Source organism: Micromonospora sp. NBC_00821 (genome assembly GCF_036347035.1).
GTDB classification, from domain to species: Bacteria; Actinomycetota; Actinomycetes; order Mycobacteriales; family Micromonosporaceae; genus Micromonospora; species Micromonospora hortensis.
In genome coordinates this window covers 3653659-3768024 of the sequence record NZ_CP108880.1, presented here as the reverse complement: position 1 = coordinate 3768024, position 114366 = coordinate 3653659, and the positions used below count along the sequence as shown (strand labels likewise).

Here is a 114366-nt window from a genome sequence, read left to right as displayed (position 1 = left end):
TAGACGTCGCCGCGGCCGATGGCGGCGCGGACCGCGTCGACGGCGGCGGCGTGCTGGTCGGGGGTCCAGCTCTCGGCCCACTCGCCGAGCCACCACGGCGGCGGTGGACCGGGCCGGGTGACCCGGGTGGGGCCGTGCTGGTAGACGACGACGGCGAGGTCGGGCAGGGTCGGCGCGGGCTCCGGCGCCCCGGTGGGTGCGCCGGCCAGCAGCGCCCCGGCGGCGGCGGACAGGTACAGCGCCGCGCCGCAGACCCCGGTGCCGTGCTGGCCGGTGGCGGGTCGGGTCAGGTCGTGCAGGGGCAGGCCGTGGGCGGCGAGGAACTCCTCGGCGAGGGCCGCGGGGTCGCCGCCGTCTCCGCGGGACCAGTGCAGGCGGGCGCGTTCGGTCAGCGCGCCCCGGCACGCGGCCGGCGAGGCGGGTACATCGATCGATGCCGCCGGGCCGCTGTCCGTGGCCCCCATAGCCGGGCCGCTGTCCGCGGCATCCACGTGTGGGAGCGTTTCCACGCCGTACGGTCCAACCTTCCTCATCCGTTCAGTGGATTTCCCGTGCACCAGGCGGGCACCTGCTCGATGCTGGACACTTTCGCTTGGTACTGTGCGTCACTGGTCATGTGAACCATGACACAGTGCCCCCACAGTCCGGAGAACCCGATGTGCCAGCACCAACCGACCTGCCCCTCCGCTGAAGCTACCGACCGGGAAGCCGCGCGGGTCCTCGCCTGCTTCCGTGAGCAGGGCTGGAGCCTGCTCTGCAACGGTGTGATCGTCTTCGAGGACACCGGCGAGCTGCTTCCCGACGGCAGCAGCATCGCACCGCACCGCGGCCCCGCCCGCCACGCCCTCGTGGCCTGACCGACCACTCAGCGTCACCGTTTAGCCGCCGTCGACCCAGGCTAGTCCCCCGGTAAGGGACGTCCCCGCCCAGGTCGCAGCGGCTGCCGGGGCAGGCCGTACCGCCCGCCCCGGCGCGCCGTCGTCAGTCCTCGAACGCCTCCGGCGACGGGCACGAGCAGACCAGGTTCCGGTCGCCGTACGCGCCGTCGATGCGCCGCACCGGCGGCCAGTACTTGCCGGCCCGGTCCACCCCGGCCGGGTACGCGCCCACCGACCGCGGGTACGCGTGCGACCACTCGTCACCGCTGACCATCGCCGCGGTGTGCGGCGCGTTGCCCAGGGGGTTGTCCCCGAGCGGCCACGCCCCGGAACCCACCTGCTCGATCTCCGCGCGGATCGCGATCATCGCGTCGCAGAACCGGTCCAGCTCGGCCAGGTCCTCGCTCTCGGTCGGCTCCACCATCAGCGTCCCCGCCACCGGGAACGACATCGTGGGCGCGTGGAAGCCGTAGTCGATCAGCCGCTTCGCCACGTCGTCGACGCTCACCCCGGTCGCCTTCGTCAACGGCCGCAGGTCGAGGATGCACTCGTGGGCCACCAGGCCCTTGTTGCCGGCGTACAGCACCGGGAAGTGCCCCCGCAGCCGCGCCGCCACGTAGTTCGCCGCGAGGACCGCCACACCGGTGGCCCGGGTCAGGCCCTCGGCACCCATCATCCGCAGGTACGCCCACGGGATCGGCAGGATCCCCGCCGACCCGTACTTCGCCGCCGAGATCGCCGGCGTGGCGTCGACGTGGGCGCCCAGCGGGTCACCGGGCAGGAACGGCGCCAGGTGCGCGCGGACCGCCACCGGGCCCACCCCGGGGCCACCGCCGCCGTGCGGGATGCAGAACGTCTTGTGCAGGTTCAGGTGCGACACGTCCGCGCCGAACTTGCCGGGCTTGGCGAACCCGACCAGGGCGTTGAGGTTCGCCCCGTCGACGTACACCTGACCGCCGGCGTCGTGGACCTTCGCGCACAGCGACGCGATGCCCGTCTCGTACACGCCGTGCGTCGACGGGTACGTCACCATGATCGCGGCGAGCGCGTCGCGGTGCTTCTCGATCTTCGCGTCCAGGTCGACGAGGTCGACGTTGCCGTCGTCGTCGCAGGCCACCACGACGACCCGCATGCCGGCCATCACCGCCGACGCCGCGTTCGTGCCGTGCGCCGACGACGGGATCAGGCACACGTCGCGGTGCGTCTCACCCCGCGACGCGTGGTACGAGCGGATCGCCAGCAACCCGGCCAGCTCACCCTGCGAACCGGCGTTGGGCTGCACGCTCACCGCGTCGTAGCCGGTCACCTCGGCCAGCCACGACTCCAGCTGACCGATCATCTCCCGGTACCCGGCGGTCTGCGCGTCCGGCGCGAACGGGTGGATGTTCGCGAACTCCGCCCAGCTGACCGGCTCCATCTCGGTCGTCGCGTTCAGCTTCATCGTGCACGACCCGAGCGGGATCATGCCCCGGTCCAGGGCGTAGTCGAAGTCCGACAACCGCCGCAGGTAGCGCAGCATCGCCGTCTCCGAGTGGTGGCTGCGGAACACCGGGTGGGTGAGGAAGTCGCTGTCGCGCCGCAGGTCGACAGGCAGGGCCGCGTCCGCGTCGCCGTCGAACGCGGGCACCCCGAACGCCTCCCACACCTGCGCCAGGTGCGCGTCGGTAGTGGTCTCGTCGCAGGACACCCCCACCCGGTCGGCGTCGACCAGCCGCAGGTTGACACCACGGTCCGCGGCGGCCGCCACCACCTCGGCAGCCGCGCCCGGCACGGTCGCGGTGACGGTGTCGAAGAACGCGACGTCCGCGACGTCCACCCCACCGGCGCGCAACCCGGCCGCGAGCCGGGCCGCCATCGCATGGGTACGCGTCGCGATGTCCCGCAGCCCGTCGGGGCCGTGGTACACGGCGTACATGCCGGCCATCACCGCGAGCAGCACCTGCGCGGTGCAGATGTTGCTGGTCGCCTTCTCCCGCCGGATGTGCTGCTCACGGGTCTGCAACGCCAACCGGTAGGCCGGGTTGCCGTCCGCGTCGCGCGACACCCCGACCAGGCGTCCGGGCAGCATCCGCTCCAGGCCCGAGCGCACCGCCAGGTAACCGGCGTGCGGCCCACCGAAGCCCATCGGTACGCCGAAACGCTGGGTGGTGCCGGCGGCGATGTCCGCGCCGATCTGCCCCGGGGCGCGCAGCAGCGTCAATGCCAGCAGGTCCGCCGCGACGGTCACGAGGGCGCCGACGGCGTGCGCCGCCTCCACGAGGCCGGCGTGGTCGCGCACCGCCCCGGACGCCCCCGGGTACTGCAGGTGCAGGCCGAAGAACTCCGCCGGCAACTCGTCGCGCTGCACGTCGAGGACCCGCACGTCGATGCCGAGCGGCTCGGCCCGGCTGGTGATCACGGCGATGGTCTGCGGCAACGCGTCGGCGTCGACGACGTACACCCGGCTCTTGCTCTTGGAGGCCCGCCGCGCCAGGGTCATCGCCTCCGCCGCCGCGGTGCCCTCGTCGAGCATGGAGGCGTTCGCGGTGGCCAACCCGGTCAGGTCGGTGACCATGGTCTGGAAGTTCAGCAGCGCCTCGAGGCGGCCCTGGCTGATCTCCGGCTGGTACGGCGTGTACGCCGTGTACCAGGCCGGGTCCTCCAGCACGTTGCGGCGGATCACGGCCGGGGTGTGCGTGCCGTGGTACCCCAACCCGATCATGGAGACGGCGACGGTGTTGCGCGCCGCGAGGGCCCGCAGCTCGGCGATCGTCTCGGCCTCGGTGGCCGGGTCGGGCAGGTCGAGGGTGCCGTGCCAGCGGATCACCTCGGGGATCGCGGCGTCCATCAGCTCGTCGATCGAGTCGTGCCCGACGACCTCCAGCATCCGACGCTCATCGTCGGGGCCGGGACCGATGTGACGGGTGGCGAACTGCTCTACGGTCATAGGGGGCACTCCCGGGGCGAGGTCGACGTGTCGGCCTCCCCCTCTGTCGCACCCACAGGGGCGCTCCACAGTGCCTGCCCACGAGGTCCTTTTGCCTGAGAGGTTCCGGGGAGGATTTGCCCCTTCGGCGCCGCCCTGCGTGCTGTCGGGCGGTCTCTCCCACGTGGGTGTTACCGGCGCGCTCAACGCTACCAGCGTCGGTGTTTCCGGCGGATGTCCTACCCCCCCGGGCCCTCGGGGCCCCACCGTCACACCTTGAGTGGGGCTCCAGTGGCGACCCGCGCGGCGAGCTGCGGCAGCACCGCGCCCAGCGGCGCGTCGACGCACACTGTGGCGTGGCCGTCACCCCGGGTCGACCCCTGGTTGACGATCGCGACCGGGATGCCCCGTTTCGCGGCCCGAATCACGAACCGGCGCCCCGACATCACCGTCAACGACGACCCGAGCACCAGCAACGAGCGGGCCTGCTCCACGGCCGCGAAACACCGCGCCACCCGCTGCGCCGGCACCGTCTCACCGAAGAACACCACGTCCGGTTTCAGCATCCCGGTGCCGCAGATCCCGCAGTCCACCGGCCGGAACGCCGCCACCTGCTCATCAGGGAGATCAACATCACCGTCCGGGTTGATCGCGGCGACGCGGGCCACGAACTCCGGGTTGGCCTCGCGCAGCCGCCGGTGAAGCTCCTCCCGGGAGGTCAGGTTGCCGCAGTCCAGACAGGTCACCTCATCGAGGCGGCCGTGCAGCTCGATCACCGACGGGCTACCGGCCGCACCGTGCAGACCGTCGACGTTCTGGGTGATCACCGTGTCGACCAGCCCGGCGTGTTGCAGCCCGGCCACCGCACGGTGCCCGGCGTTGGGCGCCGCGCCCGCGATCAACCGCCAGCCCAGGTGACTGCGCGCCCAGTAGCGCCGCCGGGCCAGGGGATCACTGGTGAACGCCTGGAAGGTCATCGGCGTGTGCCGCCGCGCCACCCCGCTGGGCCCCCGGTAGTCCGGAATACCCGACTCGGTGGACAGGCCGGCGCCGCTGAGCACCACCACCCCACCACCGGCTACCAGTGAGGCCAACGCGTCGAAGCTCTCCATCACCTCTCCATGCTGCCTCAACCGGCTCGCCAACGCCGAGCCCCGCCCCGGGTGGCGGCCCCACCCGGGGCGGGGCCCGCCGACGGTTATACCGCGACGACGTCGGCGACGACGCAGGCGATGTTGTCCGGCGCGCCCTCGGCCCGCGCCAGATCGATCAGCGCCCGCACCGTGTTCCCGGGATCGTCCGTCACGGCCAACGCCGACCCCAACTCGGCCCGGCCGACGACCGCGGACAGCCCGTCGGAGCACAACAGGTACCGGTCACCCGGCAACGCGGTCCGCAGCGCCAGGTCCGCCTCGACCTGCCGGCCGCCACCGAGGGCACGCACCAGCACCGCGCGCTGCGGATGCGTCGCGGCCTGGTCCCGGTCGAGCCGGCCCTGATCGACCTGGGCCTGCACCCACGTGTGGTCCTGCGTGAGCAGCGACAGCTCACCGCCGCGCAGCAGGTAGGCCCGGGTGTCACCGACGTGCACCAACGCCAGCCGGGAACCGCTGAGCAGCAGCGCGGTCAACGTGGTGACCGGCTGGTCGGTGTCGGTGGCCAACGCGTGCACGGCGCGGTCGGCGTCGCTCACCGCGCCCGCCAACATCGTCAGCAGGTCGGCCGCCGGCACGTCGGCGAACGCCAACGGCTTCAGGGCGTCAACGGCGGCGGCGCTGGCGGCCGCGCCGCCGGGCCCCCGCATACCGTCGGCCACGGCGAGCAACCGCTCGTCGGCGTACGCGGTGTCCTCGTTGCTGTCGCGCACCAGGCCGGTGTCCCCACCGGCGGCGCAGCGGACGACAACTGTGGGATTCGGGTCAGACATGGTGGCGCCCCCTTCAGACAGGTGGTCCACGAGGAGGGTGGCGAGCCGGGCGCGGGCCGCGGTGTCGGCGCTGACCTGCCGCCAGTACGCGGTGACCGCCTCAGCCGCCGCCGCCGGCTCCAGGCCGCACACGACCCGGATCGTCGCCAGCGGCATACCGAGCCGACGCAACTGGGCGACCAGCCGCGCCACCGGCAGCTGAACCGGGTCGTAGAGCCGGTAACCGGACTCCGGATCGACAGCGGCCGGCACCAGCAGCCCCACCTGGTCGTACAGGCGCAACGCCTTCGGCGTCAGCCTCGCCGCCCGGGCGAACGCCCCGATGGTCATCAGCCCCACGTCGACATCCTCCTCGCGCCGGTCACGGCGACCGGCACCCACCAGGCTCAGGGTTACCCGAAGGTCAAGGTCAAGCCGGTGACGCCGCCCGCACCCACGGCGCCGGTAGGTTGGGCGCATGCGCGTCGTCATCGCCGGAGGCCACGGCAAGATCGCCCTACTGTTGCAACGCCACCTCGTCGGGCGCGGCGACACCGCCGTCGGCCTCATCCGCAACCCCGAGCAGACCGCGACGCTGCGCGCCGCCGGCGCCACCCCCGTCGTCTGCGACCTGGAACACACCCCGCCAGAACAGGTGGCCGAACACCTGCACGGCGCCGACGCGGTGGTCTTCGCCGCGGGCGCCGGCCCCGGCAGCGGCGCCGCCCGCAAGGACAGCGTCGACCGGGCCGCCGCCGCGCTGCTCGCCGACGCCGCCACCCGCGCCGGCGTCCACCGCTACCTGCTCGTCTCCTCCATGGGCGTGGACACACCACCCGCCCCCGGCACCGACGACGTGTGGGCGGCGTACCTGCGCGCCAAACGCGCCGCCGAGGACGACCTGCGCGGCCGCGACCTGGCCTGGACGGTGCTGCGACCCGGCCGGCTCACCGACGACCCACCCACCGGGCGGGTCACCCTCACCCCCCACGCCGGCAGTGGCGCGATCAGCCGCACCGACGTCGCCCACGTCCTCGCCGCGCTGCTCGACGAGCCGCGCACCACCGGCGCGACACTGGAGCTCGTCGACGGGCCCACCCCGATCGCCGAGGCCATCCGCGCCGCCGCCCGCTGACCGACCCGCCGCGCCGAGGAGAGAACCCATGGACCCGCAACCACTGGACTACCGCTTCACCGCACCCATCGAGAAAGACGGCGCGTTCGCCACCTACGTGACAGTGCCCGACTCCGCGGACCTGCTCGGCACCCGACGCGCCGTCAAGGTCACCGGCACCATCGACGGGCACCCGTTCAACGCCACCCTCATGCCCTCCGGCGCCGGCCCTCACTGGCTGCCCATCCGCGCCGCCCTGTGCAAGACCATCGGTAAGAGCGCCGCCGGCACCGAGGTCACCTTCCACCTCGAACAACGGCTCAGCTGACCACCCGCCGCACCGCCGGTCGCCCTCAACCGCCCGGGCGGTGCGCGGCCACCAACACCGGCCCGCCCGGGACTGTCGGAAAACGCCGAACGTCACCCAACCCGGCCCCCGCCAGCACCTCTGCCATCCGGTCGGCGTCGAAGGCGTTGCCGCCGTTGCGCACGGCGTTCCACCGGTCGACGGCCGCCCGCAACGGATCCCCCGCCGGCGGATTGGTGCCAGCCACCAGCCAACCACCAGGTCGCAGCGCCTGCACCAACCGGGGCAGCGCGAGCGCCAACGTCTGCTGGGGAAGAAACGGCGCCGGCACCCAGACCAGGTCGTACCCGCCCGGCTCGGCCACCTCCGCGACGTCCTGAAGGCGCAGCGTGATCCGATCCGCGACATCGCGCGCCTCGGCCAACTCCCCGACCGCGAGGTCCAACGCCCGTTGCAGCACGTCGATACCCACCACCGACACCCGGGGCAACGCGCGGGCCAGGGCGACAGCCAACCCCGCCACACCAGTGCCCACGTCCAGCACCCGGGCGTCCGCCGCGTCCAAGCGCTCCGCCAGCCCCGCCAACTCGGGCACCACCCGGGTCGCCAACGCCCGACCGGTCGCCGCCGACGCCCGACCCTGATGCAACAACACCTCGTCGTCCACCTGCGCCCAGCCGACCCCACCCCCACCGGAGGGCTCCTGCGCCGCCGCGGCGACCGCCTGCCGCAGCGAACTCAACCGCGCCTGCACCGCGCTGCGCCCCGTCGGCCCGTCGGCAGGCACCAGCGACGGATGCGCGACCGGCGTCCCGCCGTCCCAGGACAACAGACCGGCGGCCTCCAGCACCGCGCTGCGATGCGGCGACGCCGCGAGGACCTCGGACAGCGGAGCCGACAGGGCGTCACTCATGGTGCCGACCGCGGCCGCCAGCGCCCACGCCGACGCCTCCAACGCGGCCAGCGGATCCGCTGACCCGCCGGATGGGGACGGTGATACCGACACGACGGCGCCTCTCCCAGGGGCGGGCCACGGGTCAGCCCCGCCTGACCCCTTCGACTATGCCACCGCCGCCAACGCGCCGGGTGGGGTCCACGTCAGCGCACCCCACCCGGCGACTCAGCGCTGCTGATGCCGAGGCAACGCCGACTGACCCACCACGCCACCCACGAACGGCGCCCCCGGCGTCTCCGCCGCGATCCGATCCATCGTGCGCGCCAACTGCTCACTGCCGTCGTCGAGATGCCGCGCCGCCGCCTGCATGTGCGACACCATCATCTCGCCGAAGATCCGCAACGCCTCCCGGGTCGCCACCGTGTCGTCGAAGCTCGACCCCGCCGCGCTGCGGTACTCCGCCACCGCCCGCTCCGCCTCCTGTTTCGCCTCCGCCTCCGCCGCGTGCAGGTAACTCTCGTACTGCACCCGGGCGTACTCGGCGACCCGACGCGCATAGTCATGGGCCTGCGCGATGATCTGCTCGGCCTCCCGCTGCGCCGCCGACAGCAGATTCACCTCCCGCGCCGCCGGGACCTTCGCCGCCGCCCCCGTACTCGGAATCACCCCGTGCCGGTGCAACTCCACCCGGTCGGTCAGCCGCTCGTTCTCCGCCCGCAACGTCGCGATCTGCGTCGCCAACAGGTCCAACTCGTCAGCAACCTGCACCCGGAACCGGTCCACGTCAGCGTTGTCGTAACCACGCCGCGCGAACGACGCCGCACCGAACTCCCACCGCCGAACCCGATCGGCGGTCATCCGCACCTGCACACCGCCGGAAACCTGCATCCCGTCATACCGACTGATCGGCGTCGCACTCACCTGTGCCCACCTCCCGAGGTGTCACCCGCAGCCGACTGCTGCACCGCCGTCCGCCACGCCGGGCCATACCACTGCGCGCCCAGGCCCTCGTGGTGCACCTGACCCTCGTGGTAACCCGCCTGCACCAACGTCCGCACCGCGTGCGACACCATCTCGTCCGACCCACACACGAACACGTGCCGGGACCGCCAGTCACCGTCGGCCAACGCCCGGTCCACCGCCTGCACGAACTCCCCCGGCCGGTGCACGTCGGCACCGACCACGTACGTCACCGTCAACCACGGACACGACGACGCCAACTTGTCGATCGCATCGCTGTCGTAGAACTCGCTACGGGACCGGGCCCCCACGTACAGGTCCACCCGCCGACGAGAACCCTCCGCGGCCACCTGCTCCACCAACGCCTTCACCGGCGCCCAGCCGGTACCCGACACCAACAGCAACAGGTCACTGGAGCCCGCCGACCACAACCCCAACCGGTCCCCCACCGGCGCCGCCAGGTGGATCCGATCCCCCACCGCCGACCCGTACACCAGCCGCGACGACACCGCGCCACCCGGCGCGGCCCGCACATGCAACTCCAACGTGCCGTCCGCCCGCGGCGCGTTCGCCGGCGAGTAGTACCGCCACGACCGCACCGACGGGTGCGACACCCCGATCGACTGACCCGGCGTGAACGGCAACAGATACTGCGGACGCACCGTCACCACCGCCACGTCGAACGCCCGCCGCTCATGCGCCACGATCTCCGCCACCCACCACGGCGGATTGACCGACTCAGCGGCCTGCGCGGCCTCCATCATCACCTGGGCGACCAACCCGTACGCGGCCGTCCAGTCCGCAGCCAACTCGTCGGTCCACTGCTCGGCGAGGAAATGCTGCAACGTCGCCACCAGCGCCTCACCGACCGCCGGATAGTGCTCCGCGCGGACCGCGAACTTGCGGTGATCCGCGCCGAGATCCTGCAGGAAACCCACCAACCGATCCACCTGGTCCACGTTGGACACGATGTGACCCAACGCGGTCACGAGGCGGTCCCGCTGACCAGCCATGTTCGTGGGGAACATCTGCCGCGTCTCGGGATGGGCGAGGAACAACGTCGAGTAGAAGTAGAGCGGCACCTGGTCGCCGTGACCGGCGACCACCGACCAGCTCTGCTTGAGGCGAGCCGCGTCCACGCTCAGACGCCCGACCTGTTCCCGGCAGCCACCACCTGGTCCTGCACCTGCCCCAACACTGTCTGCACCTCGGCGATGATGTCCGCCGGCACCCCCAGCTCGGTCAGCGTCACCGTCAGGTGCTCGCCCACCTTCGCGAAGTGCCCCACAGTGATGTTCAACGGCTGGTGCGCCTCGGCCAACCCACGACCCGTGTACTCGTTCGGGCCACCCAGCACCACCGTCAACATCAACGCCAGATGCCGCCGCTGACCCGCCATGTCCACGCCGGCGAAATAGCCCGCCAACTCCGGGTCCGCGAGCACCTTGTCATAGAACAGCTCAACCGCCGCCTTGACCGAACTGGCACCGCCAATGCGGTCGTAGTGCGAGGCGGGAGCAGTCTCTTCCGTAACCGTCACGGTCGTTCCTTCCGGGGGGTGAAGGGTCCAGAACCGTGAGGGACCATAGCGTGTCAACCGCCCCCGGTCAGCGCCCCCATATCGGATTCCCGACAACACGCCGACACGGTGCGTCACCGCTACCGATGGGTATCTCCACAATGGGCCACCGACACGACACCCACGGTATCCACAATGGACCGACACGGCCGACAGACCCCCGCCACCGTCACCGACGGTCGCGAGAAAACAACCGGAAAAAACCGAAAGACCGAACCGTCAGCCGGCGCGCCGACGCGCTCGCCGCGCCGCCAACTCGTCACCCACCGGATCCGGGCCCGACACCACCGACGGCTCCACCGGGCCACTCGTCGCCGGCTCCGCCGGCAGATGCGACAACGACCCCTGGATCTCCTTGAAAGCCCCACCGATCGCGATCCCGAAGACCCCCTGGCCACCCTGCAACAGGTCGACCACCTCCTCCGGAGACCGGCACTCGTACACCGTCGTCCCATCCGAGATCAAGGTGATCCCCGCCAGATCCTCCACACCACGCGACCGCAACGCCTCGATCGCCTTACGGATGTTCTGCAGGGACACCCCCGCATCCAACAACCGCTTCACGACCTTCAACACCACCAGGTCCCGGAACGAATACAACCGCTGCGTCCCCGAACCCGAAGCGTCACGAACGCTCGGCACCACAAGCGTCGTCCGCGCCCAGTAATCCAACTGCCGGTAACTGATGCCCACCGCGTGGCAGGCCGTCACACCCCGGTAGCCAACCGAACCGTCACCCTCAGCCGCCACACCTGGCGACGAGGCACCCGACTCGTCGAACTCTGCACCCGGATCGGAATCCCGCGGCTCGTGCATCCGGACAACCTCCCCGTCAGTGTGGCGACGCATCGTTTCCGGGACGCGCACCCCTCGACATGGAAACCCTATCGCCACCGTCAGGGGTTACCACGGAGGAACCGACGCGACACGCCGCGCAGCCACCGAGAAAGATCACCAACCGAGCCCAGGCACACCTCAGCCCGCGAAATCCTCCGGACGCACCTGCTCCAGGAACTCGCGGAACTTCTCCACCTCGTCCTCCTGCTCATCAGGGATAACGATCCCCGCCTCGCTGAGGACCTGCTCCGCACAACGAATCGGCGCACCAACCCGCAACGCCAACGCGATCGAATCGCTCGGCCGCGCCGACACCCGCACCCCATCACCGATCAACAGATCCGCGTAGAAGACGTTCTCCTTCAGCTCGGTGATCTCCACCGCCTGCAAGGGCGCCTTCAACGCCGCCAACACATCCCGCAGAAGATCATGCGTCAACGGCCGGGCCGGCTTGACCCCCTGCTGCTCATAAGCGATAGCCGTCGCCTCGACCGCGCCGATCCAGATCGGCAGATACCGGTCCCCCTCGACCTCCCTGAGCAGGACGATCGGCTGGTTGCTGGGCAGCTCCACCCGAACTCCGACCACGCTCAGCTCGCGCACCGCCGCCTCCGTGTCGTTGTCACCTACGCCGCACCGCGCCCTTCCCTGCACGGTACACGGACCGCAACACGGCCGTCCCATGCGCTACAGCACCACGCCCGCGCCGAAAAGGGGTTACCCCGGCAAGCCTACGGCACGCTTCCCGGAAGAGATCTTTCCGCTCAGCCGCCACCCACCGGGCACCCTCACCGACCCAACGTCGACCGCAGCCCCACCCGCACCAACGCCGCGTGCAACTGCTCCGACAACGCCACCAACTCCCGCGCCGTCTCCGCCGCCCGCGCCCGCGCCGCCGGATCACTCTGCCGCGCCAACGGGGCCACCAACTGCGCGAACAAACCGACCTCCCGGTCCGCCGCCGTCCGATAACCCCGCAGGTGCCGCGGCTCCAACCCGTACGCCGCCAACCCCGCCACCGCCGACGCGATGATCAGAGCATCCGCGTCATACCAACCCGGCGGATCCGACACCAGCACACCGAGCCGCTCCAACTCCACCAACGTCGACTCGTCAACCCCACTGCGCGCCACCAGATCCGCCCGGCCGAGCCGCACCTGCGACGACTCGGCCGGCTCCGCCAACTCACGACCCGGCACCGCACCATCGGGACCAACCGCCACCAACGCCGGCCGCGACCGCCCCGGCTGCTCACCGGACGAATCCCACTGGGCCAACTGCTCCCGGATCACCCGCAACGGCAGGTACTTGTCCCGCTGCGCGGTCAACACGAACCGCAACCGCGCCACATCGTCCCAGCTGTACTTCCGGTAACCCGCCGCCGTCCGCTGCGGCTCGACCAAACCCTCGGCCTCAAGAAACCGCAGCTTCGAAATCGTGGTATCCGGAAAATCCACCCGCAACTGCCCAAGCACCTCACCGATGCTCATCAGCGGCTCAGACCGAGCCGCCCCGGGTGACATGGAGGCCGCAGGCTCGTTCACCCCCGGCCGGCCTCCTCCTCCGGGCGCGGACCGGCGATGAACACCACCCGGAACTTACCGATCTGGACCTCGTCACCATTGCTCAACGTGGCCGCCTCAACCCGCTCACGATTGACGTACGTGCCATTCAGGCTGCCCACGTCCCGCACCGTGAACGTCCCACCATCACGGTGGAACTCCGCATGCCGACGCGACACCGTCACGTCATCCAGGAAGATGTCACTGTCCGGGTGCCGGCCACTGGTCGTCACATCGTGGTCCAACAAGAACCGGGCACCCGCATTCGGACCTCGACGAACCACCAGCAGCGCCATACCCGGCGGCAACGAACCGGACATCCGGCTCGGCACCACATCGGTATCCGGCCCCTCCAGCACTTCGTCGAGCGAACCGAGATTGAGCGTCGAAGTGACGTCGAGTGGGGGGAACTCGTCGTCTGGCCGCGTCATGGGACCACCTCACGGATCTGTTCGGTCGGCGTCGGGTAATGGCGGGTCTGGCCGCCGGGCACTTGAACACCCGGCGGCTGGCTCCCCGTGCCCGGGAAGGCAATTCCGCAACGCTCAACTATTGGGTTCTCGGTCGACTGGGCGAGCCTAGCCAGCGCCGAAATGCAGGGCAACCGGACGCGCGCAGACATCCCACGCACCGGATCAAGCACACTCAGCCTTCGGTGATCTTCTGATACGCGGCCGCCGTCAGCAACCCATCAGTCGCAGTCGGATCATTCGGCGTGATCTCCACCAACCAACCCTCACCGTACGGATCAGTATTGATCAGCTCAGGAGTGTCAGCCAACGCGTCGTTGCGCGCCGCCACCGTACCGGCCACCGGCGCGTAGATCTCCGACACACTCTTGGTCGACTCGATCTCACCCAACGAGTCACCGGCCGCGACCACCGCACCCGCCTCGGGCAACTGCACGTACACGATGTCACCGAGCGCGTCCTGCGCGAAGTGGGTGATGCCGACCCGGACCGAAGCCGTGCCGTCACCCGCCACCCACTCATGCTCAGCGGTGTATCGCAGATCCTCGGGAATCACCAGACGCGTCCTTCATCCATCGGTGCCCCGGACCACCCGGGTCCGGCGCGGCCGCGCCGGTCAGGAGACCGGACGGGCGTGTTCCAACTTGATCGGCACGTGCAGCGCCGAAACCTCGGCAACCTCACGCTCCCCAAACGTCACGTTACCGCCGGCACCCCGGACCGACGCCACCACCCCACCAGGAATGTTCAACGCCGTACGCATCGTCGCCGGATCACCGATCACCGTGATCGTGTACGGCCCCGACAACCGACGCCCCTCCACCATCAACGACCCGTTGTCATCGAGGAAGTACGTCGACGCGATGATCCGCACCGTCGCCCGATCCCCACCGGAAATCTGCATCGCCTCGGCGCCCGCACCACGCAGCTCCTGCACCGCGTCCAACACCCGGTTCGCCGAGATCGCCTCCACACCCGCCTCGAACTGCACAGTCAACCCGGGACCCACCGCCGGCAACGTCCCCGCCAGGATGCCCAACTCGTCCGCCCGCCGCGTCGCCTCGTCCAACGCCGCCTGACGACCCTGCTCACCCGAACGCAACTGCCGCTGACTGTCCTCCAGAGCCCGGATGTCCTGCTGCAGGCGGTTCTCCCGCGCATCCAGATCCGACAGGATCCGGACCAGGTCCTCCTGCCGGGTCGCCCCCAGCGTCGGATCCGTCGACGTCGTCTTCAACTGCACGACCAACGTGAACCCCAGCAACGCCAACAGCGCGGCGATCATCACCCCGGCCGCACTCCACCGGGACCGACCAGCCACCACCGGCGCCGCCGACTCCTGCACCGGCTCCGCCAACCCGTCAGAACCCGCGACCGGCCGCTCCCCCGACCGCGACACCGCGTTCAGGTCCACCGTCGCACCATCGTCGACCGGCTCCACACCCGGCACCGCCACCGGCTCGTCATCCGACGGCTGCGCCGGCCCCTGCGGCGCCAACGGACTCAACTCATCCGGATCCGGCGCATCCGGCCGCGGATCCGGCTCACCCGCCGGCCCACCCGGCCGCACCGGACCCGCCGGCTGCGGCCACCCGGTCCCCGTGTCGGTCTGCTCGTCACTCATCGCAACCCAACCTACGCCCGGAACAGGTGCCGACGGATCGCCGCCACGTTGCCGAAGATACGCACACCCAACACAACGACCACACCCGTGGACAACTGCCCACCCACCCCCAACTGGTCACCCAGATACACGATCAGACCAGCCACCAGCACGTTGGAAATGAACGACACCACGAACTGCTTGTCGTCGAAGATGCGGTCCAACCGCGCCCGCACTCCACCGAACACCGCGTCCAACGCGGCCACCACCGCGATCGGCAGGTACGGCTGCAACGCCGCCGGCACCGTGGGATCAAGCCACACGCCCAGCACCACACCGGCGAGCAACGCCAACACCGCGATCATCGGCCACCTCCGGAGGGGCTCACAGTCGTCCCCGGACCGGACGACCCGGGACTGCCGGAACGGACACCCGACGCGGAAGGGCTCGGACTGACCGACGGCTTGGCGTAGCGTAGCTGCGGCTCCGGCGCCGCCGGCAGGGTGAGGTCATCCGCCTCCCGCACACCGAACGACAACCCCGTCCCCTGCGCGACCTTCCGCATCAGCGCCGCGTTGCGGCTGTCCTCGAACTTGCGCCGCATCGAACCCGGCCCGATCGCCGACACCTCGTACGGCCCGGTCACCGGCCGGAAATCCACCAGCATCGCCTCACCCGCCGACCGGATCGTCGACGTCGACGTCAACCGCTGCCCGTTGATGGCGATCGCCTCCGCGCCAGCACTCCACAACGCGTTCGCCACACCCTGCAGGTCGCTGTAGAGCACCCGCGGCGGCCCAGCGCCGGCACCGGTGACCGCATCCGCCTTGTCCGGCGCATCCGCCAACCGCACCACCACACCATCACCGCGCACCCGACCCAGCCCGGTGCTCGCCTCCAGGTTGCGCAACCGGGCGGCGGCCGACCCGCTCAACGCCGCGTCCCGCTGCCGACTGACCTCCTCGCGCAGCTGGTCCGCCTGCGTGGACAACCGATCGGTCTGGCTCTCCCGCTCCTTGATTTGCGCCACCAGACCCGAACGGGCCTGGCTCCGCCCCGGCTCGTCCGCCATCGTCTGCCGGTACGCGACAGCGAACAGGAAACCGAGCATCACCACCACGACCAGGCTCACCGACCGGGCCGGCAAGGCCCGCCACCCGCGCGCCGGAGCCGACCCCACCGAGCGTCGACGGGCGGCAGCCGCGTCCGCGTACCCCGGATCCAGCGGGTTGCGAAACAGTTCGGTGAGGAAATCCGGCGCGTACACCCGGTCCTGGCCGGGCTTTCCCAGCCGAGGCGCGCTCACGCCGCCGCTCCCGGGCCCCGCGCCGCGCGCACCAGCCGGGCCGCCTGCACGACGTACATCCCGCCGGCCACCCAGTACAGCACCAGCCCCCACCAGGCCAACGCCCAACCGATGGCGCTCGCCGCCGTCGCCACGTCGCTCGCCGCGCTCGCCAACAACAGCACCGGGAACGCCGCGAGCAGCAGGAACGTGGCGGTCTTGCCCACGTAGTGCACCGGCGGCGGCCCGTACCCGTAGCGACGCAGCACCGCCAGCGAGGCCAGCAGGAGGACCTCACGGGCCAGCAGCGCCGCGGTGAACTGCCACGGCACCACCTCCCGCGCGGTGAAGGCGACCAGGGTGGCGAGGATGTAGAGCCGGTCGGCGAGCGGGTCGAGCAGCTCGCCCAGGCGGCTGACCTGGTGCAGGCGGCGGGCGATCCAGCCATCGACCCAGTCGGTGGTGCCGCCGATGGCCAGCACCACGACCGCCGCCACGTCGGCCCGCGCCACCAGGAACAGGTAGAGGAAGAGCGGCACGCCCAGCAGCCGGCCGAAGCTGATCAGGTTGGGCAGGGTGAGCACCTGGTTGCCGGGAGTCTCGTCACCGGTGTCCCGCGGTTGCTCTGCCCGAGCCTGCCGACGCGACACCGATCCTCCTCCACGGCACGCGGGCCCCCGGCCGGCGGCGGGCGCGGCTGAGGGTCGTACGCGCTGTCGGGCCGACCAGCGCCGGCTCTCCCCTGCGGCCCCGGGCGGGGCCCCCTCCCCTGATGCGGCCCGCGATCTCGATGATCGCGGGCCGGGTAGGTGCGCTGCCACTATATCGGGCTCCCTCTCCGTGGCCGGGCGCCGCTGCGGGCTGTCGGCGCGGCTGTGCCGCACTGTGGCGTGGATCACCACGCGTAAAGCGTCCTAGGATATTGGTGGAAGAGGGGGCGACGCTCAGGCCGTCTGGACGGCGGGATCGATGTGCTGCTCGGGCGCCGAGGTCGCCGCCCGAGCGAACCCGGCCAGCGCCAACAACAGCTCGTGCTGCTTCCGCGCCGGCATTCGGTCCAACACCGCCTGCACCGCGCGCTGCCGCCGCTCGGCCAACTCCCCCAACAGGGTCAGCGCCGCGGCGGTCGGCACCAACCGCACCTCACGCCGGTCACGCGGATCGGCCACCCGACGCAACAGCCCGGTCGCCTCCAACCGGTCACACAGGCGGCTCGCCGACGAGGGCCCCACGTCCAGTAGCTCCGCCAACCCGTTGACGTTCGTCTCCGGACGACCGCAGATCAGCGTGAGCACCCTCAGCTGGGTGGGCGGCACCTGATGCCGCGACGCGGCCGACTCCAGCACGGCGATCAGCGTCCCGGCGGCCGCGTCGATCGCCGCGGCGAGATCCGCAGGTCGCTCCACCTGATGTCCCCTGCCGTCGTCGCGCTGGTGCCCGCCCGGCAACGCGGCGGCAAACCTCACCCCGTGCCCCGTTCGCGCGGACCGTGCCAGTCCAGACAGACCACGACGGCGTCGTCGTGCAGATCGGAATCCGCGTGATAGGCGTGCAGTTCGCGCATCACCGTACCAACCGCCTCGGCCGGCGGCTGCAGGCGCGTGGCGCGCATGGACCGAGCCATCATCCGCTGCCCGTACGGCTCCTGACCCGGCGGCTCGGCGGCCCACACCCCGTCACTGACCACGAAGAGCCGGTCACCCGGGGCGAGTTGCACCTCCTGAAGCTCGTAGCGGGTCTCGGCGAACATGCCCAGCGGCAGCTGCTGATCCAGCTTCATCGGCTCGACAGTGGACCCGCGCATCCGCAACAGATGGGGAGAGCCCGCGTCGACCGCCCGCACCATGCCGAGGCTGGTGTCCACCTCCAGCAGCAGGGTGGCCACGTATCGGGCGCCCCGGTGTTGGTAGAAGACCGTGTCCGAGGCCAGCTCGGCCTGCTCCACCAGGCCGCCACCGGAGCGACGCGCGTTGCGCATCGCGTTGACGGTGACGGCGGTCAACAGGGACGCCGCCAGCCCACTGCCCTCGCCGTTGAGCACTGTCACGGTGAGACGTTCGCCGTCCAACGACCAGTCGAAGTGGTCGCCGCCGACGGTGTACGCCGGTTCGAGCTGGCCGGCCAGATCGAACGCGTGGTGGGACACACCACGACCGGGCAGCAGGTCCCACTGCATCTCGGCGGCCATCGTCAGTCGCTCCCGACGGCGGGCCCGCCGGTAACGGTCGGTCTCCCGGTCCGCCGCGCGCATCGCCACGGCCAGGGTGCCGGCGATGTCCGTCGCCCGACCGGTGACCGTCGCGTTCGGTGCGGTCGGAAGCTCGATCAGCAGCACACCCAGCCGTTCCCCCCACACCGTCAAGGGCAGGTAGAGCCGGCAGGGGCCTTCACCGTCGCGGACCGGTTGCTGGCTGCTGAAGCAACGCTGCGCCATGGTGTGGCAGGCCAGGAAGCCGCCCGCCGGCAGGTCCGGGTCCAGCACCGGCCAGAGGCCGCTGATCCGGTAGTCGGCGACGAAGACGTCGGTGCGCAGCGCGCCCATCGCGGACCGGATCGCCCGGTCCGCCGCCTCCGCCAACTGGTCCGGCGGAGCCTCGCGCAACGCGCGCGACACCATGTCCGGCGCGTCTACCATTCGTCGTCCTCCCCAGAAGCTTGCTATAGGGCAAGCATCATACGGACGCCCCCGGACGGGTGATCGGCGCGGTCAGTCAGCCGCGCGGGTCGCGAGCACACCATGGAACGCGTCGGGCACCCGTGCCGGCGGGCCGTCCGGCCGCCACTCGGCGACCGGGACGATCCCGTCCGCCGTCGGCGCCCACCGACCCAGCAGGGGCGCGAACGCCGCCGGTGGACGCATCCGGAACTGCGGACCCATCATGGCCAGCGCCTGCGGGTGGCCGGCGAGTTCCTCGGTGTCGAAGTCCACTGCGAGCAGGCTGCCCGGCGCCGCGGCGGTGTACAGCTCGTCGAGGGTGTGGATCAGTGTGGCGTCGTCGAGGAACGCGGCCAACCCCAGGAAGACCACCCCGACCGGCCGCCGACCCCAGCCCGGCACGAAGCGGTGCAGCTGCGCCGGGTCGATGGTGCCGATGTCGGTCGCGTCGCCGAAGCCGTAGCCGGCCCGGTCGCTGCCGGCGAGGATGCCCTGTCCCAGTCGGATGGTGACCGGGTCGACGTCGGTGTAGAGCACAGTCGCGTCGGTGGCGACCTCGTGCACGTTGCCCATCGTCGGCACCCCGGCGCCGAACACCAGGAACCCGTCCACGTCGTGGGCGGCCATGGCCCGCACCGCCCGGCCCAGGAACGCCCGCAGCTCACGGAACACCGGCGCGCACGGCCCGTACGCCTGCTCGAACGCGTTCGCGGCGGCCACGTCCACGGGGAAGTGATGGTGCCCGGCGAGCCAAAAGTCGATCATGCGAGCGGTGCTCGGCTGGTCTGGTTCACCCATCGGCGGCGCTCCCTCCCCGGTCGTCGCCAGCCTACCGACCGGGACGCGCTCAGCGGTATCGCGGCGCGAGGGCGTCCGGGACCGCGATACTGGCCGCGAGCGGAGGTGGGCGGTGAACTCGGCGAACAACGCGGCGGTGGTGGTCGGCGTCGACGGTTCGGAGTCGGCGCTGCGCGCCGTGCGCCTCGCCGCCGCCGAGGCGGCGCGCCGGCACCGACCGCTGCGGGTCGTGCACGGTTTCATCTGGCCGCTGCTGCACGTACCGGTCTCCCCCGCCCCGGACGCGCCGCCCGGCGGTGGGCTGCGCCACCGGGCCGAGGAACTCGTCGAGGCCGCGGTGGGCGAGGCCGAGGCGACGGTGCCCGGGTTGTCGATCTCCGGCGAGATCATCGACGGTGAGGCAGCCGCGGTGCTGGTGGGCGAGTCCCCCACGGCCGCGCTCATAGTGCTCGGCGATCGCGGGCTGGGTGGGTTCTCCGCGCTGCTGGTCGGCTCGGTCGCGGTGCAGGTCGCCGCGTACGCCGACTGCCCGGTGCTGGTCGCGCGCGGAACGCGACGACCCGACGAGCCGGTCCTGGTCGCGGTGGACGGCTCGGACGCCTCCCGGCGGGCGGCGGACTTCGCCGCCGAGACCGCCGTGTCGCTCGGCGTGCCGCTGGTGGCGGTGCACGCCTACCGACACCCCGGCAGCAGCGGCCCGGGCGACATGCAACCCCTGGTGTACGACGAGGCGACGCTGCGCGGCGAACAGGAGCGGATGCTCGGCGGGTGGCTGACCGGGCTCACCGACGACCACCGGGGTCTGCGGTTGACCTGCCAGGTGGTGCATGGCCGACCCGGCACTGTGCTCGCCGAGGCGTCCCGCTCCGCCCAACTGGCGGTCGTTGGTGGGCGCGGGCGCGGCGAGGTGACCGGGTTGCTGCTGGGGTCGGTGAGCCAGTCGATGCTGCACCACGCGCAGTGCCCGGTGGTAGTGGTCCGCGCTCCCCAGTAGCGTGCCGGGGTTGGTCCGCCGCCAGACGGGTAGACGGCCGCGGTACGCCCAGCGGACGGTGGGCAGCACCAGGTGCCCAGACCGACGAAGGAGGCACAGATGCCAGGACCACGGCCGGGCAGTAACGCGTACGACAAGCAGCGCGCGCGGTTGCGCAACGCGATCGACGACTCCGGGCGCCGAGTACCCGACGGCAAGGCCAACCAGGTCGCGAACCGGATCCTCCAGGAGGATCGCGGTCAACGGGGCGTGGTGCGCGGTGAGCGGACGTACGGCCCGAAGAGCGAGCGCGAACCGGGCGACCCGAAGTGAGGACTGTCGACGTGGCCGACGGCGCCATCGCTGGCGCCGTCGGCAGTACCGCGTTGAACGTGGTCAGCTTTCTCGACATGGCGCTACGGGGACGTCCGGAGAGCGACGTCCCCCAGGAGACCGTCGACCGGCTGGCCGGGATCGCGCACGTCAGCCTTGGGTCCGACGGCCGGGCGGCCAACCGCCGCTCGGGCCTCGGGCCGCTGATCGGTTACGGCCTGGGCGTCGCCGCGGGCGTCGGGTTCGCGCTCTACGCCGGTGGACGACGTCAGCCGTTGCCGGTGGCCACCGGCCTGCTCGGCGCGGGCGTGATGACCATGACCGACGGGTCGATCACAGCGCTCGGGATCAGCGACCCGCGTACGTGGAGGCGCTCCGACTGGATCTCCGACATCATCCCGCACCTCGCGTACGGACTGGCGGCCGCCGCCACCTGGAACAGGTTGCGGCGGCCGCCAGTCCGCGGTCGCTAACCCAACGGTCAGCGGGTGTCGCTGTCGTCCTCGGCCACCGGCTCACCGGCCGGGCCGTACGGCGACACCTGCCCCTTGGGCACCGGTCGACCGGCGTCCCCACGCGAGGACCCACTGTTGAGCGGGTGTCCAGTCGGCGTAGGCCCCTTGCTGTCCTGGCTGGTGGCGCCCTTGGCGTTGCGGCGGAACTCTTCCTGCTGCGGATTGACCACGGGTGTCTCCCTTCCGGGTACGGGGGCGGCATCGACCGCCTCCACGCCTCGGCATACCCGCCCGCCCCGACGGCATTCCGGCCACGGTCAGCGGCACGACGGCTAGCGGGTCCTCAAGTGGGTAACCCGACGGGGTGGGCAATGACCGACGTGTGGTGCGGGTGCTGCTCGACCGGCGTGGCCGCACGTACGCGGAGGAAGCCGGCATCCGGCTCGCCGACCGGCCGGGACCGCTGTATCAGCTGCTGGTGCTGACCACGCTGCTGAGCACCCGGATCCGCGCGTGCATAGCGGTGGACGCCGCGCGAGAGCTGTTCGCCGCCGGCTACCGCACCCCACAGGCCATGGAGGCGGCCAGTTGGCAGGAGCGCGTCGACGCGCTGGGCCGGGGCCACTACCGCCGCTACGACGAGCGGACCGCCACCATGCTCGGCACCGGCGCCCGACTGTGCCTGGACCGCTGGCACGGTGACCTGCGACGCCTGCACCGGGAGGCGCAGGGCGACCCGGCCGGGCTGCGGCGACGGCTCACCGAGTTTCCCGGCATCGGCCCCACCGGCGCGGACATCTACCTGCGCGAGGCACAGACGGTCTGGTCGGACGTGCGCCCGTACGCCGACCGTCGGACCTTGGCCGGGGCGAAGCGGCTGGGTCTGCCGGGGTCCCCGGATCGGCTCGCCGGTCTCGTCGACGAACCGGACTTCGGCCGGCTCGCGTCAGCGCTGGTGCGGGTGGCGCTGGGTGAGGAGTCCGCCGGTGAGGTCACCCGCGTCGCCGCCCGCTGAGGCGCTCACTTGACCGTCTTGTCCCCCGGACGGGTCAGGTGCCACACCAGCAGAGCGGCGAGCAACGCCAAGACCACCACCCCGCCGGAGATGCCACGGCCCTCCTCGGGGCTTCGGCCGGCGCTGCCGAAGTAGATCACCGCGAGGCCGGCCAGCACCGTGACGAACGTACGCAACCCTCGGTCCTTCACGTCTGGCACCGTAGGCGTACCGCGTTCCCCGCTTCGTCGATTTGGGTCTTTTGTCAGCCTTCTGGGTGACCGCTCAGCAGCCAGCCTTCTGGGGTGACCGCTCAACGCTCGGTGACGAACCCGCAGAGCCGCACCCGGCGCACCGCCCGGTCGGCGACCTCCACCACCTGCAGGGTCAGCCCGGGCAGGCGCACCGTCTCACCAGGGGCATCGGGCAGGTGCCGCAGTCGGGCCAGCACCAGACCAGCCACCGTCGTGTAATCCCGGGACAACGGAAAGCTCAGCCGTACCCCCAGGTCGGGCAGGTCGTGCAGCGGGAAGTCACCGGGCACCAGCAGCGACCCGTCCGGTTCCCGTACGACCCCGCGCACGTCCCGGTCGGTCTCGTCGTACAACTCGCCGACCACCTCGGCCAGCAGATCCTCCATGGTGACCATGCCGTCGATGCCCCCGTGCTCGTCAACCACCAGGGCCAGTTGCTGATGCTCCTGGCGCAGCTGACGCATCGCGTCGGCGACCGGCAGGGTCACCGGCAGCAGCAGCGGCGCCCGGACCCGCTCACCCACCGGAGTGGTGCCGGCCCGCACCAGGTCGCGGATGTGCACCACCCCGAGCACCTCGTCCAGGCCGCCGGGCCCGGTGACGGGAGCGCGGGACCGCCCGGCAGCGGCGAGCTGTCGGACCCCCTCATCGGCGGCCAGAGCGGCCGGCAGCGTCGTCACCTCCCGCCGGGCCACCAGGATCTCCCGCAGCGTCCGGCCGGCGATGTCGAAGGCGCCGGTCAGGATCTCCCGCTGCTGGGCCGACAGGCCGCGCTGGCTGGCCAGCATCTCCCGCAGCTCCTCCTCGGTCATCTCCTCCCGGTTGGCCCGCGGGTCACCACCTGCGAGTCGCACGACAGTGTCGGTGGCCCGACTGAGCAGCCACACCGCCGGCCGGGACACCCGAGCCAGCAGGTCCAGCGGGCCGGCGCTCAGCAGCGCCCAACGCTCGGCCCGCTGCATGGCCAGCCGTTTCGGGGCCAACTCCCCGAGCACCAGCGTGACGAACGTCAGGAGAACTGTCACGAGCAGCACCGCGGCGGGACGCGCCGCCCCGCCGAGGAAACCCAACGGCCCGACCAGCGGAGAGGCCAACGACACCGCGGCCGCCGCCGAGGCCAGGAACCCCGCCAGGGTGATGCCGAGCTGAATGGTGGCCAGGTAACGGTTCGGGTCCCGGGACAGCTGCACCAACCGGTCGCCGGCGCGGCTGCGCCGACCCAGCCGCCGCAACTGCCCCTCCCGCAGGGTCACCAGTGCCATCTCGCTGCCGGAGAGCGCGGCGTTGACCAGCACCAGCACGGCCACCAACGCCAACTGCCCGAGCTGACCGCCCATCGCGTACCCCCGTCCGCCGCCTGAGGTCACTCAACCGCAGCGCGGCGCGGCGCGGGCCGGTTTGCGACCGCGCCCCCGCTCAGTCGACCTCCAGGTCGTCCAGCGAGATGGCGTGGGTCATCAGCCACCGGGCCAGCGCCGACATCCCGAACAGCCACAGCGGCACCGACTCGGTGGGGCCGTTGGTGGCGTAGATGGCGAAGCGCAGGTCCGGCGCGCGGTACGCCTCGATCCGCCACCGGTGCTGCCGGTCCCGCCAGACCGCTGAAGGGTCCATGGCGTCACCGTAGGTGACCGGCGTCGACCTCGGGGCCGGTTGGCCGGGCACCGGCTCAGCCCGGCACCACGCCCGTCCCGAACACGATGCGGGCGACGGACACCAGGAGGCTGATGCCGACGGCGGCGAGGATCAGCCAGCCGACGCCACGCCACCCCGAGCCCCGGCCGGGCACCGGCACCGGCGGTGGTCTCCACAGCTCCCGGTACGTCCAGGCCAGCACACCCACCCCGAACGGCAACAGACCCACCCAGAACCAGAACCACCGGGTGCCCGCCAGCGGCGGCGCGCCACCGATCAACCGGCCCAGCCACAGCACGGTCAGCACACCGGCGAGCAGAGCCGCAGCGTTCCCGATCCGCTGCCCGGGGCCCCCGTCCACGCTGCCCGCGGCGGAGATCGTGGCGAGCTGGGCGTCCCGCCAGCTCGGCGCGGCGCCCACCGACGGGTCTGGATCGGCGAGGTACGAATCCCCGGCAGGCGGTGCGCCGAAGGTGTACCGGCTCTGGCCGTTCGGCACGGTCCAGACGAGCATTCCGCCGTTCGTCGCATACTGCGGTCGGGGCCGGCTCCCCCAGTGCGCGCCGGCGTCCGCCCAGCCGGACGCCCGCTGGAATGCCACCACCTGGCCAGTCGCGAGATCCCGGTCGAGCTGGGCCTCGGTCGACTCGCCGGGCTCGACCCACCACGCCAGAGGTGCCCACAGCACCCACAGCACCGGCAGCGCCCAGCGCAGCACCACCGGGACGACCGCACGCCACCCACCACCGAGACGCCGCGACGGGGACGGGGACGGGGACACCTCGAGCATTCCGCCACGGTCGCACCTCAGCGCAACCCTGTCAGCCCCGGAAGGCGTACGCGCTCAGGTGACGACGATGCGGGCGTCGTCGGGCAGCCGACGGGTCGCGCCCCGCCGGTCCAGCAACTCCAGCAGGGGCACCGCCACCCGGCGGGTGGTGTCCAACGCCTGCCGGGCCGCGGACAGCGTGAATGGCTGCGGCAACCCGGCCAACACGCGGACCGCGTCGTCGAGCACGTCGGGCAGCAGCACCACGTTGTCGGCCAGCCGCAGCAGGGCACCGGCCCGCACCGCGGCGCCGATCTCCCGGGGGCCCAGGCCGAGGTCGACGAGGCGGTCCGCTTCGGGGGCGCGGAACGGCCGGTCGCCGTACTCGGCGCGGACCCGTTGCACGGCCAGAGCCACCGGTTCAGGCAGCGCGTTGGCGCTCGCCGCCCCGACCCGACCGGCGTGAATCCGCAACGGCGGCCGGACCAGCGCCTCGACCAGCACCCGGTCGGGCAGGGCGAGGCGTTGACGCAGCGCGTCCACTGGCATCCCGGCCTCCAACGGGTGTTCCCGCGCGTGCCGGGCGACCTCCTCGGTCAACTGCTCACCGAGCCGCCGCCAGTGTGCGGGGTCGGCCAGCCAGTCACCGGCCACCGGCTCGGCGTATACCGGCCCGTCTCGCATCGGCTCGGCGTGCACCGGCAGGTCTTGCACCGGCACACCCATGCGGATCAACGCGCCGGCCCGGATCAGCCGGCGACGGCGCAGCTCCCCCGCCAGGTCGGGTCGACCGTCCAACTCGGCGAGGACCTGGGCGCGGGCGGCGGCCGCACCCCGTCGGCCCAGCGGTGGAGGTGCCACGTCCAGCACCCGTACCCCGCCGCTGACGTGGTGGCGGCCCGGGTCCCGCAGCAGCGCCCGGTCACCCACCAGCAACGGCAGTGGGCGGGCCAGCCGCAGCCGGACGGTGTCCGGGCCGAGTGGACGTACCCGTACCGGCACCGCCGCCGACCCGACGTGCAGGGTGAGGGTGGCCGGCAGGTCGGCGGCCGGGTCGCCGGCGAGCCGGACGTCGACCAGGTCGGTGTGGTGAAACCGGCCCGGGGTGAGCAACGCGTCGCCCCGGCCGAGCCGGTCGCGGGGCGTACCGCGCAGGTTGACCGCCACCCGGGCGACCGCCGCCGCCTCCGGTCGAGCCTCGCCCAGCGAGTGCAGGCCACGGACCCGGACGGGTTCGTCGCCGCCGGCCAGCTCCAGTTCGTCGCCCACCCGCAGCCGGCCGGCGCCGAGGGTGCCGGTGACGACGGTGCCGCTGCCCCGCACTGTGAAGCTACGGTCCACCCACAGCCGAACCGGGCCGTCCACCATCGGCGCGGGCAGTTGGGCGGCGAGCTGGTCCAGGGCCGCCCGCAGCTGCGGCAGGCCGGCGCCGGTCAGGCCACTGACCGCCACCGCCGGCACCGCGCCGAGGCTGGTCTCGGCGATCTCGGCGCGGGCGCGGGCCGTCGCCGGCCCCGGGTCGGCAAGGTCCGCGCGGGTCACCGCGAGCAGTCCGTACGCGACGCCGAGCGCGTCGAGCGCGGCCAGGTGCTCGGCGGACTGCGGCATCCAGCCCTCGTCGGCGGCCACCACGATCAGCGCCGCCGGAACCGGGCCGACCCCGGCGAGCATGTTCGGCACGAACCGCTCGTGCCCGGGTACGTCGACGAAGGCGACGGTGCCGCCGGACGGCAGCGTCGTCCAGGCGAAACCCAGGTCGATTGTCATCCCCCGGCGCCGTTCCTCGGCCCACCGGTCGGGTTCCATCCCGGTCAACGCCCGGACCAGTGTCGACTTGCCGTGGTCGACGTGCCCGGCGGTCGCGACGACGAACACGCTCAGTCCTCCCCGGGTACGCGCAGCACGGCCTCACGGACGGCCTCGTCCGCGTCGGCGGGCACACAGCGCAGGTCGAGCAGGAGCCGGCCGCGCACCACCCGACCGAGGACCGGCGGGTCTCCGGTGCGCAGGGGTGCCGCGTACCGCTCGGGCAGGCTCAACGCCCACGAGTCCAACTCCACCCCGGGGGCGCCGCCCCCGCCGACCACCGCGACGGCCGGCACCACCTCCGCCTTGCGGCCGTCCGCGCCGAGCCGGTCCCGCAGCCGCTCGACCCGTTCCCGCAGGGCACCCGGGTCGGCGTGCAGCGCCGCCTGGGTCGGGGTGGCCGGTTGGTGCACTGTGGCGGCCAGCGCGGCCAGGGTGAGCTTGTCCACCCGCAGCGCCCGCGCCAGTGGGTGGCGACGCAACCGCTCGATCACCTCGACGTCACCCAGCAGCAGCCCCGCCTGCGGCCCACCGAGCAGCTTGTCGCCGCTGGCGGTGACCAGCGCGGCGCCCGCGCGCAGGGTGCTGGCCGCGTCCGGTTCGTCGGGCAACAGCGGGTCGGCGGCGAGCAGCCCGGAGCCGATGTCCGCGACCACCGGCACCCCGAGTGTGGCCAGTTGCCGTACCCCGACGGCGGAGGTGAAGCCGGTGACCCGGAAGTTCGACGGGTGCACCTTGAGCACGAAGCCGGTCTGCGGGCCGAGCGCGGCGGCGTAGTCGGCGAGGGTGGTGCGGTTGGTGGTGCCCACCTCGCGCAGCCGCGCACCGGTGCTCTCCAGCAGGTCGGGCAGGCGGAAACCGTCGCCGATCTCGACCAGTTCGCCGCGGCTGACCACGATCTCCCGACCGGCGGCCAACGCGGTGGCGGCCAGCACCAACGCGGCCGCGCCGTTGTTCACCACGTGCACGGCGCCCGCGTCGGGCACCGCGGCGGCCAGCGCGTCGAGCGCGCCCCGGCCGCGGCGGGCCCGCCGGCCGGTGGCCAGGTCCAACTCGACGTCGGTGTGTCCGGCGGCGGCCACCACCGCGGCGACAGCGGCGGACGACAACGGCGCCCGACCCAGGTTGGTGTGCAGCACGACACCGGTGGCGTTGAGCACCACCCGGGGGCCGGGCGTGGGCAACGCGGCGACCGCCGCGTCGCGTACCTCGTCGGGGTTGAGCTCACCGCGGCGGGCGCGGCCCTGCGCGTGGGAGACGATCGCCTTGACCTGCTCCCGGCCGAGGGTCACGGTGGCGGCGGCCAGCACCGGGTCGGCGAGCAGCGTGTCCGTACGGGGCACCCGACGTCGCGGGTCCACCGGGCCGTCGCCCATCACGTCATCTCCTGCGAGCGGTGTGGCGGAGACGGACGGGAATCGAACCCGCCTGGCCCGGGTCCCGGACCACTCCGGTTTTGAAGACCGGGAGGGGCACCAGCCGCCTGAACGCCTCCACCGGACATTCGATCACACCGCGGGCGGGACCGCCCGGTCAGCTGGAAGATCCATGCCGTTTCGCCGTGCCTCGACCCGTTCGCGCTGCGGCACCACCGTGTACCGGGGGTCGCGGGCCGAGGCGACGCCACCGTAGAAGATGCCGAACCGGGTCAGCACCGACGCGGCCAGCAGCGCGGTCCCCGAGAGCGCCCCGACCACCCGACTGCGCCGGCCCAGCAGAGCACCCGTCACCCCGCCGACGGTCAGCAGCCGCCCCGCGCGCAGCAACCGACCCGGCCGGCCCAACCGGTAGGGCTCGCTGAGCAGGCCGAGGCGGGTCTCCACCCGATGTGCGCCGTACAGCTCCAGGGCCGCGCCGGCCACCGCCATCCGGCGGGCCGGCCCGGCCTGGGCCGGCGGCGCGGCGAGCAGACCGACGCCGGCGCCGCTGGCCAACGCGCTGCCCGCGAAGATCACCGGCAGCTCGGGGTACGCCTCATGCCAGGACGGCACCGCCGTGTCGGCCAGCAACACCCCGGTGTACGTGGCCAGCGCCGGCGCGGTGCCGGCAGCGAGCAGCCCAGCGGCGTGCCCGATCGGCGGCAACGCCCGGCCGGCCAGCCCGAGCAGACCGTGCCGGGGCAGCACACCGGCCGCCTCGGCGATCGCGGCGAGGCCCGCCGCCGGCCCGTACGCGGTGAGAATCCAGGTACCCATCGACATCGGCGAGGTCGGCTTGGCCACCCGCAGCATGTGGTGGAACCGCGCCGGCCGGCCCAGGTCCTTCACCAGGAAGACGGCGCTGGCGCTGACGGCGGCCAACGCGGTGACCCGACCGGCGCGCCGCAACGCGGGCCGGCCGGTGAGCTGCCCGCCCGCTGCCAGCAGCGACGAGCCGGCTGCCAACCCGCCGGTGAACAGGTACGCGGCGATGTCCCACTTCCAGACCGGCCCCTTCAGAACGGGCCGACCGTAGTAGGACGTGAACTCGGCCTCCGGCACCCGCAGTTCCTCACCGCCGCCGCGCCGCCTGCCCCGCCGGCCCTGCCGGCCCCCGGCTTCGGTGCTTCGCCGCGGCGTCAGGTCGCCCCGGCTGCTGCTGGCGGCGGTGCCCGTGTCGTCCGGATGGTCGCCACCGCTCGTGGCCGCCGCGCCGCTCGCGGTGCGGGGGCGGTCGTCGCTCACCCGTGGGCGGTCGCCGCCCTCGGCGGCGAGGCGCTCCCGGAAACGACGGAACCGGTCGCCCACGGGGCCGGGTGGGGTCATGAGGAACCTCCGACGAACGCGGCGACGGTCGCCGCCGCCATGGCGAGAGCGGCGAGGCCGGCGCGCTTCCACATCTTCGGCAGGTCACGCGTGGTCACGACCGGGTCGGGCGGCAGCCCGTACACCTCGGGTTCGTCCAGGAGCAGGAAGAACGCCCCGTCACCGCCCACGCCATCGTTCGGGTCGTGCCCGTACAGGCGGGCCTCGGGGACCCCCCGGTCGTGCAGCGTCGCCACCCGCACGGCGGCGCGTTCACGCAACTCCTCCAGGGGCCCGTACTGGATCGACTCGGTCGGACACGCCTGCGCGCACGCCGGAGTCATCCCCGCGCCCAACCGGTCGTAGCACAGCGTGCACTTCCACGCCCGACCGTCGTCCTTACGCTGATCGATCACCCCGTACGGACACGCCGAGATGCAGTACCCACACCCGTTGCAGATGTCCTCCTGCACCACCACCGTGCCGAACTCGGTGCGGAACAACGAACCCGTCGGACACACGTCCAGGCAGGCCGCATGCGTGCAGTGCTTGCAGACGTCCGACATCATCAACCAGCGGAAATCCGTGCGCTCCTCGACGCCAGTGCCCCGGCCCGGAGGCTGGACCCCCGGCATCCCCAGGAACTGCGGCCCCCCGCCGACCGGCTGGGCAGGGCCGGCGTCGACCGGCGCGCCGAGGACGTCCGCCGGTGCGGCGCCATGCCCGGCCGGGCGGGGCTGCTCGATGAACGCGACGTGTCGCCACGAGTTCGCGGTCAACGCGCCGGTGTTGTCGTACGACATGCCGAGCAGGTCCAGGCCGCTCTCCGGGACGCCGTTCCACTCCTTGCAGGCGACCTCACAGGCCTTGCAACCGATGCAGACGCTGGTGTCGGTGAAGAACCCCATCCGGGGCGGCGCGTTCTCATAACCTGCCTCGGGCGCCGGGTCCAGCGGGCCGTACAGGCTGTTCGGGTCAGGAAGCACCGTGCTCCTTCCCCTCGTCGTCGGTGGTCACTGCCGGCGCGTGCTGGCCGGGGACGATCCCGGCGCGCCGCTGGTAGTCGGCAACCAGCTCAAGCAACGCCGGGCCGGTGGGACGACGGCCCGGCCGCACGTCGCAGGTGCCGACCTTGCTCTCCTGGATCAGCACGTTCGGGTCCAGGCTGATGCCGAACAGGTCGTTGGCCGAGTCGCCGGTGACCAGACCCTCGAAACCGAAGTGGTACGGCAACCACACCTGGTGGATGATCCGACCGTCCACCCGCAGCGGGGTGAGCCGGTCGGTCACCAGCACCTTCGCCTCGATCACCGCACGGCCGCTGACCAGATGCGCCCAGCCCAGATGCGTCAGCCCGACCTCACCGGCCAGGGCCGGGGACACCTCGACGAACATCTCCGGTTGCAGCTCGGCCAGCGGTGACACCGTCCGACTCATCGCACCGGCGGTGTGGTGCTCGGTGAGCCGGCTGACAGTGAACACGTACGGGAACACCTGGCCGTGCTCCTGCGGCGGGCTCGGGTTCACCGAGTTCACCGGGTGCGCGTACATCTTGCGGGTCGGGTTGGCCTGCTGACCGTAGAGCGGGTTACGCACCGGCGACTCCACCGGCTCGTAGTGCGTCGGCAGCGGCCCGTCCAGGACACCGCTGGGCGCGTACAGCCAGCCCTTGCCGTCGCCCTGCATGACGAACGGGTCGTCGCCCGCGATGCCCTCCGGCCCGGACGCGCCGGCCGGCGGCCGGTACGACGGTGGCTTGGTCTTCTCGAAGTCCGGCACGTCGTAACCGGTCCACTCGGACTTCTCCGCGTCCCACCACACGTACCGCTTGCGCTCGGACCACGGGTTGCCGTCCGGGTCGGCGGACGCACGGTTGTAGAGGATGCGCCGGTTCGCCGGCCACGCCCAACCCCACTCGGCGGCCACCCAGTCCTGCTCGTGCCGGGACTTGCGCCGGGCCGCCTGGTTCACCCCGTCGGCGTACACCCCGCTGTAGATCCAACAACCGATCGCTGTGGAGCCGTCAGCGCGGGCCTCGGCGAAACCGGACAGCGGGCTGCCGGTCGCCACGTCGTACCCGTTGATCTCGCGCAGCACCGCCTCGGCGCTCGGCTCCGCGTACGGACCGTGCGTGGGGTAGTCCCAGGTGAGGTCGAGCAGCGCGCGGTCACGCGGCAGCGGCGAGTCGGCCAGCTTCTCCCGCAGTTTGCGGCCCAGGTGATAGAAGAACCACAGCTCGGAGCGGGCGTCGCCCGGCGGCTCGACGGCCTTCTCCCGCCACTGCAACAACCGCTGCGTCTGGGTGAACGTGCCCTCCTTCTCCACATGCGACGCGGCGGGCAGGAAGAACACCTCAGTGCGGCACTCCTCCGGCACGATCTCCCCGGTGGCGACCTCCGGGCCGTTCTGCCAGAACGTCGCGCTCTCGATCATGAAGAGGTCCCGGACCACCAACCAGTCGAGGTTGGCCATCCCGAGCCGCTGCGCACGACCGTGCGCGGAGCCGACCGCCGGGTTCTGCCCGAGCAGGAAGTACCCCTTGATCTTCCCGTCGATCATGTTGAGCACCTGCTGGTAGGTGCCGTGATCACCGGTCAGCCGAGGAAGGTAGCCGTAGCAGAAGTCGTTCTCCGGCGTCGCCGCGTCACCCCAGTACGCCTTGAGCAGGCTGGCGGCGAAGGACCGCGCGTTACCCCAGAACCCCTTCTGCCCCGGATGGCGAATGCTGTCCACCCACTCGTCGAAGCTCGGGTGTTCGGCGTGGTGCGGCATCGGCAGATAACCGGGTAGCAGGTTGAACAACGTCGGAATGTCGGTCGAGCCCTGAATGCTGGCGTGGCCACGAAGCGCCATGACCCCGCCACCCGGGCGACCCATGTTGCCCAGCAGGAGCTGGATGATCGCGCCGGTGCGGATGTACTGCACACCCACACTGTGCTGCGTCCAGCCAACAGAGTAGATCAGCATGCCGGTGCGGTCCCGGCCGGAGTTCGCCGTCCACGCCCGCGCCAACTCCAGGAACTGCGCCTGCGAAATACCGCAGACCCGCTCCACCATCTCCGGGGTGTAACGGGCGAAGTGTCGCTTGAGGATCTGATAGACGCAGCGCGGATGCTGCAACGTCTCATCGCGCCGGGTCTGCCCGCCCACCGGCGCGCCGTGCGACTCGTGCGTCAACCCCGCGGCGCTGTCCCGCTCCTGGGCGGTGTGCCCACTGCCCGACGAACCCTCGTGCCCCTCGGGCTGCCAGCTGTCCTGCACGTAGGTGCCGGTCTCGGGGTCGAAGCCGGAGAAGAAGCCGTCGCCGTCCTCGGTGTCGCTGAACTCTTCGCTGACGATCGTCGCCGCGTTGGTGTAAGCGAGCACGTACTCCCGGAAGTCCAACTCGTTGTCCAGGATGTAGCGCACCACCCCGCCGAGCAGCGCGATGTCCGTGCCCGCCCGGATCGACAGGTACTCATCCGCGACCGCACTCGTCCTGGTGAACCGTGGATCGACGTGGAAGACCTTCGCACCCTTGCGCTTGGCCTCCATCACCCACTGGAAACCCACCGGGTGCGCCTCAGCCATGTTCGAACCCTGGATGACGATCACGTCAGCGTTGGCGATGTCCTGCTGGAAATCCGTCGCACCGCCACGACCGAAGCTGGCCCCCAGACCGGGGACGGTGGCGGAGTGTCAAATACGGGCCTGGTTCTCGATCTGGAGCGCCCCCATCGCGGTGAACAACTTCTTGATGAGGTAGTTCTCCTCGTTGTCCAGCGTCGCCCCACCCAGACTGGAGATACCCAGCGTCCGGTTGAGCGGCCGGCCCTGCGTGTCGACGTCCTCCCAGGTCTGCTCGCGGGCGGCGAGGATCCGGTCGGCGATCATGTCGATCGCGGTGTCGAGCTCCAGATCCTCCCACTGGGTCGAGTACGGCCGGCGGTAGCGGACCGTGGTCTGCCGCAGCGGGCTGGTCACCAGGCTCTTGCTCGCCGAACCCTTCGGACAGAGCCGACCCCGCGAGATCGGGCTGTCCGGATCACCCTCGATCTGACTGACCTGCCCGTCCTTCACGAACACCCGCTGACCACACCCAACAGCGCAGTACGGGCAGACCGAACGGGCGACGCTGTCGGCGGTATCGGTGCGGGCGGTGAGCGCGCGGGACCCGTCGGACTTCGCCGCCGCACCCCGGCCCAGCGGGTCCGTGCCGGTGAGCTGGCGATAGACCGGCCATCCCTCGATAAAGGTCCGTAACCCCAACCCCGACACCCCCTCCCACGCGAGCGACCCTCTGAAGATAGGTCAACTGAGACAGGTTCGCGAACCGAGGACGCACGACAGCGCCGCCCCCGGCCGGTGGGCCGGGGGCGGCGCTGGTGTCGGTGTGCAGGTCGCCTCTCGGCGAGTGGCACGACGCGGCTCCAGCCGAACGGTATTCCGCGAAGGCGATATTAGGTGAGGCCCGGGGACACTGAGTCACACCGACACCCCCCACAACCAGCCCGCACCCCGCGTTGTTCCCCGGCTCCACCCATCCGATCCTCGCCCGGCCGTCCCACCGGTGGCGATCACACCGCACCCCGCCCCACAGTGGTGCCGTGCTGCCCCACCGATGGCCACGGCCGATCCACGCCGCTCCCGCCGCACCGCCGACTGGCGGCGGTCAGTCGCTGGCGGCGGTCAGTGCCTGGCGGCGGCCGGTGCCCGGCGGCGGTCAGTGCCCGGCTGCGGTCAGTGCCCGGCGACGGTCAGTGGCTGGCGTCCGTGCTGGCGTCGGCCAGTGGCTGGCGTCGGTCGGTGCCTGGCGGCCGTGGTGGGGGTCGACCGGTCTCAGCGCCCGCCGCTCACTGGGCCGTCCCGCCGGCGGGTTCCATGGCTGCACGCCGGTCGCCTCACGACCACGACACCCGCCATCGCCGCGCGCTTCGGCCATGTTCCACGAGATCTTGGACAGTTTCCGTTCGCGCGGAACTATTCAGTCCCATGACATCTGTCAGTGTTGAAGTCCCGATACATGTGTCACTTGGTGGGGATCTTGGGCGTGCTGGTCCATGGTGCCGGGCATGGCTTCTCGGCGGCATGTCATGAATCTGCTCGATGCGCAGTTGGCTGCTGGAGTGCGGATCAACGCGGCCGAGTTCGCGCGTGAGCATGGGGTGTCGGTCCGTACCGTGTACCGGCATCAGGCGCGGATCCGGGACGTGGGCGAGTGGCATGAGCGGTCCCGGCGGCCGCGGAGCAGTCCGCGGGTGACGCCACCGGAGTTGGACGCCTGGATCTGCAAGCTGCGCGTCGAACTCGGCCTGGACAACGGGGCTGACTTCATCCGCGATGCCCTGATCGAGGTGCATGCCGCTACCGGTGCGGTGTGGCGGGTGCCGTCAAGGTCGACGATCAACCGGGTCCTGGCCCGGCATGACCTGCTGGAGCGGAACCCGGCGAAACGGCCGCGCAGCTCGTTTCGGCGGTTCGTCTACGCCCGGCCCCGGGACTGCTACCAGATCGACGCCACGAACGTTCGGCTCGCCGACGGCAGCCTCGCCGCGGTCTTCGACGTCCTGGACGACTGCACCCGAACCCTCGTCGGCTGTTACACGACGATCGCGGAGACCGCCGAAGGCGCGGTCACCGCGGTCAGGCAGGCGTTCGACGAGTACGGCGCCCCGGCGATCGTGTTGTCCGACAACGGCACCGCGTTCACCAGCCGACTGACCCGGCCCGGATCGATCTCCACATTCGTCCAGTGCCTCCTGGACCACAATGTCCGGCCGATCAATTCCAGCCCCTACCATCCGCAAACCTGCGGCAAGGTCGAACGCCACCACCAAACCCTCAAGAAATGGTTGAGCACCCAACCCACCCCCAGCACCCGCGCGGAGCTGCAGAACCTGCTGGACGTCTACCGCCGCTACTACAACACCCAACGACGCCACAGCGCCCTGCCACAACGCGCCACCCCCGCCCAGGCATGGACAGACGCGCCCAGCCTCGGCGGGCCAGCCAGCCTCCCGATGCAGACCGACGCCACCCTGCACCGCTGCCGGGTCGGCAGCACCGGCGCCATCACCGTCGCCGGACACCGCACCAGCGTCGGCACCACCCACGCCGGCGCCACCGTCACCGCCATCCGCGACCAAAACCGGATCACCATCTACCACCACGACGGCCAACCCCTCGGCCACTTCCACCTCGCCCCCGACCGGACCTACATCAGCCTCACCCGAGCAGCCTGATCAACAACACCTGACACATCTATCGGGACTTCCCCTTGACACATGTCTCGGGACAGCACAGTTCGCGCGGAACGGAAACTGTCCAAGATCTGCTCGCAGCCATCGACCGGACTGCGCCATCCGTTTCGGAGGGGCACCCGGCGTCGCGCCCGCTTTGAACGGGCACCCGGCGTCGCGACGGTCCGCGACGCCGGGTGCCTGCCGCACACGGAAACGTAAGTGCCGCTGGCCGGCACCCCGGGTTGCGGGTGCCGGCCAGCGGTCGGTGTCCTGGTGTCATCTTGCCGTGCCGTGCCGTGCCGTGCCGTGCCGTGGTGCGGTGCTGGGTGCTTGTGGTGTGGTGCTGTGGTGCTGTGGTGCTGTGGTGCGGGTCAGCTGTTCCAGTGCTGGGCGACCAGGTCGGTGGCCTGCTGCTCCCACTGGGCGTAGGCGTCCGGGTACGCCGAGACCTGTACGGTCTGCGCGGCGTCGGTCAAGGCCATGTCCTGCCACCCGTCGACCTGCTTCAAACCCTTGAGGAACGCGGTGGTGGAGTACTCAGGGTCGGTGATCTGCTCCGGCGTGCCCCAACCCGAGCTCGGGCGCTGCTGGAACAGGCCCAGCGAGTCGTGGTCGTTCATGTCGCCCAGGTGACCCAGGTTCTCCAGCTTCGACTCCTGCAGGCTCGTCGCGATCGAGATGACCGCGGCCCGCTCCGGGAGACCGGCCTTCTTCGTGGCGGCGATGATCGCCTTCACGTTCGCGGTCTGCTCGTCGTTGAGGGTGATGTGGGACTGGTCGCCCTGCGGCTTCTGCGCCGCCGACTGCACGGTGACCGCGACCGGCTTGGCATCCACCGGGTTGGCGTGGGCGGCGATCGGGCCGGCGAAGACACCACCGGCGAACGCGAGACCAGCAACAGACAGCATGCTCTTACGGAAGATCGTGTTCATGGGGGTAGCTCCTTCGGGGGTAGAACACCCACACCGCCAAAGGGGGGAACGGCGGTTGATGGGTGTGAGCACCTCGTCCGGCGCTGCAACATGCAAAGCGGAAAGAGTCTTGGGGGTGACACCGTGTGGGGCGTCGGGTCGGCGACCTGCCGAGCGCGGGGGCTCGTGGCGCCGGGACCCTGTGTAACGACCCGGGGGCCGGGGTCATTCCGGGGTCGGCCCACCTGCCGGCACCCTCGTGTGGCGGTGCCCGACGGTCGTTCGTGGGGACTGCAACGACCGGGTGGAGGCTGGCATTCCAACCTGCGCGACCAGCCCTCAGGGTCGGGCCGCGGGCCGGTGGTACTGCGATCGTCAGGGTATGTAACGACCCCGGCCCGGCCATCATTCCGGCCTGAGGGTGCGCCCAGTCACCACCCACGAACGGACAAACCACCCACAACCACCGGGCCGACAGCGCCGAACCGACCCTCACCTACGGGATCCACTCAGGTTCACTCAAGTCGGGCCATCCCGGACACCCAGCACACCCCGACGGCCGCAAACACAAGTCGATCACGACCGGGCCGAGCACGCGAAGCACACACAAACCGGACAGACTTCGCGGCTGAGCAGGGCCATGTCGGCGCGCCTGGCGCAGCGGGTTGGGATCGACCTGAGCGACACCGGCTCTGGTGGGCGTTACCCTGACACCATGCAGGCCGTCTCCCCCACCGCGACCGGCGTGGCCTTTCTGGCCCGCCCGGGTCGCCCCGCTGTGGTGGCGCGGACGCTCGCCGAGCTTGCCGGCCCCACCCGAGGTGTGGTGGAGCTGCCGGTACGGCTGATGTGGAACGCCGAGCGCACCTTCGACCTCGGCGACCCGGACCAGCTGCTCTGGATGTACGAGAACGTGCTTCGCGAGACCACTCGGGCCGAGGATCTGCGCGCTCTGATCAACGGGCGGACACTGCGTCGGGTGTGGCGACTGCTCAACCTGCCTCGGGGCGTACGCCAGGCGTGGGAGAGCCGGCACCGCGGCCTGCGCGCGGCGTGATCGAACCTCATCTGCACGAGTTCTACCGGGAGGTGGCCCGGGTGGCGCTTGCCGCCGCCGGGCCGTACCGGTTCGTGCTGGGTGGTGGGGTGGCCTGGGCGGCGCACGGGCTGGTCGCCCGACCGACGGAGGACGTGGACCTCTTCGCGGACGTGGAGGGTGCCGCGGCGGCCGCGTCCGCCGGGGTGCGGGTGGCCCTGGAGCGGGCCGGGTTCATCGTCAGCGACGCCGACCCGGACAGCGAGCTGGCCGAACTGTTCGACGGGTACGAGCAGGACATGAAGGATTTCGTGGTGAGCCGCGACGGACGGCAGATCCGGCTCAGCCTCGCCCGGTTGGACCGCCAGCAGAGCCCGGTGGTGATGGACCTCGGCCCGGTGATGGACGTTCGTGACCTGGTGGCGAACAAGATCGCGGCGTTGGTCAACCGTCGGGAGGTTCGCGACTTCATCGACGTGGCCGCAGCTCTCGACCACTACGACGTGACCGAGCTGTTGGTGCTGGCACGGCAGGTCGACCCGGCGCTGGACCCGGACGACGTCCGCGCCGCCGGCCGCTACCTGGACCGACTCTCCGACCAGCGTTTCGGCCGCTACGGCCTGGGCGGCGCCGACGTCGCCGAGATCCGGCAACGCTTCGCCGCCTGGCCACGCTGACCGGGTGGGCATCCCGAGCGGACGCCCACCCGCCGGCCTGTCACTTGGTCGGTCGACCGCCCGTGACCCCCAGGATCTCGCCCGTCACGTAGCTGGACTCCTGCGAGGCGAAGAAGACGTACGCGGGCGCAAGCTCAGCCGGCTGCCCGGGACGCCCCTCCGGGGTGTCGGTGCCGAACTGCTTCACCTTCTCCTCCGGCATGGTCGACGGGATCAGCGGCGTCCACACCGGCCCCGGTGCGACAGCGTTGACGCGGATTCCCTGCTCGGCCAGGTCGGCGGCGAGGGCCTTGGTGAAGTTGGCGATCCCCGCCTTGGTGGTGGCGTAGTCCAGCAGCTGCGGCGACGGGTCGAACGCCTGGATCGACGACGTGTTGATGATCGCCGACCCTTCGGCCAGGTGCGGAATGGCGGCCTTGCAGAGCCAGAACATCGCGTACAGGTTGGTCTTGAACACCCGGTCGAACTGCTCGCTGCTGATGCCGAGGATCCCCTTGTCCTGCGACATCTGGTACGCCGCGTTGTTCACCAGGATGTCGAGGCCGCCCAGGTCGCGCACCGCCCGGTCGACCAGTTCCTGGCAGTGCGCCTCGTCGGTGATGTCACCGCGTACCGCGACGCCCCGCCGGCCGGCGGACTCGACCAGCCGGATGGTCTCCCGGGCGTCGGCGTCCTCCTCCTCACCGAGGTAGGAGATGAGCACGTCCGCGCCCTCCCGGGCGAAGGCGATCGCGACCGCCCGGCCGATCCCCGAGTCACCGCCGGTGATCAGCGCCCGCTTGCCGTCGAGCTTGCCGCTGCCCCGGTACGACTCCTCCCCGTGGTCGGGCTTGGGGGTCATCTCCCTCGTCGAGCCGGGCGCTGACTGCTGCTGTGCGGGTTGACCGGACTGCTGGCCGTACTGGCTGGTCGGGTCCTGCTGGGTGTGCTGGTCCTCGCTCACTGAAACTCTCCTCGCTGCGCGCGGGAAGCGGGGCTTTCCCGCGAATGCCGTCCCTGACGGCCCTACCCTGCGTCGGCCTGCGGAAACCGCTGCATCGATCGGGGCTGCCGTGGCGGGAGTGCCGGGTGCTGGTTATGGTGCGCAAGGCGCTCACGAGGCGCGTCCACCCCATGGAAAGGCACGTCATGACCTCTCCCTCCGGCCCGTCGCGCCGCCAGGTGCTCGTCGCCGCCGCGGCCGCGGCGACCACCCCGCTGATCGCCGCCGCGCCCGCGCAGGCGGCCGGCGCGGCCCGGCCGCGCACCTGGGACCTCACCCTCCTGGGCACCTCGGACACGCACGGCAACGTCTACAACTGGGACTACTACCGCGACGCCGAGTACGACGACAGCAAGCAGAACGACATCGGCGTGGCGAAGCTGGCGACCCTGATCAATCAGATTCGTCGGGAGCGGCGCGGCAAGGCGACGCTGGTGCTCGACGCCGGCGACACGATCCAGGGCACGCCGCTGGCCACGTACTACGCCAAGCAGGAGCCGATAACCGCCACCGGGGAGAAGCACCCGATGGCACGGGCCATGAACGTCATCGACTACGACGCGGTGACGCTGGGCAACCACGAGTTCAACTACGGTCTGCCGTTGCTGGACCTGTGGATCCGTCAGCTCGGCTTCCCGGCGCTCGCCGCGAACGCCGTCAACGCGAGGACCGGCAAGCCGGCCTTCCTGCCGTACGTCATCAAGAAGGTCTCCCTCGGTTTCGCCGCGCCGACGCTGCGGGTCGGCATCCTGGGGTTGACCAATCCCGGTGTGGCCATTTGGGACAAGGGCAACGTCGAGGGAAAGCTGCGTTTCGACGACATGATCGCGACCGCCGCGAAGTGGGTGCCGATCATGCGGGCCCGCGGCGCGGACCTCGTTCTGATCTCGGCGCACGGCGGCGACAGCGGCACCTCCAGCTACGGCCCCGAGCTGCCGAACGAGAACCCGGTGGCGCTGATCGCCCAGCAGGTGCCGGGGATCGACGCGATCCTCTTCGGTCACGCGCACAACGAGGTGGTCGAGCGGTTCGTGACCAACGAGCGCACCGGCACGCAGGTGCTGCTCTCCGAGCCGTCGAAGTGGGGCCAGCGGCTCACCCGGATGGACTTCACCCTCACCCGTGAGCGCGGACGGTGGGCGATCACCAAGAAAGCCGCCACCATGCTGAACACCAACACTGTGGTCGAGGACCCGAAGGTGCTCGCCGCCGTGCGGGCCCAGCACCAGAAGACCATCGCGTACGTCAACCAGGTGGTCGCGCAGTCCACTGTGGAACTGTCGGCGGCGGCGTCGCGCTACGAGGACACGCCGATCCTGGACTTCATCAACCACGTGCAGACCGAGGTGGTCGGCGCGGCGCTGGCCGGCACGGCGTACGCGGACCTGCCGGTGCTGTCGATCGCGGCCCCGTTCAGCCGGACCGCCGTCTTCCCGGCCGGCGACGTGAAGATTCGCGACGTGGCCGGCCTGTACGTGTACGACAACACCCTCGAGGCGGTAGTGCTCAGCGGCGCCGAGGTGCGCGCCTACCTGGAGTACTCGGCGAAGTACTTCCGTACGTTCGCGCCGGGCGCCCCGGTCGACCCGGAGCAGATCAGCGACCCGGCCGTGCCGGACTACAACTACGACGTCTTCTCCGGCCTGGACTACGACATCGACATCTCCAAGCCGGTCGGGCAGCGAATCACCCGGTTGGTGCTGGCCGGCACCGACACTCCGGTGGCGGACAACGCGCAGTTCGTGGTGGCGGTGAACAACTACCGGCGCAGCGGCGGCGGCAACTTCCCCGGCATCGTGAAGACCCAGGTCTACAACGCGCAGCAGGAGATCCGTCAGCTGCTCATCGACTGGGCGCAGGCCAAGGGGACGATCGACCCGGCCGACTTCTTCCAGCCCAACTGGCGTCTCGTACGCGAGGGCGTGCCGGTCTTCTGACCGCAGCGCATCACGAACGGGCCGTGGGTGGCGACACCCGCGGCCCGTTTCGCGTTTCTCAGCCCTGCACGTTCCAGCGGATCGGGTCCTCGGACTCCTCCGGCCGGTCGCGCCCGGGATCGGTCTCGGTCAGGGCCACCCGCTCGTCGGGCCGGACGGCGGGCGGCAACTCCCCGAACCGCGCGTGGCGCAGAAACTCGTACTCGTCGTCGGTGAACGGCTGCTCGGTCATCAGCGCCTCCCCTGCTCCCGTTGTGATTGTCCGGCGATCGCGCCGGTCGACACCAGTAGCCGGACGCACACCCTCTAAGGCGTCCTAGGATCCTGGGTGAGGGGTGGTGGCCTGGCGCGACGGATGGGACACCCGGTCGAGCACCGCGAGCGCCGCCCGGATCGGGCGGCGGCCCAGCATCTCGTCGAAGCTCGCCCGCCCTTGGCAGAACTGCACGAACATCCGCCAGCCCGGTGGGGTCGCCAACAGGGCGTGGAACACATCCGGGCGACGGGTGAACACGTCGAGCAGCCGGAACCCCGCCCGCATCTCCGGCAGCAGACGCTCGGCCACCGCCCGCTCGTACCCGGCCAGGTCACCACCCGCGACCGCAGCGCCGGCCAACTCGCCGGAGCGCAACGCGAAGCTGATGCCCTCCCGGCTCCACGGCTCCAGCAACCCCGCCGCATCCCCCACGACCAGCACCCGGCCGTTGCGCAACGGTGAATCCTCCGCGCGGCAACGGGTCAGGTGACCGGAGTCGTGCTCCGCCGGCAACCCGGTCAGACCTAACCGGTCGACGAACCTCCGCAGGTAGTCGCGGGTCCCCTCCCCCGCACCCCGCGCGGCGATCACGCCGACGGTCAGCCGGTCGCCCTTGGGAAAGACCCAGGCGTACGAGCCCGGCATGTCGCCCCAGTCCAACAACAGCCGGCCCCGCCACCGCTCCTGCTCGGCGGGCGGCACCGGAATCTCCAACTCCAGACCCAGATCCACCTGCCGGTACCGCACTCCGACGTGCCGCCCGGTCACCCCCGACGAGCCGTCCGCCCCGATCACGGCACGAGCCGCGATCGTCGTACCGTCGGCCAGCCGCAGGCGTACCCCCTCGGGGTCCTGCTCGATCGCGCGGACCGCGACCCGCTCCCGCAGTTGCGCGCCGGCGGCGACCGCCGCCGCGCGCAGCCGGTCGTCGAACTCCTCACGGCGCACCATGGTCACCACCGGACTGCCGTTGCGGCGGGTGAACTCCCGACGGCCGTCGCGGGTGAACGTCACCCGGTCCACCCGGTCGTGCGCGGGCACCTCGATCCGATCCTGAACGGCCGCCAGCGAAGTGCCGATCAGTCCACCACCGCAGGTCTTGTACCGCGGGTGCACTGCTCGCTCGACGACAAGGGTGGAGACGCCAGCACGGGCAGCGGCGTGCGCCGCGGACAGCCCCGCGGGGCCAGCGCCGACAACGACGAGATCCCAAACGATCACGGAAGCAGCCTAGGGCACCTTCCCCACCCGACCGCCGGACCCGCCCGCCGTCGCGACCGCCCGATCGGGTGTGCATCTTCGGGCACCGAGGGGGTAACCGGCGCACGGCAACCGCCACCGCAGTGGCGGACGAGCACAAGGAGGAACCATGCAGCAGGTGCAACTGTCGGAGGCCGAGCAACGGGTGTACCAGGCGGTCACCACCCTCGAGGCACGCGGGCAGGTGCCCTACCCGGACCTGATCGCCGAGGAATCCGGGCTGACCGCGGAGCAGGTGGGCAGCCCCCTGCACCTGCTCACCGAGAAGGGCCTGCTGCACCGCGAGGACTCACCGATGGCCGGCCTCGACTTCGGTCCCCGGTTCTGCGCCCGCCAGATGGCGTGACCGACGGAACCAGCCGGCACGGTTCGCCCCCCGACGACCCGGGTAGCGGTCAACCATGCATGACCGAGGGTCGACGGGGGGCGCGGTGAGCGCGGCGCAGACGCCGCAGCCGGTGACAGCGGCCGAGAACCGACGACGCTGGCAGGCGGTTGGCGTCGGACTCGTCGCCGCCTTCATGACGCTGCTCGACGTGAGCATCGTCAACGTGGCCGTGCCCTCGATCGACCGGGCACTGCACGCGTCGTCGAGCGACCTGCAGTGGATCCTCTCCGGGTACGCGCTCACCTTCGGACTGGCGCTGGTGCCCGCCGGTCGCTTCGGCGACGCCCGCGGTCGGCGCAACGCGTTCGTCTTCGGCATCGCGCTGTTCACCGTCACCAGCGCGCTCGCCGGGCTCGCCACCTCCCCGACCTGGCTGGTCATCGCCCGACTTCTGCAGGGCGCCGCCGCCGGCGTCGTCAACCCCCAGGTCATCGGGCTGATCCAGCAACTGTTCCGTGGGCCCGAACGCGCCCGCCCGTTCGGGCTGCTCGGCGCCACCATCGGCATCTCCACCGCCGTCGGGCCGCTGCTCGGCGGACTGCTCATCGCCATCGGCGGCGAGGAACACGGTTGGCGCTGGGTGTTCTTCGTCAACGTGCCCGTCGGTGTCCTCGCGGTGATCCTCGGCTGGCGGCTGCTGCCCGGCCGCCCCAGCGGCCAAGCCGGCTGGCATCGACTCGACCCCGTCGGCGTCCTGCTGCTCGGCGTCGGAGTGGTCCTGGTCCTGCTGCCACTGGTACAGGAGCAGCAGTGGCAGACCCCCTGGAAGTGGGCGCTCATCCCGGTCGGCCTGGCGGTGTTGGTCGCCTTCGGGCTCTGGGAGCGAGGGTACGCACGCCACCACCAACCCCTGTTCGACCTCCGGCTGTTCAGCTTCCAGTCGTACACCCTGGGGTCGATCCTGGCGCTCGTCTACTTCGGCGGCTTCACCGCGATCTTCTTCATCTTCACCCTGTTCCTACAGATGGGCCTCGGCTACAGCGCCCTCGTCGCCGGCCTGGCCATCACCCCCTTCGCCCTGGGCTCCGCCGCCGCCGCCGTGCTCGGCGGTCGCATCGTCAACCGCTTCGGCCGACCACTGGTCGCCATCGGACTGCTCACCGTGGTGGTCGGACTGGCCGCCACGGTGATCGCACTGCACCTCTTCCCGGACGCCCCGACACCCTGGGTCACCGCCGGCCCGCTGCTCGTCGCCGGCATCGGCAGCGGGCTGGTGATCGCCCCCAACCAGACGATCACCCTCTCCGAGGTGCCGGTCGGGCAGGCGGGCAGCGGCGCCGGCATGCTCCAGACCGGCCAGCGGATCGGCGCCGCCGCCGGCATCGCCGCCGTCGGCTCGCTGTTCTTCTCCACGCTGGCCGACAGCCGCGGGGACTGGACCAACGCCTTCGAACAGTCCCTCATGCTCGCCACCGGCATCATCGCGCTCGCGCTGATCACCGCGCTGATCGACATCTGGCGGAGCCACAACCACAAAACCTGATCGGGGTACGCCGCTGGCCGGCACCCCGGGTTGCGGGTGCCGGCCAGCGGTCGGTGTCGTGCTGTGGTGTTGTCGTGCGGTGCGGTGGTGCTGGGTGCTTATGGTGTGGTGCGGGTCAGCTGTTCCAGTGCTGGCCGACCAGGTCGGTGGCCTGCTGCTCCCACTGGGCGTAGGCGTCCGGGTAGGCCGAGACCTGTACGGTCTGCGCGGCGTCGGTCAAGGCCATGTCCTGCCACCCGTCGACCTGCTTCAAACCCTTGAGGAACGCGGTGGTGGAGTACTCAGGGTCGGTGATCTGCTCCGGCGTGCCCCAACCCGAGCTCGGGCGCTGCTGGAACAGGCCCAGCGAGTCGTGGTCGTTCAGGTCGCCCAGGTGACCCAGGTTCTCCAGCTTCGACTCCTGCAGGCTCGTCGCGATCGAGATGACCGCGGCCCGCTCCGGGAGACCGGCCTTCTTCGTGGCGGCGATGATCGCCTTCACGTTCGCGGTCTGCTCGTCGTTGAGGGTGATGTGGGACTGGTCGCCCTGCGGCTTCTGCGCCGCCGACTGCACGGTGACCGCGACCGGCTTGGCATCCACCGGGTTGGCGTGGGCGGCGATCGGGCCGGCGAACACACCACCAGCGAACGCGAGACCAGCAACAGACAACATGCTCTTACGGAAGATCGTGTTCATCAGGGGTAGCTCCTTCGGGGGTAGAACACCCACACCGCCAAAAAGGGGGGAACGGCGGTTGATGGGTGTGAGCACCTCGTCCGGCGCTGCAACAAACAAAGCGGAAAAAGTCTTGGGGGACGCCGTGTGGGGCGTCGGGTCGGCGACCTGCCGAGCCGGGGGGCTCGTGGCGCCGGGACCCTGTGTAACGACCCGAGGGCCGCGGTCATTCCGGGGTCGGCCCACCTACCGGCACCCTCATCGAGGCGGTGCCCGACGGTCGTTCGTGGGGGTTGTAACGACCGGAGGGCCGGGGTCATTCCGACTTGCCCTCAGGGGTCGGGCTGCAGGTCGGTGGTACTGCGATCGTCAGGGTATGTAACGACCCCGGCCCGGCCATGATTCCGGCCCACGAGTGCCCCGGGCCACACCCCACCAACACCCACCAACGGACAAACCACCCACACCCACCGGGCCGACAGCGCCGAACCGACCCTCACCTACGGGACCCACTCGGGTTCACTCAAGTCGGGCCATCCCGGACACCCAACACACCCCGACGTCCGCAAACCCGAGCGGACCACGACCGGGCCGAGCACGCGAAGGCCGAAAGACGGACACCATGCCCTTGGCTGGGGCCCTCACCGTGATCGCCTTGACGGCCGTCCGCCGGTGTCACCCACCCCACCCGGGAAGAGACTGTCGCCGGTGAAGAGGCGCGGGCCGGGCTGAGTCTCGCCGCGTCGGCCGTACCGCGGTGTGTCGACGTCGACATCGGCGGGCATGGCCGTACCGACCATGGCCCGATGAACGGCGTTGGCGGGCCGCCCTCTCTCTGAACAGGCTGGCGCCCGTCGGAGTGTTCCGACGGGCGCCAGCTTGAGTGCTGTCCGGGCGCAGCCCGGTGGTGTGGATTAGTGCGCCGCACCACCGAAGCGCTGGCGGCGACGCCAGGCCAGGGTCAGCAGCAGCATCACGGCTCCGGCGCCGACCAGGCCGCCACCGAGCTTCATGGGCGTGCCGAGGCTGTCACCCGTGACGGGCAGCGGCTGCTTCTTGTGCAGCACCCGCAGCTCGGTGGTGGCGGTACGGCCGGACTCCCGGCCCGTGGCGGTGAAGGTCAGCAGACCCGTCACCGACGGCTTGTAGCTCTTGGTGAAGCGGCCCTGGCCGTTGGTGTACGCCGTGAAGTGCAGGGGCGCGCTCGCCTGGTAGGCAACCGGAGCCATGGCCACGGTGCTGCCGTCGCTGCGGCGAGCCGGAGCCGCACCGCCGGCCGGAGCGGCCTGCGGAGTGACGGTCACGTTGATGTCGACGGTCTCGTTCGGGCCGAAGTTGGTGCCGGTCAGCACCACCGTCTCGCCGAGGTAGATCGTCGGGCGGTTGACGGTCAGCGACGCGGCGGTCGGCGGGTACGGCGGTGGTTGCGGCGGATCGGTGGTCGCGGTGGGCTGCGGCTGCGGCTGTGCCGCCCCCGCTGCCGTCGGCACGGCCACCACGGCCAGGCCGACCGTGAGCGCCATGATGATGCGGGATAGCCGCATGATTGGTTCCCTCCTACTGATCACAGCTTGGTGCGGAATGAACTTGGGTGGTCCAGGGGCTGGCGGTGGGGGTCAGCCACAGCTCGGCCTGTCCGACGCCGGTCTTGGCCGTCAGCACGGTGACCTCCAGCGCCCTCTCGGCGCCGGGGCCGACGTCGACGCTGGCCGTGGCCACCTGGCGGCGGCGTTCCGTGCCGCTGCCAAGCGCCGTCTCGGCCCCGTCCAGTCGGGCCTCCAGCACCGCTCCACCAGCCGGGCTGAAGATCGACACCAACGTGCGGGCGGTGTACGGATCGCCGGCCAGGCCGAGGCCGAGCACGGATTTGCTAAGTCCGGACTTCGGCGCCGTTGAGCGCAGGGTCACCCGTAGCCGAAGCTCACGGCGACCGTCCGACCGGCATTCGCCGACCATCAGGTTCGCCGTCGGCCGCAGGTAGTAGCCGAGCTTCGCGCCGCTGCCGTCGTTGAGGAACACGCCGACGGTCGGCACGGTGTCCTGTTCCGGAAGCGTCCCGGCCATCCGGCTCTCGCCGAATGTCCGCTGTTCCTCAGGTCGGGCACTCCAGAACAATATCCGGCGTTCAGTGATAGCACGGTCAAATGCGGACAACAACACCCGCGGGTTGACATTCTTCTTGAAGAAGGCGTCAAACACCGCCGACGCCGACGCCGCGAAGAACTCGTCCTGCTGTTTGACGTCGAGGCGCTGGTAGCTGTCGTTGAGCAGGGTCTGCACTACCTTCTCGCTGGCGAGCGGGACACCGCCGGGCACCAGCACCGGACCGGTCGCCTTGAGCAGGTAGGACAGCACCACCGGATCGACGGCGAGCACGCCGTCGACAGTGGTGCCGGTCTTGCGCCGGAACATTTCGCGGTACAGCGTGGCGGCGGTCGGGAAGTGCGGGGACAGATTGACGTCGGCGGGGTAGATGCCGGGCAGGTCCGTCCAGAGGGCCCGGGTCTCGGCGGGCACCTTCAGCGCCGGGGTGAACTGACCGAGCGAGGACGTGCTGCCCTGCTTGCCCATCTTGACCTTGCCGTTTTCCGCCTCGATCATCGCGTACGCGCCGAACATGCCGCCGGTGGCGCGCAGCTCGGCGAGGTTCTGCGAGACGAGCAGGTAGCGGCGAGGGCCGTTCGCGCCGAGCAGCGGCGGGAGGAGGCGGGCGCCCTGGTCGGCAGCCGTGGTGAGGCTGGCCAGCCGGTCGATCTCGTCGCGCAGGTCGCTCAGCGCCTGCCGGATCTGGCTGACCAGGCTGTCGGCCGGCACCGCCGCCAGGTTCTGGCGGGTCCGTTGCACGGACTCGTGCACCCCGGTCAGCTCCGTGGAGACGGCGGCGAGCCGGGCGAGGTCCACCCCGCCGCCGGTCGGCACCAGGCTGGCCAGGTCCGTCCGGAGCAGGGTCGGGAACGCGTGCCGGGCCAGGTCGTCGATGGCGACGGCGATCTGCGCGACGGCGTCGAGGTCGTCGCCGGCGATCGGCGTACGCCGTCCGAGCTGCCAACTCGGGTCGGCCGTTGCCGAACGGGCCGCGCCGGCCTGCTCCTGAAGGGCGGCGAGCGTCCGCAGGGCACGGTCGGTGTCCCCACCGACGATCTGGGCGCTCAACTCTCGGGCCAGGCCAGCGGCGTTGAGCAGGTGAGTGCGCGCCTGCCAGCCGCGGAAGCCGATCCACCCGGCGGTCGCCAGTAGCAGCGAGCCGACCACCAGGGCGCCAAGGAGCGCCCGTCGCAGTCGGGCCCTCCGACGACGCCGGGAACGGCTCCGCCGCCGGATCGGACGTTCGCTCACCGTCACACCTAACTCCCATTCGCGGAACCGGACAGAAGGTCGATTCCCTGACGTTCTTAACACGCCTGAGGGAAGTTCGTACCGTTATTGCATTTCTGGTCCTTTAAGCGAGTTTCCTTCGCAGTTACGTGGCCGGCTCTGCGACCCGCCCGGCCGCCTCGTGCAGCAGCCGTTCGATCTGGTCCACGCCCGCGGGCAGCGACATCTCGCGCAGGTACGCGGCCCGCCCCCGGCGACCCATCTCGGTGCGGCTCGGCGGCGGAATAGTGGCTGCCAACCAGAACCTGTCGGCCAACGCCGCCCAGTCCTCGGGCGGGCAGGACAAACCAGCCCGAACCCGTTCGACCAACTCGGCGGTGTCCCCACCGGCGGAGGCGATCACCGGCGCGGCGCAGGACAGCGCGGCCTGGAGTTTGCCGGGGACCGTGCCGCGCAGCTCCGGAAGGTCGCGCGACATGACCAGCTGATAGTCGGCGGCGGCGTACAGCTCGGGCATGTCGACCGGCGACCGCCGCTCCAGGAAACGGACGTTCTCCGCGCCCAGCTCGGCGACGAGCCCCCGCACCCGCCGCTCCGCCGCGCCCGAACCGACCAGGACGAGATCCATCGTCCGGTCCAGTGCCGCGGCCGCACGGACCGCGGTCTCCAGCCCCTGTCGCGCCCCGATGGTCCCGGCGTGCATCACCACGCACCGACCGTCGCGACGGACCAACTGGCGGGCCGCCGCGCCTGGCGTCGCCGGGTAGAAGATCCGCTCGTCGGTCCAGTTCAGCACCAGCCGGACCCGGGTCGGGTCGGCGCCGGCGGCGACCACCAGGTCCCGCATCGACGGCGCCGCGACCGCGATTCGCGCCGCGGTCCGGTAGATCCGGGTCATCGTGCTGCCCATCCGCGCCGCCCAGCGCCCCTCGCCCCCCTCGTCCGCGCCGTCGCTGGTCCAGACGTCCTGCACGTGCAGGACCGCCGGCACCCGCCCGAGCAACCGAAGCACCCCGGCGGCGGCGAACGTCGTCGCCGGCAGTTGAAAGACGTAGAGCGCGTCCACGTCGCCCAGGAACCGGCGGGCGACCAGCCCCGCGCTGCCGGCGAAGGAGAGGTAGCTGGCCATTCGGCCGCCGACGGACGCGGCACCCCCGGGGTACCGGGGCACCCGTCGCACACTCAGCCGTTGGCTGTGCGTCTCGTGGTGCCACCGCTGTCGCCAGCCGGGATAGACGTGGCCACCGGGGTAGTCCGGAAAGCCGGTGAGAACCCGTACCTCGTGCCCACGCGCGGCCAGCTCCTCGGCGAGACTCCCCGGGATGAACGCCGGCTCGGGCGGAAAGTGGTACGACAGGATGCCGATCTTCACCGGTGCGCCCCCGTCCCACAGGGATCGCCGACGATCGGCGCGGCACCACGACCGGCCGGCGTACGGCGCGCGTACGATGCCGACAACCCCTCCCCGCGCGGCCACCGGCGTCGACGCACCGCCCCCGCGGTGCGCGCTTCGGTGTCCGTACCGATGAGAGGGGCACCGATGGCTGATCGCGTGTTGTTCGTCTGCCACGCCAACCTGTGCCGGTCACCGATGGCCGAGTACCTGGCCCGCCGGCTGCTGGCCGACCGACCCGTCGAGGTGGTCAGCGCCGGCACCGACGCGATCGACGGGTTGGCCATGCACCCGTACGCGCTGGAGGTCGTGACCGAGAGCGGCACGGACCCGGCGGCGTTCCGGACCCGGGGATTGCGCCCCGAGTATCTGGTCGACGCGACGCTCGTGCTCACCGCTACCCGACGCCAACGCTCGGTCTGCACCGCGTTGGCACCGGGAGCGCTGCACCGGACGTTCACGCTGCGCCAGTTCGGCCGGCTGGCCGCGGCGGCCGAGCCACCCGCCGACTCGGCCGACGACCCGCTGCGGGCGGCGATCGCCGCCGCCGCCCAGGCACGGGGACGGCTGCAACCCGCCGCCCCTGACGAAGACGACCTTCGGGACCCGATCGGCGGTACCGCGGCCGACTTCCGACGCTGCGCCGAGGAGATCGAACGCTCGCTGCGACCCCTCGCCGTGCTCATCGGGGCAGCCGGGTGAGTTCCTGGGTGTGGTCGGGGACGCCGTTGACCCCGTCGGCGGTCGCGCTGTGCCGGCCGGACGCGGCCCGGTCGGCCGGCACCGACGTCTCGGCCGTCGAGGCCACCACACGGTAGGCCTCGTACTGGTACGCCTCGGCCTTGGCCACCTTGGCCATGTTCAGCACGCAGCCGAGCAGCCGGACCGAGACCGAGTGCAGTGACCGGGCCGCCGCGGCGACCTGGGTCCGCGAGGTACGACCCTGCTGGGTCACCAGCAGCGCGCCGTCAGCCTGCACTGCCACCACCACCCCGTCGGTCACCGCGAGCAGCGGGGCGGTGTCGATGATCACGATGTCCGCCGACTCGCGCAGCGCCAGCAGCAGGTCCGACATGGCCTTGGAGCCGAGCAGCTCACTCGGGTTCGGCGGGGCCGACCCGCTGGGCAGCACCAGCAGCGACTTGTCGCCCCAGCGCTGTACGACGTCGCCCACCTTCACGTCGCCGACCAGCACGTCGGTGAGGCCGACGCCGGCGTCCAGGCCCAGGTAGTCGTCGACCTTCGGGCGGCGCAGATCGGCGTCGACAAGAAGCACCCGCCAGCCCGCCTCGGCCAACGCGATGGCCAGGTTGCAGGAGAGCGTGGTCTTGCCCTCGCCCTGGAGGGCGCTGGTCACCGCGATGACCCGGGCCGGCTCATGGACGTCCACGAAGCGCAGGTTGGTCCGCAGCTTGCGCACCGCCTCGGCGCGCGCCGAGGTCGCGGCGTCGCCCACGATGAGCGGAGCGCTGCGCGCGTTGGCCTCGAACGGAATCTCACCGAGCAGCGGGCTGCCGGTGGCGCGTTGCAGGCCGGCGGCGTCGCGCAGTCGGACGTCGGCGACGCCGCGCAGGATCGCCAGACCGATGCCGAGGAGCAGACCGACCAGCCCACCGAGGGTGAGGTTGCGGACCGGCTGCGGCGAGACGGGGTTGGCGCTGACCCGCGGGCCACTGACCACCTCGATCTTGATGGGCGCCTTGCCCTCCGGCGTCGTCTCCACCTTCTGTACGAGTTCGACGAACTTGTTGGCGAGGCTCTCCGTCACGCGCAACGCGCGAGTCTGGTCGGTGTCGGTGACCGATGCCCGCAGCAGAACGGTGCCGGTCTCGGTGGAGGTGCTCACCCGGCGCTGCACCTCGTCCGCGGTGAGGCCAACCGGGGTCTCGGCCACCACGCTCTGCGCCAGCCGGTCGCTGCTGAGCAGGTCGGCGTACGACTTGACACGCTGCTGGAGGAAGAGCCCGCCCTGGTAGGCGTCGGTGACGCCGGTGTTGGGGGTGGTGACGAAGAAGGTCACCGAGGCGACGTACCGGGGTTGGGCCCGTACGGTCAGGAACGCCGAGACGCCGAGAGCCACCATGACCGTGACCAGCGCGACCCACCAGTGCCGACGCACGTGGCGCAATTGGCGGAGCAGGTCCATCAGGAGCGCCCCCGTGCCGGTCCGGTTACGGCAAAGAACTTCACGAAAACCCCCAAGGTCGTCTCTAAACTCGTGAAACCATTAAAGCCGTTCATACGGCTTATGTCCGGAGTTACCTATATTCCGGCGGCGAGATGTGCGCCCGCATGACCAACCCGACAAACGTCCAATCGGCAGCGGCGACAACGGGGAAAAGTCGAAGAGCGATCGGACAGCGTCCGATCGGCCCAGCGGTCGCCGCCGACCGCGCCGCCGGATAGGGTCGACAGCGGTGTGCCGGGAAGTCTGGTCGGCGAGTGGATTCCTGCCGTCCCGACTCCTGTAGGTGAGCCCGAAATTGACCACCCCCACCCCGCCGTCCGGCGCACGTCCGCCGAAGACCCGGCTGTTCTCCCGATCGTCCTGGCCACAGGCCCGGCACCTGGCCGACGTGCTGCGCACCGAGACCGTCGGTGGCGCGCTGCTGCTGTCAGGTGCCGTGATCGCGCTGGTCTGGGCGAACTCCCCGTGGTCCGACTCGTACGCCCGCCTCGGTGAGGTGGTGCCCTGGCCCGGCGCGCCCTGGCACCTCGACCTGAATCTGGCCACCTGGGCGGCGGACGGCCTGCTGGCCATCTTCTTCTTCGTGGTGGGCCTGGAGCTCAAACGGGAGTTCGTCGCCGGTGACCTCCGCGACCCGCGCCGAGCCGCGCTGCCGATAGCTGCCGCGCTCGGCGGGATGCTGCTGCCGGCGCTGATCTACGTGGCGGTGGTGCTGAGCGGGGGCGGGGAGGGCCTGCGCGGGTGGGCCATTCCGACCGCCACCGACATCGCGTTCGCGCTCGCCGTGCTCGCTGTGGTCAGCTCACATCTGCCCCAGGGCCTCCGCGCATTCCTGCTCACCCTCGCGGTGGTCGACGACCTGTTCGCGATCACCATCATCGCGATCTTCTACACCGCCGATTTCCACCCCGTGCCGCTACTCGCCGCGTTCGCGCCGATCGCGCTCTTCGCGGTGCTGGTGCAGCGGGGACGCACCTGGTGGTGGGCGCTGATCCCGCTCGCGATCGCCGCCTGGACACTGATGCACGCCTCGGGCGTGCACGCCACTGTCGCCGGTGTCCTGCTCGGCTTCACGGTCCCGGTGCTCGCCCGTCGGCCGGCTGGCCAGCCGGCCACCGCGAGCGCGGAGGCGGGCGAGGGTGGGCTCGCCGCCCGCCTGGAACACCGCTGGCGGCCGGTGTCGGCCGGCTTCGCGGTGCCCATCTTCGCCCTCTTCGCCGCCGGGGTCACCCTGCGCGGCACCGACCTGGGCGCCCTGCTGAGCGACCCGATCGTGATCGCCATCGTCGCCGCCCTGGTGTTCGGCAAGAGCATCGGCATCTTCGGCTCGACGTACCTGCTGGCCCGGTTCACCCGCGCCGAACTGGACGAGGACATCACCTGGGCCGACCTGCTCGGGATCGCCCTGCTGGCCGGCGTCGGCTTCACCGTCTCGCTGCTCATCGGCGACCTGGCGTTCGGGGCGGGCAGCACAATCGACGACCGGGTCAAGGCGGCCGTGCTGCTCGGCTCGGTGATCTCCGCCGGGTTGGCCGCCGCGGTGCTCAGCCGCCGCAACGCGGCGTACCGGAGGGTGGCGGAGAAGGAGCGGCTGGACGCTGACGGGGATGGCGTACCCGACGTCTACCAGCACCCCGACGCCCGCTGAACGCGCCGACGCGCCGGGGTTGACGCGGAGCGTCGAGGGGTGGCGCGGCGCGGCGAGCGCGGGTTCGCCGTCGTGCCGCGCCACCGCACCACTGGCGCGGGTTAAGGCTCAGTGGCGACGGTCGGCGGGCGGCAGGTCCTCGGTCTCCTCGACCAGCGCCTCGGCCGTCGGCGCGGTGAGGTCGTCGCCCGGCACCGCCACCGCCTCGACGCGATCCTGCTCGTCGGGCTTCCCGCCGGGCGGCGGCTCCGGGGCGGTGGCACCGCCGGCGTAGCCGTATTCGTTCGGTTCGTCGTGCCGGCTCATGTGGTCATCCTCCCGCTTTTCCCGTTTCACCTGTCGAGGCCAACGGTAGGTGGTGATCGTCCTCGGCGCAGCGCGCCGGGGATTGTCGGCCGGACCATGGGGGTGGGTGGCTGAGCGCCGCCCCGAGCAGCTGACGCAGGGCGATGATCGCCACCGCGCCGGCCAGGCCGTTCCAACCCGGTTCGCCGGCGAGCCGGAGCAGGCCGGCCGCGGTGAGCAGGTCCAGCAGTACCCGGACCCCGCTGCGCAGCGCCCCGGTGGTGAGTGTGGTGAGCACCCCGGCGACCAGCGCCAGGGCGGTGACCACCGTGACCAGGATGCCCGTCACGATTGGCGCTCCCCCTCGGCCACCTGACGCTGCTCCTGGCGGATCTCGCGGCCCAGGAAGTAGTTCAACGCCGTTCGGATCGTCGCGATGGCGGCCAGTTGGCCGATCTGCGTGAAGGACGGGGACACCGCCGTGCGCAGCACGTCGGCCGCCAGCTGGAATTCCAGGCCGAGGGTCAGAAAGCGGCCGAGCGAGAGCCGGATCGGCGTGAAGCGGGCGGCGCTGCGGTGTCGCAGCCCTTCGACCACGAACCGCACCGCCGCCCACACCGCGCCAACGAAGATCACCAGCGCGCCGGCCACCTCGACCACGGCAACCAGCACCTGGTCGCCCTGGCGCAACAACTCGGCCGGCTCCACCCCGGGCCGTTACCCGCCCTCCGAGCAGCTAGTCGGCGCTCAGGTCAGCTCGTTCACCGCTTCCAGGATCAGCCAGAGACCGGAGATGGCGAAAAGGATCGCGGCACCGTACTTGATGGTCTTCTCCGGCAGCCGCCGGCCGAGCATCCGGCCGACCAGGATGGCCAGCGCGTCCGCGGCCACCATGCCGAGGGTGGAGCCGAGCCAGGTGCCGAACCAGCCGTACTTGGTGGCGAGCGTGATCGTGGCAAGCATCGTCTTGTCACCCAACTCGGCGAGGAAGAACGCCACCGACACCGCCACCAGCACGGTCCTGTTGGTCTTCTCCGCCTTGCGCTTCTCCTCCTCGGTGAGCTTGTCCCCGCGTAACGTCCACGCACCGAACCCGAGGAACGCCACGCCGGCGACCAGGGAGATCCACTCGGTCGGCAGCACCGCCCCGAGGCCCGCGCCGATGGCGACCGACGCCAGATGCACCACCGCGGTGGCGACAGTGATGCCGATCAGCACCGGAATCGGTTTGAACCGCGTGGCGAAGGTCAGCGCCATCAGCTGGGACTTGTCCCCCAGCTCGGCGACGAAGATGACGCCGAAGCTGACGACCAGCGCGGCGAAAAATCCCTCCATGACGTCCTTCCCGTTCACGCCGGGAGGAGGTACAGGGGCGCCCTCGACCCGGCTGCAACAGCCTGAGTCGAAGGTCTCGCCCGCCCCGAGAAGAACCAGGGCCGCGTGGCCGGGTGCGGAACACACCAGTATGTCGACCACGACATTGGGGGCTACTCCCCTTCGCGTGATCAGCCTATCGGATCACCGTCCGGCCCGGCCGAGCCGGGTGAACAGGCTCACCGCGCCCGCGCCAGCGTGACGCCGAAGAGCGCGTCCGGGTCGGTCCAGAACTCCGCGGTGGCGAAGCCGGCCGCAGCCAGCTCCGCGGCGATCCCCTCCCGGTGGAACTTCGCGGAGACCTCGGTACGCAGCTCCTCCCCCGCCGCGAAATCGACTGTCAGCCCCAGCACCCGCACGCTCATCGGCCGGGTCGCCCGCAACCGCATCTCGATCCACTCGTGGTCCGGATCCCACACGGCGACATGCTCGAACGCGGCCGGGTCGAAATCGGCGCCCAACTCCCGATTGATCACGTGCAGCACGTTGCGGTTGAACTCGGCAGTGACCCCGGCGGCGTCGTCGTACGCCGGCACGATCACCGACGGGTCCTTCACCAGGTCCGTGCCGAGCAACAACCAGTCGCCGACCTCCAGCGCGGCGCGCATCGCCGTCAGGAACTCGGCCCGCTCGGCGGGCAACAGGTTGCCGATGGTGCCGCCGAGGAACACCACCAACCGCCGACCGCCGGTGGGCAGCCGGTCCAGTTGTCGGGTGAAGTCCCCCACGATGCCCCGCACCCGCAGGCGGGGATAGTCGGCCGCGATCTGGGCGGTGGAACCACGCAGCGCACTGACCGACACGTCGAGAGGGACAAACGTGCCCAGCCCACCGCGGCGGGTGAAGGCGTCCAGCAGCAGCCGGGTCTTCTCCGACGAGCCGGAGCCCAACTCGATGAGCGTCTTGGCCCCGGTCAACGTCGCGATGTCGGGAGCGTGCGCGGCCAGCACCTCCCGCTCGGCCCGGGTCGGGTAGTACTCGGGCAGTCGGGTGATCTCCTCGAAGAGTTCGCTGCCCCGAGCGTCGTAGAACCACTTCGGCGGCAGCCACTTCTGCCCGGCGCTCAACCCGGCCCGGACGTCGTCGCGCAGGCCACGCTCCAGGTCACCCTGTTCGAGGTAGATCTCCAGGGGTTCTGCGGTCATCGGTTCGCTCCTCTGTTCGATCAACCATTGCGTGCCTGCCCGGCGCGGCTCACCGGGGTCGGCAGTGGACGTACCAGCACCTCACCCGCGGTGGCGACGACGAGGTGCCCCTCCGGCACCGACCGCCACCCGGGATCGTCGTCGTGTGGCTCGGAGGCGAGCAGCACCGAACCAGGCGTCTGGCGGACCGACAACGCGTGCCCCGCCACGCTCGCCACCACGAGGTGCCCGTCGGTGAGCAGCAGGTTGAGCCGCGACCCGGGGGCTGCGGCGACGACGTCCGTCACCGTCCGCCCGACCGCCTCGATCGCATCGGCACCGGCGCGCAACCGATGCCGCACCAGCGCCCAGAGCAGCGCCGAGTCGGTGGTGGCGTCCAGAGTGAGCAGGTCACGCACCGGCAGACCGGCGGCGAGCGGCACCACGGCGTCCGGCCAGCCGCGGACCACACCGTTGTGGCTGAACAGCCACCGCCCCTCGGCGAAGGGCGCCGCCGCGCCGTCGAGCACCGCCATTCCGACAGTGGCCGAGCGCACCGCCGCCACCACCGCCGCGCTGCGGGTCACCGCCGCCAGTTGGGCGATGGTCGGGTCGCTCCAGATCGGCTGCGCCCGCCGGTACCGCACCGGCTCACCCTCACCCGGGTACCAGCCGACACCGAACCCGTCAGCGTTGATCGTGCCGCCGCCACGCATGTCACGGGGCGCCCAGGACTGCCGCACCAGCGAGTGCGGAGGGTCGAACAACAGCTCGGCCAGGGTGACCGGCGGCCCGAGGTAGGCCAGGTGGCGACACATCAGCGCCCCCGGCCCGCCGCCGGGCCGCCGGTCGTGCGGCGACTCACCGGTACGACTCGTCCGGTCGCGCGTCCCTGGCGCAGCGGAAACCACTGAAGATCTGCCGGCGGATCGGATAGTCCCAGTTACGGAAGGTGCCCCGGCAGGCGGAGCGGTCGGTGCCGAACGAGCCACCGCGCAGCACCCGGTAGTCGCCGCCGAAGAAGACCTCCGAGTATTCGCGATAGGGGAACGCGGCGAACCCCGGATGCCCGTCGAACGCGGTCGAGGTCCACTCCCAGACGTCGCCGATGAGCTGGTGCACACCCAACGGCGACGCGCCGGCCGGATACGCGCCCACCGGCGCCGGACGCAGATGGCGCTGGTCGAGGTTGGCATGCGCCTCGGTCGGGTCGTCGTCCCCCCAGGGGTAACGGCGCGACCGCCCGGTCGTCGGATCCCACCGGGCCGCCTTCTCCCACTCCGCCTCGGTCGGCAGCCGCTTGCCGGCCCACGCCGCGTACGCCTGCGCCTCGTACCAGCACACGTGCACCACAGGCTCGTCGGCGCGGACCCGCGCCCACTGACCGAAGCGCCGATACGACCAGTCGTCGCCGTCGGAACGCCAGTGCATCGGGGCGCTGAGCTGCTCCCGAACCCGGTGCTCCCAGCCGACCGCGCTCCACCAGCGCTGCTCGGTGTAGCCGCCGTCGGCGATGAAGGCCGCGTACTGGCCGTTGGTCACCGGGGCGGCATCGATGACGTACGCCGGGAGGTCGACCCGGTGCGCCGGACGTTCGTTGTCCAACGCCCACGGATCGGTGTCGGTGCCCATGGTGAACTCGCCGGCCGGCACCAGCACCTCCGCGCCGACCCGGACCGACGGCTCGGGCGGCGCCGGGGCGTGCAGCACCGCCGGCCCCGAGCGCAGCTGGTGGGTGGCGAGCATGGTCTCGTCGTGCTGCTGCTCGTGCTGCACGATCATGCCGAAGGCGAACCCGTCGGCGACCAGCGGTCGCTCGGTGAAAGTCACCGCGTCGAGCAGGTCGTGCACCTTGTCCCGAACGGTGGCCAGGTAGGCGCGCGCCTCCGCGGGCGGCAACAGGGGCAGCGCGGGACGGTCCCGGCGCGGCTGCTTGAACGCGTCGTACAACTCGTCGATGTCACACCGGACCGGTTCCCGGCCCCCGACGTCCCGCACCAACCAGAGCTCCTCCTGGTTACCGACATGGGCAAGGTCCCAGACCAGCGGCGACATCAGCGGTGAGTGCTGGCGCGTCAGGTCGACGTCGTCGACCACCTCGGTCAGCAACGCGGTACGGGCGCGCGCCCGCGCCAACTCCACAGCGATGTGGTCGCGCAACTGCTCGCCGTCGACCCGGCCCGCCCGCGAGGCTCGCCGAACCGGCTCACTCCTCGCGCTCACTGGGCCGTCCTCCGTTCGCGACTGCGAGGCTCGCAACCCCGGCTCACTCCTCGCGCTCACTGGGCCGTCCTCCGTTCGCGACTGCGAGGCTCGCAACCCCGGCTCACTCCTCGCGCTCACTGGGCCGTCCTCCGTTCGCGACTGCGAGGCTCGCAACCCCGGCTCACTCCTCGCGCTCACTGGTCTCTCCTCTCTGCGGCGGCCAGCCGCTGGCGTATCCCTCGCCGGATCTCGTCGTGAGTGCTGGCCGGCAAGTCCAGTCGGGGCATGGTGCTCAAGGCCAGGTCGAGCAGGGCCGCCGCGGCGGCGGCCAGCGCCGGGTCGGCCAGGCCGTGCCGAGCGGCGGCCGACCAGCGGTGCGCAACCGGCGTGGCGATCGTGTACGCCTCGCGCACGGTGCCCGGGTCACCGAACAGGGCGGTCAGCACCGCCAGTGGCAGCCGCCAGCGGCGACCGGGTTGGGCGTCCAGGTAGCGCAGCTCCAGGTAGCCGCGCGGCCGCACCGGCGGAAAGAGGGTGCTGACGTGGTAGTCGAGGTCATCGGTGGTGGGCGGTTGTGGCAGCGCGCCGTCGAGCCAGTCGGCGAAGGTCACCCCGGGCGGCGCGGCCCAGTCGGCGCCGCGCCGGCGCAGACAGAGCAGCGGCGCGGCGAGCACGTAGCTGATCCAGGTGTCGGTCGGATCGTCCCCGGCCCGGGAGGGCGACCAGACCGGACGGGTCCGAGCCGGGTCGATGGCCAGCCAGGCGGCCATTCGGGCGGACGCCCAACCGGTGCGCCTCCCGGCGTGTCGAGCGGCGGAGGCGAACGCCGCGAGCAGTGGGGGCCCGACCGCGTGGGCCGCGGCCCAGCGGTCGGCGACCTGGTCCGGCTCACCGGCGTCGAGGCAGATCTGCAGGCCGGCGGTGCTGTACATCATCGTGCGGCCGGCCGGGCCGTGGCGGTCGAAGGCTCCGCGCATCGCGCGGTAACGGGGGGTTTCCACCACCGGGCGGGGCCGTCGGTGGGGGTCGATGCCGCTGCTGCCGAGGATCAGCCCGGCGGCGGCCAGCAGGTCGGTGACCTGGGCAATGTCGGCTTCGGTGGCGCGGATCAACGCGGCGACCGAGGGGCGGGGCGGGGTGGAGATCTCCAACTGGCCACCCGGCTCCAGGGTGACCAGGCCGCCATGTCGCAGCGGCTCGGCTGGGCTGGTGGCATCCAGCGTGGCGGGGCTGTGCCGCCCCAGCGCCGCCCGCAGCCGCGCCGCGTCGACGGGGTGGGCGGGATCGGCGGCGTCGTGCACGGTCCATTCCAGTTCGACGCCGGTGTGAGTGGGTGGGCCGGTCTTGAAGCAGATCCGGGCGAGGTGTCGGACTGCGGCTGCGGACTCGCGCAAGATGGCGCTGCGGTCCAGGTCGGATGACGTCACCAAGGGTCGGGCCCCCTCTCCGTGTGCCGGGTCCGGCACACTGTGCCACCGTAAACCCACCCACCGACACCGTCGGGGGCGTGCACGGCGCCACCAACCTCTGTCTAACAGACGAATTTCCGAAGCAGGGCGGAACCAAACCGCTCCCACCACCGACCGGTCAGCCGTCGGCGGGGTGGCCCGGTCGCGGCGGTGACGGCGGGACCTTCCCCGATGGGGACGGCTTGCCCTTCGCCGACTCGGAGGGCGTGACCTTCGCCGGCTCGGACGGCTTCGTCTCGGGCACCAGCCGCTGGCAGTACGCCTCGACCTCGGCCGGGCCGCCGGCGGCGGTCACCAGCTTCTGGAAGGCCGGCGTGCGGAGCGCCTTCTCCCGCTGCTCGGGCTTCTTCGCCCGCCACGCGCGGCACAGTCCGTGCACCTGGCCGACGGCAGTGGGACTTGCCGGCGGCGTGGCGGTGACGGACGGCGGCGCACCCGGAGACGACGGGACGCCGGGGCCTACCGACCGGCCGGGCTCGGCCGACCGGGATGCGCCCTGGTGCGGCGAGGGTGACGGGCGCGACGGTGCGGGTGCGACCGGGTCTGGCCCTCGATCCCGGGTGACCGCGGCGAAGGCGGCTCCCGCGGTGGCGGTAGCTGCCACCGCGCCGATCCAGGCCACCGCGCCGGTGGTCATCCGGCGACGGCGTGGCCGCTGCGGCACGGCCGGCGACGGGTTGGCCCGGGCGGCCCGGAACGCGGCCACCGCGGCGTCCTCCCCGGCCAACTCGCCCGGACGGACGGGGCCGGCCGCCGCGGCGAGCAACGCGGCCACCGGCTCGGCCGGGGGTTCGCTCCGGGCGCCCAGGCGCGCCTCAGGTGAGTGCGCGTCCACGTCTGTGGGCGTGGCGGAGGGGGCCTGATCCAGCGTGGCGTCCACCCGGGCAGGGGCCGCGTCGAGCAGCCGCTCGGTGTCGGCCTGATCGGCCCGCCGGAACGGGTTCATCGGGAGTCCCCTCACGTCAGCCGTCCGCCGGTTCGACGTGCGATGCCCGCACTGCGGGGCCGTTCCCCGCACGCGGCGGTGGCACCCCCTCGGTCCCGAACGAGGACTCGGCCGGGCTCTGCCGCTCCAGCAGGACCGCGAGCCGGCGTAGGCCACGGTGAGCGGCGGTCCGCACGGCGCCGGCCCGTCGGCCCAGCACCCGGCCGGCGGAGCCCGCGTCCAGCCCGATCACGGCCCGCAGCAGGACTGCTTCGGCCTCGCGGGGCGGAAGGGTGGAGATCAGCGCGAGGGCGGTCTCGGTACCGATCGTCTCGCTGGCCCGCTCGGCGGTGTCCGCGTCGCTGGCGAGCTCGACGAGCGCCTGCACCGGGACCGGGAGCGAGGGGCGGCGGCGCATCCGGCGCAGGTGGTCCATCGCGCGGTTGCGGGCGATGGTGACCGCCCAGGCCCGGAACTCGCCCCCGGTGAAGCCGGGCAGGTCACGGGAGATCTGGAGCCACGTCTCGGAGGCGACGTCCTCGGCGTCGGCCCCGACGAGCGCGGTCAGGTACCGCAGTAGCCCGGGCTGGAGGCTGCGGTAGAGGAAGCGGAACGCCTCCTCGTCCCCAGCCTGCGCGGCGGTCACCACCTCCGACAGGTCGGCGGTCATGCGCGGCCCACGCATCGTTCGAGGCGTGTCGGCCCGACCAGCCGGGCTGGCGCACACCACGCGGCACGAGTCGCCCGCCCGATCAGCACCAGCACCGCACCGCCCTCCACCGCTCTGATTCTGCCCGCGACAACGATTGTCGGGGCGGCGTGTCCGGGGCCAACGCCAGGGTGGTCGATCGGCGCGCTACGCGCCGAGGTAGCCGGGAGGGCCCGAGCCGGGCTAACGCTAAGAGGGGGCTCACGACGCGACAAGTCGGCGTCGTGTCACGGAAGAGTGACAATTATCAACCCGGCCCGACGGCGCGTCGTCGTAACGGCCAGTACGCAACAGACGCCAACCAGGCCTGGAGGCGGTTTCTTGCCACCATGGACGACCCGAGCGACGGAAATAGTCGCTTTTTGTGACAGCACACATCCACAGCGTCACGAAGGGCGAGCGTCCACACAGGTCAGGCCGGATCAGCCAGTCTGAACCAGCCGCCCGGCGGCCCTGCCACGGCGCGCCGCCCCGCGCCACTCTGGGTACGGTAATGCGGTGTTGTCATCGGAGGTCGTGCTCAGCGGTCGCTACCGCTTGGACGAACGTGTCGCCACGGGCGGCATGGGCGACGTTTGGCGTGCCTCCGACCTGATCCTCGGCCGGCAGGTCGCGGTCAAGGTTCTCCTGCCGGCGCTGGTCTCCGATCCCGATTTCATCGCCCGGTTCCGCGCCGAGGCCCGGATCATGGCGGCGCTGCGGCACCCCGGCATCGTGCAGGTCTTCGACTGCGGTGCGGACGACCTCCCCGACGGCGGGCGGGCGGACTACCTCGTCATGGAGTTCGTCGACGGCGAGCCGTTGTCCAAGCGGATCGAGGCGGCCGGGCGGCTCGACGTGGCCGAGACGATGTCGATCGTGGCCCAGGCGGCCGCAGCGCTCAACGCGGCGCATCGCGGCGGCATCGTGCACCGCGACGTCAAGCCCAGCAACCTGCTGGTGCAGGAGGACGGCACTGTCGTCCTGGTGGACTTCGGCGTGGCCCGCTCCACCGACATCACCAGCATCACCAGCACCAACGCGGTGCCGGGCACCGCCCTCTACATGGCCCCCGAGCAGGCCGCCGGCCGGCCGGTCAGCGGTGCCACCGACATCTACGCCCTGGGCGCGGTCACCTACTGCTGCCTGACCGGCAGTCCGCCGTTCACCGGCGACAATCCGCTCCAGGTCGCCGTGCGGCACCTGGACGATGAGCCGCCGGAGCTGTCGCACGACATACCGGAGGCGGTCCGCGCCCTGGTGTCGCGGGCCCTGGCCAAGGATCCGATGGAGCGGTTCACCAGCGGAGCGGCGATGGCCGAGGCCGCTCGGACGGCGGTCACCGGCGGCGAGCCGCCGACGGCGATGGTCGGGCCGGTCGCGCTGCGCGACGCCGGACCGGGCACCCGCACGGACGTGCCGGCCGGCGCGGCGGTGGCGCGTGGGCGCCAGCGACGGCGGGGTCCGCTCGTCGGCGCGGCGGCGGCCATGCTGGTCGCGTTGGTCGGGCTCGGCGCGGCGCTGGCCGCGACGCGTCACGTCGGTGAGAACCCGGCGGTCAATCTGCCGGCCACCTCGCCGACGGTGGCGCCGAGCGGTCCCGTCGACCTGCCCGCGGCGAACGAGCAGATCACCAGCGTCGAGCCGGGCCGGCCGGACCGGCCGCGCGTCCCTGGCAACTCCCCGTCGGCCTCGGTCTCCGCCACACGGAGTGTGCAGCCGAGTGATACCGCCAACTCGCCGACGCCGACGGCGGGCGTCACCACGGCACCGCCGACCAGCGCGGCGCCCACGACGGCCGCGCCGCCGCCGACCAGCGCGCCTCCTGATCCACCCGCCACCTCCAGCCCGCCGCTCGATCCGGAGGTGCCGGCGGGCGGTTGAGCCGACCGCTGTCGCCGACCCCGGTCAGTCCCACCAGCACCGATATCCCCAAAACGGACTTACGACGCCGAAGACGCCTCTAGGCTCTCAGCAGGCTATTTACACCATCTGCCGCGGGAGCCTGGGTGAGCGCTGAAAAGCTGGTCGTGATCGGTCAGGGGTACGTCGGACTGCCGCTGGCCATGCGGGCCGTCGAGGCGGGCCTCGACGTGGTCGGTCTCGACGTCGATGCCGACCGGGTGAAGCGGCTCGCCTCCGGCGAGTCGTTCGTCGAGGACATTCCGGCCGACCGGCTGGGCCGCGCGTTGGGCAGCGGCCGTTACCACCCCAGCACGGAGTACACCGACGCTGACGGGTTCGACATCTGCGTCATCACGGTGCCGACCCCGCTGCGTGACGGGACGCCGGACCTGAGCTACGTCGAGCAGGCCGGCGTCGGTATCGGCCCGTACGTACGCCCGGGCTGCACGGTGATTTTGGAATCGACCACCTACCCGGGCACCACCGAAGAGCTGCTGCGCCCGCTGTTGGAGTCGGCCAGCGGCCTGACCAGCCCCGGTGACTTTCACCTCGGCTACAGCCCTGAGCGGATCGACCCGGGCAACCCGACCTGGCGACTGGAGAACACACCGAAGGTGGTCTCCGGTGTGGACCCGGCGGCGCTGGCCCGCGTTGACGAGTTCTACCAGCGCCTCGTGGAACGCACCGTAGCGGTGGACTCGACGCGCGTCGCCGAGCTGACCAAGCTGATCGAGAACACCTTCCGCCAGGTCAACATCGCACTGATCAACGAGCTGACCATGCTCTCGCACCACCTCGACATCGACGTCTGGCAGGCGATCGACGCCGCCTCGACCAAACCGTTCGGCTTCATGCCGTTCCGGCCCGGCCCCGGCGTCGGCGGGCACTGCCTGCCGATCGACCCGTGCTACCTGTCCTGGCAGGTCAAGCGCCGCCTCGGGCGACAGTTCCGGTTCATCGAGCTGGCCAATGACGTCAACCACGAGATGCCCGAACACGTCGCGCAGCGGATCATGGGAGGGCTGAACCGGGACGGCCGGGCTGTCAGCGGCGCCCGACTGTTGCTGCTCGGTCTGGCCTACAAGAAGAACACCGGCGACATGCGTGACTCCCCCGCCGTGGACGTGGCCCGTCGGTTGCAGGCCCTCGGCGCCGAGGTGCACGCCGTCGAGCCGTACGCCGAGGCGCACCAGATTCCCGCCGGGATCACAGTGGTCGGGCTCAGCGAGCGCGAGGTGCGGGCGGCCGACGCGGTGGTGGTGGTCACCGACCATGACACCTTCGACTACGACCTCGTGGTCAGGCACGCCCGCTACATCTTCGACACCCGCAACCGGTGCGTCGGCCCGATGGTCGAGCGCCTGTAGACCCGGCACCGCTGGCCGGTCCCGCCGCCGGGGAAGATGGCGGGACCGGCCGGCGGATGTCCGTCCGGTGGCCGAGGGTTGGACCCGGCCGGTCCGGACCGCGACCGGTTCACTGGTCGGCGAGCGCCTCGACGACCGGGCGGGACAGCGCCCGGCGCGCCGGCAGCACCGAGGCGAGCAGGGCGGCGAGCACCGCGACACCGAGGATCAGCCCGAGCTGACCGAGCGGCAGCACCACGTGGAAGTCCCCTCCGAGGCGGTCCAGCAGGGCCATCGTGGACGCGCTGACTGCGGTGCCGAGTCCGACCCCGAGAACCGCGCCGACCAACGCCATCAACACCGCCTCGACGGCGAGCACGGCCCGCATCCGCCCTCTGGTGAGCCCGACCGCCCGCAGGACGGCGTTCTCCCTGGTCCGTTCGACCACCGACAGGCTCAGGGTGTTCGCCACGCCGACGAGGGCGATCACCACGGCCAGACCGAGCAGCGCGGTGACGAAGGCGAGAAGCATGTCCACGGTGCCGGTGAGCATCTTCTTGTAGGCGCCCTGGTCCATCAGGTTCACCGTCGGGTAGCGGCCCAGCACCGCGGTGATCGCGTCGCGGGCCCGCTCGGGGCTCACCCCGGAGGCGGGGTCGATCTCGGCCAGGTAGCCGCGCTGGGTGGGGAAGAGCGCGGCGAAGTCCTGGTCGGACAGGTCGATGACGTGACCCGCGGGCACCTCATCGCCGGGCGTGTCGTCGGTGACCACGGCGGCCACCCGGAACGCTTTCCCCCTGACGGTCACCGGGGAGCCGACCTGCCAGCCGCGGGCCCGCGCCAACTCGTTGTGCACCAGCACCTGTCCCGGCCCGACCCGCTCGGCGTCGCCGGCCAGCACCCCGCTCAGCGTCCGGCCGATCAGCGCCGGGTGCGCCGCGCGGATCTCGACGTCGTCGACGACAGTGCTGCGCTGCTCGTGCACCACACCCAGTTCGGGACGGGAGGCGAGTTCACCGACGAGCGCGGCCGGCAGGTCCTGACCGATTCCGCTGACCACGAAGTCCGTCCCGATCTGGGCGTCCACGCTGCGTTCGATACCGTCCTTGGTGCTGCGCGCGCCGACCATGAACGCCGAGACCAGTCCGATACCGATCACCAGCGCGGTGGCCGTCGCGGCGACCCGCCGTGGATTGCGCACCGTGTTGTTGACAGCCAGTTCACCGATGGTGCCGAGCACTCGACGGACCGGCCAACCGAACACCCGGGCCAACGCGGGGACGAGCACCGGCCCGAACAGCACGATCCCGAAGAAGGTGAGCACCCCACCGAGCGCCACCAGGAGCAGCTGACCGGCGCCAGCGGCGCCGGCCAGCGCTGCCACACCGACCGCGAGGACCACCGCGCCGATGCTCAGCCGAACCCGACCAGCACTCCGGCTGGGCTGCACCGCGGCGTCGGTGAGCGCGGCCACCGGGGCGATCCGCGTCCCCCGCCAGGCGGGCAGCAGGGCGGCGCACACGGTGAGCCCGGTGCCGAGCAGGAGTCCGGTGAACACCGTCGAACCGGTCACTGTCAGCCCTCCGGTGACCGGCACGTCCAGTTGGGACAGCAGCAGCCGCAACCCGCCGGCGAGGGCCACCCCGAGCAGCACGCCGAGCGCGGAGGCGACCAGCCCCAGCACCGCCGACTCCAGGACTGTGGACCGGAAGACCTGTCCCCGGGTGGCGCCGATCAGGCGCAGCAGCGCGGTCCGTCGGGTGCGCTGGGCCAGCACGATCGCGAAAGTGTTGGCGATCACGAAGCCGGCCACCACGATCGCGACCCCTACGAAGATCAACAGCAGCATGCGGAACTGGTCCACGTTGCGCACCGCGTCCTCCACTGCCTCGTCGAGGATCTGCTGGCGACTCTTCACAGTGGCTTCGGCGCCGGACACGGCGCGTACCTTCTCGGTCAGCGCCGCGACGTCGGCGCCCGGTCGGGCCGCCACCATGATCCGGCCGTAGCCCCGCTCGCCGGTGAGGGCCAGGGCGTCCGGACCGACCAGGCCGACGAACGGACCGCCGACGTCGCGGGCGGTGCCGGCCACGTCGACGGTGCCCACCAGGGTGTACGGGCGGGCCGCCCCACCGGTGGCGCCGATCCGGACCGCCGTGCCGAGCCCGAAGCCCTGCTCGGCCGCCGTCGGCGCGTCGAGCACCACCTCCCCGGCCCGGTCGGGCAACCGGCCGGCCACCACGTCGTACGAGCGCAGCGCGTCCTCGGTGGGGATGGCGACGAGCATGGTGAAGCCGAGCACCGGCCGACCGTCGGCGCCGACGATGCCGGCGGTGTTGGTCAGCTCACCGGCGGCGGCGGCCACCCCGTCGACCGCCCGCACCCGGTCGACCAGTGCCGGGGGCAACACCTCCCGGCCGGCCGAGTAGACCCCCAGGTCGGTGTGGCGGTCGAAGGTGCCGGCCCGCTCGTACGCCCCGGTCCGCATCCCGTCGACGAAGATCATCGTGCCGGCGACGAACGCGACGCCGAGCACGACGGCGAGCGCCGAGAGCAGCATGCGCAGCGCCTCGGCGCGCAGCGAACGCAGGGTCAGGCGGATCATGCGGGGCTCCCGGTGCAGGTGGCGGATCGGACCCCTCCGACGCTATGGCCGGCACCGGTCTGTCGATCTCCACCTGCGCGCTCGACCTGCGTGCGCCCCGGGTCGCGGTGCGCCCGCCGGTCGCTACGACCCAGGTCGTACGCGGTGTCATCCGCCGGGCGTGACCAGCCCGCTCTCGTACGCCAGGACCACCGCCTGGACCCGGTCGCGCAGCTGGAGCTTCGCCAGGATCCGCCCGACGTGGGTCTTCACCGTCGCCTCGGCCACGTGCACCCGGGCGGCGATCTCCGCGTTGGACAGCCCCTGCGCGACCAGCAGCAGCACCTCCCGTTCCCGTTCGGTGAGCTGCGCGAGTCGAGGGTCCGCGCTCGGGGCCGCGCCGAGCTGCCCGGCGAACCGGTCCAGCAGGCGCCGGGTGATCGACGGAGCCACCACCGAGTCGCCCTGGGCCACCACCCGGATCGCAGCCAGCAGCTCCTCCGGCGGGACGTTCTTGAGCAGGAAGCCACTCGCCCCGGCCTGCAGCGCCGCGAACGCGTCCGCCTCGGTGTCGAAGGTGGTCAGCACCAGCACCCGAGGGCCACCCTCGGGCCGCTCGGCGCAGAGTCGACGGGTCGCCTCCACCCCGTCCATGGTGGGCATCCGGATGTCCATCACGACCACGTCGGCCTCGGTGCGGGCGAGCACCCGCAGGGCGTCCGCGCCGTCGATCGCCTCCCCCACGACCTCCAGGTCGGGCTGGGATTCCAGCACCATCCGGAACCCGGCGCGGACCAGCGCCTGGTCGTCCACGATCACTACCCGGACCGTCATGCCGCGATCACCTCCGTTGCCGGCTCAGACGGTAGCGGCAGCCGAACCTCGACCTGCCAGCCCCCGGTCAGTCGGGGACCGGCGGTGAGGCTGCCGTCGTACACGGTCACCCGCTCCCGCATGCCGAGCAGGCCGTGACCGCCGGACGGCGCCGGGCTGACCAGCGGGCGGCCGCGACCGTCGTCGACCACCCGGACCGCCACGGCCTCGGCGGTGTACGACAGGACGACCTCCACACCGGCGCCGACGCCCGCGTGCTTGAGCGCGTTGGTCAGCGCCTCCTGCACCACCCGGTAGACGGTCAGCTCCAGGCCCGGCGGCAGCGCCGGTGGCGCACCGGTGACGGTGCTGCGCACGTGCAGACCGGCGTCGTCGAACCGGGCCAGCAGGTCGGGCAGCTCGGCCAGCGCGAGACGCCGGTGCTCGGGATCGGCCGCCACAGCCAGCCCGTCGGCACCGTCCGCGCCGGCAGGGCCGGCGTCGCGCAGAACGCCGACCAGGCGGCGCATCTCCTCCAGCGCCTGCCGGCCGGTGTCGGCGACCACCTTCACGGCGGTGCGCGCCTGGGCGGGGTCCCGGTCGAGCATGAACCGGGCCCCGTCCGCCTGGACGATCATCACGGCCATGCTGTGGGCCACCACGTCGTGCAGCTCACGGGCGATCCGGGTGCGCTCCTCGGCAACTGCCGCCCGGGACTCGGCCTCCCGCTCGCGTTCCAGGGTGGTGGCCCGCTCCTCGAGGCTGAGCACGTAGAGCCGGCGGGTCCGCACGTTCAGCGCGACCAGCCACACCGCCCCGGTGACCAGCGCATACCAGAGCGCCGTCACCCACCACTGGATGACGTTGGGCGTCTGCGCTGCGGCCAGCAGCACGCCGACGGCCGCGACCGCTCCGGCCAGTACGCCGTCGCGCAGCCGCCGGCCGTACTTCACCACGCTGTAGAGCGCGATCAGGACGGCCACGTCGTAGATGAGCGGACCCCAGCGGGCGATCACCTGGACCAGGGCGAGCACCGCGACCGCCACCGTCACCGCGCTCGGATGGGTGCGGCGGAACAGCAACGCCACCGCCATCCCCAGGCCGACAGCAGTGGCCGCCCAACCGCCCGGCTGGCTCACCGCCGCGGCCAGGGAGACGAGCACCACCATTGCGGCGACGGCCACGTCGAAGGCGACGCCGCGCAGCGGGCGACCGAACACTGTGCGTCTCACGGTCACCCAGCGTACGTGCCGCGACGCTCGGCCCTCGTGCCTCGCGCCCGGGCTCAGCCGCCGAGGACCTCGCGCATGCGGTCGATCTCGACGGTCTGCTCGGTGGCGACGGCGTTGGCGAACTCGTTGAGCGTCAGGTCGGAGCCGACAGTGAGCAGGTTGGTGGCCATCTCGATGGCGCCCTGGTGGTGCTCGGACATCATCCGGATGAAGAGCCTGTCGAAGTCCGCGCCACGGGCCGCGGCGAGCTGCCGCATCGCCTCTGGCGACTGCATGCCGCGCATGGTGCCGTGGTCGTGGCCCTGTACCTCCGCCGGGAGGCCACGGGTCTGCAGCCAGCCGCGCATCATGCCCATCTCCGGCCCCTGGCTGGCCCGGATGCGCTCGGCGATGGCCCGGACGTCGGGGTCGGCGGCCCGGTCGGGGGCGAGCTCCGCCATCGCCAGGGCCTGCGCGTGGTGCGGGATCATCATCCGGACGAACCAGACGTCCAGCGAGTTGTGCGGGGCGGGACCGGCGTCGCGGACCTCGTGCGCCGGGCGGGTAGCCGCCGTCTCGCCCGGGCGGCCGGGCGCGATGACGGTCAGATCGGTGGGAACGGGGCTGGCCGTCGGCGACGCGGCGGAGGTGGCGGGCGCGGAGACCGGCCGCGGTGCGCTCGTACCGGTGTCGCCGTCGAGGCGGATCACCATGAACACCACGAGCGGCAACACGAGAGCCAGTGTGACGACCGCCAGGATGCGTGCGCGCCGGTTGGTCATGGGCCACTCCCTGCAGTCGAGGTCACCGCGATGCTATCCATTGAAGAACCCGCTTTCATGTGATCCAGCTCACATCGACGTTCTTCGTCGAACGGTAACGTGTCAACCATCGTCTCCCCCTTGCGAAGGGCCCCCGCCGATGATCAGATTCCACAAGCCACGGTTACGACAACTGCGTGTCGTGGCTCTCGCCACGACCGGCCTCCTCGTCGCCAGCGCCCTCGTCGCTCCGGCCAGCAACGCCCAGACCGTGTCGCAGGCGGCCCCGGCCCCCGCGCTCACCAACACGATCCCCGGCGTCGACGAGATCGTGAGCAGCCCCAACCTGCGCCAGATCGCCAACGTGCCCAAGGTCGCCCCACTGGACGCGACAAACAGCGACATCGCCTTCCAGGGCAAGTACGCGTTCGCCGGCAACTACAACGGCTTCGTCATCTACGACATCTCGCGGCCCAGCGCGCCGACGGTCAAGGCCCGGGTGCTCTGCCCGGGGTCGCAGAACGACATCTCCGTCCACGGTGACCTGCTCTTCCTCTCCACCGACTCGTCGCGCAGCGACGACTCCTGCAACAGCACCACGCAGGGAGCGGACGTGAAGGGCTCGTGGGAGGGCATCAAGGTCTTCGACATCAAGGACAAGGCCAACCCGCGCTACATCAAGTCCGTCGAGACGGCCTGCGGCTCCCACACCCACACCCTGGTGCCGGGCAAGGACCGCAAGGCCATCTACCTGTACGTGTCGTCGTACAGCCCGCGGGCCGAATTCCCGGACTGCCAGCCGCCGCACGACTCCATCTCCATCATCAAGGTGCCGGTGAAGAAGCCGACCGACGCGGCAGTGGTCGCGACGCCGAACCTCTTCCCGGACGGCGGCTTCCCCGGCAGCCAGACCGGCTCGGCCACCACCGGTTGCCACGACATCACCGCCTACCCGTCGAAGGACCTGGCCGCCGGCGCCTGCATGGGTGACGGCATCCTGCTCGACATCAAGAACCGCGAGGCTCCCCGGGTCATCAACAGGGTTCGGGACGAGGTCAACTTCGCGTTCTGGCACTCGGCCACCTTCAACAACTCCGGCACCAAGGTGATCTTCACCGACGAGCTGGGTGGCGGCGGGGCGGCGACCTGCAACGAGACCGTCGGCCCGAACCGCGGCGCGGACGCCATCTACGACATCGCCGGCCGCGGCAACGCCCGGACGATGACCTTCCGCAGCTACTACAAGATCCCCCGGGCGAACGCCGACACCGAGAACTGCGTGGCCCACAACGGCTCGCTCATCCCGGTGCTCGGCAAGGACATCATGGTCCAGGCGTGGTACCAGGGCGGCATCTCGGTGTTCGACTTCACCGACTCGGCCAACCCGAAGGAGATCGCCTTCTGGGAGCGCGGCCCGCTCTCGGCCGACACGTTCGTCGGCGGCGGCACCTGGTCCGCGTACTACTACAACGGCCACATCTACTCCAACGACATGGTGAAGGGCCTGGACGTCCTAGAGCTGAACGACTGGCGTACCTGGTCGGCCAAGCTGACCCGCTACCAGGAGCTCAACGTGCAGACCCAGCCCAGCTACCTGGGCTGGTAGGCGCCACGCACCACACCGGGCCCGGTCTCCGATCGTCGGAGGCCGGGCCCGGCACCGTTGCACGCCAGACTCGTCGGGGGCGGGCACGGTGGGGCCCGTCACCAGGACGGGGGTTGCGAACCGGCTGGCCAAACGCTGTGCCAACGTGAACAGACGTGACAGTTGCCGCCCCGCCCGAACCGACCACGCGTCGGCGGCCCCACCCGCTGGACCTGGTGGCGGCCGTCCTCGCCGTGGTCGGGGCGGCCTGCGCACTGAGCGGGCTGCTCCCCCGCGCGGAGACCACCGCCACCCTGCACCGGATCCTGCCGCTGCTGTTGTTCCTCGGCACCGTGATCGTGCTCGCCGAGCTGACCGCCGTGGCCGGTGTCTTCGACGTGCTGGCCAGCCGACTGGCTATCGCGTCCCGGGGCAGGTGGGCCCTACTGTTCCTGCTCTGCGGTGCTCTCGCCACGCTGACCACTCTCGTGCTCAACCTCGACACCACCGCCGTGCTGCTCACCCCGGTGCTGCTCGCGCTGGCCCGGAACCTGCGGATCCCCGCCGCCCCGCTCGCCGTCACCACGGTCTGGCTGGCGAACACCGCGAGCCTGCTGCTGCCGGTGTCCAACCTGACCAACCTGCTCGCCGCCGACCGGGTCGGGCTGGCGCCCCTGGCGTACGCGGCTCGGATGGCATTGCCGCAGCTCGCCGCCGTGACGGTCACCATGGCCCTGCTCTGGTTCGGGTGGTGGCGCCGGGAGCGGCCCGCCGGCGGGCGTTTCGTCCCGCCGACCCGGCACGTGCCGGCCGATCCGGTGCTGCACCGTACGGCGCTCGCCGGTTGCCTGATCTTCGTCGCCGGCATCCTCGCCGGCGTGGAGATCGAGATCGCCTCCACCGTCGGGCTCGCCCTGGTGCTGGTCGGGTTCCTGGTCCGCTCCCCCGCCACGCTGCGCCCGGGGCTGGTCCCGGTACGCCTGCTGTTCTTCGTCACCGGCCTGTTCCTGGTGGTGCAGACCCTCGGCCAGCACGGCCTGGACGACCTGGTCGGCACCCTGGTCGGCGCCGACGGTGGCGCGCTGGGCGCCCTGCGCGCCGGTGGCACCGGAGCGCTGCTCGCCAACGCGGTGAACAACCTGCCCGCCTACCTGGCCGGCGAGTCGGTGCTGCCGACCGGTGACCACACCCGCCTACTGGCCCTGCTGATCGGCACCAACGTCGGCCCGCTGGCCGCCCCCTGGGCGTCACTGGCCACCCTGTTGTGGTTCGAGCGCTGCCGGGCGGCCGGGGTGGCGGTGCCGGTGGCCCGGTTCGTGCTGACCAGCACCCTGCTCGCGGTCACCGCGACGCTCGCCGCGGTCGGCGCGCTGCTGCTGGTGAGCTGAGGGCTCAGTCGCGGTACACGGCGACCTGAAGTTCGGTCACGCCCTTCTCCGGGGTGTCCGGGCAGTAGTCGAGGTAGACCTCCCGGGCGAAGCCGTCGGTGCGGTAGCCGTTCTCCTCGATCCACCGGGCGAGCGCCTGCATGCTCGGCTCGACGTCGTCCATCGCACCGTGATGGATGATCGTCGCAGCATTGCGCAGCTCCGGCAGATCGCGCACCGTGACGTCGGACGCCGCGGACGGCTCGGCGTCGACGAGCACACCGGCGTGTACGACGACAGCGTCGCCGCCCGAGTCGGCGGGCTCGTACCAGGCGATGCCCGGACCCGTCGGCGTGATTCCGGCGGCGTCCAGTCGACGGAACAACTCCGGGTAGAGCGGCTGGATCACCGGGCCGATGTCCTCGCCCTGGTAGCTGGGCGCGACGGCGGTCAGCTCCGCGACGCGAACCGGCGCGATCTCCTTGAGGACGACGTCCTGGGTGGTCATCCGACCCTCCGACTCGATCATTCGGAGCCGCGCCTCGACAGCCGTGAGCCGGGCCGTGTCGGCGGCCAACTGTTCCGCCAGCTGGCTCCGGCGCAGCCGCAGCATGCCGCGCAGCTCGGCCACGTCGACCGCGTCGTCGACGATCGCTCGCACCTGTTCGAGGGTGAGGCCCAACTCCTTGAGGGCGATCACCCGGTTGAGCCGGCGCAGCTGGTCGGCGCGGTAGAAGCGGTAGCCGGTGTGCGGGTCGACGCTGGCGGGGGGCAGCAGGCCGATGCTGTCGTAGTGGCGCAGCATCCGCACCGACACCCGGCCGAGTCTGGCGAAGTCTCCGATGGTGAACATGGTCCCCTCACACTCGTCCCTGACACCGTGTCAGAGTCAAGCGTGGCGTGCGGGACGGCCGTCAGTGGCGTGCGGGGCGCGGGCCGACCAGCCGGCGGACCATCGGAGCGGCGTTCCACTTGGCCGCGCCGACCAGGTCGCGGGCGTGCTCCAGGACCGTGTAGTCGGGTCGGGTCAGCCCGTCGGCGATGGCCCGGTCCAGATCGTTCCCGCAGCGGCTCAGTACGGTGTCGAAGTCCCGACGGACCGGCTCCTGCAGGTCGTAGCCGAAGGAGCGGTGCAACCGGGCGAAGAGCGGCTTGTACAGCCGGACCCGCTCGTGCAACCCCGACGAGTACGACATCGGGTTCTTCGGACGGCGGAGGATGTAGTCGGGCAGCACGTCGGCGAACGCCCGCCTGACGATCCACTTCTCCTGCCCGTGGCGCAGCTTCAGGTCCACCGGCAACCGCATCGCCAGTTCCACCACGCTGAGGTCGAGGAACGGCACCCGGGCCTCCACGCCGTATGCCATGGCGGCGCGGTCGACGCGCTGCAACTCGGTGCGGCACAGGTTGCGGATCCGGTGCAGGAACAGTCGGCGGGCCGCCGCCGGGGCGACCTGGCGGTACATCGGGTACCCGCCGAACAGTTCGTCGGAGCCGTCACCGGTCAGCACCACCTTGATGCCGAGGTCGCGGAGCCGCCGGAAGATCGGCACCGAGACGACCGCGTTGATGATGTCGCCGTACTCGGTCAGTTCGGAGATGCGGATGGCTTCGCGGACGTCGGCGAGCCGGATGTCACGCGGCTTCAGCTCGACCACCACGTGCGGCACGTCGAGGTCGGCGGCGAGCCGCCGGGCGTACGCCACGTCGGGGCTGTCGGCGACGCCGACGGTCACCGCGACGCAGTCCGGGTGGATGTCGCGCACCTGCCGCAGGGTCAACGAGCTGTCCAGCCCACCGGAGAGCACCACCCCGACGGTCAGGTCGGTCTCCACCCGCATCCGGATCGCGTCGCTGAGCGCGGCGCGGACCAGCAGCGCGGCCTCGTCCGGGTCGTCGATGACCGGCAGGCCGTCGCCGATGGTGAGCAGGTCGACGTACGGGCTCAGTCGCACGTGCCCGTCCGCCTCCGCCCAGCCGTGGTGCCCCGGCGGCACCTCGGCGATCGGGGCGCCGTGCCCGACGAGCGCCTTGACCTCGGAGGCGAGGTGCAGGCAGCCGGGTCGACGGGACCAGTACAGCGGCTTGACCCCGAGCGGGTCGCGGGCCAGGTACGCCCGGCCGGTGGTCCGTTCGACGACAGCGAAGGCGTACTCACCGCGGAGCCGGGTCACCGCCGCCTCGCCCCACTGCTGGAACGCGGCGAGCAGCACCTCGGTGTCGCTCTCGGTGCGGAAGGCCTGCCCCAGGCGGGTCAGCTGCGCCCGCAACTCCCGGTAGTTGAAGATCTCGCCGTTGAAGCAGAGCAGCCAACGCTCGTCGGTCGACGTCCAGGGCTGCACCGCCCGGTCCCGGTCGACGACCCGCAGCCGCCGGGTGCCGGCGAGCAGCCCGCTCTCGGACCGGGTCTCGGTGACCTCACCGCGCGGGGCCAGGACGGCGAGCATCCGCCGGAAGGTGGCCGGGTCGGCCTCCGGGCCGATGCTCAACGCGATGCCGCACACCGGCTCAGACCCCCATCTCGGCCTCGTACGCCCGGCGGAGACGACGCCGGGCGGTGGGCGCGAGGCACAGGTGCCAGGCCTGACCCTCGTCGATCACGTTCAGCTCACCGGCCTCCTGCCGGCTCAGCAGCAGCTCTGCCAGGGCGTCGCGCGCGCCGAAACGCTCGAACCAGGCCAGCTCGACGTCGGCCGAGTAGCCGAGGCAGTGCCCGCTGGGCAGCATCGCCGCGTAGCCCAGGCGGCGCAGCCGGTACTGGTGCTCGGCGCTGCGGACCAGGCTGGTCACCCAGAGCGGCGGGGTGGCCGGCGGCGCGACGGCGCTGAACTGCCGTCCGATGTCGTTGAGCAGCGCCACCACCTCGCGCCGGGCGCGCCGGAACAGCAGGCCGGCGGTGCGCGGGGTGGCGTCGGGTCGCAGCCGGCGACGCAGCCCGCGGGCGGCCCGGCCCATCATCGTGGTGGGCTGCTCCTGGTAGCGGAAGCGCAGCAGGTCGCGGCGGCGCAGCCACTCCAGGTCGACCAGCTCGGGGCTGCCGTTGACCTGGTCGTCGGTGACGAAGGTCGGCGCGTCCTGCCACCACAGCACGTCGATGCGGGAGAGCAGGTAGATCCGGACCAGCGCGCTGAGGTCGGTAGCCGAGGTGCGGTCGTTCGGTTGGTAGCGGGCCATCTCCAGCAGCAACGTCTCGCGCGCGCCGATCAGCCCCTGGGGCGTGGCGTCGAGGACCGCGGCGAGTGCCGGCTCCCGCAGCCGTTCGTCGATGAGCACCTGCCGGGCCCGGGTGCTCGCCGCGTCGGCCAGGGCGCCGACCTCGATCAGCAGTTCGGCGACGGCGGCCCGGTAAGCGGGCAGGTCGGGGGCAGGAGCGGGAACGCGGCGCGGGGTCGCACCGGAGGGTCGACGGCGGGCCGGAGCGGTGGGCGACGGAGGCGAGCCGGGCTGCTGTCCCGGGCTACGGCTGGGCACTCGCATGACGGGTCCCTCTCTCCGGTCACGGCACTGGGTGGATCGCCCTGAAACACACCGTAATCATCGGGACCGGAACGGACCGAACATTCCTCCTATCTCCCCCCTAACGGAGCGTGGACGACGTACCCCAGGTGATCCTTGGGTTTGGCGCTCTGGAGCTGATGTCGTCAACGAATCAACGCCGCCGGCTTCGCAAGCGGGCCGTGATGCCCCGGTCAGGCCCGTGATGTCACAAACGATTCAGCTCCAAAGGCACCAACCAACACACCACCCACCGCCGCCCGCCGGCAGCCACCGTCAGTCGCCGTCCGTCGGCACCAGGGCCTGCACCTCGGCGTACGACGGAAGTCCCACCGGTGTGGTGGGCCCGCCGTCGCGGACGGCGTCGGCGGCGGCGAGCGCGGCGCCCAGCGCGGCCCGGAACAGCAGCGAGCCGGTGCTGACCCGGGCCACCCCGGCGCCGCCCAACTCAGCCAACCCTGGGCCGCCGGGCTGGTACAGCGCGTTCACCGGAGCGTCGATCCGCTCGGTGAGGACGCGCAGGGTTTCCAGGTCGACAGTCCCGGGCACGAAGATCCCGTCGGCACCGGCCATCCGATAGGCACGAGCACGGGCGAGGGTCCGCGGCAACGGGTCGTCCACCCCGAGCCACCAGGTGTCGGTGCGGGCGTTGACGAACAGCTCCGGCACCGCCGCCTTCACTGCCACGATCTTGGCAGCGGCGACCTCGGTGTCGGCGAGGCTGCCATCGGCACGCCCGTCCTCCAGGTTGATCCCGACCACGCCGAGCCCGGCCAACTCCGCCACGTACTCGGCGACCTCGACCGGGTCGTCGCTGAACCCGGCCTCCACGTCCACGCTGAGCAGCACCGGCAGCCGAGCCAGCCGGCGGGCCAGGGCGAGGGTCTCCCCCGCGGTGGCCGCGGTGCCGTCGGGAAGGCCGGCGGTCGCGGCAACCCCGAGGCTGGTGGTGCCGATGGCCGGATGTCCACGCGTGGCGAGCGTCGCCGCCGAGGCGTGGTCCCAGGCGTTGGGCAACAGCAGGGGGTGGCCGGCGTGGTGCAGGGCGTGGAACGCGGCACAACGTTCGATCATCGGACGCTCACCTCCAGAGTTGTCGGCACCCGCAGGGTCGGGTGCGGTTCGTGGCGCACCAGGGTCGGGCTGCGCCGGCACCGTTCCCGCAGCACGTCGAGCACCCCGCTGGCCAGCGCCAGGGCGTGCCGGTCGCCGGGGCAACCCCGCTCCCCCGTCCCGAAGGTCAACAGCCCGGCACCGGGCCGACCGGGCCGGAACGTCGCGGGCTCGGTGAACGCCTGCGGGTCACGGTTGGCCGCGTCGAAGCGCAGCAGCACCGGACTGCCCGCCGGCAGATCCTGCCCGCCCACCCGTACCCCGTCGACGGTGACCCGTCGGGTGGCCCGGACCGGTGGATCGAGGCGCAGCACCTCGGCCAGCAGGTCGGCGGTCGGTACCGTGCCCGCCGCTCGCGGAACCGCCGGGTTCAGCAGGTGATGGGTGGCGGCGCCGATCAGGCCGGCTGTCGCGTCGCACGCCTGGACCAGCAGACCGATCAGGTTCGCCAGTACCTCCGGCGGACCCTGCGGCGCGAGGGCCAGCAGGGCCGTCACCGCCCGGTCGGCGCGCGCGGTCAAGGCCGGGTCCACCCCCGGGTGGTACGCCGCCGCGACGACAGCGACCGCCGTCCCGGCGGCTGCCGGATCAGCGAAACCGAGGCGATCGGCCAACGTCCGCAGCGGCACCGGCCGGGCCAGTTCCCGCATCACGTCGACGCGGTCGTCGGCGCGGTCGAGGACGGCCACTGTCAGCCGCGCCGCATCCAGTCGCAGGTCGTCCGGATCGAGCGGGGCCAGTGCGCTCACCGCTACCGCTCGACGGTCGGCGTGCCGTCGCGGTGGACTGAACCGGCTGACAGTGGCGCGCAGCCAGGCGAGGGTGCCGGGCGGACCGGTGTCGACGGCTGGCACCTGGAACGCCCTGTCGGTCAGCGCCGCGCGTACGTCGGCGTGCCGGGTCATCCACCAGCCGCTCTCCGGTTGGAACGAGGGTGGCCCACACGCCGGTGTTCCCGGAGCGGGCGCGATATGCGGCCAGTCGTCAGTCACCGCCCGACCGTAGAGCGCGAACCGTTCGCCCCACACCGAACGATCCCGGTGCGGTCACCCGCCGCTCGCCGGTCAGGCGCGGCCGCTCGTGGGTGGCGAACCCACCGGCGCGTCGAGGGTGTGTTCGGGGATGGCCAGGGCCGCGGCCAGGCCGGGGCGGCCGGCGGTAGTGAGACGGACGGCGCGGCCGCCGCCCTGGCTGATCCAGCCAAGGTCGGTGAGGCGGCGGCAGAGCGCCGCGCCGAGCGCCCCGGCCAGGTGCGGGCGGCGTTCGGTCCAGTCCAGGCAGTCGCGGACCACCGGGCGGCGCGCGGCGCGCAGCATGTCGACGGGTACGCCCAACCCGGCCACCCAGGCCCACCCGTCGGGCGTGAGCGCCAACCCGCTGGACCGGTCGAGTCGGCGCTCGGCCAGCAGCGCGTCGTACATCAGCACCCCCAGCCGCCCGGCCAGGTGGTCGTAGCAGGTCCGGGCGTACGCCAGGGAGGCGGTGGCGGTCGCCGCGCGCAGCGACCCGGTCGGTGTGGGCGTGGCCGGGGCGTGCCCGGCCAGGTCCTCGATCAGTTGGGCCACCGACGGCCCGGCCAGTCGCAGGTAACGGTGGCGGCCCTGCCGTTCCTCGACGAGCAGGCCACCGCGGACGAGTCGGGTGAGGTGGTCGCTGGCCGTCGACGGGGCGACACCGGCGCGCCGGGCCAGCTCACCGGCGGTCCACGCCCGCCCGTCGAGCAGCGCGACACAGATGCTGGCCCGGGTGCCGTCGGCCAGCAGAGCGGCCAACTCGGCCATCCCCCGACCGTCGGTGCCAACGCTCATCGCCCCAGTCTAGGAAAACGGCAGGCCGGCCTCCTTGCCCACTGCCCTACTCTGAAGGAGCCGCGGCGCCACTTCGGCAAGTCGGGGCCCTAGCGCCTGCACCACGGGCGGATAGAAGTAACCGGATGATCTGGACGAAGTTCAGAAGCGACCGCACCCCTCGCCGACTCCGTGCCGTGTCCGACCTGCGGTTTCCTGCCAGCGGACGTCAACATCTCAGGAACCGGTATCCCCATCTCAGCGACGACGACATCGTTCTCGTCGAAACCGCGACCCGGCAGTGGTTCCGGATCATCGCCCGCCAGCCCGACGCGAAGCTGTCGCTGCCGTCGGTGGTCGTGGACGATCTGTGGCAGGAGCTGACCCTCCACGCGCGGGACTACGCGACCTTCTGCGACGCCGCGTTCGGGCGCCCTCCGCACCCCCAGCCGAGGGCTGCGACAAGCGGCGACACGACCACCGCCAATCGTGGACCTCTCCTGCTCGCGACGCTGAGCTACGGCCGCCGGGACGAGGGTTGTGGCCCGACCGGCCTTCCGCTGCTCTTCCGGGTGGACCAGGAACTGGACATCCAGGATGGCAACCGCTACCTGGCCGACTGCGGAGGTCGCGGCGAATGCTTCCCGGTTTCCGGCCGGGTCTGCCTGCAACACCTCGCGGGGCCGGGCAAGCGGCCCAAACCACCCGGCATTCGCGGCGACCTGCCCTTCCTCGACGGCCGTCACGGCCACGCCGGCGGTGCGGGTGGCGGCGGTGGTGGCGAATTCAGTGGCGGGGGCGACGGTGGAGGCGGCGGTGGGGGCAGCAACTGAGGCTCCGGACGACGCGAGACGACCTCAGCCGCGGCCGGTCAGCGGGGTCACCGAGCGGTCCGTGCCGTCGTAGCTGCGAGCGGCGTCGAAGTCGCCCGTCGGGCGCTGCCCACCGGCGACGGCACGAGCCAACCGCAGGTCCGCGTTGCGGAACCGCAGGGCCAGGCTCAGGTGCGGCACCCACGTGTCGGGCGCATGCCACGGGCGGTGTCCGTCGGCCTCGGCGAGAACGTCCCAGACGGCGGCGTGCAGCGCGGTCAGCGCCGGAGTGGGTCGGACGAGCCAGACCAGTGGGGCGCTGCCGTCGAGGACGACGACCCGGTCGAGCGTCACCGGCACCGGCAGCGCGGCGTCGAACAGCTCGGCCAGACGGTGCTCGACCCCCGGCGGGAACTCGTCCACTGCGGCGAGGGTGAGGTGCGGCCGGTTGGTCGGGTGGATGTTGCGGGCCAGGCTGGGCAACCCGGCGGCGGCCAGCCGGCCCCAGACCGCCCGGACCGCGACCTCCAGGCCGGGCGAGCAGACCAGTTCCACCGTACGCACGCGCCTACGCTAGCCGGCGACCCTCCTGCTCGGCGGACGCCAACCGAAGTCAGAGCCAGCCGTTGTCCCGGGCGGTACGGACGGCCTCGGCCCGGTCGGCGGCGCCGAGCTTCTGCACGGCGGCGGAGAGGTGGTTGCGCACGGTGCCGGTGGACAGGTGCACCCGACGGGCGATCACCGCGACCGGGGCACCGACCTCCACCAGCCGCAGCGTCTCCAGTTCCCGAGGGGTCAGCGGGCACGGGGGCAGGGTCAACGCGTCGGCGGCCAGCGACGGGTCGACGTAACGCCCTCCGGCGTGCACCCGGCGGATCACGTCGGCGAGCGCCCCACCCGGCGAGCCCTTGGGCAGAAACCCTCGGGCGCCGGCGGTCAACGCCTGGCGCAGGTGCCCGGGGCGGCCGTGCCCGGTCAGCACGACCACCGCGCAGTCGGGTCGGACCCGGGTCAGCTCGGCGGCTACCGCGATGCCGTCCAGGCCGGGCATCTCCAGGTCCACCACTGCCACGTCCGGGCGGTGCGCCAACGCCGCGGTGACGGCTGTGGACCCGTCAGCGGCGTGTGCCACCACCTCGATGTCCGGTTCCAGGGCGAGCAGCGCGGCGACGGCGACCCGGATCAGGTCCTCGTCGTCGGCGAGCAGGACGCGGATCACGACGTCGCCGGCACTGTGGCTTCGAGGGTGAAGATCGCGTCCTCCCGGCGTACCCGCAACTCGCCCCCGGCAGCGGCGAGCCGGTCGGCCAGCCCGCGCAGGCCGTGGCTGTGCGCGTCCGGGCCGCGGTCGTCGGCGCCGTCGTTGGCCACCGTCATCCTGGCCACGTCATCCTCCCGTTCGATGCGGATCCGGCACCAGTCGGCCCGACTGTGCCGCAGCACGTTGGTGCTCGCCTCGCGCAGCACCGCCGCCAGCTCGATGGCGGCGGGCTGCGGCAGGTCCACCGGCAGTGGCAGAACCGTGCACCGCACCCCGCAGGAGCGCAGCACCCCCACCACCGCGGTGAGCTGTTCGTCGAGATCGACGGCCCGATAGCCGTGCACGGTCTCCCGTACCTCGCTCAGCGCGGAGGCGGCCAACCGTTGCACCTCGGCGGCCTCCCGCGCGGCCCGTTCCGGGTCCGCCGGGGCGAGCCGGGCGGCGAGTTCGGCCTTCAACGCGATCACCGTGAGGCGGTGCCCCAGGACGTCGTGAACGTCGCGGGCGAAGCGCAGCCGCTCCTCGGCGGCGGCCAGCCGGGCCTGGGCGGCCTGGCCCTGCCGGGCCTCCACGAGCAGGTCCCAGAACCAGACCTGGAGCCCGTTGACGGCGGCCACCGCCGCGCCGATCCCACCGGTCACGGCGAGGTGGCGCGGAACGGAACCGCCGGTCCACAAGGCCACCGTCACCGACACCGCCAGGACGCCGACCGCGACCGCCAGCGCGGCGCGCCACCGCACCAGCAGCGGCGTCATGCCGATCAGCGCCGCACCGAGCCAGGCCCACGTCGGCCAGCTGCCGGCCGCCACCGGGCCTACCAGCGGAACGGTCAGCACGGCCACCCCGACCAGGCTCAGCTCGGCCCGACGCCGCCAGCGCGGGTCGAGCCACGGCGTCACGGCCGCGTACAGGACGACGGTCTGGGCGATCACGAAGGCGAGGATGCCGACCGCGCCGACAGTCACCCGGCCGGGGTCGGGCTCGCGGGTCAGGCCGACCGCCGGTAGCAGGACGCTCGCCCAGACGCCGGTGGCCAGTGACACCAGCGTCGCCCGCCGGGCGCGGCGCAGCCGGCGGTCCGCCCGGGGAGTCACCGCCTCGCTCGCCACGCACCGATCCTAGGACCGCCCGGCGCACTGTCCACCCGTGCGAACTGTCACGGTCGTGCCGTGCGGCCCGCACGGTTTTCCCGTGACGAACGGGTCTGCCGGCCACACCGGGGGCACCGGCAGGGTCGAGGCATGGAAAACACCCGGATGTACGCGGACAGCCTCACCGCCGTACCGTCGCCCGCGCCCCTGCCCACCGACGAGCCGACCCCCTCGGCCCCCACGCCGGCACCGACCGCCGCGGCACCGGCCAGCAGCAGGCGCCGGCTGCTGTGGCATCTGGGTGAGATGGCAGTGGCGATGGTCGCCGGGATGCTGCTGCTGGCACCGTTGTGGGAGCTGGCCGGCGCCGCTCTGGGCGTCGGCGACGCACTGGCCCGGCCTGAGGTCGCCGCACTGGTGATGGCCACGAACATGACCGTCGGGATGACGGTGGGGATGCGCTACCGGGCGCACCGCTGGCACGCGGTCGGCGAGATGGCCGCCGCGATGTACGTCCCGTTCCTGCTGCTGCTCGTGCCGTTCTGGGCCGGCCTTATCGACGCCGACGCGCTGCTGCTCGGCGGTCACCTGCTGATGATTCCCGCGATGGTGCTGGTGGCGGTCCGACACCGACACGAGGCGTCGGCGCCGGTACGCCGACACCGGATCGTGGTGGCGCTCGCTCGCCACTGGCCGACCGGGTTGGCGCTGCTGCTGACCGTTGACATGTGGGTCGACCCCGGTGTGCTCAGCCCGTGGACGATGCTGGTGTTGCCCGGCGGCTACCTGCTGATCGGCATGGTTCGCCGCACGCTGGGCGGGCGGGGCGTGCTCGCCACCCAACTCGCCGGTCTGGCCGTCTGGGTCACCCTGACGCTGGTCGCGGTGCTGGCCGGCGGGCGGACCGCCGACTGGCTGGTGGCGTTCGGGTGGTTGGCGCACGCCGGTTGGGACGTGGTGCACCACCGCAACCGCCGGGTGGTGCCGCGCGGCTACGCCGAGTTCTGCGTGGTGCTCGACGTGGCCCTCGCCGCGGTGATGGTGCTGGCCATCCTGACCACCGACGCCTGACCCAAGCCGCCGCCGGGATCGTGGAACAGCCGCAGCACGAGCCCGAAGACAGCTCTTGTGGCGGTCGCCGCAACGGCCCGGACGGCGTGATGAAAGGCTTGGCACATGAGTTCCGCACCTGCACAGCACGACGCACCGATCGACGCCACCCCCGACGGCACCGACGAGGTGAGCGCCTTCACCGAGCTCGGGCTCCGCGCCGAGCTGCTGGGCGCCCTCGCCGCCCTCGGGTACGAGGAGCCGACCCCCATCCAACGGGAGGCTATCCCACCGCTGCTGGAGGGTCGGGACCTGCTGGGTCAGGCGGCCACCGGCACCGGCAAGACGGCCGCGTTCGCGCTGCCGCTGCTGAACCTCATGGCGGCACACCGCCAGGGCGGCGACCCGGTGGCGCTGGTGCTGGTGCCGACCCGGGAGCTTGCGGTACAGGTCTCCGAGGCGTTCCACCGCTACGGCAAGGACCTGGGCGCGCGGGTCCTGCCGATCTACGGTGGGCAGCCGATCGGGCGGCAGTTGCGGGCATTGGACAGCGGTGTCGACGTGGTGGTGGCCACCCCGGGCCGGGCCCTCGATCACATCGCCCGGGGCACCCTGCGCCTCGGTGGGTTGGCCACGGTGGTGCTCGACGAGGCCGACGAGATGCTCGACATGGGCTTCGCCGAGGACATCGAGGCAATCCTGGAGCACGCTCCGGCGCAGCGTCAGACGGTGCTCTTCTCGGCCACCATGCCGTCGCGCATCGACGGGATGGCCCGCCAGCACCTGCGCGAACCGGTGCGGATCGAGATCGGCCGGGAGCAGCAGGTAGCGGGTGAGGCGCCCCGGGTGCGGCAGAGCGCGTACATCGTGACCCGGGCGCACAAGCCGGCCGCGCTGGGTCGGGTGTTGGACGTGGAGTCGCCGACCGCGGCGATCGTGTTCTGCCGCAGCCGGGAAGAGGTCGACCGGTTGACCGAGACGATGAACGGTCGGGGCTACCGCTCCGAGGCGCTGCACGGTGGCATGAGCCAGGAGCAGCGCGACCGGGTGATGGGCAGGCTGCGGGCGGGCACCGCCGACCTGCTGGTGGCCACCGATGTGGCGGCCCGTGGGCTGGACGTCGAGCAGCTGACCCACGTGGTCAACTACGACGTGCCGTCCGCCCCGGAGTCGTACGTGCACCGGATCGGTCGGGTCGGTCGGGCTGGCCGCGAGGGCGTGGCGATCACCCTCGCCGAGCCGCGTGAGCACCGGATGCTCAAGACCATCGAGCGGGTGACCGGCCAGCGGATCACCATCGACAAGATCCCCACCGTGGCCGACATGCGTACCCGGCGGCTGGAACTGACCCAGGCAGCCCTGCGGGAGAGCCTCCTCGAGGACGACCTCGACCCGTTCCGGGTGATCGTGGAGACGCTGACCGACGAGTTCGACCTGATGGAGGTCGCCCTCGCTGCCGTGAAGCTGGCCCACGAGGTGACGTCGCCGGGCTCCGACGACGAGGAGGAGATCCCGCAGGTTCCGGTCCGTGGGCCGCGCGAGGGTCGACCGGAGGCCGGCGGCCGGGGCGGCGACCGGCGGGGCGGGGGCCGGCCACGCTCCGGCGGCGGCAACACCGTCCAGGTCTTCGTCGGCCTGGGTCGACGCGCCGGGGTACGCCCGCAGGATCTGGTCGGCGCGATCACCGGGGAGACCGGCATCCGCGGCCGGGACATCGGCTCGATCGAGATCGCCGACCGGTTCTCACTGGTGGAGGTGCCGCAGGGGGTGGCCGACGAGGTCATCTCCGGGTTGCGCTCCAGCACGATCAAGGGCCGCAAGGCCACAGTGCGCCGCGACCGCGGCGGCGACGAGCGCTGAGCACGCCGTCGGCGACCGCCGGAGCACGACGGTCGCCGACGACAGGTCCGGCGAGGCGGCGGGAGAACCGTGAGCAGTCGCCGCCCCACCGGTGCTAGCCGATGTTTCCGTCGACCACGTTGTTGGCGCCGGCCAGCGACGCGCCACCGGACCGGTGGTCGTACGCCCGCATCACGTTGTTGGTGACGATCCAGTTGTTGCTGGTGCCGACAGTGACGATCGGTCGGTCCTGGCGGCGGGGTGTCGCGTCGTCGTAGAACTGGTTGCCGATCACCTGGCACAGGCCGGCGTCACGGCCCAGGATCCCGTTGGCGCCGTTGTCGTGGATGTCGAGCCCCATGATCCGGGTACGTGCGGATGAGGAGACCTCGATGCCGTTGGTGGCGTTGCGCCACAGCCGGCCGCCGATGAACTGGGTCCCCCAGACCCGCCGCAGGTCGGCGCCGCTGCCGGTGCCACTGGTGCCGTTCGACTCCAGGTAGACGTTCTGGAAGATGTTTCGGTGGGCGGATTCGCGCAGCTCTACGCCGTTGCCCCGACAACCCCAGACATGCAGGTTGTCGAAGAAGCAGGCACTGTCCAGTAGCCGCATCCCGGTCTGGCACTCACCGACCCAGACGTTGAGGAACTCGTTGTCGTACGCGACCTTGTTCACGAGGATGCCGACGCCGAGGCAGTCCTCGATGTTGATATCGGTGATCTTGTTGGCGTGGGCGCTGGTGTCCGCGTCAGTGCCGAGGAACTCGATGGCGTGGCTGCCCGAGTTGCCGAAGTGCAGGTGGTGGAAGGTCGACCGGGGGCCGCGGACTGTCAACAGCACGTTGGAGGTCCGCATGCCGTAGAAGTGCACGTTGGAGATTTGGTTGTACTTGCCGCTCGAGACCAGACGACCGGTGTAGCCCGGAGCCGGCTGGATGATCGCCGCGCCGATGTTCTCGCCGGTCCAGGTCACGCTCGTCGGGAAGCGGACCTCCGACCCGAGACCGAGGGTGCCCACCGGTTGGAAGATCTCCCCACCACCGGCCGGTAGCAGGTTCAGCGCGGTGGTGACCTTGTCCGACTCGTCACTGCCGTCGAGCCGGCAGCCGACCCTGGGGTCCCGGAGGCTGAGCGGGGCCTCCCGCACGGTCGTGACGGGCGGTGATCCGCCGTGTTCAGCAGCGGCGAGGGTGGCCACCGTCGTGGCCACCGCGGCGCCCGCGCCGCCGGCGAAGAGCAAGCGCCGGCCCAACCGTCGGCCCGGTGGACCTGACCGTTGTGGCACTGCCGGCGGTCCCGCATCAGGTGCGCTCACGATCGGTTCCATGCCTCTCCCCCGTTGAGTGCCACCTCGAGCGGCGGGCGGACTCCACTGTGCATTGTCGCGCGCCGGCCGGCACGGATCAGAGGGCGTACGGGCCGAAACGGCCCCAGGCCACCACGGCGGCGAGGACGAGCAGCACAGCGCAGGCGACCGCGCCCTGGATCTCGGTGCGACGCCCCTCCTGGGTGGCCTGCTGTTTGCGGGCGCGCAGGTGCACCAGCATGCCGCCGATCATGACGATGACCAGCCCGACGGCGGCGAGTGGGGTGAGCACTGTGGCGATGCCGGTGGCAGCGGGCAGTACGAGCCCGGCGGCGGCCAGCAGCTCGACCGCGCCGAGCGACTTGACCTGTGACGGCGGCACCGGGTCCACCCACCGCATCACGTCGCGCAGCTTGTCCTTGGGCTGGCTCAGCTTGGCCAGCCCGACGCCGGCGAAGACGGCGGCGAGCAGGATCTGAATGATCCAGAGCACCACGTTCACGGGGGTTCCTCCAGGGGGCCGCCTCGCGGCGGAGAGGTGGTTGACGGTGCAGACGAGACAGTAGACCTGCCCGGCGTACCGAAAGGGCCCCCGCCGTCGGAAGACGGAGGGGGCCCAATTGGTCGGAGCGTCAGACCGCGAAGAGCGCCGGACCGTCCAGCGTCTTCACGTCGGCCGGGCGCAACGCCAGGGCGAGCACGTCGGCCACGTCGGCCAGGGTGTGCACTGTCAGTGCCTCGCGCACCTCGGTCGGCAGGTCGTCCAGGTCGGGCTCGTTGCGCGCCGGGATGATCACCTCGGTGAGGCCGGCCCGGTGCGCCGCGAGCAGCTTCTGCTTCACCCCACCGATCGGCAGCACCCGACCGGAGAGCGTCACCTCACCGGTCATCCCGAACTCGGGGCGGACCGGGCGACCGGTGACCAGCGACGCCAGGGCCGTGACCATGGTGATGCCGGCGCTCGGACCGTCCTTGGGCACCGCGCCCGCCGGGAAGTGGACGTGGATCCGGCGTCCCGCGAGAGCGTTCGGGTCGATGCCGAACCGCCGCCCGTTGGAGCGCAGGTAGGAGAGTGCGATCTGCGCCGACTCCTTCATCACGTCACCGAGCTGGCCGGTCAGGGTCAGCCCCGGCTCACCCTCCATGCTCGTCGCCTCGATGAAGAGCACGTCCCCACCGGCGCCCGTGACGGCCAGACCGGTGGCCACGCCGGGCACGGCGGTACGCTCGGCCGATTCCGGTGTGAACTTCGGCCGACCCAGGTAACCGGTGAGGTTGTCGGTGCCCACGCGTGCCGGGGTCGGGTCCGTCGCCAGCGTCACCGCCACCTTGCGCAGGATCTTGGCCAGAGCCCGCTCGAGCTGCCGGACGCCGGCCTCCCGGGTGTACTCCCCCGCGATCAGCGCGAGAGCCTCGTCGGCGACGCTGACCTCGTCGACGGTCAGCCCGGCCCGCTCCCGCTGCCGGGGCAGCAGGTGGTCGCGGGCGATGGCGACCTTCTCGTCCTCGGTGTACCCGTCCAGGGTGACCAGCTCCATCCGGTCCAGCAGGGGGCCGGGGATGGACTCCACCACGTTGGCGGTGGCCAGGAAGAGCACGTCGGACAGGTCGAGGTCGACTTCCAGGTAGTGATCCCGGAAGGTGTGGTTCTGGGCCGGGTCGAGCACCTCCAGCAGGGCGGCGGCCGGGTCACCGGCGTAGCCGGCGGCCAGCTTGTCCACCTCGTCGAGGAGCACGACCGGGTTCATCGAACCGGCCTCGCGCAACGCGCGGACGATCCGACCGGGCAGCGCCCCCACGTAGGTGCGCCGGTGCCCGCGGATCTCCGCCTCGTCGCGGACGCCGCCGAGGGAGACCCGGACGAAGTTGCGCCCGAGCGCCCGCGCCACGGATTCGCCGAGGCTGGTCTTACCCACCCCGGGAGGACCGGCGAGGGCGAGCACCGCGCCGGAGCCGCGACCGCCGACCACACCGAGGTTGCGCTCGGCTCGCCGGTTGCGCACCGCCAGGTACTCCAGGATGCGGTCCTTGACGTCGGACAGGCCGGCGTGGTCGGCGTCGAGCACCGCCCGAGCCGCGGCCAGGTCGGTGTTGTCCTCGGTACGCGTGCCCCACGGCATCTCGAGCACGGTGTCCAGCCAGGTACGGATCCAGCCCGCCTCCGGGGAGGCGTCGCTGGCCCGCTCCAGCTTGCCGACCTCGCGCATGGCAGCCTCGCGTACCTTCTCCGGCAGCTCGGCGGACTCGACGCGGGACCGGTAGTCGGCGGAGCCGTCCGGCTCGTCCTCGCCCAGCTCCTTGCGGATCGCGGCGAGTTGCTGGCGCAGAAGGAACTCGCGCTGGGACTTCTCCAGCCCCTCGCGGACGTCACTGTTGATCTGCTCGGTGACCTCCTGCTCGGCCAGGTAGTCCTTCACCCAGCCGACCAGCAGCTCCAGCCGGGCGGTGACGTCCGGCGCGGCGAGCAGCTCGGTCTTCTGCTCCAGCGTCAGCCAGGGCGCGTAACCGGCCGAGTCGGCCAGCTCGGAGAGGTCGGTCATCCGCTCCACGGCGTCGATGACCTGCCAGGCGCCCCGCTGTTGGAGCACTGAGGTCACCAGGGCGCGGTACTCGCGGGCGAGTTCCCGGGCCCGACCGGCGTGGGCGGGTTCGTCGAGTTCGGTCGCCTCGACCCAGAGAGCGGCGCCGGGACCGGGCACGCCGGAGCCGATCCGGGCCCGGGACAGGCCACGGATGACGGCGGCGGGCTCACCCTCGGGCAGCCGGCCGACCTTCTCGATGGTGGCGACCACGCCCACCGGGCCGTATTCGCCGTCGATGCGCGGCACGGCCAGCAGCTTGCGGTCGCCGGTCGCACGCGCCGCGTCGATAGCGGCCTGGGTGGTGGGGTCGAGGGTCACCGGGATGACCATCCCGGGCAGCAGCACGGCGTCGGTCAGGGGAAGTACCGGAAGAGTTGCCATCGAACACCTGCCATCGCGTTGAGTTGAGCGTGTCTCACTCAAGTAACAAAGCGTTCCCCTTGTTCCGCTCTGTGACCCAGACCACTCTTCTCCCGGTCCGTCGGGTCGCCCGGGACCGGCGGGCGACCCGACAAGCACCTCAGGTGAGCTTGCTCTTCACCGCGTTCACCACCGAGCCGGCCACTCCGGGGTTGGTGCCGTACAGGCGAGGGTCACCCGGAGGCAGCACCGGTTCCGGCGCGTTCGCCAGCGGGTTGTCGTCGTACCGGAACTCGCCCTTGCCGTCCGGCGAGGGCCCGGACGCCCAGCGCCCCTGGGCGGCGTCGGTGCCCGAGGAGAAACCCAGGTAGGTGTAGCCGTACTCCTCGGTGAACTCACCCGAGTCCGGGAACGCCTCCGGCACCGGCATCTCCTCCAGCCCGTCCTCCTTGAGCTGCTCGATCGCCGCCAGCCACATGTTCTGGTGCATCGTGTCGCGGGCCAGCAGGAAGCGCAGCATCTGCTTGACGCCCGGGTCGTCGGTCATGTGGAACAACCGGGCGACCTGGAGCCGACCCTGCGCCTCGGCGGTGACGTTGAGCTGAAAATCGGCCAACAGGTTGCCGCTGGCGGTGATGAACGCGCCGCTCCACGGCACCCCGTTGGAATCGGTGGGCAGGGCCCCACCACCACCGTGAATGAAGTGCGCCGGGTTCTCACCGGCGTAGGTCGCGGCGCCTCCGGGGTCCTCCGCGATCCCCTCGGTCAGCGACAGCGGCGCGTTGTCCAACAGCCGGGTGATCATCGTGACGATCATCTCGACGTGGCCCATCTCCTCCGTGCCGACGTCGAGCAGCAGGTCCTTGTACTTGCCGGGCAGTCGGCAGTTCCAACCCTGGAAGAGATACTGGTTGGCGACAGTCATCTCGCCCCACTTGCCGCCCAACACCTCCTGCAAACGACGGGCGAACGCCGCGTCCGGGCCGTCCGGCTTGGCTTCGAACTGCAGATCCTTGACGTGGCTGAACATCCAACCTCCTCGGTACCGGAAACAGGTAGCGAGGCCGTTCCCGCCCCGCTGACCCGAGCGGGCCAACCGGTGTCCCGCTCGGGTCAGCGCACCGGGCGAGCCACCGGCAGCAGCACCTCCAACGCCACTCCACGGGGCCGTAGCCGGTGCGCCCGTAACGCTCCCCCGTCCGTCGCGAGGAGCTGCCGCGCGATCCACAGACCCAGACCGGACATCCCGACGGCCGGCGCCGGACGCCGCAGCGCGACCAGCAGCGCATCATCGACCCGACCCTCGTCGGTGACCAGGATGCTCAGGCTGGGGCCGCGCACTGTCGCGTAGAGCCCGACCTGTCCGTCCGGCGGGCCGTGCCGCAACGCGTTCTGCACCAGGTTGACCAGGACTTGACGGGTTCGTCCGGCCGGTACCGGGCAGGAGGCCGCCCACCGGGTGGCCCGCGCCCGCCGGCGGCCGACCGGCACCAGCGCGGCGGCCTCCCGCAGGATGCCCGCCAGCGCGACGGCCGGCTCCGGTTGCGGAGTCGGCGTCAGCACGCCGGTGCCGGCAGCCGCGTCAAGCAGCAGGCTCTGCAGGTGGGCAGCCTGGTCACGGGCCAGCTCAGTGAGCGCCCGCCGGTCGTCCCCGGTCAGCTCCTGACGCTCGTCGGCCAACGCGCGGGTCAGCGAGGTCAGGGTGCTGATCGGCGTCCGGAACTCGTGGCACAACACCCGCAGCAGCAACTCCGAATCGGCAGCCGTCGGTTGTTTCCGGCCCGGTGTCGGCTCAATCGGGCGCAACCCTCGCAGCAGGTCCCGCAGACCGTGCCGTACGCGCATCCACCCGACTCCCCTCGTTCGGTGCGAACCCGCATGATCGGTACCCGCTGGGGAACGGCGCAGACATGCCGGGAGCCTCCACCTTGCGACTCGTCGTCGTGGACGATCACCCTCTTTTCGTCCGCGGCCTGGAGTTGCTGCTCCCGATCACCACAAACGGCCGCGCCGAGGTCATCGCCTCGACCGGCGACGCCGCCGCGGCGGCGGCCCTGGTCAGCAACTGCCGCCCCGACCTGGCCCTGGTCGACCTGCACATGCCGCCGCCGGGCGGCATCCGGGCGGTGGCCGCGATCCGGCGGACCACCCCACGGGTACGGGTGGTCGCGATGTCCGGTTCCGCCGACGCCGGGCCAGCGGTGGAGGCGCTGCGGGCCGGCGCGGAGGGGTTCCTGCCCAAGACCAGCGAACCGGAGGAGCTGCTGCCACCGCTGCTGGCGATCCTCGACGGCTGGGCAGTGCTGCCGGCCGAACTGCTGCGCGCCATGCTACGACCCACGCGCTCCCCGCCCGTCGACCTGGACGGCGAGGAACGGCGGCTGCTGCGGGGAATCGCGTCCGGCCGCAGCACCGTCGACATCGCCGAAGAACTGCACGTCTCCGAACGGACGGTGAAACGGATGACCGCCGCGTTGCTGCGCAAGTTGCGGGTCTCGAACCGGGCCGAGGCGGCTGCCGTCGCCGGCCACAGCGGCATCCTCGGGGAATGACGCCTCGACACCGAACCGATTCACGGTTTTGCTCGGTAACAGAATCGCGACGCGCCGAATGAATGGAAGGCATATTGTTGCGGATTACCGGGGTGGTAGGTCAGACTTTGGACACATCCCGCCGCACACAGGGAGTAATCGGCAATGGCGAGAAAAGTAATCACGGTCCTGACCGACGACCTCGACGGTGGGAAGGCCGACCGAACGGTTGAGTTCAGTCTCGACGGCGTGGCCTACACGATCGATGTCTCCGACGAGAATGCCGGCGTCCTGCGCAAGGCGCTCGATCCGTACATCAATGCGGGTCGGCGGATCGGGCGCGGCCCGGTGGAGAGCGCCCGTTCAGTCCGGCGACCGGGGCGACCCGCCGGCGCGGGAATGGATCGGGAGCAGAACCGGGCCATCCGGGAATGGGCCGTCAAGAACGGCTACAAGATTTCCGAGCGCGGCCGGATCCCGGTTGAGGTCGTCGAGGCGTACAAGAGCCGCTGACGCGACTCGACGGGGCCCCGCCGGAAACGGCGGGGCCCCGTCGTTTGTCCGGGCACCCGAAGTGAGGCGGTGGCCGACCACCCCGGGTTGTCGCCCCGGGTGGCCGGCCACCGTTGGTAGGTCAGCTCAGTTGACGTCGATGCGCACCGAGTCGAAGGCGGGGGTCTGGTTGGCCCGCTCCATCATCGGCAGGCGGTGCGAGCCGTCACCGGCCCAGACGGAGCACTGGGCGGTACCGGACTCCGGCAGGCCCGGAATCTGGATCGTCACCTCGTCGGGCTGGGCCCCACCGCGGCCGTCCTCGGTCGCGACGAAGAACGCCGGCACCTCCTGCGGCTCCGGCGGAGCGGTCAGGCTGTCCAGCATCCGGCACGCGGTGTGGAAGTGACCGCGGACCAGGCCCTGGTCGTTGAGGAGCGAGCTCTCCACGTAGTAACCACCCTGACCGGCGGCCAGGAATCGGTCCCGGACCAGGTTGCGGGTGCTGACCCGCAGGGTGAAGGGCTGGTTCTGGCCGACCTGCTCGGGGAACTGCGTGATCAGCAGCGACGGGTTGTTGGCCGCCGCGCCGACCTCACCGAATTCGGTGCTCACGCAGCGGTTGCCGTTCTGGAAACCGTCGTGCGGCTGGAGCCGGCTCTCGTCGCAGTCGTTGGCGAGCACGCCGAGCCCGGCGCCGGGTGCGGTGCCACCGCCGTTGTTCCCGCCACCGTTGTTGCCACCGCCGTTGTTGCCGCCACCGTTGTTGCCGCCACCGGGGGTGGTGGTGGGCGTGGTGCCGCCGCCGTTGTTGCCGCCCGTGCCGCCGGTGGGCTGCACCTGGCACTCGGCGAGCTGCGCGAGGCCCTGCGGCCGAGGTCCGGCCCGGTCGATGGCGGTCGTGATCCGGTCCAGCACGGCGCGGCGCTTGCCGGCCAACGGCTGGAGGATCGCGTTGCGGATGAACGCCTCACCCTTGTTGCCCTCGGCGGCGAGCCGGCGGTCCGCCTCGGCGATCTGGGTCTGCAACTGGGCGAGGTTGCGGTCCACCTCGGCTCGCGCCCGGTTCGGCACCTGCGGCAGCTTGGCCGCCACGTCCGGACAGGCGATGGCCGTGCCGGTACCCACAGTGCCGTCCTTGCCGTCCTCGCACTCGGGGACCGACTGCTGTCCGTCACCCCAGTGGTTACGCACCCACCGACCGTTCTGCCAGGTCCGGCTGGTCGAGCCGCCACCGGTCGGCGCGGTCGCGCCCGGGCTCGGCTCCACGCACTGCCCGGAAGCCGGACGTGGCTTATTTGTCCGCCGGTCCTGGGCCGACGAAATCTGAGTCACGGCGACAACTCCGCCGAAGACCGCGAGCGTGCCGACAACTGCCAGCAGACGCTTGCTCCGCGCGTTGCCGGAAGGCCGGCGCGCCCGAGTGGACCTGCGCATCGAATTGCTCTCCTTCTCGATCCGGTAGTGGATTTCTGCCCTCGGCGGACCGACGGATGTGAGGTGGCACGCCGCGGTGGCGACCCACCGTGACCTACCAGGTAATGCGTCGATGGCCGACGATGCCCTTTCCGCACCGTCTCCCGCGCCCGGTGGACGCGGATGGGGAGATCCTGTTCATTCGCGCAGGAGTACGGGGCGGCGGCCGGGAAGGTTCAACAGACGCACAGGAAATTGCCGCGACCCGACACGGGAGCCGGCGCGGAGCAGGGATCAGCAGGTGAAACGGGCGCTGGTCAGTCGGCGCAGAGGTGATCGAAGGCGAACCCGCCGACCAGTTCGTGGCGGCGCTGGCTCAGCGCGGCGATCTGCGCGGTCCACTCGGCGCGCGACAGCAGGTCGGCGACGGCGTTCTCTCGCAGTCGTTCCCCCACTGCGACGGCGGCGAGATCCTCGGCCAGTCGGGCCGCGTCGATGCCGCAGGAGAAACGGTGCTCGGTCACCGATACCTGCTCGATGAGGCACGCGTCGGGGCGTACCTGCACCCAGCTCCACCCCTGCGCCGGACCGTCAGCCCAGCGGACGTGCAGCCCTCGCACGATCGGGTCGGCCACCTGCCCTGCCACGTACGCCTCGACCGCCGCCGCGCGGGTCAGCGCGCCGAGGTCGTTGACCGGCCCGGTACGCCCGTCCGGCAGCCGGCCCAGGATGTCCCGAAAGCCCACCGGTGCCGGTTCGGTCCCGGCGGCGGTGGACCCGCCCGCGGCGTAGGCGCGCGCGTCGATCACGTACTCGACCAGGCGGCGGCCATGATCGGCGGCGTTCAACGTGGGCGACCCGATCCGCAGAACGGGCAGGCCGGCGGCCGCGCCCACCGCGTCCGTGAGTCGCTCCACGCGCTGCTCCGCCGCGCCGGGAGACGGCACCGGGCCGATCTGTACGGCGACGACCGGACGGCCGGTGTCGGCGGCGTAGACCACGAAGTCGAAGCTGGTGCGGCTCGCCGAGGTCCACTGGCTGCCGGTCACGCCGGGCGGGCGGCCCTGGAGCAGATCGCTGAGCCGGCGTGCCGCCAGGACCCGATGGCCGGCGCGGCTAAGCAGCGCGTCGCGCCCCGCCTCGGCGGGCATCGCCCGCAGCCAACCGCGGTCGTCGCTCCCGATGCTCGTCATCTGCCTGATCCATCCGCCGGTCGGTCGAGCCGGGCCGAGTCTAGGTGGTCGATCATGGGCCACCGACTTGCCCTGTGACGCGGATCACAGTAGCGCCGACGTTCCAGGAATGGCCGCCGGGTGTATCCAGCGACCGCCGGTACCGGACCGGCCCGGAGGTGACCATGTCGCGACAGCAGTTCGGCTTCCTCGCCGGGTTCCTCGCCGTGGCGGTCTGGGCGCTCGCCGGCGTCGGCGTGGCCGCCCTCGCCGTACTCGCCGGCCTGCTCGGCTGGCTGGTCGTCCGGGTGCTCGACGGCGACCTCGCGGTGACCGGTCTCGGCGACCGCCGCCCCGACGCTCGGCGGCCCCGATGACCACCCGCCCGTCCGCGAGGACGAACCCCGGCACCGGACTGGTCGCCGGGGCGACCGGTGCGGAACGCCCAGCGGGCGACACCGCGGACGTCGCGCGGATCGCGGTGCAGGCGGCCAGCCTCGTGCCGGGCGTTTCCGTCGTCCGCCCGGCGGCGGTGCGCCTGGATGACCGGTCCGTCGCACTCGACCTGCACCTGATCACCTGGTACGGACACAGCGTGCCGACGATCGCCGAAACGGTGCGGGCGGTCGTCACCGAGCGGGTGGCCGCCCAGACCGGGCTCAGCGTGGCGGTGGTGACCGTCACCGTGGACGATCTGCTCGTCCCCGGCGTCGACTCCTCCGGCGTCGGCACCGCCACACCGGAGGACGGCTGAGATGCGCACCGCCAACCGGGTCGCCTCGTTGCTGCTGGCCACCGCCCTGCTTCTCGGTGGTGCGGCGGTGGCCGTCCAGGCGCTCCTGCTCACAGCGCACCGACCGACACCGCTCGACACCAGCGGCTGGCTCGACGCGCTGAGCGGCACCCGGTGGGACGACCCCACCGTCCGGGTCGTGGCCGGCGGGGCTCTCCTACTGGGCCTGCTCATCCTCGTCGCCCAACTGCGCCGCTGGACGCCGGTCCGCCTGCCCGCCGACGAGCGCGACGGCTGGTACCTGCACCGGCGCTGTGTGGAACGGCGGCTCGCTGCCGCCGCCTGCGCGGTGCCGGGCGTCCGCCGCGCCCGGGTCCGGGTCCGACGGCGCGGCGGCCAGTGGCGCCCCCGGGTTCGCGCGACCGGCGACCCGGCGGCCCGGGCGGAAGTCGAGTTCGCCGTGCACCAGGAGTTGCGCCACCTCACCGCACCCCGCCCGGCCCGGATCGACGTCCGGCTGCTGCCTCGGCGACGGCCGGCGTGACCAACGCAGGGCACCGACTGCTGTGGACCATCATCGCGCTGCTGCTGGTCGCTGGCGGCGCGGCGGCGCTGACGGCAAGCCTCGGCACGTTGCCCGGTGCTGACCCGGCGGCGGTGCTGATCAGCGTCGCGCTGGTCGACCGGTGGCGGTTCGCCGCGCCGTGGAGCACCCTGGCCGCGGCCGTCGCCGGAGCGCTGTTCGCGCTGGCCGGGCAACGCCTACTGACCCGGGAGCTGCGGGGCCCGGACGGCACGCTGCGCGGCACCCTGAGCCACCCCGGACGTCGGCCGGGCCGAACCCGGCTGGCCACCGACGTCCTCGTCGACGCGCTGGTACGCGACCTGACCGGCAACCCCGGGGTGCGCCGGGCCCGGGTGGTGCTCACCGGCGCGCCACCGCACCCCGACGTGTGGATCCGGGTGGACCTCACCGCCGACGCGCCGACCGCCGGCGTACGCGAGCACGTCCGCGCCGCGGTCCGCCGATTCGCGGCGACGACCAACTGCCAGCCCGCGCACCTCGACGTGACCGCCCGCATCGAGCCGGGCCGCACCTGACGCGACGCCGACCCGAGGGGCATGATCGGTGTCGGCGGCGAACGGAGGTACACGGGTGCGAGTGGTGTCGCTGGTGCCGTCCCTGACCGAGGCGGTGGCGCTGACAGTGCCGGGAGCGCTGGTCGGGGCCACCGACTGGTGCAGCCACCCGACCGGTCTCGACGTGGCCCGGGTCGGCGGCAGCAAGTACCCCGATCTGGACCGGGTGCGCGCGCTGCGTCCGGACCTGGTGCTGCTGAACGTCGAGGAGAACCGCCGGGCGGACGCGGAGGCGCTACGGGCGGCCGGCGTACCGGTGCGGGTCACCTACCCACGGACCGTTCCCGGCGCGTTGACCGAGCTGGGCGACCTGCTGACCGAACTGGGTGCGCCGACGGAACCGGACTGGCTGCGGGCCGCCCGGCGGGCGTGGGCCACACCGCCGCGGCTGACACCGACCCGCCGCGCTGTGGTGCCGGTCTGGCGTCGGCCGTGGGTGGTGCTCGGTGGCGACACGTTCGCCGGTGACGTGCTGCGCCGCCTCGGCGTTCTCAACGCCTACGACGAGCATCCCGAACGCTATCCCCGCCCGAGCCTCACCGAACTCCGCGAACGAGAGCCCGACCTGGTGGTCCTGCCCGACGAGCCGTACCGGTTCACCGCCGACGACGGGCCGGAGGCGTTCCCCGGCGTACCGTGCGCCCTGCTCTCCGGGCGGCACCTCACCTGGTACGGCCCGTCCCTGGCCGAGGCGCCCGCGCTGCTCGCCGACCAACTGTCCCGGCCGGTGCTGGTCGGCTGACCCCGACCGCCGCCCGACGGCCGAGGACGCGGCCCGGCGGCTCAGCCAACGGCCCGGCGGCTCGGCCAACGGCCCGGCGGCTCGACCAACGGCCCGGCGGCTCGACCAACGGCCCGGCGGCTCAGCCGTCGGTTCGACGGTGGGCGGCCAGTGTGCTGGCGCCGATGGAGACGGCCAGGGTCAGCAGCACCACGGCCAGGGTCAACCAGACCGGCAGCTTGCCCACCGGCGTCTCGGCGAGAATCAGCTTCAGCCCGGCGAAGGCCAGTAGCAGCGCCAACCCGTACCGCAGGTAGCCGAAGTGGCGCAGCAGGCCGGCGAGGCAGAAGTAGAGGCTGCGCAGCCCCAGGACGGCGAACGCCGTGGCCGTCCAGACCAGGAAGGTGTTTGTGGTGATGGCAAGGATCGCCGCCACCGAGTCGATGGCGAAGACCACGTCGGTGGCCTCGATGGCGACGAGCGCGACAAGCAGTAACGTCGCCACCCGTCGGCCGCCCACCCGGGCCGTGAACCGGTCGCCGTGGTAGCGGGCGTCGGTGGGCACCAGCCGTCGGAACAGCCGGACCACGACGTTGCGTTCCGGGTCGACGTCCGGCTTTCCGCGTACGGCCAGCCGCCAGCCGGTCCAGATCAGGAACGCACCCAGCACGAACCCGGCCCAGGCGAGCCGGTCCAGCAACTCGGCACCGGCGAAGATGAACAGCAGCCGGAAGACGAGTGCCCCCACGACACCCCAGAACAGCACCTTGTGCTGATAGCCCGACGGCACCTGGAAGTAGGCGAAGAGCAGCGCGAAGACGAAGACGTTGTCCACCGAGAGCGCCTTCTCCAGCAGGTAACCGGAGTAGTACGCGATGGCCGGGTCACCGCCGAGGCCCCACCAGACGACCAACCCGAACAGCAGACCTGCGCCGATCCAGACGGCGCTCCACAGCAGCGCCTCGCGGAGCTCGATGACATGGTTGTCCCTGTGCAGGAGCACATCCACGGCGAGCAGCACCGCGATCACCGCGCCGACCGCCGCCCAGGCCCACAGCGGGACCGCGACCGTCGCCTCAGCCACCGACGCCCTCCGCATCGACCACCGCGCACCGCCCGTCAACCAGGCCGGCCGGCCCTTTCCGAGCCTAGGTGAACGCCCGACCCGGCATCAGACGGTCGAACGAAGTCGGTGCACGACCGGAGAATAGGGCGGCGAGGCAGGTTGCGGGTCCGCCGTACATCGGTGAGGGGTGATCCGGCAGGATCGACGGTGACCGGACACATCACCCAACACGGCAGGAGATCCCCGCATGACCCAGGCAGCAGGCGCCCAGTCGGGCAAGCCCGAGGTTGGTCCGATCGAGGGTGCACCGCCGGCCGACCTCGTGATCGAGGACATCACCGTGGGCGACGGCCCGCAGGCCGAGCCGGGCCAACTGGTCAGCGTGCACTACGTCGGCGTGTCGCACTCCACCGGCGGCGAGTTCGACTCGTCCTGGAACCGGGGCGAGGCGTTCGACTTTCCGCTCGGCGGCGGTCAGGTCATCGCCGGCTGGGACCAGGGCGTCGCCGGCATGCGCGTCGGCGGTCGCCGCCGCCTGACCATTCCGCCGCACCTGGGGTACGGCGACCGGGGCGCCGGCGGCGTCATCAAGCCGGGTGAGACGCTGGTCTTCGTCGTCGACCTGCTCGGCGTGAGCTGACCGATTGTCGGGGTCGCCGGCCAGGCCGGCGACCCCGCCCCCGGGTGCGACGGCGGCGGGCCCACCTCGTCGACCAGCGTCAGGCGGCCAGTTGCAGGTCCGTGGTCGCGACCACCGGACGACGCGCCGCCTCGATCGGCGAGGTCAGCTCCAGAATCGGCATCACACGGTGCAGCCCGCTGACGCGCAGCACCCGTGCCACCACCGGGCTCGGATCGACAAGGACCAGCTCGCCACCACGGGCCCGCACGCGCAGATGCGCCGCGAGCAGCGTGCGAATGCCGGCGGCGGAGAGCAGCCGCAGCCCGGACAACTCCAGTTGAAGCACCGGGCGGGCCGGCGCGGACCACAGCGCGGACCGGAACGCGGCCACCGTGGCGATGTCGATCTCGCCCGCCACCCGCACGAGGACCATCTGGTCACCCACGCTGACCTGCACGTCCAGCCGGTCGCTGTGCTCTTCCATGCTCAGAAATCTAGCCCCCACCACCGACACTTTCGCCCCTCCACGGAGTGATTCCGGGTACGCCCAGGGGCATACCCCGAGGTACCCCACCTCCCTCTCGGGGTGGAGTCAGGGGCCCGGGCGGCGCGCCGACCTCTCCGGGGGGTGGAGTCCGAGCCCGCGCGGCGCGCCGTGAGTGCTCGGAACCCGGGGGTCGGCAGGCATTCGGGTGGAGAATAGGTCGATGCTGATCCCCCGGCCCCGGCCGCCCCGGCTGATCCGCCCCGTCCGCGAGCCGGCGACCAGCCCTCCGGCGCTGGCCGGCGCATGGGCCCCCACCGACCGCCGGCTCGACGAGGCTGAGTTGCTCCCCCTGCCGGCGGGCGCCGTCGGCCCCGAGGACGTGCTGATCGACGGCGCCGGGCGGGTGATCAGTGGCGACGAGGACGGTCGGCTCTGGTGGTGGCCGGTCGACGCGCGGGCCGGCACCCCACCCCACCTGCTGGCCGAGACCGGGGGCCGGCCGCTCGGCATCGAGCTGGACCCGTCCGGTGAGGCCCTGGTGGTCTGCGACGCGTACCGCGGGCTGCTGCGGGTCACCCCGGACGGCGCGGTACGCGAACTGACCGGCACGGCACCCCCGGTGCACCTGGCCAACAACGCGACGGTGGGCCGTGACGGCACCATCTACTTCACCGACAGCTCCGACCGGTTTCCGGTCTCGCACTGGAAGCGAGACCTGCTGGAGCACCGTCCCAACGGGCGGGTGCTGGCCCATCATCCGGGTAGCGGCCGCACCGAGGTGGTGACCGACGGGCTGTACTTCCCCAACGGGATAGCGCTGACCCCGGACGAGTCGGCGCTGATGCTGGTGGAGACCAGCACCCACCGTCTGCTGCGGGTCGAGCTCGGCGGCGGTGTGCGGGTCCTCGCCGACCTGCCCGCGTACCCGGACAATCTTGCCTCGGTGGGTGACGGAACCTACTGGATCGCGCTGCCCAGCCCTCGTGTGCCGATCGCCGAACGGCTGCTGCCCCATCCGCGGCTGCGCCAGATCGCCGCCCTGCTGCCCGACGCGATGCAGCCGCAGCCACGCCGCTACGGGCTGGTCGCGCTGGTCGACGACGCGGGGACGGTCCGCCGGACGCTGCACGGTCCGAACGGGCACTACTCGATGATCACCGGGGTACGCCAGCACGGCGACCACCTCTGGCTGGGCAGCCTGACCGGGTGCGGGGTGGCCCGCGTACCCCTGGGGTAAATGGCCAAGGGGCCGGTCCGGCCCGTGGGGTGATGGCCGGGGCGGCGACGGGGCCGGTCCGCCGTGGTGGCGGGCCGGCCCTGTCCTGCCGTCAGTGGTGTCTCAGCGGCCGCTGACCGAGGGCGCCGGTGCGGGCGAGCCGCCGGCCACCGCGCCCGGGTGGGCCGGGGCGACCGGAGCGGGCTTGAGCCCGGGCGGCACCGGCAGGGCGCTGCCCCGGGCGAACTCGTCCCAGCTCACGTTCCACGCGGTCCAGCCGTTGCCCGGCTGTAGCTCCACCTCGGTGCCCTTGACGGTGACCAGGTCACCAACCTGCGTCACCCCCATCAACCAGTCGGCGGCGGTGGCGGAGACGTTCGCGCAACCGTGCGAGACGTTGGTGTTGCCCTGGTCCCCCTCCGACCAGGGGGCGGAGTGGATGAACTCGCCGCCCCAGGTGTAGCGCTGGGCGTCGTCGACGTCGACCACGTAGCCACCGTCCGGCTCACCCCGGGTGTCGAAGGTGACCCGCTCGTGCTTCTCCATGATCACCATCTTGCCGCTGGAACTCGGCGTACTCGACTTACCCAGGCTCACCGGGATCCGGCGGACCTGCTTGCCGTCGCGCAGCACCGTCATCTGCTTGGTGGCGTTGTCGATCTCCAGTGAGACCTGCCGTCCGATCTTGGACGTCGCGGTCCGCTCGGCGTCGCCGACCAGCTTCTTTCCGATCGGCAGACCCTCCAGACCGGCCCGGACACTGATCGTGGTCCCGGGCTTCCAGAAATCGGGGGCCCGGTAATAGACCTGACTTCCATCCTCAAGCCACGACCAGGCACCCGGTTGTGGCGGATTCGTCTTTACGAACAACCGCCGCTGGACATCCGCTCTGGCCTCTTTCGGAATTCCTGGGTCGAACGCCACCGTTACCGGCATCGCCGTGCCGTACGTCCGATTGCCGTTGAAATAGAGAGTGCTGGTGATCTGCGGTTTGGTCGATTTGGCCATCGTCGTGAACGTGGTGGTGCGCGTGGTGGTGGCACCGGAGTCACCGGTCGCTGTCACCTCGGCGGTGTAGGTCCGTCGTGGTAGCAGCGGGGCGCTCGGCACCCAGCCGGAGCCGTCCTCGCGAGGCTCGGCGTTGACCTGCTTGCCCTTGTCGTCGGTGAGGCGTACGCCGGTGACCCGCCCGCCGGTGACCACGGTGCCCACCTCGGCACTGACCGGGACGTCGCGGGCCTTGTCCCCCGGCGTCACAGCGAGCTCCGGTGGGGCGGCGTGCTTCTTGGCCGAGCCGGTCGCCGAACCCCGGTCGGCGGTGCACGCACCCAGGACGAGTGGTGCCGCCGCGATGGTTACCGCCAACAGCGTCAATCGCCGCCTAGACGTCATGTTCAGTCCCCCCGTTTTCGACTTCCCTCCGCCACATTCTTGCCCGCTTCAGCGGGCCATTAGCGCCATTCGGAAATAATCGGCGGCGCATTTATCGACGCATTTTCCGACAATGCTCCGCTTGGCCGGAACAGGGGTTCAACCGACCTGTGTCACGCGCTTTGCTCCGCTTGAGCGACGCAACGTCGACTGTCCGGTTGGCGGGGGACGGCGGCACTGTCGGCCCCGCTTCATGATCGACTCGCCTTCACGGATGTCGTGGCATCCCGGTCGCCCTGACGCCAGCGACGTCCAGGAACCCGAGTGGATCACGTCCCGGGGCGGGCCGGGCGGAACGCGCGCGGCGCGGTGGGCACGGGAAGTAGAAGGTCAGGCCGGGTGGCGCACCTCGTGGGCGGACTTTTGTCAGTTGAAGCGAAACTTCCGGCGAACGCGACAAAGCTTTGCCTTCGTCCGGAGGCAAGGGTAAGGTCTCGATCTAGATAGAGGGTTGCCCATTCGTCGATCAACTTGCCGCCACCTCTGCCGGGTCGCCGCGTTCCGCTCCCGATGGGTCCGGGCCGCACCCGCGCCGTCCTCACCGTCCAGCCGGAGCCCGCCTCCGGCCGGTTCGGCGCGCCCGGCGGACGGCAGTCAGGTCGACCGCCGCCGACGGCGTACCAGCCGTCAGGAAGGGACCACCACCATGGATCAACAACTCAACCGACCGGGGCCGACACCGGCGTCCGAGCCGGTCAGCCGGCGTGGAGTGCTGCGCGCCGCGACCGTCTCCGCGGCCGCTGTCGGCGCCGCCGGTCTACTCGGCGGCACTGCCGTCGCCGCGCCTGCCGCATCCACCGGGCAGGCCCAGGGCCGCCGCCGGGTGCCGGTGGACCGGATCAGCATTCAGCTCTACACGCTGCGTGATCAGCTCGCCGCCGATCTGCCCGGCACCCTGGACGCGCTGCGTCGGATCGGCTACCGGCGAGTGGAGCACGCCGGTTTCGTCGGACGCACCGCCGCACAGTTCCGGGCCGCGCTCGACGAGGCCGGGCTGCGTTCCACCTCCGGTCACGTCGGCATCCCGCAGCCGTTCGACGCGGCCACCTGGGAGCAGGCTCTCGCCGACGCCAACGTGGTGGGCTGCAAGAAGATCGTCCACCCGTACTTCGGTCGGGACGCGAGCGGTCAGCCGATCCGGGACCCCGCCGTCTACCGTGCCCTGGCCCGGGACCTGAACCGCGCTGGTCGGCTCGCCGAACGCGCGGGGTTGGACTTCGGCTACCACAACCACCAACTCGAGTTCGTGCCGCTGACCGGCGGCTCGACCGGGTTCGACATCCTCAGCTCGCAGACCGATTCCCGGCTGGTCCACTTCGAGCTCGACCTCTACTGGACCTGGCGGGGCGCCCATGACCCGATCGACGTGATCCGGGCCAACCGCGGTCGGATCCGCCAGGTGCACGTCAAGGACCTCGACGTCGAGGGTGGTTTCGCCGACCTCGGCGACGGCGTCATCGATTTCGGCCGCATCTTCGCCCACGAGCGGGAGGCCGGCATCGAGGAGTACATCGTGGAGCGTGACGACGCGGGCACCGCGCCCCGCTCCCCCGCCGACGCCCTGGACACCGCTCGCGTCGGCTTCGACTATCTCGCTTCACTTCGGTACTGAAACCACCCCGGGGGACTCACCTGATGAATAGGACCGCATTCGCGTCCGCCCTGCTGTTGGTGACGGCCGGTCTGGTCGTACCACAGTCGGCAGCGTCCGCAGCGCCAGCCGCGCCGCCGGACAGCAGCTTCCAGAAAGTGACACTGAACGACTTCCCGGGCGAGCCGATGAGCCTCGCCGTCCTGCCCGACCTGCGCGTGCTGCACACCTCCCGCACCGGTGAGGTCCGCATCCACGACCCGCGCACCGGGCTGAACACCCTCGCCGCCGACATTCCGGTGTACGAGCACGACGAGGAGGGGTTGCAGGGCGTCGCCATCGACCCGAACTTCGCCCAGAACAAGTGGGTGTACCTCTACTACTCGCCGCCGATGGACACTCCGGTGGACGACCCGGCGACCCCGGGTGTCAACGAGGGGGACGCGCCGGAGACCGGCACCGAGGCGGACTGGCAGCGGTTCAAGGGCGCGCTGCGGCTGTCCCGGTTCAAGCTGGACGGGATGAAGCTGAACCTCGCCAGCGAGCAGCAGATCATCGACGTGCCCACCGACCGGGGCATCTGCTGCCACGTCGGCGGCCAGATCGACTTCGACAGCAAGGGCAACCTGTACCTGTCGACCGGTGACGACACCAACCCGTTCGCCTCCGACGGCTACATCCCGATCGACGAGCGGGCCGACCGCCACCCGGCGTACGACGCCCAGCGCACCTCGGCCAACACCAACGACCTGCGCGGCAAGCTGCTGCGGATCAAGGTGAAGGCCGGTGGTGGTTACACGGTGCCGGCCGGCAACCTGTTCAAGCCGGGCACGGCGCAGACCCGCCCGGAGATCTACGCGATGGGGCTGCGCAACGCGTTCCGGTTCGCCGTCGACAGGCGTACCGACAACGTGTACGTGGGCGACTACTCCCCGGACGCCTCCAACCCGAACCCGGAGCGCGGGCCGGCCGGGCACGGCCGGTGGATGCTCGTCGACAAGCCGGCCAACTACGGCTGGCCGTACTGCGTGACGCCGACGATCGCCTACCGCGACTACGACTTCGCCACCGGCGAGTCCGGCGCCAAGTTCAACTGCAAGCGCCCGGTCAACGACTCGCCGAACAACACCGGCAAGCGCGTACTGCCGCCGGTCGAGCAGCCGGAGGTCTGGTACGCGGCCGCCCCCTCGGCCGAGTTCCCGCAGCTGGGCACCGGCGGCATCTCTCCGATGGGTGGCCCGGCGTACGAGTACGACGGGACCAGCACGTCGCGCACCCGCTGGCCGGCCTACTACGACGGGGTGCCGCTGTTCTACGAGTGGTCCCGCGACTACATCAAGGAGTTCCGCCTCGACTCCGACGGCGACGTGACGGACATCCGTCCGGTGGCGCCGTCGCTGGTGGTGGACAACCCGATGGACATGGAGTTCGGCCCGGACGGCGCGCTCTACGTCCTGGAGTACGGCGACGGTTACTTCGCCGAGAACCCGGACGCCCAGCTGTCCCGGATCGACTTCGTCCGGGGCAACCGGACGCCGATCCCGAAGATCAGTGGCACCCCGACCGTCGGGCAGGCCCCGCTGACCGTCGCGTTCTCCAGCGCCGGCACGACCGACCCGGACGGCGACAAGCTCAGCTACGCGTGGGACTTCAACGCGGACGGCTCGGTGGACAGCACCGCTCCGAACGCGAGCTGGACGTTCCCGGAGAACGGCTCGTACACGCCGACGTTGAAGGTCACCGACCGCACCGGACGGTCCGCCTCGGCGTCCCTGCCGCTGGTGGTCGGGCCGACCGCGCCGATCGTCGAGTTCGTCACCCCGGAGGCCGGGCAGCCGTTCCAGTTCGGGCAGACGGTCGCGTACGAGGTGAAGGTCACCGACGACCTGCCGGTGGACTGCTCCCGGGTGAAGGTCACCTACGTGCTCGGGCACGATGAGCACGGGCACCCGCTCTCCACCTCGACGGGTTGCTCCGGGACCATTCCCACCTTCCTCGACGGTGGACACAGCGGCGCGGACAACCTGACCGCGGTGTTCGTCGCGGAGTACACCGACGCGCCGACCGACCCGGGCGTACCCGCCCAGTCCGCTTCGGCGACCGTGGTGCTCGACCCGACCCCGGTGGCGGGTCTGGCCGGCTGATCAGCTCAACCATGACAGTGGCGGCGGCCGGATCCTTCCGGCCGCCGCCGCATGTCGTTCAGCTCCAGATCTCGCTGGCACCATCGCCGGGGCATCACAGACGGCGGCCGGTCAGCTCCAGTCGCTGTCCACGTGGTTGTCCCGCCACCGTCCGCCCACCGGCGGGGTGTCCAGTCGCATCCCCTCGTCGGCGTTGCCGGCCAGGTCGTTGTCCTCGACCCGGCAGTCCACGCAACTGCCCCGCTCGGTGATCCACAGCCCGTGTGTCTGGGTCGGGTTGTCGTGGTTGTCCCAGACCCGGTTACCTCGGATGGTGGCCGAGTCGAACGGCGCGTCGATGGTGATTCCGGCCCGCAGCTTCGGCGCGGCGGCCAACTCGTATCCGCATCCCGGCGGTGGCACGTCCCCGCTCCACGCGCTGAACGCGTCCGGGCGGACCGGGGCGAGGGTGAGTTCGTCGCCGGTGTTGGAGGCGACCATGGCCACTGCCTTCCCGACCCGCAGGACCTTGCCCCGGTGCCCGTCGTGCGGCCAGTTGGCCGACCTGTCGACCAGGCACCGCTCGCTGTAACGGACGGCGTCGCCGGTACCGCCGGTGCCCTCGCCGTACTGCCGTCCGTTGTTGCGGATCCGGTTGTTCAGGACCACCGCGTCGGTCATCTGGTGGTCGATCCGGATCGCGTCGAGGCCGTTGCCCCAGAACTCGTTGCTCTCGATCACCACGTCCCGGATCGAGCCCCGGTAACCGCGCCCGAGGTCGTGCGAGTGATAGCCGTGCCGGCCGTTGCCGCTGATCCGGTTGCCCCGGACGGTGTACGGGCCGGGGCTGTTGCCGATGCTGACCCCGTCGCACATGTTGCCGTCGATGACGCAGTCGGTGAGCAGCCCGCCTCGGCCGGCGACCGACGAGGTGCCCTGCGCGGACACGTCGAAGCCGGTCTCCAGGTTTCCGGTCATGGTGCAGGCGGAGACGATCAGACCGTCGGCGCCCCAGTCGGAGATGCCGAAGCGGTTGCCCTGGCTGTGGCAGCCGATGATGCGGTAGCCGCGCGGCGGCGGCCAGTAGTCCTTCTGCAGCTCCAGGAAGATGCCGTTGGTGCCGTTGGCCAGGGCGGTGCAGTTGGCGATGGTCAGCCGCTCCACCGTCCCCCAGCCGCCGATGCCGATCCCGATGCCGGCGCCGCCCATCTGCTCGCCGTTGTCCAGTCGGCCACAGCCGACCACCACCACGCCGTCGATCAGGGAGTCCTGGAGGAAGTCGCAGCCCAGCCCGGTGGCGGCGGTGTGGTGGATGTAGAGGTTGCGGAAGACGCCCCGCACCATGTACTGGATGCCGAGGCCCTTGGCCAGGTAGTTGTACTCGGCCATGGCGACGCCGGAGCCGTCGATCTGGAAGTCGGAGAAGGTGCAGTCGGCGATGTGCCGGTCCCGGTCGGCGCCGTGCTGCACTGTGGTCCAGAAGGCCAACGGGGTGGGGTCGGCCCGGTTGCCCTCGTTGCTGAGCATGAACCGGGTCGCCGCCGGGCCGGCACCGATCAGCGACACACCGCTGCGCCACACAGTGCCCGCGTCCCGGATCGAGTAGATGCCCGGCGGGCAGTAGATGACCCGGGCCCGTCCGTCCGAGGCGTACCCGGCGCCGAGGCGGTCCACGAGCGCGGCCAGCGCCGGCTGGTCGTTCGTCGCGCCGTCACCGGTGAGCCCGTACTCCAGCGCGTCGCAGTACAGCGGCGCGCCGGCCGAGGCGGGCCGTCGTACCCGGACCGAGTTCAGTAGCAGCTCGTTCGCCACGGCCATGGGCGGGCTCCCTTCGACGCGTTCGGTGCGCTCCGGCGGGGCCGACTTCCCGGTGACGCCGCCGGGAAACCCGGCCCGGTGACGCCGCCGGGAATCGCCGGCCCGACGACACCGCCGGGAATCGCCGGCCCGACGACACCGCGGGGAACCCCGGACGTGCGCCGGCCCCGGCGCCGCACGGGCGGCGCCGGGGCCGAGGGGGTACGCGTCAGACGGCGGCGATCAGCAGAGCCGGTCGCTCCACGCAGTCGGCGACGTGCCGCAGGAAGCCGCCGGCCACCCCGCCGTCGCAGACCCGGTGGTCGAAGGTGAGGCTGAGCTGCGTCACCTTGCGGACGGCGAGCTGCCCGTCGACCACCCACGGCTTGTCCACGATCCGCCCGACCCCGAGCAGGGCCGCCTCGGGGTGGTTGATGATCGGCGTGGAGCCGTCGACGCCGAACACCCCGTAGTTGTTCAGCGTGAAGGTGCCACCGGTCAGCCGGGCCGGGGGCAGGCTGCCGGCCCGCGCGGCGGCGGTGGTCGCCGCCAGTTCGGCGGCCAGCTCGGCGGTGGTGAGCCGCTGGGCGTCGCGCAGCACCGGCACCAGGAGCCCCCGGTCGGTCTGCGCGGCGATGCCGAGGTGCACCCCGGCGGACTGGACGATGCGTTGCGCCTCGGTGTCGACCCGGGCGTTGAGCTGCGGGAACCGGCGCAGTCCGCTGAGGCAGATCCGGGCCAGCAGGGCCAGGATGCTCACCGGCGCGTCGGGTGTCGCGGCGTTGATCGCGGCGCGGGTCTCCAGTAGCCCGGTGGCGTCCACGTCGACCCAGATGGTCACCTCCGGGATCTCCCGCCGGCTGCGGGAGAGCTTGTCGGCGATCACCTTGCGGACGCCGGTCAGCGGGACGATGACGTCGCCGTCCGCGACCGGGGCCGACCCGACCTGCGGGTCCGGCACGGCGGCGAGCCGGGCGGCGGGCGCGGTCATCGCGGCCTCCACGTCGGCGCGGCGGATCACACCCCCGGGTCCGGTGCCCCGCACCGTGTCGAGGTCGACGCCGTGCTCACGGGCCAGCCGCCGCACGATCGGTGAGATGACCAGGGCGGCAGCAGGCGGTGCCGGGTCGCCGGACGCCCCAGCCGCGCCGGACGCGGCGCCGGCAGCCGCGCTGGTCGGGCCGAGGTCGGCCGGTTCGGGGGCCACCGCCAGTCGGGGCCGACGCCGACGGCGGGTGGCGGAGCCGTGGCCGGTGCCGTACCCGATCAGCACGTTGCCGGAGCCGGCGCGCTCCTCCTCGCGGTAGGTGGCGTGCCCGGCGGGCTCGTCGCCCCCGTCCAGCGGCGCGATGGTGATCAACGGCTGGCCGACCGGGCGTACCTCACCGGCCGCGCCGTGCAGGGTGACAACCCGCCCGGCGTACGGGCAGGGCACGTCGACGACGGCCTTGGCGGTCTCCACCTCGACCACGCTCTGGTCGACGGTGACCACGTCGCCCACGGCGACCCGCCACTCGACGATCTCGGCCTCGCTCAGCCCTTCGCCCAGGTCGGGTAGGAGGAAGACCTGCGTCCGTTCGACGATGGTCATGCCGCCGCCCAACGCGCGTCCGGCTGGTCGTCCCACTGGAGGCGGGCCACCGCGTCGAGCACCCGGTCCACGCCGGGCAGGTGGGTGTGCTCCAGCATCGGCGCCGGGTACGGGATGTCCAGGCCGGCGACCCGCAGCACCGGGGCGTGCAGCGCGTGGAAGCAGCGCTCCTGCACCCGGGCGGCGATCTCCGCGCCGACGCCCGCGAAGCCGGGCGCCTCCTGGATCACCACGCACCGGCCGGTACGGCGGACCGAGGCGGTGATGGTCTCGTCGTCGAACGGCACGATGGTGCGCACGTCGACGACCTCCAGGTCCCACCCCTCCTCCCGGGCGGCCTCGGCGGCCTCCAGGGCGACCGGCACCGCCGGCCCGTACGCCACGAGGGTGGCGTCGCGTCCGGGCCGGCGCACGACAGCCCGGCCGAACGGCTCGTTGCGGATCGGCAGAGACGCCTCGGCGCTGGCGAAGTAGAGCTTCTTGGGCTCCATGAAGACCACCGGGTCGGGGTCCTCGATCGCCTCGCGCAGCAGCGAGTACGCGTCGTCGACGGTCGCCGGGGTGACCACCTTCAGCCCGGGGGTGTGCGCGTAGTACGCCTCGGACGAGTCGCAGTGGTGCTCGACTCCGCCGATCCCGCCCGCGTACGGCACGCGGATGACGATCGGCACGCTCAGCGCGCCCCGGGTGCGGTTGCGCAGCTTCGCCACGTGCGAGGCGATCTGCTCGAAGGCCGGGTACGCGAACGCGTCGAACTGCATCTCGACCACCGGGCGCAGGCCGGACATGGCCATGCCGACGGCGAAGCCGACGATGCCGGCCTCGGCGAGGGGGGTGTCGAAGCAGCGGTTCTCGCCGAAGCGGGCCTGGAGGCCGTCGGTGATCCGGAAGACGCCGCCGAGCGCGCCGACGTCCTCACCGAAGACGACGACCCGGTCGTCGGCGGCGAGCGCGTCGGCGAGCGCGGTGTTGAGCGCCTTCGCCATGGTGGTGGCCATCAGGCGTCACCCTCCTCGGCGTGGGCGGCGGCCAGTTCGGCGCGGACCTGCTCACGCTGTTCGATCAGCTGCGGGGTGGGCTCGGCGTAGACGTGGTCGAAGAGGCTCAGCGGGTCGACGGTGGGCTGTTCGTTCATCCGGGTCCGCAGGTCCGCCGCGTACGCCTCGGCCTGCTCGGCGATCTCGGCGACCGCCGCGTCGTCGAGCACACCGCGGGCGCGCAGGTAGGTCTCCAGGCGGGCGACGGGGTCCCGGTCCCGCCAGGCGTCGACCTCGGCGCCGTCGCGGTAGCGGGTGGCATCGTCGGCGTTGGTGTGCGGCTCCATCCGGTAGGTGTGCGCCTCGACCAGGAACGGTCCCTTGCCGGCCCGGGCGTGGGCGACCGCGCGGGTGAGCACGGCGAGCACCGCGACGGGGTCGTTGCCGTCGACCTGCTCGCTGGGTACGCCGTAGCCGACGCCCTTGTAGGCCAACGACGGCGCGGCGGTCTGCCGCGACAGCGGGACGCTGATGGCGTACTTGTTGTTCTGCACGAAGAAGACCACCGGCGCCTTGAACACGGCGGCGAAGTTGATCCCCTCGTGGAAGTCGCCCTCGCTGGTGGCGCCGTCGCCGATGAAGGCCAGCGCCACGGTGTCGCGACCCTGGTACGCCTCACCGTGCGCCAGCCCGGCGGCGTGCACGCACTGGGTGGCGAGGGGGGTGCACTGCGGCGCGGTGTGGACCTCGGTCGGGTCGTAGCCGCAGTGCCAGTCGCCGCGCAGCAGGGTGAGCACCTCGACCGGGTCGATGCCTCGGGCAACCAGCGCCATCGACTCGCGGTACGTGGGGAAGACCCAGTCGGTGTCGTGGACCGCGAGGACCGCGCCGACCTGGCACGCCTCCTGACCCCGCGAGGAGGGGTAGACGGCGAGCCGGCCCTGCTTGGTCAGGGCGGTCGCCTGGGTGTCGAAGCGGCGGCCGAGCACCATCCGGCGGTACAGCTCGCGCAGCACCTCGGCGGGTGGTTCGGGGTAGTCGGCGCGGGCGGGCAGCGGCGTGCCGTTCTCGGCGAGCAGGCGGACCGGCTCGGCGTCTGGCAGCAACGAGCGCGCCGGGTCGGGCGGGGTGACCGTTCGACGGGCGCGCGGGGATGCCCTGCGGACCGCCTGGGGAGTGGTCGTCACGGCGGAACCTCCTGGGACGTGTGGTGAGCCTATGCTTCCGCTTGTGGATGATTGACTCAAGATCGACACGGAAGGCGGGACGGTTGGCATGCGGAGGGCCGAGCAGTGAGCCAGGAGACCGCCGACGAAGCAAGCCGGGGCGCGGGATCGGGACGATCGGCCCGAGCCCTGGACGAGGTCGACCGGCGGATCCTCGACGAGCTGGTCCGCGACGGTCGGACGTCGGTGCGCACCCTCGCCGAACGGATCCACATCTCCCGCACCAACGCGTACGCGCGGGTGGAGCGGTTGCTCCGCGACGGAGTGATCACCGGGTTCCGGGCCCAGGTGGCACCCGAGGCGGCCGGGCTGGGCACCTCGGCGTACATCGCCCTGACCATCGAGCAGAACACCTGGCGGGAGGTGTCGGCCGAGCTGGCCCGGGTGCGCTACATCGAGCACGCGGCGCTGCTCGGCGGTGACCACGACGTGCTCGCGCTGGTGCGCGCCCCGGACAACGCCGCGCTGCGCGACGTGGTGCTGGGCCGGGTGCAGAGCATTCCCGGGGTGCTGTCCACCCGCACCTGGCTGGTCTTCGAGGAGTTCGACGGGGCCGGCAGCCCCTGGGCGTGAGCGCCGGGCTCAGCGCTCCGGCGGGGCCTCCAGCCCGTCGCGGTCGGCCAGCTCCAGCAGCGGTTCCAGCGAGTGCCGGTCACCGTCCAGGCCGGCGTGCGGGTCGCCGCGCTCGGCGAACCGGGCCGGCATGCTGAGCACGTCGAAGTCCTCCGGACGGACCTGGTCCAGCTCCGACCAGTCCAGCGGCGCGGACACCAGCGCGGCCGGCGTCGGCCGGATCGAGTACGCCGAGGTCACCGTGTGGTCGCGGGCCATCTGGTTGTAGTCGACGAAGACCGGCCGGTCCCGCTGCTCGCGCCACCAGGTGGTGGTGACCAGGTCCGGCAGCCGGCGCTGCATCTCCCGACCCAGCGCGAGCACCGCCCGGCGGCACTCACCGAAGCTCCACCGCGGCTCGATCGACAGGTAGACGTGCAGCCCGCGACCGCCGGTGGTCTTCGGGTAGCCGGTCATGCCCAGCTCGGCGAGGAACGCCCGCACCTCGTGCGCCACCGGCACCACCTGGTCGAAGCCCACGCCGGGCATCGGGTCCAGGTCGATGCGCAGCTGGTCGGGACGTTCCACGTCGGCGGCGGTGACCGGCCACGGGTGGAACCGTAGTGTGCCCAGGTTGGCCGCCCAGATAACCACTGCCAACTCGCTCGGCGCGACCTCGTCGGCGGTACGGCCACTGGGGAAGGTGATGTGCGCGGTCCGTACCCACTCGGGCGCGCCGGCCGGCAGCCGCTTCTGGTAGAACGCGTCGCCCCTGTTGGTCTGGCGGGTAGCGATCGTCGCGCCCTCGAAGACACCGCGCGGCCAGCGTTCCAGCATGGTCGGCCGATCCCGCAACGCCCGCAGGATGCCGTCGCCCACCGCCAGGAAGTAGCGGACAACGTCCAGCTTGGTCAGCCCGCGCTCGGGAAAGTACGGCTTGTCGGGGCTGGAGACGCGGACGAGCCGCTCCCCCACCTGGATCTCCTCCGCCGCCGTGGCCACGCCCCGAGAGTACGCGGCGGCCGGGTGATCAGCAGCGCACGAACCGCGATCAGCGGACATTGTTCCCCATCGAGGTGTCGCTGCGCTGTCCCGAA

At 71.7% G+C, this 114366-nt stretch carries 111 protein-coding genes, 1 tRNA gene and 1 riboswitch (1 of these 113 only partly in view); of the genes, 34 read left to right on the top strand and 78 right to left on the bottom strand.

What is annotated here, in order from left to right:
• A protein-coding gene (locus tag OHB44_RS17310) for a chorismate-binding protein (protein WP_442932700.1) crosses the window boundary here: on the bottom strand, window positions 1-464 show its beginning. 715 nt of this gene lie to the left of the window's left edge; only the first 464 of its 1179 coding nucleotides appear in the window; the start codon lies at window positions 462-464; its stop codon lies beyond the left edge, outside the window.
• A 192-nt stretch (window positions 465-656) separates the two neighbouring features.
• On the opposite strand from OHB44_RS17310, the gene OHB44_RS17305 reads away from it, so the two are divergent.
• A complete protein-coding gene (locus OHB44_RS17305) occupies window positions 657-857 on the top strand; it encodes a DUF5999 family protein (RefSeq protein ID WP_007460326.1) in 201 nt (66 codons plus the stop codon).
• A 124-nt stretch (window positions 858-981) separates the two neighbouring features.
• Here OHB44_RS17305 and gcvP read toward each other — a convergent pair whose 3' ends face one another.
• From gcvP to OHB44_RS17290, 3 genes are all read right to left on the bottom strand, one after another.
• A complete protein-coding gene (gene gcvP / locus OHB44_RS17300; protein WP_330437554.1) occupies window positions 982-3804 on the bottom strand; it encodes an aminomethyl-transferring glycine dehydrogenase in 2823 nt (940 codons plus the stop codon).
• 73 nt (window positions 3805-3877) lie between these two features.
• A riboswitch (glycine riboswitch) is annotated at window positions 3878-3976 on the bottom strand.
• A 76-nt stretch (window positions 3977-4052) separates the two neighbouring features.
• The gene (locus OHB44_RS17295; protein WP_330437553.1) at window positions 4053-4895 is read right to left on the bottom strand and encodes an NAD-dependent protein deacetylase; all 843 of its coding nucleotides are present in this window, start codon (window positions 4893-4895) and stop codon (window positions 4053-4055) included.
• An 86-nt stretch (window positions 4896-4981) separates the two neighbouring features.
• Window positions 4982-6049 carry a MerR family transcriptional regulator gene (locus tag OHB44_RS17290; protein WP_330441243.1) on the bottom strand — a complete coding sequence of 356 codons (1068 nt, stop codon included), beginning with the start codon at window positions 6047-6049 and terminating at the stop codon, window positions 4982-4984.
• Between the two features lie 118 nt (window positions 6050-6167).
• Between OHB44_RS17290 and OHB44_RS17285 the strand changes: the two genes are divergently transcribed.
• Window positions 6168-6824 carry an NAD(P)-binding oxidoreductase gene (locus OHB44_RS17285; RefSeq protein ID WP_330437552.1) on the top strand — a complete coding sequence of 219 codons (657 nt, stop codon included), beginning with the start codon at window positions 6168-6170 and terminating at the stop codon, window positions 6822-6824.
• A gap of 28 nt (window positions 6825-6852) precedes the next feature.
• Window positions 6853-7131, top strand: a complete 279-nt coding sequence (locus OHB44_RS17280) for a DUF1905 domain-containing protein (RefSeq protein ID WP_112587027.1) — start codon at window positions 6853-6855, stop codon at window positions 7129-7131.
• Window positions 7132-7156: 25 nt separating this feature from the next.
• Here OHB44_RS17280 and OHB44_RS17275 read toward each other — a convergent pair whose 3' ends face one another.
• The 16 genes from OHB44_RS17275 to OHB44_RS17200 form a co-directional block, all read right to left on the bottom strand.
• A complete protein-coding gene (locus tag OHB44_RS17275; RefSeq protein ID WP_238685667.1) occupies window positions 7157-8116 on the bottom strand; it encodes an SAM-dependent methyltransferase in 960 nt (319 codons plus the stop codon).
• Between the two features lie 114 nt (window positions 8117-8230).
• Window positions 8231-8926 (bottom strand): DivIVA domain-containing protein, encoded by a 696-nt coding sequence (locus OHB44_RS17270; RefSeq protein ID WP_266302525.1) that lies wholly within the window; start codon window positions 8924-8926, stop codon window positions 8231-8233.
• A complete protein-coding gene (locus OHB44_RS17265) occupies window positions 8923-10104 on the bottom strand; it encodes a globin domain-containing protein (protein WP_266302526.1) in 1182 nt (393 codons plus the stop codon). The genes OHB44_RS17270 and OHB44_RS17265 overlap by 4 nt, the downstream gene beginning before the upstream one ends.
• Window positions 10105-10106: 2 nt before the next feature.
• Window positions 10107-10505 (bottom strand): group I truncated hemoglobin, encoded by a 399-nt coding sequence (locus OHB44_RS17260; RefSeq protein WP_238685669.1) that lies wholly within the window; start codon window positions 10503-10505, stop codon window positions 10107-10109.
• A gap of 258 nt (window positions 10506-10763) precedes the next feature.
• Complete coding sequence (locus OHB44_RS17255) at window positions 10764-11360, bottom strand: MerR family transcriptional regulator (RefSeq protein ID WP_238685670.1); 597 nt, start codon at window positions 11358-11360, stop codon at window positions 10764-10766.
• Window positions 11361-11519: 159 nt separating this feature from the next.
• Window positions 11520-11984: a bifunctional nuclease family protein gene (locus tag OHB44_RS17250; RefSeq protein WP_030327706.1), complete on the bottom strand. Its 465-nt coding sequence runs from the start codon at window positions 11982-11984 to the stop codon at window positions 11520-11522.
• Between the two features lie 185 nt (window positions 11985-12169).
• Entirely contained in the window at window positions 12170-12871 is a 702-nt protein-coding gene (ftsR, locus tag OHB44_RS17245; protein WP_203121165.1) for a transcriptional regulator FtsR, read from the bottom strand.
• A gap of 50 nt (window positions 12872-12921) precedes the next feature.
• Window positions 12922-13374 carry an oxoglutarate dehydrogenase inhibitor Odhl gene (gene odhI, locus OHB44_RS17240; protein WP_007071101.1) on the bottom strand — a complete coding sequence of 151 codons (453 nt, stop codon included), beginning with the start codon at window positions 13372-13374 and terminating at the stop codon, window positions 12922-12924.
• Between the two features lie 214 nt (window positions 13375-13588).
• Window positions 13589-13969 (bottom strand): glycine cleavage system protein GcvH, encoded by a 381-nt coding sequence (gene gcvH / locus OHB44_RS17235; protein ID WP_091397961.1) that lies wholly within the window; start codon window positions 13967-13969, stop codon window positions 13589-13591.
• Window positions 13970-14029: 60 nt separating this feature from the next.
• A complete protein-coding gene (locus OHB44_RS17230) occupies window positions 14030-15037 on the bottom strand; it encodes a DUF881 domain-containing protein (protein ID WP_266302528.1) in 1008 nt (335 codons plus the stop codon).
• Window positions 15038-15048: 11 nt separating this feature from the next.
• Window positions 15049-15381, bottom strand: coding sequence for a small basic family protein (locus tag OHB44_RS17225; protein WP_030327710.1), 333 nt, complete (start codon window positions 15379-15381; stop codon window positions 15049-15051).
• Window positions 15378-16322, bottom strand: a complete 945-nt coding sequence (locus tag OHB44_RS17220) for a DUF881 domain-containing protein (RefSeq protein ID WP_238685672.1) — start codon at window positions 16320-16322, stop codon at window positions 15378-15380. Before OHB44_RS17220 ends, OHB44_RS17225 begins: the two co-directional genes overlap by 4 nt.
• Window positions 16319-16951: a CDP-alcohol phosphatidyltransferase family protein gene (locus tag OHB44_RS17215; protein WP_238685673.1), complete on the bottom strand. Its 633-nt coding sequence runs from the start codon at window positions 16949-16951 to the stop codon at window positions 16319-16321. The genes OHB44_RS17220 and OHB44_RS17215 overlap by 4 nt, the downstream gene beginning before the upstream one ends.
• A gap of 294 nt (window positions 16952-17245) precedes the next feature.
• Complete coding sequence (locus OHB44_RS17210; protein ID WP_238685674.1) at window positions 17246-17707, bottom strand: MarR family winged helix-turn-helix transcriptional regulator; 462 nt, start codon at window positions 17705-17707, stop codon at window positions 17246-17248.
• A 56-nt stretch (window positions 17708-17763) separates the two neighbouring features.
• Window positions 17764-18936 (bottom strand): PP2C family protein-serine/threonine phosphatase, encoded by a 1173-nt coding sequence (locus tag OHB44_RS17205; protein ID WP_330437530.1) that lies wholly within the window; start codon window positions 18934-18936, stop codon window positions 17764-17766.
• Window positions 18937-19008: 72 nt separating this feature from the next.
• The gene (locus OHB44_RS17200; protein WP_330437528.1) at window positions 19009-19755 is read right to left on the bottom strand and encodes an SAM-dependent methyltransferase; all 747 of its coding nucleotides are present in this window, start codon (window positions 19753-19755) and stop codon (window positions 19009-19011) included.
• Window positions 19756-19867: 112 nt separating this feature from the next.
• On the opposite strand from OHB44_RS17200, the gene OHB44_RS17195 reads away from it, so the two are divergent.
• The 3 genes from OHB44_RS17195 (at window position 19868) to OHB44_RS17185 (ending at window position 21534) form a co-directional block, all read left to right on the top strand.
• Complete coding sequence (locus tag OHB44_RS17195) at window positions 19868-20749, top strand: universal stress protein (RefSeq protein WP_266302532.1); 882 nt, start codon at window positions 19868-19870, stop codon at window positions 20747-20749.
• Between the two features lie 99 nt (window positions 20750-20848).
• Window positions 20849-21061 (top strand): phosphatidylethanolamine-binding protein, encoded by a 213-nt coding sequence (locus tag OHB44_RS17190; RefSeq protein ID WP_088948250.1) that lies wholly within the window; start codon window positions 20849-20851, stop codon window positions 21059-21061.
• Complete coding sequence (locus tag OHB44_RS17185) at window positions 21058-21534, top strand: hypothetical protein (RefSeq protein WP_238685678.1); 477 nt, start codon at window positions 21058-21060, stop codon at window positions 21532-21534. Before OHB44_RS17190 ends, OHB44_RS17185 begins: the two co-directional genes overlap by 4 nt.
• Before the next feature lie 8 nt (window positions 21535-21542).
• Here OHB44_RS17185 and OHB44_RS17180 read toward each other — a convergent pair whose 3' ends face one another.
• A complete protein-coding gene (locus tag OHB44_RS17180; protein ID WP_238685679.1) occupies window positions 21543-21746 on the bottom strand; it encodes a hypothetical protein in 204 nt (67 codons plus the stop codon).
• 134 nt (window positions 21747-21880) lie between these two features.
• Here OHB44_RS17180 and OHB44_RS17175 point away from each other — a divergent pair, with 134 nt between their 5' ends.
• A complete protein-coding gene (locus tag OHB44_RS17175; protein ID WP_266302533.1) occupies window positions 21881-22531 on the top strand; it encodes a hypothetical protein in 651 nt (216 codons plus the stop codon).
• Window positions 22532-22536: 5 nt separating this feature from the next.
• On the opposite strand, the gene OHB44_RS17170 is transcribed toward OHB44_RS17175, so the two are convergent.
• The 10 genes from OHB44_RS17170 to fdh all read right to left on the bottom strand — a co-directional run bounded on the left by OHB44_RS17170 (window position 22537) and on the right by fdh (window position 33945).
• Window positions 22537-22722, bottom strand: coding sequence for a hypothetical protein (locus tag OHB44_RS17170; protein ID WP_036410487.1), 186 nt, complete (start codon window positions 22720-22722; stop codon window positions 22537-22539).
• Window positions 22723-22823: 101 nt separating this feature from the next.
• Window positions 22824-24101, bottom strand: coding sequence for a hemolysin family protein (locus OHB44_RS17165; protein ID WP_238685681.1), 1278 nt, complete (start codon window positions 24099-24101; stop codon window positions 22824-22826).
• 79 nt (window positions 24102-24180) lie between these two features.
• Window positions 24181-24378 (bottom strand): hypothetical protein, encoded by a 198-nt coding sequence (locus tag OHB44_RS17160; RefSeq protein ID WP_030327722.1) that lies wholly within the window; start codon window positions 24376-24378, stop codon window positions 24181-24183.
• A 55-nt stretch (window positions 24379-24433) separates the two neighbouring features.
• Window positions 24434-25189, bottom strand: coding sequence for a hypothetical protein (locus tag OHB44_RS17155; protein ID WP_330437519.1), 756 nt, complete (start codon window positions 25187-25189; stop codon window positions 24434-24436).
• A 54-nt stretch (window positions 25190-25243) separates the two neighbouring features.
• Window positions 25244-27043, bottom strand: a complete 1800-nt coding sequence (selB, locus tag OHB44_RS17150) for a selenocysteine-specific translation elongation factor (protein WP_330437518.1) — start codon at window positions 27041-27043, stop codon at window positions 25244-25246.
• A 2-nt stretch (window positions 27044-27045) separates the two neighbouring features.
• Window positions 27046-28350 carry an L-seryl-tRNA(Sec) selenium transferase gene (selA, locus tag OHB44_RS17145; protein ID WP_330437517.1) on the bottom strand — a complete coding sequence of 435 codons (1305 nt, stop codon included), beginning with the start codon at window positions 28348-28350 and terminating at the stop codon, window positions 27046-27048.
• Between the two features lie 23 nt (window positions 28351-28373).
• Window positions 28374-28469: transfer RNA gene (locus OHB44_RS17140), tRNA-Sec, on the bottom strand.
• 13 nt (window positions 28470-28482) lie between these two features.
• Window positions 28483-29718 (bottom strand): NrfD/PsrC family molybdoenzyme membrane anchor subunit, encoded by a 1236-nt coding sequence (gene nrfD / locus OHB44_RS17135; protein WP_330437516.1) that lies wholly within the window; start codon window positions 29716-29718, stop codon window positions 28483-28485.
• Complete coding sequence (locus tag OHB44_RS17130; protein ID WP_330437515.1) at window positions 29715-30683, bottom strand: 4Fe-4S dicluster domain-containing protein; 969 nt, start codon at window positions 30681-30683, stop codon at window positions 29715-29717. The genes nrfD and OHB44_RS17130 overlap by 4 nt, the downstream gene beginning before the upstream one ends.
• Window positions 30673-33945, bottom strand: a complete 3273-nt coding sequence (gene fdh, locus OHB44_RS17125; RefSeq protein WP_330437514.1) for a formate dehydrogenase — start codon at window positions 33943-33945, stop codon at window positions 30673-30675. Before fdh ends, OHB44_RS17130 begins: the two co-directional genes overlap by 11 nt.
• A gap of 803 nt (window positions 33946-34748) precedes the next feature.
• Here fdh and OHB44_RS17120 point away from each other — a divergent pair.
• Window positions 34749-35918: a DDE-type integrase/transposase/recombinase gene (locus OHB44_RS17120; RefSeq protein ID WP_330437513.1), complete on the top strand. Its 1170-nt coding sequence runs from the start codon at window positions 34749-34751 to the stop codon at window positions 35916-35918.
• 371 nt (window positions 35919-36289) lie between these two features.
• On the opposite strand, the gene OHB44_RS17115 is transcribed toward OHB44_RS17120, so the two are convergent.
• Window positions 36290-36850 carry a hypothetical protein gene (locus tag OHB44_RS17115; protein ID WP_330437512.1) on the bottom strand — a complete coding sequence of 187 codons (561 nt, stop codon included), beginning with the start codon at window positions 36848-36850 and terminating at the stop codon, window positions 36290-36292.
• A 694-nt stretch (window positions 36851-37544) separates the two neighbouring features.
• Between OHB44_RS17115 and OHB44_RS17110 the strand changes: the two genes are divergently transcribed.
• Both OHB44_RS17110 and OHB44_RS17105 read left to right on the top strand, forming a co-directional pair.
• On the top strand, window positions 37545-37886 hold the full coding sequence (locus OHB44_RS17110) for a hypothetical protein (RefSeq protein ID WP_124770765.1): 342 nt from the start codon (window positions 37545-37547) through the stop codon (window positions 37884-37886).
• Complete coding sequence (locus tag OHB44_RS17105; protein WP_266302541.1) at window positions 37883-38542, top strand: nucleotidyl transferase AbiEii/AbiGii toxin family protein; 660 nt, start codon at window positions 37883-37885, stop codon at window positions 38540-38542. Before OHB44_RS17110 ends, OHB44_RS17105 begins: the two co-directional genes overlap by 4 nt.
• A gap of 40 nt (window positions 38543-38582) precedes the next feature.
• On the opposite strand, the gene OHB44_RS17100 is transcribed toward OHB44_RS17105, so the two are convergent.
• Window positions 38583-39485 carry an SDR family oxidoreductase gene (locus OHB44_RS17100; RefSeq protein WP_266302542.1) on the bottom strand — a complete coding sequence of 301 codons (903 nt, stop codon included), beginning with the start codon at window positions 39483-39485 and terminating at the stop codon, window positions 38583-38585.
• Between the two features lie 185 nt (window positions 39486-39670).
• On the opposite strand from OHB44_RS17100, the gene OHB44_RS17095 reads away from it, so the two are divergent.
• On the top strand, window positions 39671-41461 hold the full coding sequence (locus OHB44_RS17095) for a bifunctional metallophosphatase/5'-nucleotidase (RefSeq protein WP_330437511.1): 1791 nt from the start codon (window positions 39671-39673) through the stop codon (window positions 41459-41461).
• A gap of 58 nt (window positions 41462-41519) precedes the next feature.
• On the opposite strand, the gene OHB44_RS17090 is transcribed toward OHB44_RS17095, so the two are convergent.
• Window positions 41520-41693: a hypothetical protein gene (locus OHB44_RS17090; RefSeq protein WP_238685690.1), complete on the bottom strand. Its 174-nt coding sequence runs from the start codon at window positions 41691-41693 to the stop codon at window positions 41520-41522.
• Window positions 41694-41777: 84 nt separating this feature from the next.
• Window positions 41778-42938 carry a geranylgeranyl reductase family protein gene (locus OHB44_RS17085; RefSeq protein ID WP_330437510.1) on the bottom strand — a complete coding sequence of 387 codons (1161 nt, stop codon included), beginning with the start codon at window positions 42936-42938 and terminating at the stop codon, window positions 41778-41780.
• 148 nt (window positions 42939-43086) lie between these two features.
• Here OHB44_RS17085 and OHB44_RS17080 point away from each other — a divergent pair, with 148 nt between their 5' ends.
• Both OHB44_RS17080 and OHB44_RS17075 read left to right on the top strand, forming a co-directional pair.
• A complete protein-coding gene (locus OHB44_RS17080; RefSeq protein ID WP_091397890.1) occupies window positions 43087-43323 on the top strand; it encodes a hypothetical protein in 237 nt (78 codons plus the stop codon).
• A 55-nt stretch (window positions 43324-43378) separates the two neighbouring features.
• Window positions 43379-44848 (top strand): MFS transporter, encoded by a 1470-nt coding sequence (locus OHB44_RS17075; protein ID WP_442932612.1) that lies wholly within the window; start codon window positions 43379-43381, stop codon window positions 44846-44848.
• Window positions 44849-44963: 115 nt separating this feature from the next.
• Here the strand turns inward: OHB44_RS17075 and OHB44_RS17070 are convergent, their stop codons facing one another.
• The 4 genes from OHB44_RS17070 to OHB44_RS17055 all read right to left on the bottom strand — a co-directional run bounded on the left by OHB44_RS17070 (window position 44964) and on the right by OHB44_RS17055 (window position 50190).
• Window positions 44964-45524, bottom strand: coding sequence for a hypothetical protein (locus OHB44_RS17070; RefSeq protein WP_330437508.1), 561 nt, complete (start codon window positions 45522-45524; stop codon window positions 44964-44966).
• Window positions 45525-46417: 893 nt separating this feature from the next.
• Window positions 46418-47047: a hypothetical protein gene (locus OHB44_RS17065; RefSeq protein ID WP_238685694.1), complete on the bottom strand. Its 630-nt coding sequence runs from the start codon at window positions 47045-47047 to the stop codon at window positions 46418-46420.
• Window positions 47048-47060: 13 nt separating this feature from the next.
• The gene (locus OHB44_RS17060; protein WP_238685695.1) at window positions 47061-48839 is read right to left on the bottom strand and encodes a DUF4012 domain-containing protein; all 1779 of its coding nucleotides are present in this window, start codon (window positions 48837-48839) and stop codon (window positions 47061-47063) included.
• A gap of 124 nt (window positions 48840-48963) precedes the next feature.
• Complete coding sequence (locus OHB44_RS17055; protein ID WP_330437507.1) at window positions 48964-50190, bottom strand: glycosyltransferase family 4 protein; 1227 nt, start codon at window positions 50188-50190, stop codon at window positions 48964-48966.
• Window positions 50191-50358: 168 nt separating this feature from the next.
• Between OHB44_RS17055 and OHB44_RS17050 the strand changes: the two genes are divergently transcribed.
• Window positions 50359-50913 carry an arsenate reductase/protein-tyrosine-phosphatase family protein gene (locus OHB44_RS17050; protein WP_330437506.1) on the top strand — a complete coding sequence of 185 codons (555 nt, stop codon included), beginning with the start codon at window positions 50359-50361 and terminating at the stop codon, window positions 50911-50913.
• Here OHB44_RS17050 and OHB44_RS17045 read toward each other — a convergent pair.
• Complete coding sequence (locus OHB44_RS17045) at window positions 50894-52357, bottom strand: polysaccharide biosynthesis tyrosine autokinase (protein WP_266302549.1); 1464 nt, start codon at window positions 52355-52357, stop codon at window positions 50894-50896. The genes OHB44_RS17050 and OHB44_RS17045 overlap by 20 nt on opposite strands.
• Before the next feature lie 337 nt (window positions 52358-52694).
• On the opposite strand from OHB44_RS17045, the gene nhaA reads away from it, so the two are divergent.
• Window positions 52695-54047, top strand: a complete 1353-nt coding sequence (gene nhaA / locus OHB44_RS17040) for a Na+/H+ antiporter NhaA (protein ID WP_442932699.1) — start codon at window positions 52695-52697, stop codon at window positions 54045-54047.
• A gap of 108 nt (window positions 54048-54155) precedes the next feature.
• Here the strand turns inward: nhaA and OHB44_RS17035 are convergent, their stop codons facing one another.
• From OHB44_RS17035 to OHB44_RS16990, 10 genes are all read right to left on the bottom strand, one after another.
• A complete protein-coding gene (locus tag OHB44_RS17035; RefSeq protein ID WP_238685700.1) occupies window positions 54156-54353 on the bottom strand; it encodes a hypothetical protein in 198 nt (65 codons plus the stop codon).
• Between the two features lie 4 nt (window positions 54354-54357).
• Complete coding sequence (locus OHB44_RS17030) at window positions 54358-54681, bottom strand: hypothetical protein (protein ID WP_238685701.1); 324 nt, start codon at window positions 54679-54681, stop codon at window positions 54358-54360.
• Window positions 54678-55040 carry a DUF1622 domain-containing protein gene (locus tag OHB44_RS17025; RefSeq protein WP_238685702.1) on the bottom strand — a complete coding sequence of 121 codons (363 nt, stop codon included), beginning with the start codon at window positions 55038-55040 and terminating at the stop codon, window positions 54678-54680. Before OHB44_RS17025 ends, OHB44_RS17030 begins: the two co-directional genes overlap by 4 nt.
• Window positions 55041-55079: 39 nt before the next feature.
• The gene (locus OHB44_RS17020) at window positions 55080-55667 is read right to left on the bottom strand and encodes a TMEM165/GDT1 family protein (protein WP_266302552.1); all 588 of its coding nucleotides are present in this window, start codon (window positions 55665-55667) and stop codon (window positions 55080-55082) included.
• Window positions 55668-55885: 218 nt separating this feature from the next.
• Entirely contained in the window at window positions 55886-56851 is a 966-nt protein-coding gene (egtD, locus tag OHB44_RS17015) for an L-histidine N(alpha)-methyltransferase (RefSeq protein WP_330437504.1), read from the bottom strand.
• Between the two features lie 20 nt (window positions 56852-56871).
• Window positions 56872-57648: an ergothioneine biosynthesis protein EgtC gene (gene egtC, locus OHB44_RS17010; protein WP_330437503.1), complete on the bottom strand. Its 777-nt coding sequence runs from the start codon at window positions 57646-57648 to the stop codon at window positions 56872-56874.
• A gap of 43 nt (window positions 57649-57691) precedes the next feature.
• A complete protein-coding gene (gene egtB, locus OHB44_RS17005) occupies window positions 57692-59053 on the bottom strand; it encodes an ergothioneine biosynthesis protein EgtB (protein ID WP_330437502.1) in 1362 nt (453 codons plus the stop codon).
• Window positions 59054-59229: 176 nt separating this feature from the next.
• Window positions 59230-60465 carry an ergothioneine biosynthesis glutamate--cysteine ligase EgtA gene (gene egtA, locus OHB44_RS17000; RefSeq protein ID WP_330437501.1) on the bottom strand — a complete coding sequence of 412 codons (1236 nt, stop codon included), beginning with the start codon at window positions 60463-60465 and terminating at the stop codon, window positions 59230-59232.
• Window positions 60466-60622: 157 nt separating this feature from the next.
• Complete coding sequence (locus tag OHB44_RS16995; RefSeq protein ID WP_330437500.1) at window positions 60623-61450, bottom strand: hypothetical protein; 828 nt, start codon at window positions 61448-61450, stop codon at window positions 60623-60625.
• 16 nt (window positions 61451-61466) lie between these two features.
• Window positions 61467-62099: an RNA polymerase sigma factor gene (locus tag OHB44_RS16990; RefSeq protein WP_330437499.1), complete on the bottom strand. Its 633-nt coding sequence runs from the start codon at window positions 62097-62099 to the stop codon at window positions 61467-61469.
• A gap of 537 nt (window positions 62100-62636) precedes the next feature.
• Here OHB44_RS16990 and OHB44_RS16985 point away from each other — a divergent pair.
• Together OHB44_RS16985 and OHB44_RS16980 are read left to right on the top strand one after the other, a co-directional pair.
• Window positions 62637-64001: a serine/threonine-protein kinase gene (locus OHB44_RS16985; RefSeq protein WP_330437498.1), complete on the top strand. Its 1365-nt coding sequence runs from the start codon at window positions 62637-62639 to the stop codon at window positions 63999-64001.
• A 125-nt stretch (window positions 64002-64126) separates the two neighbouring features.
• On the top strand, window positions 64127-65389 hold the full coding sequence (locus tag OHB44_RS16980) for a nucleotide sugar dehydrogenase (RefSeq protein WP_330437497.1): 1263 nt from the start codon (window positions 64127-64129) through the stop codon (window positions 65387-65389).
• A 109-nt stretch (window positions 65390-65498) separates the two neighbouring features.
• Here OHB44_RS16980 and OHB44_RS16975 read toward each other — a convergent pair whose 3' ends face one another.
• The 4 genes from OHB44_RS16975 to OHB44_RS16960 form a co-directional block, all read right to left on the bottom strand.
• The gene (locus OHB44_RS16975; RefSeq protein ID WP_238685710.1) at window positions 65499-67973 is read right to left on the bottom strand and encodes an ABC transporter permease; all 2475 of its coding nucleotides are present in this window, start codon (window positions 67971-67973) and stop codon (window positions 65499-65501) included.
• Between the two features lie 147 nt (window positions 67974-68120).
• Window positions 68121-68786, bottom strand: coding sequence for a response regulator (locus OHB44_RS16970; protein ID WP_112587120.1), 666 nt, complete (start codon window positions 68784-68786; stop codon window positions 68121-68123).
• The gene (locus OHB44_RS16965; protein WP_330437496.1) at window positions 68783-70003 is read right to left on the bottom strand and encodes a sensor histidine kinase; all 1221 of its coding nucleotides are present in this window, start codon (window positions 70001-70003) and stop codon (window positions 68783-68785) included. Before OHB44_RS16965 ends, OHB44_RS16970 begins: the two co-directional genes overlap by 4 nt.
• Window positions 70004-70050: 47 nt before the next feature.
• Entirely contained in the window at window positions 70051-70758 is a 708-nt protein-coding gene (locus OHB44_RS16960; RefSeq protein WP_330437495.1) for a DUF305 domain-containing protein, read from the bottom strand.
• A gap of 139 nt (window positions 70759-70897) precedes the next feature.
• Here OHB44_RS16960 and OHB44_RS16955 point away from each other — a divergent pair, with 139 nt between their 5' ends.
• Both OHB44_RS16955 and OHB44_RS16950 read left to right on the top strand, forming a co-directional pair.
• The gene (locus OHB44_RS16955; RefSeq protein WP_238685713.1) at window positions 70898-72343 is read left to right on the top strand and encodes an LVIVD repeat-containing protein; all 1446 of its coding nucleotides are present in this window, start codon (window positions 70898-70900) and stop codon (window positions 72341-72343) included.
• Between the two features lie 155 nt (window positions 72344-72498).
• Entirely contained in the window at window positions 72499-73710 is a 1212-nt protein-coding gene (locus OHB44_RS16950; RefSeq protein ID WP_330437494.1) for an SLC13 family permease, read from the top strand.
• A gap of 4 nt (window positions 73711-73714) precedes the next feature.
• Here the strand turns inward: OHB44_RS16950 and OHB44_RS16945 are convergent, their stop codons facing one another.
• The 6 genes from OHB44_RS16945 to OHB44_RS16920 form a co-directional block, all read right to left on the bottom strand.
• On the bottom strand, window positions 73715-74542 hold the full coding sequence (locus tag OHB44_RS16945; RefSeq protein ID WP_238685715.1) for a MerR family transcriptional regulator: 828 nt from the start codon (window positions 74540-74542) through the stop codon (window positions 73715-73717).
• A 61-nt stretch (window positions 74543-74603) separates the two neighbouring features.
• Complete coding sequence (locus OHB44_RS16940; protein ID WP_238685716.1) at window positions 74604-76193, bottom strand: asparagine synthetase B family protein; 1590 nt, start codon at window positions 76191-76193, stop codon at window positions 74604-74606.
• 4 nt (window positions 76194-76197) lie between these two features.
• Complete coding sequence (locus OHB44_RS16935; RefSeq protein WP_238685717.1) at window positions 76198-77166, bottom strand: DUF5715 family protein; 969 nt, start codon at window positions 77164-77166, stop codon at window positions 76198-76200.
• A 294-nt stretch (window positions 77167-77460) separates the two neighbouring features.
• Window positions 77461-78258 (bottom strand): isocitrate lyase/PEP mutase family protein, encoded by a 798-nt coding sequence (locus OHB44_RS16930; RefSeq protein ID WP_330437493.1) that lies wholly within the window; start codon window positions 78256-78258, stop codon window positions 77461-77463.
• Entirely contained in the window at window positions 78255-79289 is a 1035-nt protein-coding gene (locus OHB44_RS16925; RefSeq protein WP_330437492.1) for a cytochrome P450, read from the bottom strand. Before OHB44_RS16925 ends, OHB44_RS16930 begins: the two co-directional genes overlap by 4 nt.
• A gap of 72 nt (window positions 79290-79361) precedes the next feature.
• The gene (locus OHB44_RS16920; protein ID WP_266302560.1) at window positions 79362-80105 is read right to left on the bottom strand and encodes an ArsR/SmtB family transcription factor; all 744 of its coding nucleotides are present in this window, start codon (window positions 80103-80105) and stop codon (window positions 79362-79364) included.
• A gap of 176 nt (window positions 80106-80281) precedes the next feature.
• Between OHB44_RS16920 and OHB44_RS16915 the strand changes: the two genes are divergently transcribed.
• Window positions 80282-80917 (top strand): hypothetical protein, encoded by a 636-nt coding sequence (locus OHB44_RS16915; protein WP_330437491.1) that lies wholly within the window; start codon window positions 80282-80284, stop codon window positions 80915-80917.
• Between the two features lie 24 nt (window positions 80918-80941).
• On the opposite strand, the gene OHB44_RS16910 is transcribed toward OHB44_RS16915, so the two are convergent.
• From OHB44_RS16910 to OHB44_RS16900, 3 genes are read right to left on the bottom strand one after another with little or no spacing between them, the layout of a single operon-like run.
• Window positions 80942-81460 (bottom strand): 2'-5' RNA ligase family protein, encoded by a 519-nt coding sequence (locus OHB44_RS16910; protein ID WP_266302562.1) that lies wholly within the window; start codon window positions 81458-81460, stop codon window positions 80942-80944.
• A gap of 49 nt (window positions 81461-81509) precedes the next feature.
• Complete coding sequence (locus tag OHB44_RS16905) at window positions 81510-82115, bottom strand: response regulator transcription factor (protein ID WP_238685723.1); 606 nt, start codon at window positions 82113-82115, stop codon at window positions 81510-81512.
• On the bottom strand, window positions 82112-83266 hold the full coding sequence (locus tag OHB44_RS16900) for a sensor histidine kinase (protein WP_330437490.1): 1155 nt from the start codon (window positions 83264-83266) through the stop codon (window positions 82112-82114). The genes OHB44_RS16905 and OHB44_RS16900 overlap by 4 nt, the downstream gene beginning before the upstream one ends.
• Before the next feature lie 132 nt (window positions 83267-83398).
• Here OHB44_RS16900 and OHB44_RS16895 point away from each other — a divergent pair, with 132 nt between their 5' ends.
• Window positions 83399-84319 (top strand): hypothetical protein, encoded by a 921-nt coding sequence (locus OHB44_RS16895; protein ID WP_330437489.1) that lies wholly within the window; start codon window positions 83399-83401, stop codon window positions 84317-84319.
• Window positions 84320-84424: 105 nt separating this feature from the next.
• On the top strand, window positions 84425-86158 hold the full coding sequence (locus OHB44_RS16890) for a DEAD/DEAH box helicase (protein WP_238685726.1): 1734 nt from the start codon (window positions 84425-84427) through the stop codon (window positions 86156-86158).
• 94 nt (window positions 86159-86252) lie between these two features.
• Here OHB44_RS16890 and OHB44_RS16885 read toward each other — a convergent pair whose 3' ends face one another.
• The 5 genes from OHB44_RS16885 to OHB44_RS16865 form a co-directional block, all read right to left on the bottom strand.
• Window positions 86253-87452 carry a right-handed parallel beta-helix repeat-containing protein gene (locus OHB44_RS16885; RefSeq protein WP_330437488.1) on the bottom strand — a complete coding sequence of 400 codons (1200 nt, stop codon included), beginning with the start codon at window positions 87450-87452 and terminating at the stop codon, window positions 86253-86255.
• Window positions 87453-87540: 88 nt separating this feature from the next.
• Window positions 87541-87945: a DoxX family protein gene (locus OHB44_RS16880; protein ID WP_238685728.1), complete on the bottom strand. Its 405-nt coding sequence runs from the start codon at window positions 87943-87945 to the stop codon at window positions 87541-87543.
• 130 nt (window positions 87946-88075) lie between these two features.
• The gene (gene lon / locus OHB44_RS16875; protein WP_238672220.1) at window positions 88076-90406 is read right to left on the bottom strand and encodes an endopeptidase La; all 2331 of its coding nucleotides are present in this window, start codon (window positions 90404-90406) and stop codon (window positions 88076-88078) included.
• Between the two features lie 139 nt (window positions 90407-90545).
• A complete protein-coding gene (locus tag OHB44_RS16870) occupies window positions 90546-91415 on the bottom strand; it encodes a manganese catalase family protein (protein WP_238685729.1) in 870 nt (289 codons plus the stop codon).
• An 83-nt stretch (window positions 91416-91498) separates the two neighbouring features.
• Entirely contained in the window at window positions 91499-92230 is a 732-nt protein-coding gene (locus OHB44_RS16865; RefSeq protein WP_266302566.1) for a sensor histidine kinase, read from the bottom strand.
• 98 nt (window positions 92231-92328) lie between these two features.
• Here OHB44_RS16865 and OHB44_RS16860 point away from each other — a divergent pair, with 98 nt between their 5' ends.
• Both OHB44_RS16860 and OHB44_RS16855 read left to right on the top strand, forming a co-directional pair.
• Entirely contained in the window at window positions 92329-92937 is a 609-nt protein-coding gene (locus tag OHB44_RS16860; RefSeq protein WP_266302567.1) for a response regulator, read from the top strand.
• Window positions 92938-93081: 144 nt separating this feature from the next.
• Complete coding sequence (locus OHB44_RS16855) at window positions 93082-93429, top strand: histone-like nucleoid-structuring protein Lsr2 (protein WP_088989485.1); 348 nt, start codon at window positions 93082-93084, stop codon at window positions 93427-93429.
• A 126-nt stretch (window positions 93430-93555) separates the two neighbouring features.
• On the opposite strand, the gene OHB44_RS16850 is transcribed toward OHB44_RS16855, so the two are convergent.
• Complete coding sequence (locus OHB44_RS16850) at window positions 93556-94845, bottom strand: hypothetical protein (RefSeq protein WP_238685732.1); 1290 nt, start codon at window positions 94843-94845, stop codon at window positions 93556-93558.
• Window positions 94846-95141: 296 nt separating this feature from the next.
• On the bottom strand, window positions 95142-96017 hold the full coding sequence (locus OHB44_RS16845; protein WP_330437487.1) for a hypothetical protein: 876 nt from the start codon (window positions 96015-96017) through the stop codon (window positions 95142-95144).
• Window positions 96018-96181: 164 nt separating this feature from the next.
• On the opposite strand from OHB44_RS16845, the gene OHB44_RS16840 reads away from it, so the two are divergent.
• From OHB44_RS16840 to OHB44_RS16820, 5 genes are read left to right on the top strand one after another with little or no spacing between them, the layout of a single operon-like run.
• Window positions 96182-96373: a hypothetical protein gene (locus tag OHB44_RS16840; RefSeq protein ID WP_266302570.1), complete on the top strand. Its 192-nt coding sequence runs from the start codon at window positions 96182-96184 to the stop codon at window positions 96371-96373.
• Window positions 96370-96750, top strand: a complete 381-nt coding sequence (locus OHB44_RS16835) for an Asp23/Gls24 family envelope stress response protein (protein WP_330437486.1) — start codon at window positions 96370-96372, stop codon at window positions 96748-96750. The genes OHB44_RS16840 and OHB44_RS16835 overlap by 4 nt, the downstream gene beginning before the upstream one ends.
• Before the next feature lies 1 nt (window position 96751).
• Window positions 96752-97273 (top strand): DUF6286 domain-containing protein, encoded by a 522-nt coding sequence (locus OHB44_RS16830; protein WP_266302571.1) that lies wholly within the window; start codon window positions 96752-96754, stop codon window positions 97271-97273.
• Complete coding sequence (locus OHB44_RS16825; RefSeq protein WP_330437485.1) at window positions 97270-97830, top strand: hypothetical protein; 561 nt, start codon at window positions 97270-97272, stop codon at window positions 97828-97830. The genes OHB44_RS16830 and OHB44_RS16825 overlap by 4 nt, the downstream gene beginning before the upstream one ends.
• A 55-nt stretch (window positions 97831-97885) precedes the next feature.
• Window positions 97886-98611, top strand: a complete 726-nt coding sequence (locus tag OHB44_RS16820; RefSeq protein WP_238685738.1) for a helical backbone metal receptor — start codon at window positions 97886-97888, stop codon at window positions 98609-98611.
• A gap of 121 nt (window positions 98612-98732) precedes the next feature.
• Here the strand turns inward: OHB44_RS16820 and OHB44_RS16815 are convergent, their stop codons facing one another.
• Window positions 98733-99689, bottom strand: a complete 957-nt coding sequence (locus tag OHB44_RS16815; RefSeq protein WP_372488365.1) for a TerC/Alx family metal homeostasis membrane protein — start codon at window positions 99687-99689, stop codon at window positions 98733-98735.
• Between the two features lie 214 nt (window positions 99690-99903).
• Here OHB44_RS16815 and OHB44_RS16810 point away from each other — a divergent pair, with 214 nt between their 5' ends.
• Window positions 99904-100296: an FKBP-type peptidyl-prolyl cis-trans isomerase gene (locus tag OHB44_RS16810; protein WP_238685740.1), complete on the top strand. Its 393-nt coding sequence runs from the start codon at window positions 99904-99906 to the stop codon at window positions 100294-100296.
• A 79-nt stretch (window positions 100297-100375) separates the two neighbouring features.
• Here OHB44_RS16810 and OHB44_RS16805 read toward each other — a convergent pair whose 3' ends face one another.
• Window positions 100376-100762: an STAS domain-containing protein gene (locus OHB44_RS16805; protein WP_266302574.1), complete on the bottom strand. Its 387-nt coding sequence runs from the start codon at window positions 100760-100762 to the stop codon at window positions 100376-100378.
• A 223-nt stretch (window positions 100763-100985) separates the two neighbouring features.
• On the opposite strand from OHB44_RS16805, the gene OHB44_RS16800 reads away from it, so the two are divergent.
• On the top strand, window positions 100986-102002 hold the full coding sequence (locus OHB44_RS16800; RefSeq protein WP_238685742.1) for an SMP-30/gluconolactonase/LRE family protein: 1017 nt from the start codon (window positions 100986-100988) through the stop codon (window positions 102000-102002).
• A gap of 102 nt (window positions 102003-102104) precedes the next feature.
• Here OHB44_RS16800 and OHB44_RS16795 read toward each other — a convergent pair whose 3' ends face one another.
• On the bottom strand, window positions 102105-103373 hold the full coding sequence (locus OHB44_RS16795; RefSeq protein WP_238685743.1) for a L,D-transpeptidase: 1269 nt from the start codon (window positions 103371-103373) through the stop codon (window positions 102105-102107).
• 685 nt (window positions 103374-104058) lie between these two features.
• Here OHB44_RS16795 and OHB44_RS16790 point away from each other — a divergent pair.
• Together OHB44_RS16790 and OHB44_RS16785 are read left to right on the top strand one after the other, a co-directional pair.
• Window positions 104059-105024: a sugar phosphate isomerase/epimerase family protein gene (locus tag OHB44_RS16790; RefSeq protein WP_238685744.1), complete on the top strand. Its 966-nt coding sequence runs from the start codon at window positions 104059-104061 to the stop codon at window positions 105022-105024.
• Window positions 105025-105047: 23 nt separating this feature from the next.
• The gene (locus tag OHB44_RS16785; RefSeq protein WP_238685745.1) at window positions 105048-107147 is read left to right on the top strand and encodes a PQQ-dependent sugar dehydrogenase; all 2100 of its coding nucleotides are present in this window, start codon (window positions 105048-105050) and stop codon (window positions 107145-107147) included.
• Between the two features lie 111 nt (window positions 107148-107258).
• Here OHB44_RS16785 and OHB44_RS16780 read toward each other — a convergent pair whose 3' ends face one another.
• From OHB44_RS16780 to pdhA, 4 genes are all read right to left on the bottom strand, one after another.
• The gene (locus OHB44_RS16780) at window positions 107259-108944 is read right to left on the bottom strand and encodes a right-handed parallel beta-helix repeat-containing protein (RefSeq protein WP_238685746.1); all 1686 of its coding nucleotides are present in this window, start codon (window positions 108942-108944) and stop codon (window positions 107259-107261) included.
• Window positions 108945-109152: 208 nt separating this feature from the next.
• Window positions 109153-110514 (bottom strand): dihydrolipoamide acetyltransferase family protein, encoded by a 1362-nt coding sequence (locus tag OHB44_RS16775; RefSeq protein ID WP_442932611.1) that lies wholly within the window; start codon window positions 110512-110514, stop codon window positions 109153-109155.
• A complete protein-coding gene (locus OHB44_RS16770; RefSeq protein WP_203119752.1) occupies window positions 110511-111515 on the bottom strand; it encodes an alpha-ketoacid dehydrogenase subunit beta in 1005 nt (334 codons plus the stop codon). Before OHB44_RS16770 ends, OHB44_RS16775 begins: the two co-directional genes overlap by 4 nt.
• Window positions 111512-112678, bottom strand: coding sequence for a pyruvate dehydrogenase (acetyl-transferring) E1 component subunit alpha (pdhA, locus tag OHB44_RS16765; RefSeq protein WP_372488369.1), 1167 nt, complete (start codon window positions 112676-112678; stop codon window positions 111512-111514). Before pdhA ends, OHB44_RS16770 begins: the two co-directional genes overlap by 4 nt.
• Window positions 112679-112783: 105 nt before the next feature.
• Between pdhA and OHB44_RS16760 the strand changes: the two genes are divergently transcribed.
• Window positions 112784-113290 (top strand): Lrp/AsnC family transcriptional regulator, encoded by a 507-nt coding sequence (locus OHB44_RS16760; RefSeq protein WP_238685747.1) that lies wholly within the window; start codon window positions 112784-112786, stop codon window positions 113288-113290.
• A gap of 9 nt (window positions 113291-113299) precedes the next feature.
• On the opposite strand, the gene OHB44_RS16755 is transcribed toward OHB44_RS16760, so the two are convergent.
• The gene (locus OHB44_RS16755; RefSeq protein ID WP_238685748.1) at window positions 113300-114271 is read right to left on the bottom strand and encodes a DNA polymerase domain-containing protein; all 972 of its coding nucleotides are present in this window, start codon (window positions 114269-114271) and stop codon (window positions 113300-113302) included.
• Window positions 114272-114366: the final 95 nt, after the last annotated feature.

Excerpts from the sequence above, each read along its gene's own strand:
- OHB44_RS16865 (WP_266302566.1), bottom strand. The coding sequence starts at position 92,230 with ATGCGCGTACGGCACGGTCTGCGGGACCTGCTGCGAGGGTTGCGCCCG.
- OHB44_RS17230 (WP_266302528.1), bottom strand. The coding sequence starts at position 15,037 with ATGAGTGACGAGCAGACCGACACGGGGACCGGGTGGCCGCAGCCGGCG.
- OHB44_RS16995 (WP_330437500.1), bottom strand. The coding sequence starts at position 61,450 with ATGAACCCGTTCCGGCGGGCCGATCAGGCCGACACCGAGCGGCTGCTC.
- OHB44_RS16870 (WP_238685729.1), bottom strand. The coding sequence starts at position 91,415 with ATGTTCAGCCACGTCAAGGATCTGCAGTTCGAAGCCAAGCCGGACGGC.
- OHB44_RS17035 (WP_238685700.1), bottom strand. The coding sequence starts at position 54,353 with ATGAGCCGGCACGACGAACCGAACGAATACGGCTACGCCGGCGGTGCC.
- OHB44_RS16955 (WP_238685713.1), top strand. The coding sequence starts at position 70,898 with ATGATCAGATTCCACAAGCCACGGTTACGACAACTGCGTGTCGTGGCT.
- OHB44_RS17065 (WP_238685694.1), bottom strand. The coding sequence starts at position 47,047 with ATGCGGCTATCCCGCATCATCATGGCGCTCACGGTCGGCCTGGCCGTG.
- OHB44_RS16800 (WP_238685742.1), top strand. The coding sequence starts at position 100,986 with ATGCTGATCCCCCGGCCCCGGCCGCCCCGGCTGATCCGCCCCGTCCGC.
- OHB44_RS16775 (WP_442932611.1), bottom strand. The coding sequence starts at position 110,514 with ATGACCATCGTCGAACGGACGCAGGTCTTCCTCCTACCCGACCTGGGC.
- OHB44_RS17190 (WP_088948250.1), top strand. The coding sequence starts at position 20,849 with ATGCCAGGACCACGGCCGGGCAGTAACGCGTACGACAAGCAGCGCGCG.
- OHB44_RS16840 (WP_266302570.1), top strand. The coding sequence starts at position 96,182 with ATGTCGCGACAGCAGTTCGGCTTCCTCGCCGGGTTCCTCGCCGTGGCG.
- lon (WP_238672220.1), bottom strand. The coding sequence starts at position 90,406 with ATGGCAACTCTTCCGGTACTTCCCCTGACCGACGCCGTGCTGCTGCCC.
- OHB44_RS17225 (WP_030327710.1), bottom strand. The coding sequence starts at position 15,381 with ATGATCGCGGTGTTGGCGTTGCTCGCCGGTGTGGTGCTGGGCGTGTGG.
- OHB44_RS16890 (WP_238685726.1), top strand. The coding sequence starts at position 84,425 with ATGAGTTCCGCACCTGCACAGCACGACGCACCGATCGACGCCACCCCC.
- selA (WP_330437517.1), bottom strand. The coding sequence starts at position 28,350 with ATGGGCGACGGCCCGGTGGACCCGCGACGTCGGGTGCCCCGTACGGAC.
- OHB44_RS17075 (WP_442932612.1), top strand. The coding sequence starts at position 43,379 with ATGCATGACCGAGGGTCGACGGGGGGCGCGGTGAGCGCGGCGCAGACG.
- OHB44_RS16785 (WP_238685745.1), top strand. The coding sequence starts at position 105,048 with ATGAATAGGACCGCATTCGCGTCCGCCCTGCTGTTGGTGACGGCCGGT.
- OHB44_RS17155 (WP_330437519.1), bottom strand. The coding sequence starts at position 25,189 with ATGCTCGAGGTGTCCCCGTCCCCGTCCCCGTCGCGGCGTCTCGGTGGT.
- OHB44_RS17050 (WP_330437506.1), top strand. The coding sequence starts at position 50,359 with ATGGCTGATCGCGTGTTGTTCGTCTGCCACGCCAACCTGTGCCGGTCA.
- OHB44_RS17095 (WP_330437511.1), top strand. The coding sequence starts at position 39,671 with ATGACCTCTCCCTCCGGCCCGTCGCGCCGCCAGGTGCTCGTCGCCGCC.
- OHB44_RS17110 (WP_124770765.1), top strand. The coding sequence starts at position 37,545 with ATGCAGGCCGTCTCCCCCACCGCGACCGGCGTGGCCTTTCTGGCCCGC.
- OHB44_RS17070 (WP_330437508.1), bottom strand. The coding sequence starts at position 45,524 with ATGAACACGATCTTCCGTAAGAGCATGTTGTCTGTTGCTGGTCTCGCG.
- OHB44_RS17120 (WP_330437513.1), top strand. The coding sequence starts at position 34,749 with ATGGCTTCTCGGCGGCATGTCATGAATCTGCTCGATGCGCAGTTGGCT.
- egtC (WP_330437503.1), bottom strand. The coding sequence starts at position 57,648 with ATGTGTCGCCACCTGGCCTACCTCGGGCCGCCGGTCACCCTGGCCGAG.
- OHB44_RS16815 (WP_372488365.1), bottom strand. The coding sequence starts at position 99,689 with ATGCGGAGGGCGTCGGTGGCTGAGGCGACGGTCGCGGTCCCGCTGTGG.
- OHB44_RS16795 (WP_238685743.1), bottom strand. The coding sequence starts at position 103,373 with ATGACGTCTAGGCGGCGATTGACGCTGTTGGCGGTAACCATCGCGGCG.
- OHB44_RS16810 (WP_238685740.1), top strand. The coding sequence starts at position 99,904 with ATGACCCAGGCAGCAGGCGCCCAGTCGGGCAAGCCCGAGGTTGGTCCG.
- OHB44_RS16805 (WP_266302574.1), bottom strand. The coding sequence starts at position 100,762 with ATGGAAGAGCACAGCGACCGGCTGGACGTGCAGGTCAGCGTGGGTGAC.
- OHB44_RS16855 (WP_088989485.1), top strand. The coding sequence starts at position 93,082 with ATGGCGAGAAAAGTAATCACGGTCCTGACCGACGACCTCGACGGTGGG.
- odhI (WP_007071101.1), bottom strand. The coding sequence starts at position 13,374 with ATGACGCGGCCAGACGACGAGTTCCCCCCACTCGACGTCACTTCGACG.
- OHB44_RS16895 (WP_330437489.1), top strand. The coding sequence starts at position 83,399 with ATGGAAAACACCCGGATGTACGCGGACAGCCTCACCGCCGTACCGTCG.
- OHB44_RS17295 (WP_330437553.1), bottom strand. The coding sequence starts at position 4,895 with ATGGAGAGCTTCGACGCGTTGGCCTCACTGGTAGCCGGTGGTGGGGTG.
- OHB44_RS17280 (WP_112587027.1), top strand. The coding sequence starts at position 6,853 with ATGGACCCGCAACCACTGGACTACCGCTTCACCGCACCCATCGAGAAA.
- ftsR (WP_203121165.1), bottom strand. The coding sequence starts at position 12,871 with ATGAGCATCGGTGAGGTGCTTGGGCAGTTGCGGGTGGATTTTCCGGAT.
- OHB44_RS17205 (WP_330437530.1), bottom strand. The coding sequence starts at position 18,936 with ATGGTAGACGCGCCGGACATGGTGTCGCGCGCGTTGCGCGAGGCTCCG.
- OHB44_RS16945 (WP_238685715.1), bottom strand. The coding sequence starts at position 74,542 with ATGTTCACCATCGGAGACTTCGCCAGACTCGGCCGGGTGTCGGTGCGG.
- OHB44_RS17080 (WP_091397890.1), top strand. The coding sequence starts at position 43,087 with ATGCAGCAGGTGCAACTGTCGGAGGCCGAGCAACGGGTGTACCAGGCG.
- nrfD (WP_330437516.1), bottom strand. The coding sequence starts at position 29,718 with ATGACCCCACCCGGCCCCGTGGGCGACCGGTTCCGTCGTTTCCGGGAG.
- OHB44_RS17285 (WP_330437552.1), top strand. The coding sequence starts at position 6,168 with ATGCGCGTCGTCATCGCCGGAGGCCACGGCAAGATCGCCCTACTGTTG.
- OHB44_RS16920 (WP_266302560.1), bottom strand. The coding sequence starts at position 80,105 with ATGAGCGTTGGCACCGACGGTCGGGGGATGGCCGAGTTGGCCGCTCTG.
- OHB44_RS17090 (WP_238685690.1), bottom strand. The coding sequence starts at position 41,693 with ATGACCGAGCAGCCGTTCACCGACGACGAGTACGAGTTTCTGCGCCAC.
- OHB44_RS16975 (WP_238685710.1), bottom strand. The coding sequence starts at position 67,973 with ATGATCCGCCTGACCCTGCGTTCGCTGCGCGCCGAGGCGCTGCGCATG.
- OHB44_RS16970 (WP_112587120.1), bottom strand. The coding sequence starts at position 68,786 with ATGACGGTCCGGGTAGTGATCGTGGACGACCAGGCGCTGGTCCGCGCC.
- OHB44_RS16780 (WP_238685746.1), bottom strand. The coding sequence starts at position 108,944 with ATGGCCGTGGCGAACGAGCTGCTACTGAACTCGGTCCGGGTACGACGG.
- OHB44_RS16790 (WP_238685744.1), top strand. The coding sequence starts at position 104,059 with ATGGATCAACAACTCAACCGACCGGGGCCGACACCGGCGTCCGAGCCG.
- OHB44_RS17020 (WP_266302552.1), bottom strand. The coding sequence starts at position 55,667 with ATGGAGGGATTTTTCGCCGCGCTGGTCGTCAGCTTCGGCGTCATCTTC.
- OHB44_RS17305 (WP_007460326.1), top strand. The coding sequence starts at position 657 with ATGTGCCAGCACCAACCGACCTGCCCCTCCGCTGAAGCTACCGACCGG.
- OHB44_RS16830 (WP_266302571.1), top strand. The coding sequence starts at position 96,752 with ATGCGCACCGCCAACCGGGTCGCCTCGTTGCTGCTGGCCACCGCCCTG.
- OHB44_RS17165 (WP_238685681.1), bottom strand. The coding sequence starts at position 24,101 with ATGGGCGGTCAGCTCGGGCAGTTGGCGTTGGTGGCCGTGCTGGTGCTG.
- OHB44_RS16930 (WP_330437493.1), bottom strand. The coding sequence starts at position 78,258 with ATGATCGAACGTTGTGCCGCGTTCCACGCCCTGCACCACGCCGGCCAC.
- egtD (WP_330437504.1), bottom strand. The coding sequence starts at position 56,851 with ATGACCGCAGAACCCCTGGAGATCTACCTCGAACAGGGTGACCTGGAG.
- gcvP (WP_330437554.1), bottom strand. The coding sequence starts at position 3,804 with ATGACCGTAGAGCAGTTCGCCACCCGTCACATCGGTCCCGGCCCCGAC.
- OHB44_RS16835 (WP_330437486.1), top strand. The coding sequence starts at position 96,370 with ATGACCACCCGCCCGTCCGCGAGGACGAACCCCGGCACCGGACTGGTC.
- OHB44_RS17160 (WP_030327722.1), bottom strand. The coding sequence starts at position 24,378 with ATGGACCCTTCAGCGGTCTGGCGGGACCGGCAGCACCGGTGGCGGATC.
- OHB44_RS16935 (WP_238685717.1), bottom strand. The coding sequence starts at position 77,166 with ATGCGAGTGCCCAGCCGTAGCCCGGGACAGCAGCCCGGCTCGCCTCCG.
- OHB44_RS16960 (WP_330437495.1), bottom strand. The coding sequence starts at position 70,758 with ATGACCAACCGGCGCGCACGCATCCTGGCGGTCGTCACACTGGCTCTC.
- OHB44_RS16845 (WP_330437487.1), bottom strand. The coding sequence starts at position 96,017 with ATGACGAGCATCGGGAGCGACGACCGCGGTTGGCTGCGGGCGATGCCC.
- OHB44_RS16990 (WP_330437499.1), bottom strand. The coding sequence starts at position 62,099 with ATGACCGCCGACCTGTCGGAGGTGGTGACCGCCGCGCAGGCTGGGGAC.
- OHB44_RS17045 (WP_266302549.1), bottom strand. The coding sequence starts at position 52,357 with ATGGACCTGCTCCGCCAATTGCGCCACGTGCGTCGGCACTGGTGGGTC.
- OHB44_RS17255 (WP_238685670.1), bottom strand. The coding sequence starts at position 11,360 with ATGCACGAGCCGCGGGATTCCGATCCGGGTGCAGAGTTCGACGAGTCG.
- OHB44_RS17200 (WP_330437528.1), bottom strand. The coding sequence starts at position 19,755 with ATGGGTGAACCAGACCAGCCGAGCACCGCTCGCATGATCGACTTTTGG.
- OHB44_RS17115 (WP_330437512.1), bottom strand. The coding sequence starts at position 36,850 with ATGAACACGATCTTCCGTAAGAGCATGCTGTCTGTTGCTGGTCTCGCG.
- OHB44_RS16850 (WP_238685732.1), bottom strand. The coding sequence starts at position 94,845 with ATGCGCAGGTCCACTCGGGCGCGCCGGCCTTCCGGCAACGCGCGGAGC.